General features: G+C 65.3%; 109 protein-coding genes and 8 tRNA genes (2 of these 117 only partly in view). 62 read left to right on the top strand and 55 right to left on the bottom strand.

Features of this window, described 5'->3' with window-relative positions; all coding sequences use genetic code 11:
- Positions 1-168, top strand: partial view of a serine--tRNA ligase gene (serS, locus tag AC5P7R_RS05900; RefSeq protein ID WP_478435913.1) — the 3' end only. Its footprint begins 1,113 nt before the window's first position; only the last 168 of its 1,281 coding nucleotides appear in the window; its start codon lies beyond the left edge, outside the window; the stop codon is at positions 166-168.
- Positions 169-315: 147 nt separating this feature from the next.
- Here the strand turns inward: serS and AC5P7R_RS05895 are convergent, their stop codons facing one another.
- Entirely contained in the window at positions 316-672 is a 357-nt protein-coding gene (locus tag AC5P7R_RS05895; protein ID WP_478435912.1) for an SH3 domain-containing protein, read from the bottom strand.
- A 136-nt stretch (positions 673-808) separates the two neighbouring features.
- On the bottom strand, positions 809-1,396 hold the full coding sequence (locus tag AC5P7R_RS05890) for an FMN-dependent NADH-azoreductase (protein WP_111098172.1): 588 nt from the start codon (positions 1,394-1,396) through the stop codon (positions 809-811).
- Between the two features lie 127 nt (positions 1,397-1,523).
- Here AC5P7R_RS05890 and AC5P7R_RS05885 point away from each other — a divergent pair, with 127 nt between their 5' ends.
- Positions 1,524-2,516 carry a LysR family transcriptional regulator gene (locus tag AC5P7R_RS05885; RefSeq protein ID WP_005410175.1) on the top strand — a complete coding sequence of 331 codons (993 nt, stop codon included), beginning with the start codon at positions 1,524-1,526 and terminating at the stop codon, positions 2,514-2,516.
- Between the two features lie 78 nt (positions 2,517-2,594).
- Here AC5P7R_RS05885 and AC5P7R_RS05880 read toward each other — a convergent pair whose 3' ends face one another.
- Positions 2,595-3,668 carry a DUF4241 domain-containing protein gene (locus AC5P7R_RS05880; protein ID WP_478435911.1) on the bottom strand — a complete coding sequence of 358 codons (1,074 nt, stop codon included), beginning with the start codon at positions 3,666-3,668 and terminating at the stop codon, positions 2,595-2,597.
- Positions 3,669-3,792: 124 nt separating this feature from the next.
- On the opposite strand from AC5P7R_RS05880, the gene AC5P7R_RS05875 reads away from it, so the two are divergent.
- Positions 3,793-3,882, top strand: a tRNA-Ser gene (locus tag AC5P7R_RS05875).
- A 647-nt stretch (positions 3,883-4,529) separates the two neighbouring features.
- Here the strand turns inward: AC5P7R_RS05875 and AC5P7R_RS05870 are convergent.
- From AC5P7R_RS05870 to acuI, 4 genes are all read right to left on the bottom strand, one after another.
- Positions 4,530-5,492 (bottom strand): hypothetical protein, encoded by a 963-nt coding sequence (locus AC5P7R_RS05870; protein WP_478435910.1) that lies wholly within the window; start codon positions 5,490-5,492, stop codon positions 4,530-4,532.
- Between the two features lie 253 nt (positions 5,493-5,745).
- On the bottom strand, positions 5,746-5,988 hold the full coding sequence (locus AC5P7R_RS05865; RefSeq protein ID WP_242015525.1) for an Arm DNA-binding domain-containing protein: 243 nt from the start codon (positions 5,986-5,988) through the stop codon (positions 5,746-5,748).
- A 210-nt stretch (positions 5,989-6,198) separates the two neighbouring features.
- Entirely contained in the window at positions 6,199-8,952 is a 2,754-nt protein-coding gene (locus AC5P7R_RS05860; RefSeq protein WP_495213787.1) for a UvrD-helicase domain-containing protein, read from the bottom strand.
- A gap of 150 nt (positions 8,953-9,102) precedes the next feature.
- Positions 9,103-10,092, bottom strand: a complete 990-nt coding sequence (gene acuI / locus AC5P7R_RS05855; RefSeq protein ID WP_478435907.1) for an acrylyl-CoA reductase (NADPH) — start codon at positions 10,090-10,092, stop codon at positions 9,103-9,105.
- A gap of 101 nt (positions 10,093-10,193) precedes the next feature.
- On the opposite strand from acuI, the gene AC5P7R_RS05850 reads away from it, so the two are divergent.
- A complete protein-coding gene (locus tag AC5P7R_RS05850) occupies positions 10,194-10,547 on the top strand; it encodes a winged helix-turn-helix transcriptional regulator (protein ID WP_019660307.1) in 354 nt (117 codons plus the stop codon).
- Between the two features lie 133 nt (positions 10,548-10,680).
- Here AC5P7R_RS05850 and AC5P7R_RS05845 read toward each other — a convergent pair whose 3' ends face one another.
- The 9 genes from AC5P7R_RS05845 to AC5P7R_RS05805 all read right to left on the bottom strand — a co-directional run bounded on the left by AC5P7R_RS05845 (position 10,681) and on the right by AC5P7R_RS05805 (position 19,127).
- Positions 10,681-11,151, bottom strand: a complete 471-nt coding sequence (locus AC5P7R_RS05845; RefSeq protein ID WP_251101753.1) for an outer membrane lipoprotein — start codon at positions 11,149-11,151, stop codon at positions 10,681-10,683.
- Positions 11,148-11,714 carry a putative periplasmic lipoprotein gene (locus AC5P7R_RS05840; RefSeq protein WP_019660305.1) on the bottom strand — a complete coding sequence of 189 codons (567 nt, stop codon included), beginning with the start codon at positions 11,712-11,714 and terminating at the stop codon, positions 11,148-11,150. The genes AC5P7R_RS05845 and AC5P7R_RS05840 overlap by 4 nt, the downstream gene beginning before the upstream one ends.
- Before the next feature lie 199 nt (positions 11,715-11,913).
- Entirely contained in the window at positions 11,914-14,055 is a 2,142-nt protein-coding gene (locus AC5P7R_RS05835; RefSeq protein WP_134730817.1) for a TonB-dependent receptor, read from the bottom strand.
- Positions 14,056-14,293: 238 nt separating this feature from the next.
- Entirely contained in the window at positions 14,294-15,997 is a 1,704-nt protein-coding gene (locus AC5P7R_RS05830) for an ATP-binding protein (RefSeq protein WP_478435905.1), read from the bottom strand.
- A gap of 214 nt (positions 15,998-16,211) precedes the next feature.
- Complete coding sequence (locus AC5P7R_RS05825; protein WP_134730813.1) at positions 16,212-16,394, bottom strand: hypothetical protein; 183 nt, start codon at positions 16,392-16,394, stop codon at positions 16,212-16,214.
- Between the two features lie 10 nt (positions 16,395-16,404).
- Positions 16,405-16,653, bottom strand: a complete 249-nt coding sequence (locus AC5P7R_RS05820; protein WP_019660301.1) for a hypothetical protein — start codon at positions 16,651-16,653, stop codon at positions 16,405-16,407.
- Positions 16,654-16,906: 253 nt separating this feature from the next.
- The gene (locus AC5P7R_RS05815) at positions 16,907-17,176 is read right to left on the bottom strand and encodes a hypothetical protein (RefSeq protein ID WP_019660300.1); all 270 of its coding nucleotides are present in this window, start codon (positions 17,174-17,176) and stop codon (positions 16,907-16,909) included.
- Positions 17,177-17,372: 196 nt separating this feature from the next.
- Entirely contained in the window at positions 17,373-18,584 is a 1,212-nt protein-coding gene (locus tag AC5P7R_RS05810; RefSeq protein WP_019660299.1) for an MFS transporter, read from the bottom strand.
- A gap of 246 nt (positions 18,585-18,830) precedes the next feature.
- A complete protein-coding gene (locus AC5P7R_RS05805) occupies positions 18,831-19,127 on the bottom strand; it encodes a hypothetical protein (protein ID WP_239502473.1) in 297 nt (98 codons plus the stop codon).
- Positions 19,128-19,256: 129 nt separating this feature from the next.
- Between AC5P7R_RS05805 and AC5P7R_RS05800 the strand changes: the two genes are divergently transcribed.
- From AC5P7R_RS05800 to AC5P7R_RS05690, 23 genes are all read left to right on the top strand, one after another.
- Positions 19,257-19,514 (top strand): hypothetical protein, encoded by a 258-nt coding sequence (locus AC5P7R_RS05800; RefSeq protein ID WP_019660298.1) that lies wholly within the window; start codon positions 19,257-19,259, stop codon positions 19,512-19,514.
- A gap of 36 nt (positions 19,515-19,550) precedes the next feature.
- Entirely contained in the window at positions 19,551-21,230 is a 1,680-nt protein-coding gene (locus tag AC5P7R_RS05795) for a type IV secretory system conjugative DNA transfer family protein (RefSeq protein WP_019660297.1), read from the top strand.
- A gap of 424 nt (positions 21,231-21,654) precedes the next feature.
- The gene (locus AC5P7R_RS05790; protein ID WP_021202791.1) at positions 21,655-22,101 is read left to right on the top strand and encodes a hypothetical protein; all 447 of its coding nucleotides are present in this window, start codon (positions 21,655-21,657) and stop codon (positions 22,099-22,101) included.
- 89 nt (positions 22,102-22,190) lie between these two features.
- Positions 22,191-23,246 (top strand): VirB8 family type IV secretion system protein, encoded by a 1,056-nt coding sequence (locus AC5P7R_RS05785; protein WP_019660295.1) that lies wholly within the window; start codon positions 22,191-22,193, stop codon positions 23,244-23,246.
- Positions 23,243-24,022 (top strand): TrbG/VirB9 family P-type conjugative transfer protein, encoded by a 780-nt coding sequence (locus tag AC5P7R_RS05780; RefSeq protein ID WP_021202792.1) that lies wholly within the window; start codon positions 23,243-23,245, stop codon positions 24,020-24,022. The genes AC5P7R_RS05785 and AC5P7R_RS05780 overlap by 4 nt, the downstream gene beginning before the upstream one ends.
- Complete coding sequence (locus AC5P7R_RS05775) at positions 24,019-25,290, top strand: TrbI/VirB10 family protein (RefSeq protein ID WP_019660293.1); 1,272 nt, start codon at positions 24,019-24,021, stop codon at positions 25,288-25,290. The genes AC5P7R_RS05780 and AC5P7R_RS05775 overlap by 4 nt, the downstream gene beginning before the upstream one ends.
- A 14-nt stretch (positions 25,291-25,304) precedes the next feature.
- Positions 25,305-26,348, top strand: coding sequence for a P-type DNA transfer ATPase VirB11 (virB11, locus tag AC5P7R_RS05770; protein ID WP_019660292.1), 1,044 nt, complete (start codon positions 25,305-25,307; stop codon positions 26,346-26,348).
- Positions 26,349-26,351: 3 nt separating this feature from the next.
- Entirely contained in the window at positions 26,352-27,335 is a 984-nt protein-coding gene (locus tag AC5P7R_RS05765; RefSeq protein WP_171952776.1) for a lytic transglycosylase domain-containing protein, read from the top strand.
- Between the two features lie 73 nt (positions 27,336-27,408).
- Positions 27,409-27,819, top strand: coding sequence for a TrbC/VirB2 family protein (locus AC5P7R_RS05760; protein WP_058981388.1), 411 nt, complete (start codon positions 27,409-27,411; stop codon positions 27,817-27,819).
- Positions 27,812-28,120: a VirB3 family type IV secretion system protein gene (locus tag AC5P7R_RS05755; RefSeq protein ID WP_019660289.1), complete on the top strand. Its 309-nt coding sequence runs from the start codon at positions 27,812-27,814 to the stop codon at positions 28,118-28,120. The genes AC5P7R_RS05760 and AC5P7R_RS05755 overlap by 8 nt, the downstream gene beginning before the upstream one ends.
- A gap of 81 nt (positions 28,121-28,201) precedes the next feature.
- On the top strand, positions 28,202-30,640 hold the full coding sequence (locus tag AC5P7R_RS05750; protein WP_155029776.1) for a VirB4 family type IV secretion/conjugal transfer ATPase: 2,439 nt from the start codon (positions 28,202-28,204) through the stop codon (positions 30,638-30,640).
- A gap of 59 nt (positions 30,641-30,699) precedes the next feature.
- Positions 30,700-31,497, top strand: a complete 798-nt coding sequence (locus AC5P7R_RS05745) for a hypothetical protein (RefSeq protein ID WP_019660287.1) — start codon at positions 30,700-30,702, stop codon at positions 31,495-31,497.
- A gap of 79 nt (positions 31,498-31,576) precedes the next feature.
- The gene (locus AC5P7R_RS05740; RefSeq protein ID WP_021202796.1) at positions 31,577-32,719 is read left to right on the top strand and encodes a TrbL/VirB6 family protein; all 1,143 of its coding nucleotides are present in this window, start codon (positions 31,577-31,579) and stop codon (positions 32,717-32,719) included.
- Positions 32,720-32,749: 30 nt separating this feature from the next.
- Positions 32,750-33,274, top strand: coding sequence for a DUF4189 domain-containing protein (locus AC5P7R_RS05735; RefSeq protein WP_194445300.1), 525 nt, complete (start codon positions 32,750-32,752; stop codon positions 33,272-33,274).
- 123 nt (positions 33,275-33,397) lie between these two features.
- Positions 33,398-33,925 carry a DUF4189 domain-containing protein gene (locus AC5P7R_RS05730; RefSeq protein WP_080241927.1) on the top strand — a complete coding sequence of 176 codons (528 nt, stop codon included), beginning with the start codon at positions 33,398-33,400 and terminating at the stop codon, positions 33,923-33,925.
- A 67-nt stretch (positions 33,926-33,992) separates the two neighbouring features.
- Positions 33,993-34,406, top strand: a complete 414-nt coding sequence (locus AC5P7R_RS05725) for a DUF4189 domain-containing protein (RefSeq protein WP_478435904.1) — start codon at positions 33,993-33,995, stop codon at positions 34,404-34,406.
- A gap of 269 nt (positions 34,407-34,675) precedes the next feature.
- On the top strand, positions 34,676-35,125 hold the full coding sequence (locus AC5P7R_RS05720) for a hypothetical protein (protein ID WP_478435903.1): 450 nt from the start codon (positions 34,676-34,678) through the stop codon (positions 35,123-35,125).
- Positions 35,046-35,702: a DUF4189 domain-containing protein gene (locus AC5P7R_RS05715; RefSeq protein ID WP_080241929.1), complete on the top strand. Its 657-nt coding sequence runs from the start codon at positions 35,046-35,048 to the stop codon at positions 35,700-35,702. The genes AC5P7R_RS05720 and AC5P7R_RS05715 overlap by 80 nt, the downstream gene beginning before the upstream one ends.
- A gap of 328 nt (positions 35,703-36,030) precedes the next feature.
- A complete protein-coding gene (locus AC5P7R_RS05710) occupies positions 36,031-36,492 on the top strand; it encodes a type IV secretion system protein (protein ID WP_478435902.1) in 462 nt (153 codons plus the stop codon).
- Positions 36,493-36,527: 35 nt separating this feature from the next.
- A complete protein-coding gene (locus tag AC5P7R_RS05705) occupies positions 36,528-37,061 on the top strand; it encodes a DUF4189 domain-containing protein (RefSeq protein ID WP_134735805.1) in 534 nt (177 codons plus the stop codon).
- Between the two features lie 597 nt (positions 37,062-37,658).
- A complete protein-coding gene (locus AC5P7R_RS05700; RefSeq protein ID WP_019660284.1) occupies positions 37,659-38,195 on the top strand; it encodes a hypothetical protein in 537 nt (178 codons plus the stop codon).
- A 57-nt stretch (positions 38,196-38,252) separates the two neighbouring features.
- The gene (locus AC5P7R_RS05695; protein WP_478435901.1) at positions 38,253-39,260 is read left to right on the top strand and encodes an XVIPCD domain-containing protein; all 1,008 of its coding nucleotides are present in this window, start codon (positions 38,253-38,255) and stop codon (positions 39,258-39,260) included.
- Between the two features lie 97 nt (positions 39,261-39,357).
- Complete coding sequence (locus AC5P7R_RS05690; protein WP_478435900.1) at positions 39,358-40,626, top strand: hypothetical protein; 1,269 nt, start codon at positions 39,358-39,360, stop codon at positions 40,624-40,626.
- Positions 40,627-40,678: 52 nt separating this feature from the next.
- Here AC5P7R_RS05690 and AC5P7R_RS05685 read toward each other — a convergent pair whose 3' ends face one another.
- Genes AC5P7R_RS05685 through AC5P7R_RS05675 form a run of 3 tightly spaced genes read right to left on the bottom strand, consistent with a single transcriptional unit; the run spans position 40,679 to position 43,372 of the window.
- Positions 40,679-42,007, bottom strand: coding sequence for an XVIPCD domain-containing protein (locus tag AC5P7R_RS05685; RefSeq protein ID WP_478435899.1), 1,329 nt, complete (start codon positions 42,005-42,007; stop codon positions 40,679-40,681).
- Complete coding sequence (locus tag AC5P7R_RS05680; RefSeq protein WP_021202801.1) at positions 42,004-42,657, bottom strand: hypothetical protein; 654 nt, start codon at positions 42,655-42,657, stop codon at positions 42,004-42,006. The genes AC5P7R_RS05685 and AC5P7R_RS05680 overlap by 4 nt, the downstream gene beginning before the upstream one ends.
- A gap of 43 nt (positions 42,658-42,700) precedes the next feature.
- Entirely contained in the window at positions 42,701-43,372 is a 672-nt protein-coding gene (locus tag AC5P7R_RS05675; RefSeq protein WP_021202802.1) for a hypothetical protein, read from the bottom strand.
- A 239-nt stretch (positions 43,373-43,611) separates the two neighbouring features.
- On the opposite strand from AC5P7R_RS05675, the gene AC5P7R_RS05670 reads away from it, so the two are divergent.
- The gene (locus AC5P7R_RS05670; RefSeq protein ID WP_478435898.1) at positions 43,612-44,130 is read left to right on the top strand and encodes a GNAT family N-acetyltransferase; all 519 of its coding nucleotides are present in this window, start codon (positions 43,612-43,614) and stop codon (positions 44,128-44,130) included.
- 20 nt (positions 44,131-44,150) lie between these two features.
- Here AC5P7R_RS05670 and AC5P7R_RS05665 read toward each other — a convergent pair whose 3' ends face one another.
- Together AC5P7R_RS05665 and AC5P7R_RS05660 are read right to left on the bottom strand one after the other, a co-directional pair.
- Positions 44,151-44,537: an acetyltransferase gene (locus AC5P7R_RS05665; protein ID WP_495213786.1), complete on the bottom strand. Its 387-nt coding sequence runs from the start codon at positions 44,535-44,537 to the stop codon at positions 44,151-44,153.
- A gap of 68 nt (positions 44,538-44,605) precedes the next feature.
- Entirely contained in the window at positions 44,606-45,334 is a 729-nt protein-coding gene (locus AC5P7R_RS05660; RefSeq protein ID WP_478405346.1) for an NAD(P)H-dependent oxidoreductase, read from the bottom strand.
- Positions 45,335-45,412: 78 nt separating this feature from the next.
- On the opposite strand from AC5P7R_RS05660, the gene AC5P7R_RS05655 reads away from it, so the two are divergent.
- The 3 genes from AC5P7R_RS05655 (at position 45,413) to orn (ending at position 47,020) form a co-directional block, all read left to right on the top strand.
- Positions 45,413-45,772 (top strand): winged helix-turn-helix transcriptional regulator, encoded by a 360-nt coding sequence (locus AC5P7R_RS05655; RefSeq protein WP_021202806.1) that lies wholly within the window; start codon positions 45,413-45,415, stop codon positions 45,770-45,772.
- Between the two features lie 75 nt (positions 45,773-45,847).
- Positions 45,848-46,372, top strand: coding sequence for a tRNA adenosine(34) deaminase TadA (gene tadA, locus AC5P7R_RS05650; protein ID WP_021202807.1), 525 nt, complete (start codon positions 45,848-45,850; stop codon positions 46,370-46,372).
- Positions 46,373-46,447: 75 nt separating this feature from the next.
- A complete protein-coding gene (gene orn / locus AC5P7R_RS05645) occupies positions 46,448-47,020 on the top strand; it encodes an oligoribonuclease (protein WP_228354623.1) in 573 nt (190 codons plus the stop codon).
- A gap of 113 nt (positions 47,021-47,133) precedes the next feature.
- Here orn and AC5P7R_RS05640 read toward each other — a convergent pair whose 3' ends face one another.
- Positions 47,134-47,688, bottom strand: a complete 555-nt coding sequence (locus AC5P7R_RS05640; RefSeq protein ID WP_152525789.1) for a DUF4189 domain-containing protein — start codon at positions 47,686-47,688, stop codon at positions 47,134-47,136.
- A gap of 121 nt (positions 47,689-47,809) precedes the next feature.
- On the opposite strand from AC5P7R_RS05640, the gene AC5P7R_RS05635 reads away from it, so the two are divergent.
- Positions 47,810-48,685 carry an EcsC family protein gene (locus AC5P7R_RS05635; RefSeq protein WP_478435897.1) on the top strand — a complete coding sequence of 292 codons (876 nt, stop codon included), beginning with the start codon at positions 47,810-47,812 and terminating at the stop codon, positions 48,683-48,685.
- A 139-nt stretch (positions 48,686-48,824) separates the two neighbouring features.
- Positions 48,825-49,940 (top strand): alkene reductase, encoded by a 1,116-nt coding sequence (locus AC5P7R_RS05630; protein ID WP_478427140.1) that lies wholly within the window; start codon positions 48,825-48,827, stop codon positions 49,938-49,940.
- A gap of 122 nt (positions 49,941-50,062) precedes the next feature.
- Here AC5P7R_RS05630 and AC5P7R_RS05625 read toward each other — a convergent pair whose 3' ends face one another.
- From AC5P7R_RS05625 to ppsA, 3 genes are all read right to left on the bottom strand, one after another.
- Complete coding sequence (locus tag AC5P7R_RS05625; protein WP_478427139.1) at positions 50,063-50,956, bottom strand: mechanosensitive ion channel family protein; 894 nt, start codon at positions 50,954-50,956, stop codon at positions 50,063-50,065.
- A gap of 111 nt (positions 50,957-51,067) precedes the next feature.
- Positions 51,068-51,841 carry a hypothetical protein gene (locus tag AC5P7R_RS05620; RefSeq protein ID WP_227853633.1) on the bottom strand — a complete coding sequence of 258 codons (774 nt, stop codon included), beginning with the start codon at positions 51,839-51,841 and terminating at the stop codon, positions 51,068-51,070.
- A 159-nt stretch (positions 51,842-52,000) separates the two neighbouring features.
- Entirely contained in the window at positions 52,001-54,379 is a 2,379-nt protein-coding gene (ppsA, locus tag AC5P7R_RS05615; RefSeq protein WP_227853634.1) for a phosphoenolpyruvate synthase, read from the bottom strand.
- 144 nt (positions 54,380-54,523) lie between these two features.
- Between ppsA and ppsR the strand changes: the two genes are divergently transcribed.
- The 5 genes from ppsR (at position 54,524) to AC5P7R_RS05590 (ending at position 58,796) form a co-directional block, all read left to right on the top strand.
- Positions 54,524-55,345, top strand: a complete 822-nt coding sequence (ppsR, locus tag AC5P7R_RS05610) for a posphoenolpyruvate synthetase regulatory kinase/phosphorylase PpsR (RefSeq protein WP_005417170.1) — start codon at positions 54,524-54,526, stop codon at positions 55,343-55,345.
- 168 nt (positions 55,346-55,513) lie between these two features.
- The gene (locus AC5P7R_RS05605) at positions 55,514-56,023 is read left to right on the top strand and encodes a DUF1249 domain-containing protein (RefSeq protein ID WP_134730765.1); all 510 of its coding nucleotides are present in this window, start codon (positions 55,514-55,516) and stop codon (positions 56,021-56,023) included.
- Positions 56,024-56,064: 41 nt separating this feature from the next.
- The gene (locus tag AC5P7R_RS05600) at positions 56,065-56,553 is read left to right on the top strand and encodes an NUDIX hydrolase (RefSeq protein ID WP_005410095.1); all 489 of its coding nucleotides are present in this window, start codon (positions 56,065-56,067) and stop codon (positions 56,551-56,553) included.
- A 143-nt stretch (positions 56,554-56,696) separates the two neighbouring features.
- Positions 56,697-57,311, top strand: a complete 615-nt coding sequence (locus AC5P7R_RS05595; protein ID WP_227853635.1) for a DUF2239 family protein — start codon at positions 56,697-56,699, stop codon at positions 57,309-57,311.
- A gap of 117 nt (positions 57,312-57,428) precedes the next feature.
- Positions 57,429-58,796, top strand: coding sequence for an MATE family efflux transporter (locus AC5P7R_RS05590; RefSeq protein ID WP_478435895.1), 1,368 nt, complete (start codon positions 57,429-57,431; stop codon positions 58,794-58,796).
- Between the two features lie 119 nt (positions 58,797-58,915).
- Here the strand turns inward: AC5P7R_RS05590 and AC5P7R_RS05585 are convergent, their stop codons facing one another.
- Complete coding sequence (locus AC5P7R_RS05585) at positions 58,916-59,560, bottom strand: class I SAM-dependent methyltransferase (RefSeq protein WP_227853637.1); 645 nt, start codon at positions 59,558-59,560, stop codon at positions 58,916-58,918.
- A gap of 350 nt (positions 59,561-59,910) precedes the next feature.
- Here AC5P7R_RS05585 and AC5P7R_RS05580 point away from each other — a divergent pair, with 350 nt between their 5' ends.
- The 10 genes from AC5P7R_RS05580 (at position 59,911) to AC5P7R_RS05535 (ending at position 70,051) form a co-directional block, all read left to right on the top strand.
- On the top strand, positions 59,911-60,525 hold the full coding sequence (locus AC5P7R_RS05580; protein ID WP_019660264.1) for a CDP-alcohol phosphatidyltransferase family protein: 615 nt from the start codon (positions 59,911-59,913) through the stop codon (positions 60,523-60,525).
- Between the two features lie 22 nt (positions 60,526-60,547).
- On the top strand, positions 60,548-61,612 hold the full coding sequence (phaE, locus tag AC5P7R_RS05575; protein ID WP_058981418.1) for a class III poly(R)-hydroxyalkanoic acid synthase subunit PhaE: 1,065 nt from the start codon (positions 60,548-60,550) through the stop codon (positions 61,610-61,612).
- A complete protein-coding gene (phaC, locus tag AC5P7R_RS05570; protein WP_021202818.1) occupies positions 61,609-62,676 on the top strand; it encodes a class III poly(R)-hydroxyalkanoic acid synthase subunit PhaC in 1,068 nt (355 codons plus the stop codon). Before phaE ends, phaC begins: the two co-directional genes overlap by 4 nt.
- A 33-nt stretch (positions 62,677-62,709) precedes the next feature.
- A complete protein-coding gene (locus AC5P7R_RS05565) occupies positions 62,710-63,078 on the top strand; it encodes a YfeK family protein (protein ID WP_031269840.1) in 369 nt (122 codons plus the stop codon).
- A 64-nt stretch (positions 63,079-63,142) separates the two neighbouring features.
- A complete protein-coding gene (locus AC5P7R_RS05560) occupies positions 63,143-63,346 on the top strand; it encodes a PspC domain-containing protein (protein WP_021202820.1) in 204 nt (67 codons plus the stop codon).
- The gene (locus AC5P7R_RS05555) at positions 63,343-63,795 is read left to right on the top strand and encodes a hypothetical protein (protein WP_197575817.1); all 453 of its coding nucleotides are present in this window, start codon (positions 63,343-63,345) and stop codon (positions 63,793-63,795) included. The genes AC5P7R_RS05560 and AC5P7R_RS05555 overlap by 4 nt, the downstream gene beginning before the upstream one ends.
- Before the next feature lie 754 nt (positions 63,796-64,549).
- A complete protein-coding gene (locus tag AC5P7R_RS05550) occupies positions 64,550-64,765 on the top strand; it encodes a hypothetical protein (protein WP_005410085.1) in 216 nt (71 codons plus the stop codon).
- Positions 64,766-64,972: 207 nt separating this feature from the next.
- Positions 64,973-67,360, top strand: coding sequence for a Tex family protein (locus AC5P7R_RS05545; RefSeq protein ID WP_021204530.1), 2,388 nt, complete (start codon positions 64,973-64,975; stop codon positions 67,358-67,360).
- Positions 67,361-67,568: 208 nt separating this feature from the next.
- Entirely contained in the window at positions 67,569-69,758 is a 2,190-nt protein-coding gene (locus tag AC5P7R_RS05540) for a PAS domain S-box protein (protein ID WP_111099252.1), read from the top strand.
- A gap of 62 nt (positions 69,759-69,820) precedes the next feature.
- On the top strand, positions 69,821-70,051 hold the full coding sequence (locus AC5P7R_RS05535) for a hypothetical protein (protein ID WP_019660256.1): 231 nt from the start codon (positions 69,821-69,823) through the stop codon (positions 70,049-70,051).
- 39 nt (positions 70,052-70,090) lie between these two features.
- Here AC5P7R_RS05535 and AC5P7R_RS05530 read toward each other — a convergent pair whose 3' ends face one another.
- Positions 70,091-71,179, bottom strand: coding sequence for a DUF5694 domain-containing protein (locus AC5P7R_RS05530; protein ID WP_346484221.1), 1,089 nt, complete (start codon positions 71,177-71,179; stop codon positions 70,091-70,093).
- 578 nt (positions 71,180-71,757) lie between these two features.
- Here AC5P7R_RS05530 and AC5P7R_RS05525 point away from each other — a divergent pair.
- The gene (locus AC5P7R_RS05525; RefSeq protein ID WP_227853789.1) at positions 71,758-73,584 is read left to right on the top strand and encodes a methyl-accepting chemotaxis protein; all 1,827 of its coding nucleotides are present in this window, start codon (positions 71,758-71,760) and stop codon (positions 73,582-73,584) included.
- Here the strand turns inward: AC5P7R_RS05525 and AC5P7R_RS05520 are convergent.
- Positions 73,581-75,017, bottom strand: coding sequence for a GGDEF domain-containing protein (locus AC5P7R_RS05520; protein ID WP_495213785.1), 1,437 nt, complete (start codon positions 75,015-75,017; stop codon positions 73,581-73,583). The genes AC5P7R_RS05525 and AC5P7R_RS05520 overlap by 4 nt on opposite strands.
- Before the next feature lie 384 nt (positions 75,018-75,401).
- Positions 75,402-75,487: transfer RNA gene (locus AC5P7R_RS05515), tRNA-Leu, on the bottom strand.
- A 132-nt stretch (positions 75,488-75,619) separates the two neighbouring features.
- Between AC5P7R_RS05515 and AC5P7R_RS05510 the strand changes: the two genes are divergently transcribed.
- A complete protein-coding gene (locus AC5P7R_RS05510) occupies positions 75,620-76,000 on the top strand; it encodes a response regulator (protein ID WP_021204524.1) in 381 nt (126 codons plus the stop codon).
- Between the two features lie 10 nt (positions 76,001-76,010).
- On the opposite strand, the gene AC5P7R_RS05505 is transcribed toward AC5P7R_RS05510, so the two are convergent.
- Positions 76,011-76,967 (bottom strand): SOS response-associated peptidase family protein, encoded by a 957-nt coding sequence (locus tag AC5P7R_RS05505; RefSeq protein WP_019660251.1) that lies wholly within the window; start codon positions 76,965-76,967, stop codon positions 76,011-76,013.
- A 77-nt stretch (positions 76,968-77,044) separates the two neighbouring features.
- Here AC5P7R_RS05505 and AC5P7R_RS05500 point away from each other — a divergent pair, with 77 nt between their 5' ends.
- Positions 77,045-77,461, top strand: coding sequence for a GNAT family N-acetyltransferase (locus AC5P7R_RS05500; RefSeq protein WP_019660250.1), 417 nt, complete (start codon positions 77,045-77,047; stop codon positions 77,459-77,461).
- Between the two features lie 140 nt (positions 77,462-77,601).
- On the opposite strand, the gene AC5P7R_RS05495 is transcribed toward AC5P7R_RS05500, so the two are convergent.
- The 7 genes from AC5P7R_RS05495 to AC5P7R_RS05465 all read right to left on the bottom strand — a co-directional run bounded on the left by AC5P7R_RS05495 (position 77,602) and on the right by AC5P7R_RS05465 (position 78,939).
- Positions 77,602-77,677 (bottom strand) — tRNA-Glu (locus tag AC5P7R_RS05495).
- Between the two features lie 47 nt (positions 77,678-77,724).
- Positions 77,725-77,800: transfer RNA gene (locus tag AC5P7R_RS05490), tRNA-Ala, on the bottom strand.
- Positions 77,801-77,846: 46 nt separating this feature from the next.
- Positions 77,847-77,922 (bottom strand) — tRNA-Glu (locus tag AC5P7R_RS05485).
- Positions 77,923-77,970: 48 nt separating this feature from the next.
- Positions 77,971-78,046: transfer RNA gene (locus AC5P7R_RS05480), tRNA-Ala, on the bottom strand.
- 184 nt (positions 78,047-78,230) lie between these two features.
- Positions 78,231-78,306 (bottom strand) — tRNA-Glu (locus AC5P7R_RS05475).
- A 54-nt stretch (positions 78,307-78,360) separates the two neighbouring features.
- Positions 78,361-78,436: transfer RNA gene (locus AC5P7R_RS05470), tRNA-Ala, on the bottom strand.
- Between the two features lie 89 nt (positions 78,437-78,525).
- Complete coding sequence (locus tag AC5P7R_RS05465; RefSeq protein ID WP_207050008.1) at positions 78,526-78,939, bottom strand: heavy metal-responsive transcriptional regulator; 414 nt, start codon at positions 78,937-78,939, stop codon at positions 78,526-78,528.
- A gap of 184 nt (positions 78,940-79,123) precedes the next feature.
- On the opposite strand from AC5P7R_RS05465, the gene AC5P7R_RS05460 reads away from it, so the two are divergent.
- The 8 genes from AC5P7R_RS05460 (at position 79,124) to AC5P7R_RS05425 (ending at position 89,137) form a co-directional block, all read left to right on the top strand.
- Positions 79,124-80,191, top strand: a complete 1,068-nt coding sequence (locus tag AC5P7R_RS05460) for a GlxA family transcriptional regulator (protein WP_019660248.1) — start codon at positions 79,124-79,126, stop codon at positions 80,189-80,191.
- 80 nt (positions 80,192-80,271) lie between these two features.
- Entirely contained in the window at positions 80,272-81,075 is an 804-nt protein-coding gene (locus tag AC5P7R_RS05455) for a TlpA disulfide reductase family protein (protein WP_021204509.1), read from the top strand.
- Between the two features lie 30 nt (positions 81,076-81,105).
- Complete coding sequence (gene dsbG, locus AC5P7R_RS05450; RefSeq protein WP_134730743.1) at positions 81,106-81,948, top strand: thiol:disulfide interchange protein DsbG; 843 nt, start codon at positions 81,106-81,108, stop codon at positions 81,946-81,948.
- Between the two features lie 513 nt (positions 81,949-82,461).
- Entirely contained in the window at positions 82,462-83,910 is a 1,449-nt protein-coding gene (locus AC5P7R_RS05445; RefSeq protein WP_227853792.1) for a DcaP family trimeric outer membrane transporter, read from the top strand.
- A 76-nt stretch (positions 83,911-83,986) separates the two neighbouring features.
- On the top strand, positions 83,987-85,339 hold the full coding sequence (gene adiC, locus AC5P7R_RS05440; protein WP_021204506.1) for an arginine/agmatine antiporter: 1,353 nt from the start codon (positions 83,987-83,989) through the stop codon (positions 85,337-85,339).
- 20 nt (positions 85,340-85,359) lie between these two features.
- Positions 85,360-87,648 (top strand): Orn/Lys/Arg family decarboxylase, encoded by a 2,289-nt coding sequence (locus AC5P7R_RS05435; RefSeq protein WP_227853793.1) that lies wholly within the window; start codon positions 85,360-85,362, stop codon positions 87,646-87,648.
- 28 nt (positions 87,649-87,676) lie between these two features.
- Positions 87,677-88,579: a cation diffusion facilitator family transporter gene (locus tag AC5P7R_RS05430; protein WP_019660242.1), complete on the top strand. Its 903-nt coding sequence runs from the start codon at positions 87,677-87,679 to the stop codon at positions 88,577-88,579.
- 123 nt (positions 88,580-88,702) lie between these two features.
- Positions 88,703-89,137, top strand: a complete 435-nt coding sequence (locus AC5P7R_RS05425) for a RidA family protein (RefSeq protein ID WP_019660241.1) — start codon at positions 88,703-88,705, stop codon at positions 89,135-89,137.
- Here AC5P7R_RS05425 and AC5P7R_RS05420 read toward each other — a convergent pair.
- The 9 genes from AC5P7R_RS05420 to AC5P7R_RS05380 all read right to left on the bottom strand — a co-directional run bounded on the left by AC5P7R_RS05420 (position 89,134) and on the right by AC5P7R_RS05380 (position 97,027).
- Complete coding sequence (locus AC5P7R_RS05420) at positions 89,134-89,847, bottom strand: energy transducer TonB family protein (protein WP_134730737.1); 714 nt, start codon at positions 89,845-89,847, stop codon at positions 89,134-89,136. The two genes, AC5P7R_RS05425 and AC5P7R_RS05420, sit on opposite strands and share 4 nt — an antisense overlap.
- On the bottom strand, positions 89,840-90,640 hold the full coding sequence (locus tag AC5P7R_RS05415; protein ID WP_111099241.1) for a ChaN family lipoprotein: 801 nt from the start codon (positions 90,638-90,640) through the stop codon (positions 89,840-89,842). The genes AC5P7R_RS05420 and AC5P7R_RS05415 overlap by 8 nt, the downstream gene beginning before the upstream one ends.
- Positions 90,627-93,098, bottom strand: coding sequence for a TonB-dependent receptor (locus tag AC5P7R_RS05410; RefSeq protein WP_134730733.1), 2,472 nt, complete (start codon positions 93,096-93,098; stop codon positions 90,627-90,629). The genes AC5P7R_RS05415 and AC5P7R_RS05410 overlap by 14 nt, the downstream gene beginning before the upstream one ends.
- 64 nt (positions 93,099-93,162) lie before the next feature.
- The gene (locus tag AC5P7R_RS05405; protein ID WP_010485002.1) at positions 93,163-94,089 is read right to left on the bottom strand and encodes a FecR family protein; all 927 of its coding nucleotides are present in this window, start codon (positions 94,087-94,089) and stop codon (positions 93,163-93,165) included.
- Complete coding sequence (locus AC5P7R_RS05400; protein WP_134730729.1) at positions 94,086-94,595, bottom strand: RNA polymerase sigma factor; 510 nt, start codon at positions 94,593-94,595, stop codon at positions 94,086-94,088. Before AC5P7R_RS05400 ends, AC5P7R_RS05405 begins: the two co-directional genes overlap by 4 nt.
- Before the next feature lie 124 nt (positions 94,596-94,719).
- Positions 94,720-95,226 (bottom strand): hypothetical protein, encoded by a 507-nt coding sequence (locus AC5P7R_RS05395; protein WP_134730727.1) that lies wholly within the window; start codon positions 95,224-95,226, stop codon positions 94,720-94,722.
- Between the two features lie 108 nt (positions 95,227-95,334).
- The gene (locus AC5P7R_RS05390; RefSeq protein WP_134730725.1) at positions 95,335-95,559 is read right to left on the bottom strand and encodes a hypothetical protein; all 225 of its coding nucleotides are present in this window, start codon (positions 95,557-95,559) and stop codon (positions 95,335-95,337) included.
- The gene (locus AC5P7R_RS05385) at positions 95,556-96,257 is read right to left on the bottom strand and encodes a glutamine amidotransferase (RefSeq protein ID WP_019660234.1); all 702 of its coding nucleotides are present in this window, start codon (positions 96,255-96,257) and stop codon (positions 95,556-95,558) included. Before AC5P7R_RS05385 ends, AC5P7R_RS05390 begins: the two co-directional genes overlap by 4 nt.
- The gene (locus AC5P7R_RS05380; protein WP_010485014.1) at positions 96,254-97,027 is read right to left on the bottom strand and encodes a YggS family pyridoxal phosphate-dependent enzyme; all 774 of its coding nucleotides are present in this window, start codon (positions 97,025-97,027) and stop codon (positions 96,254-96,256) included. The genes AC5P7R_RS05385 and AC5P7R_RS05380 overlap by 4 nt, the downstream gene beginning before the upstream one ends.
- Before the next feature lie 76 nt (positions 97,028-97,103).
- Here AC5P7R_RS05380 and ptsJ point away from each other — a divergent pair, with 76 nt between their 5' ends.
- On the top strand, positions 97,104-98,390 hold the full coding sequence (ptsJ, locus tag AC5P7R_RS05375; protein ID WP_134730721.1) for a MocR-like B6 salvage transcription factor PtsJ: 1,287 nt from the start codon (positions 97,104-97,106) through the stop codon (positions 98,388-98,390).
- Positions 98,391-98,492: 102 nt separating this feature from the next.
- On the opposite strand, the gene AC5P7R_RS05370 is transcribed toward ptsJ, so the two are convergent.
- The 7 genes from AC5P7R_RS05370 to AC5P7R_RS05340 form a co-directional block, all read right to left on the bottom strand.
- Positions 98,493-98,999 carry a hypothetical protein gene (locus AC5P7R_RS05370; protein WP_019336451.1) on the bottom strand — a complete coding sequence of 169 codons (507 nt, stop codon included), beginning with the start codon at positions 98,997-98,999 and terminating at the stop codon, positions 98,493-98,495.
- Between the two features lie 81 nt (positions 99,000-99,080).
- A complete protein-coding gene (locus AC5P7R_RS05365) occupies positions 99,081-102,191 on the bottom strand; it encodes an error-prone DNA polymerase (RefSeq protein WP_478435893.1) in 3,111 nt (1,036 codons plus the stop codon).
- A gap of 6 nt (positions 102,192-102,197) precedes the next feature.
- Positions 102,198-103,607, bottom strand: a complete 1,410-nt coding sequence (locus tag AC5P7R_RS05360) for a Y-family DNA polymerase (protein ID WP_019660230.1) — start codon at positions 103,605-103,607, stop codon at positions 102,198-102,200.
- Between the two features lie 9 nt (positions 103,608-103,616).
- Positions 103,617-104,231 carry a translesion DNA synthesis-associated protein ImuA gene (imuA, locus tag AC5P7R_RS05355; protein WP_019660229.1) on the bottom strand — a complete coding sequence of 205 codons (615 nt, stop codon included), beginning with the start codon at positions 104,229-104,231 and terminating at the stop codon, positions 103,617-103,619.
- 218 nt (positions 104,232-104,449) lie between these two features.
- Positions 104,450-105,457 carry a cyclase family protein gene (locus AC5P7R_RS05350; protein ID WP_019660228.1) on the bottom strand — a complete coding sequence of 336 codons (1,008 nt, stop codon included), beginning with the start codon at positions 105,455-105,457 and terminating at the stop codon, positions 104,450-104,452.
- A 33-nt stretch (positions 105,458-105,490) separates the two neighbouring features.
- Positions 105,491-106,141, bottom strand: a complete 651-nt coding sequence (locus AC5P7R_RS05345) for a DsbA family oxidoreductase (RefSeq protein ID WP_197576093.1) — start codon at positions 106,139-106,141, stop codon at positions 105,491-105,493.
- A 92-nt stretch (positions 106,142-106,233) separates the two neighbouring features.
- The gene (locus AC5P7R_RS05340) at positions 106,234-107,184 is read right to left on the bottom strand and encodes a LysR family transcriptional regulator (protein WP_021204494.1); all 951 of its coding nucleotides are present in this window, start codon (positions 107,182-107,184) and stop codon (positions 106,234-106,236) included.
- Between the two features lie 116 nt (positions 107,185-107,300).
- On the opposite strand from AC5P7R_RS05340, the gene AC5P7R_RS05335 reads away from it, so the two are divergent.
- Positions 107,301-108,179 carry a sterol desaturase family protein gene (locus AC5P7R_RS05335; RefSeq protein ID WP_227844431.1) on the top strand — a complete coding sequence of 293 codons (879 nt, stop codon included), beginning with the start codon at positions 107,301-107,303 and terminating at the stop codon, positions 108,177-108,179.
- 9 nt (positions 108,180-108,188) lie between these two features.
- Here AC5P7R_RS05335 and AC5P7R_RS05330 read toward each other — a convergent pair whose 3' ends face one another.
- Both AC5P7R_RS05330 and AC5P7R_RS05325 read right to left on the bottom strand, forming a co-directional pair.
- Positions 108,189-108,893, bottom strand: a complete 705-nt coding sequence (locus AC5P7R_RS05330) for a helix-turn-helix domain-containing protein (protein ID WP_478405336.1) — start codon at positions 108,891-108,893, stop codon at positions 108,189-108,191.
- Between the two features lie 370 nt (positions 108,894-109,263).
- Complete coding sequence (locus AC5P7R_RS05325; protein WP_134731497.1) at positions 109,264-109,698, bottom strand: VOC family protein; 435 nt, start codon at positions 109,696-109,698, stop codon at positions 109,264-109,266.
- A 337-nt stretch (positions 109,699-110,035) separates the two neighbouring features.
- On the opposite strand from AC5P7R_RS05325, the gene AC5P7R_RS05320 reads away from it, so the two are divergent.
- Positions 110,036-111,787: the 5' portion of a beta-glucosidase family protein gene (locus tag AC5P7R_RS05320; protein WP_180877648.1), read on the top strand. The gene runs 1,044 nt beyond the window's last position; 1,752 of the gene's 2,796 nt are visible here — the first part of the coding sequence; its start codon is at positions 110,036-110,038; its stop codon lies off the right edge, out of view.

The raw sequence follows: 111,787 nt of genomic DNA, 5'->3' as shown, positions 1-111,787 counted from the left end.
AACCCGGCCACCGGCAAGCCGGAGCTGGCGCACACGCTGAATGGCTCGGGCGTGGCCGTCGGCCGCGCGATGATCGCGGTGATGGAGAACTACCAGAACGCCGATGGCAGCATCACCGTGCCGGAAGCCCTGCGCCCGTACATGGGCGGACTGGAAACCATTGGCTGACAGCCAGCGCTCCGCGCTGCCGCCCGAGCATAGGCTCGGGCGCTACAGATGCAGGTGGAGCCGAGCCTATGCTCGGCTGCTCTTGCCCCTCGCGGGCCGCATTGATTATCGGCGCTTCGCGCCGCCGCCCGAGCATAGGCTCGGGCGCTACCGGGTTTCTGCTGCCCTCAGCTTCTCCAGCGGCACCCATCCCGGTTCGCCGGTCTCCGGCACGCACCATGCCCATCCATTGAGCGTGCGCATTCCTCGCAGCAGCTGCCCCGGATCCACATCCAACTCCCGCGCGCAGTAATCCTCCGTGGCATAGGCGTCACCCTGCGCATTGCGACCGATCACCGGCGCCGGCACGAAACCGGGCTGCTGCCCCTTGGCCTCGCACAGGAACCAGTCGTCCCAGCCCTCCGGGCCTTCATAACGTTCGCCCACCACCAGCGCCTGGCCACGGCGCAGGGTGATCGGGTGCGGAAATTCGCTGCGGTGCGCAGCCGTCACGGTGTAGTCCATGGCCCCAGCCTAACGCGCCCACAAAAAAACGGCCCCGCAAAGCGGGGCCGCCAGGGTGGGCCGGGATGGGGGAGGGGATCCCGGCCCGCGTTCAGCGCCCAGACGAGGAGAGAGGGGCGCCGAACGCTGGGACGCGTTATGCAGCTACGGCTTCGGCCGCTTCGTGCGACGGCAGCGCCGCCAGCGCACCGGCAATGGCGTCTTCACGGTGCTGCGGCGAGTAGGCGATGCCCTCGGCGCGCACGAACTCGACCTCGTTGATGCCCATGAAGGCGAACACCTGGCGCAGGAACGGCTCCTGGAAGTCGGCCGGCGAGTCGGTGTAGATGCCGCCGCGGCTGCTGGCGATGATCACCCGCTTGCCACCGGCCAGGCCCACCGGGCCGTTCTCGGTGTACTTGAAGGTGCGGCCGGCCACGGCCACGCGGTCGATCCAGGCCTTCAGCGTGGACGGAATGCTGAAGTTGTACATCGGCGCGCCGATCACCACGATGTCGGCCTCCAGGAACTGCTGCATCACCTGTTCAGCATCGGTCGCTTCAGCGGCGTCGGTCCTGGCCAGCGAGCTGCTGCGCAGATGCGGTACCGGATTGGCGTCAAGATCGCGATAATCGACCTGCAGGCCGTCGATCTGGCTGGCGAGGCGGGCGACCACGGCGGCCGACAGCTGGCGCGAGACGGAGTTGTCGCCAAGCACGCTGGCGTCGAGATGCAGAAGCTTCATGGCAGTCACCTATGTTCTGGGAGGAAGGGGCGGGGTGGCCCCGCCGACAGAGAGAACGATAGGTTGTTGCAAAGGCGGAATAAAGGTGGTTGAATGCCACGTATTGTTCTAGATATGGAACTCGGGTATGCATGACCTGAATGACCTGTACTACTTCGCGATGGTGGTCGACCACGGTGGATTCGCCGCCGCCGAGCGCGCACTGGGTATTCCCAAGTCGCGCCTGAGCCGCCGCATCAGCCAGCTGGAAACCGACCTGGGCGTACGCCTGCTGCAGCGCTCCACCCGCCGTTTCGCGGTCACCGATGTCGGCACCAGCGTCCATCGCCATGCGCAGACGATGCTGGCCGAGGCCCAGGCCGCCCGCGAAGTGGTGGACCGCCTCAGCGCGGAGCCGCGCGGCGTGGTGCGCGCCAGCGTGCCGGTGTCACTGGCGCAGATGCAGCTGCCCAAGCTGCTGCCCAAGTTCCTTGAGCAGTACCCGAAGGTGCGGCTGCAGCTGAACATCAGCAACCGCCGCGTGGACATCATCAACGAAGGCTACGACGTGGCCCTGCGCGTGCGTTCGCGCCTGGACGACGACGGCAGCCTGGTGATGCGCAGCTTCGGCCAGGTGCAGGAACTGCTGGTGGCCAGCCCGAAATACCTGGACCGCGCCGGCCGCCCCAAGGACCCGGAAGAGCTGACTCAGCACGTCACCCTCAGCATCAGTGAAGACGAAGCCCGCCAGCGCTGGGAACTGCATGGCCCGGAAGGCGAAGTGCGCCGGGTCGACCTGCAGCCGCGCGTGGCCGGTTTCGACTTCCCGTTGCTGCAGAGCATGGTGAAGGACGGTTTCGGCATCACCATGCTGCCGGAGACCGTGTGCGCCGACGCGGTGCGTAACGGCGAACTGGAAGTGGTGCTGCCGGACTGGTCGCTGCCGCAGGGCGTGTGCCATGCCGTGTTCGCCTCGCGTCGCGGCCTGCTGCCGGCAGTGCGCGTGTTCATCGACTTCCTGGCCGAGCACCTGCCGCCGCAGCTGGAGGCCTCGCGCCTGGATTGCGGTGGCGCCTGTGAAAAGGCCAAGGAGCGGATCAAGGCCAGTGCGCTGGGCGCGTTGGCAGTGGATGCGGGCTGAGGCACCTGCCCGCAACTGCACCGCCAATCTGTGAAACGGTAGCGCCGGGCCATGCCCGGCGTTGCTGTTTTCCGACGATCAGTTCCGGCCGAACAGCCGGTCCCAGAAGCTGCGGCGTCGCGCTGCGGCCGGTGGCGGTTCGGCCGCAACGACGGGCGCTTCCAGCACCGCCATCAGTTCCGCGCTGCGCGGCTTCTTCAGGAAGCGCGCATAGTCCAGATAGCCGGTCACCTTGCTCATGTGAAGGCGTTCGGGCATTGCCGGCAATGCGCCGCCCTGCAACAGCACCCGCAATGCCTGCGGGCGGTCCAGGCGGATCGCCTCGTACAGGGCGGTGCCGCCGCAGCCCGGTTCGATCTGGTTGGCGCGCTGCGGCGCATCCTTCAGCAGGTCCTGCAATGCCTCCGCGTCGTCTCCTTCTACCGCAGCCACCAGCCGCGCCAGCGCCTCGGCTTCCGCAGGGGGCAGGTTGTCGCGATAGGCCTGGTCGGCAATCTCGCGCTCGTCGCGCCCATCGCCGCCCTGGATGCACAGGAAATCGGTGATCAGGGCGACCGGAATGCCGGACGTATCCAGCCCCCAGTAGCTGGGATAGACACCGTCGCCCCAGCCGCTGGTGAAGACCACCAGGCCGTGCGGCGAGTCCTCGCCCCAGGGGCGGTACTCGGCGCCTTCGTCCAGGCCATCGTGGTCGATCAGTGCATCCGACCATTCATTCTCTTCGTCGCCATCGGCCTGTTCGATCAGGGCCAGCAGTGCCTGCTGGGTATCGGTATCCATGAAGCAGCCGATGCCGGCGTCGACCGGGTAGCCGATGAAGCTGTCCTCATCCAGGCCGGTCAGGTCCTGGGTGGTCCAGCGCGCCATCTGCCAGTGCAGGGCGGTCGCGGTAAGAGCTTCGCGGGGCTTGAACCAGACCACGGCCAAGGCCGGGCGGCCGCTGTGCACGATGATTTCGACCGGGTGCCGGCCCAGCGGGGCGGTGTAGTCGGCCAGCGCTGGTGCTTCGGCCTGGACAAGCGGATCGCAGACCACCAGATGCCCGCTGCTGACCGGCAGATGGCCGGCGAAGGTGCGGTGCAGGGCCACAGCGGCCAGCTGGGTGTCGTCCAGCAGGGTGGTGCGCAGGTTGGCCAGGTCGAGGTGGGCCATGGGGGCTCCGAGTGCGGTGAAGGCCCCCACCGTGCCGGATGCGGAGGGCAGGGGCAAGGTGGTCTTGGGCAAATGGCCTTCACGTGCGAGAATATGCCGCTGCCCGGGCGACCGGGACCCGATTGGAGAGATGGCCGAGCGGTTTAAGGCACCGGTCTTGAAAACCGGCGAAGGGTCAAACCTTCCGTGGGTTCGAATCCCACTCTCTCCGCCAGTCTTTGCAAAAAGCTCCTAGAAATAGGGGCTTTTTCGTTTCTACAGCCCTCGCTACCCGCCCGCTTACCCATCCACCTGCAAAGGTCGATTCTGTGCGATCTGCTGCCGAACCCAGCCTTGCACCTCGGCGGCCAGCACCTAGGCATCATGGGCGTAACTACTACCCCGTTCGGGGCGGCAGTGGGCGCCTATATGCAGGTGCCGGCTGGTCGGCGCTACGCCGTGATCTTGTCTCGTTCCTGTCAGAGGATCGAGCGCGGTGTGGGGTTCCGGTTGACCGGGCCCCAGGGGGATGGAGCGGGCGCACGCGGGGGCGGGACGCTTCTACTATGCCGGCGCGACTGCCCTGATTCCGCGATCCGACAACGCCACGCAGTTCAGTGCATCCGGCCACTTCGTGCTGATCGACGTGACCGGCCATTGAATTTCGTACAGGCAGCGTCCAGGAGGTTATGTCGTGCTTCGGTTGACCGCTATGCCACGGGTTGGAGCAGATCCTCACGGTTGTTCCGCGGCCTGTTCACCGCCCGGGTGACCCGATAGGCCTCCATCGCCGGCGACTCGCTGGCCAGTTGCATGCGCAATGCATCGCGCGGGCTTGAGGCGCGTGGGAGGCCCGGGCTGCTGAGCGCCGCTCCAGTGGATCTATAGCCCTTGAAGAATGTAGTTGTTGAAATCGCTAGGCGGAGCTACGTCGACGTCAGCGCACGTGGAAGTGCGGGTCATTGGCCACTGTAGAGCGAAATAAATTGCTCTGCTCATTCTACTAGCTGCAGAAGAAATGTCCGATGCAGAAGTTGCGTCATTGTAATAGGACTCACCTATGATGATTCCCTGCGGCCAACTGATGGCATTGAGGCTGGCATCAATTGCCTTTAGCTGATTCTTTTCATTGCCATAGAGGTGGAAATCAAGCACATATGGTGGAAGAGGGCCATATAGTTCAGGGAGGAATGCGATTCGATCGGCGCTGTTTGTTGGTATTGAGAAGCCGATCGTCTCTGCGCGGCCAAAAATATAAGTGAAGTTGGCCCACATTTTTTTTGTGTACTCTCGCCACAGGTAAGGGGCAGATGATGGCGGAGAACCCTCGTTCATTAAATCGACAAGAAATTTAATCTTTGATTCCCGCATGTAGGGCATCAAGTTGGCAATCAGATTCCAGTTCTCTTGAAAATATTCTTCGTGGGACGAATTCCACGTGGCGCCCGCCCACGATCCTGGTCCGTTGTCTAGCTGAGGGAAAAAAGCAACCACGACTTCTATGAATCCTGCGTTCTTGGCAGAAATCATCAGGTCTCGCAGGTTCTCCCGTTGTTGCAGAGGAAGGTTCCCGCCGTTAGAGGGGATGACAGTTCCCGTATTCGCATTCCGTGCGTGGAATACGCCAATACGCAATCGCTGCTGCCCACCCGACGCCATCTGCTTCAGTTGCGCATCGACCTCGTTCCGGAAGAGGTGATAATTGGAGAGCACGCCGTACGGCTCCCTTTGGCAACCTTCAATGTGGAGCCAATTGTAGTTTGATCCTCCGCGATAAGGTTGGGCATTCGTTGTGGGGTGGAAAGCCATTAGGAGAATGGCCAGCATAGCAATACGGATCATCATGTCGTCCTTCTTCCAAGGATCACCGAGCACTCAACATATTGCTTCCGCAAGTGCTAGAGACCCACAGTGCATGCATCGATGCGGATATTGAAATTGGGCTTAGCCTAGTTCTGCTAGAACTCTACCATGCGATTTGAGTGAGGGCGTCCGCCATCTTGAAAGCACAGGCTGATGGCGTAGTGAGTGACCGAAGCTTCGTGCCCGATACCAAATCTTTCTCTTGGTCATTGCGGGAATTGTGATTTCGCCGGATTCAGGGCAGGCAGCTCAACCCGCATGCGCGTCCTGCCGCCTCCCGCGCCCCGGCCAATCCGATCACGTGCAGCGGGCCCAAGCCCATTTCCGGGCGCTTCCCCTCAAATCGATACCTGAATACCCAGCTCTTTGCGCCAGACGCGGTCACCTGCAGGTACAGGCCGCCACCGTCCGGGTGGTAGCCTGGCCCGGCGATCGCCGCCACTCGTCTCGCCGTCAGGCGATTGATCTTCAATCCCATTTCCTACCCATCCATGTACCCGCCCAGTAAACGCTGCATCCCGCGAAGGCGTACGAACCAGACCGGATAGCGAAACGTAGCTGGCGCAGGGCCTGAGACTGGTTTCACGAAGGCGTACGAAAGCTAGGGAACCCTAGATTCAGACACTCTCTCCGCCAGGATTCCACAAGGCCCCTGGCGACAGGGGCCTTCTTGTTTTCTCAAGCTTCTCTACCCGCGACGCCCATCCTTCGGCTTGTTGTGGCACAACGGATAGCTGGAGCACGACCGGAACGCCCCATGCGGCCCATTGCGGTCCACGAACACGCCCACCCTGCACGCTGGGCAGCGCTCTTCCGAAATGGCCGCACCTGAAACCGCGGTCACTTCCACTGCTCCGTCCTTTACCAGCTCATCCAGGAATGGCGAGTGCTTGCCCTGCAGGGTGAACATCGCAACCGAGCGCCGCGCACGCGTCAGCGCGACATAGAACAACCGCCGTTCTTCGCTCAGTGGATAGGTATCCCCGTCCGGCATTGCCAGCGAAAGCACCGGGTCATCCGCGCGCAGGCTCGGGAAGCTGCGGTTGATCATGCCCAGCAGGATCACGTATTCCGCCTCGCGCCCCTTCGATCGATGGGCGGTCAGGAACTCGACCTCCATCGTGCTGCCAAAGGCCGTCTTCCAATCCAAAGGCATCGCGCTGCGGTCCGCGCGATACCGCCCTAGAATGAATACAGTCACGCGCCCGTTGCGGCCCTGCGGCACTGCACCTGACAACAGTTGCTGGTGCAGCTTCGAAAGGTACTGGCGAACGCCATCCTGCACCTCCTCACGCCGGTTCATCTGGAACGCCTGCAGCACCGGGCCGACTGCCGGCGCAGCAGAGCGGACCTTCTTGGCCATCTGCGCGGGGTTGCGGCTGATGAAGCGGCTGGAAACATCACACAGTGCCTGCGGGCAGCGGAACGTCTGCTCCAGTTTCAGCACCTGGCCATGCCCCATCCACTCGCGGAAACCGGTCATCACCGAAACGTCGGCGCCAGCGAAGCGATTGATCGACTGCCAGTCATCGCCCACCGCAAACAGATAGCGGCCCGGTTGGCTGACCAGCGCACGGCAGAGACGCGCACGGGCGCGCGAAGCGTCCTGGAATTCGTCGGCCATCACCAGTTCGTAGGGTGATTCATAGTGGCCCTGTTCCAGCAGACCGGCGGCCATGTTGAGCATGTCTTCGAAATCAATGCTGCGCTCGTCAGCCAGTGCATCGTCCCAGGCCTGGAAAACCGGCCCGGCGATCTCCAGGAAGCGCCGGTAGCGTTCCTTGAACTGATCCTCAGGCATCTGCCGCAGGCGCGCTGCCATATCCTCCAGCGTCAGGCAGTTGCTCTTGGCGTGCGCAATGAAGGTCCGCATCAAGCCGATCAGGTCGGCATCGGGCATCGGCCTGGCACCTTGGTCACGCAGCTCGCGATCCGGGTTCGGGTCGAGTTCGACACCAGACGCACCCAGCCGCTCGGCCAGATCCTGCAGGGCCTGTCCACTGCGCAGGCCGAACGACGTCGTTTCGACCACTGCGGTGCCGCGTGCCGCATGCTGCGGCCGCTTCCAGTGCATCCCTTCGTTGTAGTTGGGAAAGTGCTTCGGCGGCTGGCCATCGGCATCCAGCGCAAAGTGCTCGTGACAGAGCCGGGCGTCCGGATAGTAGAAGTCCGGGCGATACTGGCGATGGGTATCCGTCGCGGTATCGAACTCGTAGCGCCGCTCGTAGTCATACGCCACGCCGTTGTAGAACAGCCAGTTGGCGATCACGCACTCTTCCAGGCTCTTTACCCGCTCGCCCTGCAGTGTGCGGATGTAGGGCGTGCCATCGCGGTCGTAGCCATCGGCCTCCATTTCCGCGCCGAATGGCGGCAGGTCGCGCCCGAACACCAGGCGGAACATGTCCCACTGGGTGCGGAAGTGGGTCGAGCGATCCTTCAGGTCGTCCACCAGGTCGGCCAGCTTGTTGAAGCCCAGCGCCGCGTCAATGGCCCATTCCGGGATACCGGGCTTGCGCCCCGTGGCCTTGGCGATGATGGACAGGCCCAGGGCGTGAAAGGTCCGGGCCTCCACTACGGTGTCGCCCATGCCGAGCCGGCTGAAGCATCGCTGTGCGCGCTCCTGCAGCTCCTGGGCGGCATCCTTGTTGAAGGCGAGCATTACGATCCGTTCGGGTTCGACAAAGCCGCGATCAATGGCATACGCGGCCTTGGCGACCATCGTGGAGGTCTTCCCGGAGCCGGCCGCGGCCACGACCTGCACGCGGTTGTCGAAGCAGATGACGGCGCGAGCCTGCTCCTCGGTCAGCGGCCTGCTCTCGACCCGGTCCAGGAAGGGCTTGGCCAGACCCAGTTCGCGGGTCGCCATTGCCTCATTGGCGTCCGCCCACACGGCGGGCCAATCCAGCTGCCAGTCGTGCAGTGCGTCCAGCGCCATGCGGTGGCCGGGCGCGTGCAGATCGTCGTGCAGCTCCTCGTCGAGGAACAGCTGCTCCAGCTCGGCTGGCGGGAGGGGCAGGGTGGGGCGGTCGGCCAGCAGCGCCTGCTGCTGTTCGTGCGTGATCCAGCGGCGGCCGGTGGTGCCTCGGTCGGCAAGCGCATCTGCCTCGGCCAGCCACGCCTGGATCTGCGCCAGAACGTGCTCAAACAGTGCCTTGCGCCCCCGCCTGGAGCGCGCGAAAAGCACGTGCTGCACGGCAGCGGCAAGCCGGGAGCCCTGGCTGTTGGGCAGCCCATCCACGGACAGTGCCTCACCGCGCTCGGTCGTCAGTTCGACCCTGGACCAGAGCACGCCGCGAACGACCCGCACGCTGTGTTCGTTCGCTACATGCTGGCGGTACTGCCTGCCGTCGATCAAAAGCGCGACCTGTTCGCCATCCAGCCGCAACTGCCAGTCCGGCGAGCGGGTCACACGCTGGCCCCAGCGCGAGGGGCGCCATTCCATAGACATCCAGATACTGCCTTGCGTACGTCACCGGGCGTAAAGCGCCCTTGCCGACCCATGATAAGGCGGCTTGGCATGGCACGCTGCGTTTCCGGTCACTCGCACACGCGCGCCAGCGATGGCATTGCACCCTCGCCAGCGCGACAGGCGTCAGGCGTTCACATCCACGACGATGCGGCCGCGCACCTTGCCGGGGATGATCTGCTCATAGACATCCAGCACCTCTGCCAGGCCGATCTGCTGCACGGTGCTTTCCAGCTTCCGCGGATCCAGGTCGGTCGCGAGCCGATCCCAGGCGCGCTGGCGAACCTCTTGTGGCGCATTCACCGAATCGATGCCAGCAAGGGTCACATTGCGCAGGATGAAGGGCAGCACCGAGCCGTGCAGCGCATCGCTCTGGGCCAGGCCACAGGCGGCCACGGCACCGCGGTACTTCGTTTCGGCGATGGCATTGACCAGCGTCGTGCCGCCGGCCACATCCACCACGCCGGCCCAGCGCTCGGCACTCACCGGCCGCTCGCGCGGCTCCGAAAGCTGCGCACGATCGATGATCTCGGCCGCACCCAGGTTGTGCAGATAGTCGGCGTGCTCCGGTCGCCCGGTGGCGGCCACCACGCGGTAGCCCAGCTTCGAGAGGATCGCCACCGCGATCGAGCCGACGCCGCCGTTGGCGCCGGTGACCAGCACATCGCCCTGTGCAGGCGCCACCCCGGCATGTTCCAGGGCCAGCACGCACAGCATCGCGGTGTAGCCAGCGGTGCCGATGGCCATGGCGTCGCGGGTTGTCAGGTTGTCGGGAATCCGGTTGAGCCACTCGCCCCGCACGCGCGCGCGCTGGGCCAGGCCGCCGTGGTGGCCCATGCTCAGGTCCCAGCCATTGAGCACGACGCGATCGCCTGGCTTGAAGTTGGCCCTGCTGGATTCCAGCACTACGCCTGCCAGATCGATGCCGGGAATGAGCGAAAACGTCCGGATGATCGGACTCTTGCCGGTGAGGGCAAGCGCATCCTTGTAGTTGAGCGTGGAGTACTCGACCTGTACCAGGACGTCGCCGTCCATCAGGTCGGCCTCGTCGAAATCGACCAGCTCGGTCGAGAGCTGGTTGTTCGTCTTGCGGGTCAGCAGTGCTTTGAACGTCATGGATGGCCTCACATTCACGGGATGGGGCCATGCTAGGCTCGCGCCTCTATCGCAACAAGAACGACGATTTTCCGTAGGTACTATGGTTTTCCGGAGTATGCATGCGTAGCAAACGGTGGGACGGCAAGAGTGGTTGCGCGGTGGAAGTCACGCTGTCGGTCATCGGTGGCGTGTGGAAGCCGATCATTCTGTTTCACCTGATGACCGGCAAGCGGCGTTTCATGGAGCTGACCCGGCGGGTGCCCAATGCCACCCAGTCCATGCTCACCAGCCAGCTGCGTGAACTGGAAGCAGATGGCGTTGTGATCCGCCACGTGTACCCGGAAGTGCCGCCGAAGGTGGAATACGAGCTGTCCGAGTTCGGCCGCACGCTGGTGCCGGTGCTGCTGGCCATGCGCGAGTGGGGAGAAACCTATCGCGGCCATGGAAGTACGGAAGGCGATTGCCAGGGTTGAAGACACTTCCGGTTCCACTGCGGCGGCGCATTCCGGCCGGATGCGCTCGCGCTTACACGCAATACGGATGGGTTGAATGACACCACCCGTAGCGGCTGGAGCGATGCCCCTGGCAGGAGGGGCACCACGGGTACTACGGAGCAGCTTTCGGTTGACGCGGATCGGCAATGATCCGCGAGGGGGATCCATACAGCACCAAGACCCGCGTGCCGGTGCTGAACACCGGGTCCGGGCCCTGCACAACGGTCATCAGATTGCCGTTCTCCGTCTGCACCACGTACTCCAGGCCCTTGGCCTGGGAGAGTGCGCGTTCAGAGGCCGCACCGGCAATCGCGCCTGCCACCAGGCCGCCAATGGCGCCGATGGCCGCTGCCTGGTCGCTGCCGCCGATGGTGGAGCCGGCCACCCCGCCAGCCGCAGCGCCGGCAACGGCTCCGCCTCCCTGCGAACCGTCGATACTGACCGCGCGAACGCTGATGACCGTACCGCCCACCGTGCGGTTGACCTGTCCCACCGAGCCGATGGAGTAACTGTCGGTGCGCACGTTGGGTGCGCAGGCCGTCAGCATTGCCGCCACCGAAGCGGTCAGCAACGGGCGTCTCACGGCGCTTCCTGCTTGTTGGGGAACATCGGCTTGGTGATGTCCACGGTCTCCAGCGCCTGCAGGAACTGGGCGATGTTGTTCTGCGCCGAGCGGCTGATGGATTCGCGAGCGCGAATGACACCGGCAAATGCATAGTTGAACGGCACCTCGCCGGAAGCGCTGACGTCCTGGGTGTAGACGATGCTGCCGGTGGCACGATCGATCAGCTCATAACGGGCGATCGTCTTTGTGGTCATCGATGCCCCGAAACTGGGAATGTCAATGGCCAGGATCTTCACCGACAGGCTCAGCTTCACCGGTGCATCGTCGCGGAACACCGCCATCTTGTTCAGTGCTTCGGTCAGCGCGTTCTGCCACATCTGCGGCACTTCGTGCTGGGCCTGCGCCGGGATCTTGCCTTTGGCCTCGTCCGGGCGTGCCAGTGTGACCGTCAGCGACTTCAGCTCACCGTCGATCTTCTTGCTGCTGACCCCGACGTTCGGCACCGAGAAATTGAGCGGCGGATTGGTGGTGCAGCCCACCAGCGACACAGCGAGGATCGCTGCGAACAGAAACTTCTTCATCCATTTTCCCCTGTGGTTACGCTGAAACATCCATGGTGTGTCTCGTGCTCGTCCGCAACGTCCGTGCTGCACCGCGTGCTTTGCCGCCGGCGACCTGCTGGTGTGGCTGAACGCGCGAAAGCATACCTGAATCGGGGGCGCATGCGCGGCCCGCCCCGCGGCTCGCCTGAATTCCTAAAAGGGGGACCGGAGGAATGGCTCAGAAGCGGTAGGCCGCCTGCACATACACCCGTCGCGGCTCGCCCGGGAAATGCCCGTTGCGCTCGATGAAGCCGCTGGCCGCGTACACCTTGTCGAACAGGTTCTTGACGTTGGCCTGGAACTGCCACTGCTTCCACGTGGTCTTCCAGCTCATGTCGAACGCCGTATAAGCCTTGACCGTCTGCCCATCCAGGCTGACACGCTGGCCCACATGGTCGGCGCCGAAGCCAATGGCCGAATTGATCGACGGCAGGTCGTAGCGCGTCCACAGGCCGAGCTTGTTGCGTGGCGCATTCGCGAAGCGGTCTCCGGAGGCATTGGTGATGCCGTTCGGGCCGGCATCCTTCACCCGTGCGTCGTTGTAGGCGTAGGTCAGGTTCACCACCCAGCGCTCGGTCACGTCGGCCAGCAGGTCCAGTTCCATGCCCGTGCTGCGTACCAGGCCCAGCGCGGCCAGCTGGTTCACGCCGTCCCGCACTTCGCCGGTGGCCTGCACGATCTTGCTGCGGTCGATGCGGTAGGCCGCCATGTTCAGGGTCACACGGTCGGCCAGCAGGGATTTCAGGCCGATTTCCCATTGCCTGCTGCGCTCAGCGTCGAAGGGCCCACCGGCTGCCGGATTCTGGTTGGCGGCACTCTGCGGCACGAAGCCGCTGGCGATGTTGGCATACAGGTTCACGCCGTCCCGGACGGTAAAGGTACTGCCCAGCCGCCAGCTGAGGTCGTTGCCATCCACGCTGCCACCAGTGATGCGATCGTCGTCCTGGAAACCATCCCAACGCAGTCCGGCCAGCACATGCCAGCGCGTGCCCAGTGCCAGCTCATCCTGCAGATAGCCACCGTAACGCTTGCTGCGGGTGGCGGTGCTGCGCCAGGGCAGGGCGACCAGGTTGTAGTCGTGCCAGGTGCTGGCGCCATAGACCGGGTTGAACAGATCGATGCCGCGCACCGGACCGGCGCCGCGTGCCAGGTCGGCACTGTTGGCGGTCTGCGCGGTGAAGTCGGCGTCGAGCTGGTAGACGTCGGCGCCGAACAGCACCTTGTGTTCGATACGGCCGGTGTTGATCCGCCATACGGCATTGCCGCTGGCGGTGAACGCCTCGTTGTCGCGGATCTGGTTGCGCAGCTGGCGCGTCATCCACTCGGCCACGCCATCGCGGTCACGGTCGATCAGCCCCATCGGTTCGTGGTACATCTGGTGCTCGTTGTTGCTGAACCAGCGCGCAGCAATATCCACGTCCAGCGTATCGAGCGGTGCGAAGCGATACTGCGCCAGCGCCACCCTGGCGCGCATGTCGAGGAAATCACTGGCCTCGTTGTGGTTCCATCGCCGGTCGGTCAGGAAGGTGCCGGCATCGTTCACTGGGACGCCCCGGAGCCGGTTGCCGCCCAGGTTCTGGGTGATGTCGGTGAACTGCAGCACCAGCTCGCCGGTCTGGCCAACGTCGAAGGCCAGTGATGCATCGCCGATCACGCTTTCGCTGTCGGCGTTCCAGCGCACGCCCTGCTCGCTGTCGGCATACAGGCCGGCGCGATAGCGGATGCTCCCGCTGGCATTCAGCGGGCCGGTGCCTTCTATCGATCCGGCGCGGAAGTCCTTGTCGCCTGCCTGCAGTTCGATGCGGCGTTCGGCGGTGGCCTTGGGCTTGCGCGTCACGTAGTTGATGACACCGCCCGCATCACCACCGCCGTACAGCGCACCGGCCGGGCCCTTCAGCACTTCCACGCGTTCGATGTTGAACAGTTGCGGCACCGAGAAGCCTGCATAGGGATCGCCGCGCAGGCCGTCGTAGAGCACGTTTTCCTGGCGGAACCCGCGCAGGGTGACGCCGGCATAGCTGAAGAAGCTGATGCCGCTGATGCTGCGATACAGGTCGGTGACCTGACGCGCGGCCTGGTCGTCGATCAGCTCGCGCGGCACGACCTGGATCGACTGCGGTACCTGCTCCAGAGGCGTGTCAGTGCGGGTGCCGACAGCGGCATCGTTGGCGCGGTACAGGGTCTGCGCGCGGCCGCGGACTTCCACTTTGTCCAGATCCTTCGGGGCATCAGCGGAGGCCTCGGAGGCCAGTGCAGGCGTCGCCAGGGAAAGGGACAGCGCCGCGCAGAGCGCGTTCTTCAGAAGGGCGGGAAGGGGCATGAGGGAGTCAGGATGGGCTGCAAATGAGAAAGATTAGCATTTGCAAAGGTTCGTGGCCCATCCCCCCTGGTGCGCTGTGGAGACGCAGGCTCGGGTGGGTGTACGGTGTGCCCGGCAAAGCCACCCGCACACCGGTACGGCCCCCCACGTGCCATCAGCGGTGCGAGGTCGGCGACAAAGCGTCCGCGCTGGAGTCCTCACTGGAACGCGGATTCGGTTCGCTTCAGCAACGCGCCCGCTAGGGCGATGCCACCACGGCCTGCGCGCGGCGCGCGGCCTCGGTCATTACCGAGGCCAGCTGCTTCAACGAGTAAGGCTTGCGCAGCAGGGTAAAGCCGTGGCCCGGATCCCGGGCAAGCAACTCGCTGTAGCCGCTGGTGAGGATGATGGGGAGCTCTGGCAGGCGGTCGCGGATGGTGCGGGCCAGATCCAGGCCGTTCATGCCCGGCATCACGACGTCGCTGAACACCACGTGGAAGCGCGAGGCATCCCGTTCCAGCTCCGCCAAGGCCTCGTCTGCATTGCGCGCAAGCATCACGCTGTAATCGAGCTCGCGCAGGGCGCCAACCGCAAATTCGGCCACGTCGACGTTGTCTTCCACCACGAGCACGCAGACGCCGTGGCCATGCTGCAGCCCCGATTGCGCCGCCGGCCGTTCCGTCGTTTTTCGTGCCTGCGCCAGCGGCAGGTACAGCGTAAAGCGGCTACCGGCGCCCGCCTGGCTCTGCACGTCCACCTCGCCTTCGGACTGCTTGACGAAACCGAACACCTGGCTGAGACCGAGCCCGGTCCCGGCACCGACGCTCTTGGTGGTGAAGAAGGGCTCGAAGATGCGGTCGACCACTGCAGGGTCGATGCCTGCGCCGGTATCGGTGACACTGATGGCAGCAAAGTCGCCCTTCATCGGGGCGGCGAAGCGCACCGAAGGCACCGCAGTGACCTGCTCCACTTCGATGGTCACCCTGCCGTGCCCGTCGATCGCATCGCGGGCGTTGACCGCGATGTTGATCAATGCGGTGTCGAGTTGGGTCCGGTCCAGCAGCACCGGCAACGGCGTACTGGGCAACGACAACGATACCTGGATGCGCGCGCCCAGAACCGTGGTGATGATATCCGAGAGCGCGCGCACGCTTTCGCACAGATCGAAGACCTCCGGCGACAGGCTCTGGCGGCGCGAAAATGCAAGGAGTTGCGCGGTCAGCTTGGTGGCGCGGTCCGATGCTGCTGCAATGGCCTGGATGTAGCGGCGTCGGTTGTCATCTGCCGGCCACGTGTGCAGGAGCATGTCCACCGAACCGGTGATGACCTGCAACAGGTTGTTGAAGTCGTGCGCCACGCCGCCGGTAAGCTGGCCGATCGCCTCCAGCTTCTGCGACTGGCGCAGCTGCTCGCGGGCGCGTACCAGTTCCAGGTGGGCTTCCCGCGCCTGCTCGGTGATCGCCGCGACCTGCCGGCTGTGCAGGTCGCGCTCGATCACCCGTTCGGTCTGCTCGCTCACCACGCACAGGATGCCGGCCACACTGCCGCAGCCGACGCGCAGCGGTGAATAGGAGAACGTCCAGAATGTTTCGCGCATCGAGCCGTCGCGATCCATCATCAATGGCAGGTTCTTGAAGCTGCGGCTGGTGCCGGCAAAGGCATCGTTGACCGCCTGCGCAACGTCCGGCCACACATCGGCCCAGACATCCTCCAGGCGGTTGCCCATCGCGCCGTGCAGCTTTCCTCCCAGCAAGGGCAGGTAGGCATCATTGAAGAAGAAGGCCTTGTCTTCCTTGCCCCAGGCGAGCCAGAGGGGTTCGGGCGAATCCAGGATCATCGCCAGCAACGTGCGAAGCTCGGCGGGGGCGCTGGCAGCATTGGCCGAGCGGGCCCAGTCGCTGTCCTGCAGCAGTCGGTAGGCGAGCTGATCGGGTGCAGAGACAGGCAGGGGAAAAGGATGCATGGCCGCCGATGGCGCAGGAAGGTGGCGCAGCATAGCCGAGCGCGTGTCATGGCGCCCTGCACACACCGGCATGAAGGGCATCGCCACTTTGCGGTAGATGGGGCAGCGTTGCGCCTGTGTCCAGCAGGTTGCTGCTATCGCGGCGCCGCGCGCTGCTCACTACGCCCGCGGACTGCGCCGCACGGAGGGCGCGAAGGCGGCCTGATCGGCGCGTCTAGTCCTTGCGTCCCGCTAGCGCGGCCAGGGCGTCGCGGCCGGCGTCGGTGAGATCGATATCCCCGTCTTCCGCCTGTACCGCCAAACCCGCGTTGACTGCCCACGTCGCCGCGTCGCCGCGCACCGGCTGCGCAGCGGCGATTGCCTCCAGGATCTCCCGCTGTTGCGCCGTCATGCCCATGAGCCGGCCCTCAGATGCCCAGCAACGAGGTCGGTTGCCAATCCGACAGCCTGGCGTGGCTGACCGGTTGGTGGCAGCCGCACTCGTCGCAGCGGAACAGTGCTCCACCCGGAAGGTGAACCAGATTGTCTTCGCTGGCCGAACTGGTCGAGGAGCAATGCCGGCAGGTAACAGTGAGCGCAGTGATGCGCTGCACGCCGCCGGACAGATCGAACACGGCCTCGAATGCGCGAATGACAGGATGGGCAGTGTCCGGCATCTGGATCTCGACAGGGCAGGGAGGTTGGGAAATCGCATCGTCGCGCGTTGGCCGTGATGGCGCAGTCAGCCAGATGCATGGACACGATCAAGACAGGCGCGGCAATGGGGAGCGGTTCCTTTTCAGGGATCCTTTCCAATCAGGTCCCACGGCTTGTCACAGCCGTCGCGCTCGCTTGATCACACTCCACGCCCTTGTTGCAGCGGGTCCCGCAGGACAATGAAGGCGGCAGAAGAAGTCCCGCCCTGCCGGCTCAGGCGATGCAGATCATCAGTACCGTGCACAGCACCAGCATCAGCACGAACACACGCCGGCTCAGCGCCAGGCACGCCAGATAGGCGGCCAGCGCCCATGCAGCCAGCAGCGCGCAGGCCACCAGCCACAGCCCGATGGCCATCACCGATCCGGCCGCCAATGCAGATAACGCGATGGCCTTGAACAGCGCCACGCCCAGCACACTGCCCAGCATGCCGGCCTGCAAGGCAATGGCATCGTGGTGGGCAGGAACGCGGTGGTGGCGCATTGCGGGTCCGGTGCAGGCCGAGGGGCGTCGGCTGCACTTTGCCCAAAGGCACATCCACGAAATGTGTTCATTGCACCCGAAGCGCGTGGTCGAGCATCCTTGGTGGAACACCCCTCGGCAGATTGCAGGTGCTGCCGGTACGAAGCGCCGTGCTGGTCAAGGCGCTGGCATGCACTTGCCTGTGAATGCCGGTTCTTCAGTGGCTGCCGGCGACGGCGGCCTTACGCTTCCTGTCCAGTGACACCGCCACGCACCACAGCAGCAGGCCGCCAATGGCAGTGGCCGCACCGACATAGCCGGTGCTGGCCGGGCTGAAGCCGGCGCTGATCGCCATGCCGCCCAGCCAGGGGCCGAGCGCATTGGCGGTATTGAACGCGGCGTGGTTGGAGGCGGCCGCCAGCGTCTGTGCTTCACCGGCCACGTCCATCAGGCGGGTCTGCAGCACTGCCGCCAGCGCGCCCATGGTGCCGACGGTGATGATCATCGGGCCGATCGTCCACACGGACTGCGCGGCCAGCGGATACAGCAGCAGCATCAGGATCGACCACAGCAGGACCACGGCGGCGGCCTTGAAGTGGAACCTGTCCACCAGCCAGCCACCGGCGATGTTGCCGATGATCGCGCCGATGCCGAACACGCCCACCGCCAGCGGCATCCACGATTCGGCCACGCCGGTGACCTGCACCAGGGTCGGAGCCAGGTAAGTGAACACGCAGAACATGCCAGCGAAGCCGACTGCGCCGATTGCCAACGCCAGCCACACCTGGGACGTGTTGAAGGCGCGCAGTTCGCGCATCGGCGAGGTGCGCACCTCGTCCGGATCCGGCAGCAGGAAGCGGGCGATCATCGCCACGGTGGCGATGGCCAGCACGCTGACCAGGGCAAAGGCGGTGCGCCAGCTCAGCTGCTGGCCCAGCCAGGTGGTCAGCGGGTTGCCGACCAGGATTGCGATCGACAGGCCCAGCAGCACCCGCGACATCGCCTGGCCGCGCTGGCCGGCAGGGCTGATCGCCGCGGCCACCAGCATCGCAACGCCGAAGTAGGCGCCATGCGGGAGGCCGGCGACGAAGCGTGCCGCCAGCATGGTGCCGTAATTGGGTGCCAGCGCGCTGGCGAGGTTGCCCACCGCGTAGAAGCCCATCAGCGCCAACAAGAGCTTGCGGCGCGGGAAGCTGGCACCCACGAAGGCGAGGATCGGCGCACCGACGACAACGCCGATGGCATAGGCGCTGATCAGGTGACCGACCTGCGTTTCGGAGATCGACAAGCCGCGACTGATCTCCAGCATCAGGCCCATGCTGGCGAACTCGCTGGTCCCGATGGCGAAGCCACCCAGAGACAGGGCGAGGATGATCAGGGTGCGCTGACGGGGCGTCAGCCGCGCAGCCAGGGAAGAGGTGGGGCTCATGCGGGGGCGCGACGGGGCGGGGGAGCCCCCCATTGTACTGCTGCACCGCAACAAGGGCAGCAGCGCTCAGGTAAATCAGCGTTCGATCAGTGACACGCCGCCCCCCGCTGTCCGTGCGGCCTGGTCAGATGCCCAGCGCTGCCCGGGCGTGCGCGTACTTGCCGCGCAGGCGCCCGGCCGTCGCCGTGTCGAGCATCGCCAGGCGCTGCGGATCGGCGTTGTCATCCAGATCGGCCCGCTTCACCTTCAGTGCCAGCGGTGCGCGGCAATGCGCGCGTAGTAGCTGTCCGCGTCGGGGGCCGCGGCGCGCTTGAGCAGGTGCAACGCCTCGCGCAGCGGGGCGGGGAATGCCTCGATGCGTGCGGCAAACGCCGGGCAGTCCTCGGCCACATCATGCAGCCACGCCACCACTTCGGCGTCATCGTCGCCGCGCACCGCAGCCGCCACCCGTGCCACATGGCCGATGTAAGGCTGGCCGGCCTTGTCCATCTGGCCGGCGTGCGCCTCGGTGGCCAGGGTGCGGGCAAGTGCTACCCAGTCCATATCGGTCTCGTTGGATATCGGCGCACAGTTTCGCGCAAAAGCAGGAGCGGTTGTCGATGCGGCGATGACACTGCGATGGGCATGATGGCTGGGCAGGGGCGCGGCGTCGCCCCGAGGAGGAGGAGTTCGATGCAGGAATTCAGGCATGTGCTGGAAACCCGTGGCCGCTACCAGCTGGTAGCGGTGTCCCACGAGCCGGTGTACGCTCCGGGCGATGTGGTCGGCCATGCGGTCGTCGCCGACGATGGGGATCGTCTGACCGACCTGGTATCGCTGGCCGAAGCGCGCCAGTTGCTGTTGCAACGGGTGCGTGAAGAGGGCGAAGAGCCCGGGCTGGAGAACGAAAATCACCTGCGGAAAAAGGCGTCGCGCTGGCGCCGCCGCTAGGCCGTCGCGCCCTCGTGCGCATCATGGAGGATTCGGGTGTTGCCCAGTAAGAAGTATCTGCTCATCGCCATCATCACGCTGGCGACCCTGCTGCTTGGTTTCGTGTTTTCCGGCTACCTGACGCTGCTGTTCCTGGGCCTGGATACCAAGCTGTTCACCTGGAACACCTACTACCAGTACTTCAACGCGCTGGACCAGCCACAGGTCGCGCCCTTCGTTGGCAAGATCCGATGGGCCGGCTACGTGGGCTTCGGCCTGCCGCTGCTGGTATTGGTGGTGACCGGCCTGGTGCTGCTGCTGAAGAAGGACAAGCGCTCGCTGCACGGCGATGCACGCTTTGCCACCGGCGCCGACCTGGCCAGGCATGGCATGTTCAAGAAGACTGGCCAGAGCATCGTGGTCGGCAGCCATGGTGGCAAGCTGGTGCGCCTGGATGGCCAGCAGTTCGTCATCCTGGCCGCGCCCACCCGCTCGGGCAAAGGCGTGGGCGTGGTCATCCCGAACCTGCTGGAGTACGGCGAATCGCTGGTGGTGCTGGACATCAAGCAGGAAAACTTCGACCTGACCAGCGGCTGGCGCGCCAGCCAGGGTCAGGAAATCTACCTGTTCAATCCTTTCGCCGAGGACCGGCGAACGCATCGCTGGAATCCGCTCAGCTACGTCTCCGACGATCCGGCGTTCCGCGTCTCGGACCTGATGAGCATCGCTGCGATGCTGTATCCGGATGGGGCCGAGGACCAGAAGTTCTGGGTCAGCCAGGCGCGCAACGCGTTCATGGCCTTCACCCTGTACCTGTTCGAGAACTGGGACGACGAGCGCAGCAGCGGTTTCCCGGGGGGCGCCGGCACGCCCACGCTCGGCGCGGTGTATCGGTTGTCCTCCGGCGACGGGACCGACCTGAAGAAGTACCTCAAGACCCTGTCGGAGCGGCCGTTCCTCAGTGCCAACGCACGTTCGGCCTTCGCCAACATGCTGTCGCAGGCGGACGAGACCTTCGCCTCGATCCTGGGCACCTTCAAGGAGCCGCTGAACCCCTGGATCAACCCGGTGCTGGACAAGGCCACCAGCAGCAACGATTTCCTGCTGACCGACGTCCGCAAGAAGAAGATGACCATCTACATCGGCATCCAGCCGAACAAGCTGGCCGAGAGCCGGCTGATCATCAACCTGTTCTTCAGCCAGCTGATCAACCTCAATACCAAGGAACTGCCCAGGTCCAACCCGGACCTGAAGTACCAGTGCCTGCTGCTGATGGACGAATTCACCTCGATCGGCAAAGTCGAGATCATCGCCTCGGCGGTGTCCTACATGGCTGGCTACAACATCCGCCTGCTGCCGATCATCCAGAGCATGGCCCAGCTCGATGCCACATACGGCCGCGAAGTCTCGCGCACGATCATCACCAACCATGCCCTGCAGATCCTGTACGCGCCGCGTGAGCAGCAGGATGCCAACGACTATTCGGACATGCTGGGCTACACCACGGTGCGCAAGAAGAACGTCACGCATGCCAGAGAGAAGACCCACAACTTCACCGAAGAGCGGCGTGCACTGATGCTGCCGCAGGAGCTGAAGGCGATGGGGCCCGACAAGGAAGTGTTCCTCTACGAAGGCATACCGCATCCGGTGAAATGCGACAAGATCCGCTATTACAAGGATCGCTATTTCACGTCCAGACTGCTGCCGAAGGTCGATGTTCCGATGCTTAACGTCTAATTCACGACGCTAAATTTGTGACTTGGATTCATATTCACTGAAGTGAAAACGTGAGGTAAGTCAAGAATTCGGCATTTGTTCATAGATTTTCAGACTTGTCTGACATGGAATTGACGCGTGGTTGTGCGACCCTATGTCTGTCGTCCAGAAATGTGTGCTGGATGTCAAAGATGTGGCAGTAGGGTGGCCAGGAGTTTGTGCCATGGAAACAAGGATGGTTTCGACGTTGGTGAGGTATGCGGGTGGGTTGTCGGCTATGTCCGGCGGCCCCGCAACTTGGTTGGCAGCCGTTGGCTGCAGGGGAGCCGGAGTGGGTGTGCCGCACGCAGCGCATCCCTCTGATTCCGGCGTGCGCGATGCAGCGCCGGACGACCAGGGGACCAATGCTCGGGACTGCTTTTTCGTACGTCAAAGTGAAGCCCGTATGAATCAGGCGTTTATCGCGAAAATGTCCATCGCCGCAGTGGCGGCGTTGATGGTGGCCGGTTGCGCCACCAAGTCCGCTCCCGATTTCGGAGGCCGCTGGAAGCCGGTCAACCGCTTTGCTGCGACAACGACCGAAATTCCGCTGTACTCCAGCTACGTCTACCAGGCCTCGCCGATGGATGGCACGCTCAAAGCCATGCTCGAGCGCTGGGCCAAGGATTCCGGGCGCACGCTGGACTACCGCCTCAGCTCGGATTTCACCCTGTATGGCGCGGTCTCGAAGATCGATACGACCAACGCGCAGCAGGCCGTGATCGATCTGACATCGGCCTATTCGGCGCAGGGTATCTCGGTCTCCATCGTTGGCAACCAGATCGTTGTGCAGAGCGCTGGCTCGACGCCGACCGCGTCGGCGCAGGGCGCTGATTCCAACAGCGGCACCTGAGTCCACCTCGAAATCATCGAACGTGCCGCTCCCCGCGCCTGTCGCAGGGGTGCCACGCCCATTGATGTTTCAGCAGTACGGAAGAATCCATGTTCCGCAAGAAGGATCCCGGCAATAGCCCCAAGGTCGAGCAGTCGGTCGCCAAGGCGGTCAGCTACGAGATCACCGTGGCCGACATGGCACGCCGCAGCGAGCGGCGTGCATGGTGGGTCGCCACAGGCTCATTGCTGATGTCGCTCGCACTGGCGGGCGGCTACTACTACATGCTGCCGCTGAAGGAAAAGGTGCCGTTCCTGGTGATGGCCGATGCCTACACGGGTACGGCGACCGTCGCGCGGTTGAGTGGCACCTTCCAGGGCGAGACGATCACCACCAACGAAGCGATCAATCGCAGCAACGTCGCCCAGTACGTGCTCGCGCGCGAATCGTATGACTCGGCGGTGATGGGCCTGCGTGACTGGGAACTGGTGTTCGTGATGTCCACCGATCCGGTGGCGCAGTCCATGCGTGTCCGCTATGCCGGCAACAATCCGCAGAACCCGTTCGTGATGTACGGTCGCGAGCGCGCCATCCGGGTCAAGATCCTCAGCATCACGCCATTGGGTGCCGAGCCGAACGGCAGCTTCCGCGGCGCTTCGGTGCGCATCCAGCGCAGCCTGCTGGACAAGCGCACCGGCGTCTCTACCTACCTGGACAACCAGCTGGTGACGATGCGCTTCGAGTACAACCAGAACCTGGCGTTGTCCGAACAGGATCGCATCCTCAATCCGCTGGCCTTCCAGGTCACCGAGTACCGCGTCGACAACGACTATTCGCGTGGCGTGCCGGTGCCGGATGACGGTGCCATGCAGGCGCAGGCGCAGCAGGCCGCACAGGCGGCGCAGCAGGCACAGGGTGTCTACGATCCCAACAATCCGGCCGCAGCCACCATGATCGACCCGGCCACCGGCCAGCCGGTCGCGGTGCCAGCCAACGGCCAGGTACCGGGCCAGGCAATGCCGGGACAGCCTGTACAGGGCCAACCGATGCCGGGTCAGCCGGTGCAGGGGCAAGCAATGCCGGGGCAGGCCATGCCCGGACAGCCGGCCATGAGGCCGGCGCAGAACAATTCCACCGGAACTGCTGATGGAGCAAGCAACCGATGAGTAGTCGAAATATCAGGGGAAGCGCGCTGGCGCTGCTGTCGATGTTGTCGTTGCTGTTCTCAGCAGCGGCGATGGCGCAGGCGGTTGACCACTACGAGTACGAGAAGGACCGCATCTATCCGGTTCGCACCGGCCTGGGCCTGACCACCCAGATCGAGTTGAGCCCGAACGAGAAGATCCTCGACTACAGCACCGGCTTCAGCAGCGGCTGGGAACTGACCCGTCGCGAGAACGTGTTCTACCTCAAGCCGAAGAACGTCGACGTCGACACCAACATGATGGTGCGCACCGAGACCCATTCCTACATCTTCGAACTGAAGGTGGTGGCCACCGACTGGCGCCAGCTGGAGCAGGCCCGTCGTGCAGGCGTGCAGTACAAGATCGCCTTCGTCTATCCCAACGACACCGTGTTCGGTGTCGCCCAGGAAGCGGTGGAGGAAGAGGCCAAACCGCTGTTGAGCTCGGAACTGGCCAAGGACCGCCAGTACAACTTCAACTACTCCTATTCGACCAGCAAGGCGAAGAAGATGGGGTGGCTGATCCCGGTCAACGCCTACGACGATAGCCGTTTCACCTACCTGAAACTGCCGAATTCGCCGGAGTACAAGACCGGCATCTTCCCGGCCGTGTTTGGTCGTGAAACGGAATACGGTGAAGACTTTGTGGTCAACACCACGGTTGAAGGCAATACGCTGATCGTGCACGGGACCTACCCGTACCTGGTCATCCGCCACGGCGACTTCGTCGTCGGCCTGCGAAGGAACGTGAAGAAATGAGCCAGCAGAACACTCCCGGAAACGACCCGAACAATGGACGCGACGAGAGCCAGAGCCCGTACGGCGCACAGGGTGCCGCGGACGCGCCGTCGAATCCCTACTTCGGCACGGCCCAGGCCGAGCCGGCGCCGGATCTGGACGCGGCCGCGCCGCAGCTGCGCTCGGCCGAAGAGCAGCGGCTGAACCGGAAGGCGCTGCTGTTCCTCGGTGGCATCGTGTTGCTGTTGGTGGCCATGGGCTTCCTGCTGTTCCGCAAGGGCCAGGATGACAAGGACGCTGCACAGAAAGTGCCGGAAGTCGCGCGTGTGTCCACGCCGACGCTGCCGGACGCTGTGCAGACGGATCCGGTTCCGTCTCAGGCGATGCAGCCCGTTGACCCGATTCCGATGCTGCCGCCGCCGCCGTCCGGGCCTACTCGCGCAGAACCGGCCTTCAGCATGAGCGAGCGCGAAGCCCCGCGGGGTCCGACGCTCGCCGAGCGCCGGATGGGAGCGTCGGGGAACGGCTTCGTTGGTGCTGGCGACAGCGCGGGCGGTGATGGGCAGGGGGGCCAGGAAGACGAGCTGACCCGTACCCTTCGCCTCCAGGCCCAGATGATGGGTGGACAGCAGAATGCAGCGCCGGCCCGGGTTCGTCGCGGCCCCGATGTTGATGACGTGTCCAATGCCAGCTACATCCGCAGTCCCGATGCGCTGCTGGTGCGGGGTACCTACCTGCGTTGCGTGCTGGAAACCCGCATCATCACCGATATCGCGGGCTACACTTCGTGCCTGCTGACCGAACCGGTGTACTCGATCAACGGCCGCAATCTTCTGCTGCCGAAGGGCTCCAAGATCTATGGCGCCTATGGCGGCGGTCCCACCGGCAAGCGGGTGGAAGTGATCTGGGATCGCATCACTACGCCGAATGGTATCGACGTGGCCATGTCCAGTCCGGGCGTGGATCAGCTGGGCGGCGCCGGGCATCCGGGCCAGTACAGCGCGCACTGGGGCAGCCGTATCGCCTCGGCGCTGATGATCAGTCTGCTGGCGGATGCGTTCAAGTACGCCGCTGCAGAGCATGGCCCGGAAACCACTACCGTGGCGAATAACGGCATGACCATCCAGTCGCCCTATGAGAGCGCCACCGCACGCACCATGGAGCGCTTGGCCAATGAATCGCTGAGCCAGCGTCGTCCGCCGACCGTCACCATCAACCAGGGCACGATCGTGAACGTCTACGTTGCAAAGGACGTTGACTTCACCAACGTGCTGAACCCCCGCCGGTAACCCAACGAACGATCATGGACGCCGAAGTGTCCCCCCTCGCCCTCGTCTCCAGCGATTTCCTGCGCTATCAGTACGAAGTGCTGGGCATCGCCGAGTACATGACTTCTCCGGAAGTGACGGAAATCTGCATCAACCGTCCCGGCGAGCTGTACCTGGAAACCCGGGCGGGGTGGCAGCGGGTGGAGGTGCCGAGCCTGACGTTCGAGCGGGCCCGGCAGTTCTGCACGGCAGTGGTGAACGAGAGCAACACCGGCCAGCGCATCACCGATGCCGATCCGGTGGTGTCGCTCACGTTCCCCACCGGCCAGCGTGCGCAGTTCGTGATTCCGCCGGCCTGTGACGCGGGGAAGGTGTCGATCACCATCCGTTTGCCTTCCAAGCACACCAAGTCGCTCACGCAGTATCACGAAGACGGCTTCTTCAACCAGATTCTGGAAAGCGACGGCAGCATCAGCGAGCAGGATCGCGAACTGCTGGAGCTGCGTCATTCGCGAGAGTACGCCGAGTTCTTCCGGCGTGCGGTGATGTACCGCAAGAACATCGTGGTATCCGGCGCGACCGGCAGCGGCAAGACCACCTTCATGAAGGCGCTGGTCAACCATATCCCGGACAACGAGCGCCTGGTCACCATCGAGGACGCACGCGAGCTGTTTCTGACCCAGCCCAACGTGGTGCACCTGTTGTATTCCAAGGGCGGGCAGAGCACCAGCAATGTGACGGCCAAGAGCTGCATGGAAGCCTGCCTGCGCATGAAGCCCGAACGCATCATCCTGGCCGAGCTGCGCGGTGACGAAGCGTTCTACTTCATCCGCAACTGCGCGTCCGGCCACCCGGGCTCGATCACCAGCTGCCATGCCGGCAGCCCGGAGCAGACCTGGGACCAGCTGGCGCTGATGGTGAAGGCTTCAGCCGAAGGTTCGGGCCTGGAGTTCAACGTGATCAAGCGGTTGTTGATGATGACCATCGACATCGTCGTGCATATCAAGGCGCATGCCGGCTCGCGCTACATCACCGGCATCGACTTCAATCCTGGGCGTGCCCAGGGGCAGGAGGGCTGACCAATGCTGCCAGGACTGGAAATGATGGCGTGCCCGGAAATGGCCGTCTCGATGGACGTGATGCAACACGTCATCAACGTGGAGTCGTCGCGCAACCCGTATGCCATCGGCGTGGTCGGCGGTGCACTGGTGCGTCAGCCCAAGGCGTTGGATGAAGCGCTGGCGACGGTGCGCATGCTGGAAGAGAAGGGCTACAACTTCTCGATCGGGTTGGCCCAGGTCAATCGCTACAACCTGGGCAAATACGGGCTGGATTCCTACGAGAAGGCCTTCCAGCAGTGCCCGAACCTGCAGGCCGGTTCGCGCATTCTCGCCGAGTGCTACAAGCGCTCCGGTGGTGACTGGGGCAAGTCGTTCAGCTGTTACTACTCGGGCAATTTCGAGACCGGCTTCCGTCACGGCTACGTGCAGAAGATCTACGACTCGATCCGCCGCGGCCAGCAGGTCGCCAGCAATGGTGTCGCACCGATCGACGTGGTCAGTCGCGGTGAGCGCCGTGCAGTGAAGGTCGAGCATCATCCGCAGCTCGCTTCGCCGGCGCAGGCGCGCATCGTTGCACAGTCCAATGGCCCGGTGTACGTGCCGTCGGAAGATCCCGCACGCGCCTATGTCGTATACCCGTCCCCCGGTGCGATGGCGCGGGGCAGTCTGCTGAATCTCGCCGACCAGGCGCTGTCCAAGGTGGTGCTGGGTTCGGTGGACAGGATGATGCAGCCCCAGGCGCAGCCCAACCAAGAGGCCACCTATCCCCAGCAACAGGCCGGTGGCATGCCGCAGCAGCTGCCCAAACAGCGTGCTGCGCAGGCGATGGCCATGCCGCAGCAGTTGCCGGGCGCTGCCGGTGCCACCAATGAGGGGCCCGTGATGCTGCGGCCCTGGAGCGAGCGGAACCAGCCTGTAGCGGGTGCCGACAATTCGTACAACGCGCCGGTGCAGACCGCACCGGTGCAGCAGATTCCCGCAGGGGATGCGGCCTTCGTGTTCTGACGAAGTCGTGGTGCGGCCAGTCCCCCGGCTGGCCGATTCAGTTGTGTTAGTCCATCAACAAGGAAATCAATCCATGAAGCGATCCAATCTCGACCTCGTCCAGGCCCAGCGCACGCTGAAGACCCTGCTGATGGCCACGGTTTTCGTCGGCGCCATGTTCGCCCCGCAGGTCTTCGCCAACGGTGCCGTCGACTTCGGCGGCACCGACAAGAAGGTGTGCGGCTTCTTCAACAACATCAACGGCCTGCTGAACATCGCCTCGATCGCCGTGGTCACCATCGCGGTGATCTTCGCCGGTTATCAGATCGCGTTCGCGCACAAGCGCATCGCTGACGTTGCACCGATTCTGATCGGCGGCGTGCTGATCGGCGCTGCGGGCCAGATCGCGCGCATGCTGCTGGGTGATGGTAGCGACGGCAAGTGTGGTGGTGGCACCAGCACCTCCTACCTGATCAACCATGTGATCCAGTACTACAGTGCATAAGAACGTCGTGTTCCGCGGCTGCACGCGCCCAGCGATGTTCCTGGGCGTGCCCTATCTGCCATTTTTCATGGTGGCAGGTGGCTTGCTGCTGCTCAGCATGTACACGAACTTCTGGTTCCTGCTCACCATTCCGGTGGCGGTCTTCATCATGCGGCAGATGGCCAAGCGTGACGAAATGATCTTCCGCCTGTTGGGCCTGCGCCTGATGTTCAAGCTGAAAGTCCGCAACGTGCAGGAACACGATGGCATGTGGGTGTTCAACCCCAACCATTACCGCGACAAGCCGGCCCGAATGGATTGAGGTCCGGATCCGGCCTGGCGGGCGTCCGCGCCCGTCGGGTCTGTTGAAACTTTTTGGCAGTACCTCTTTGGAAGCAGTCGTATGTTCAGCCCAGACACCTCCATCAGCGAGTTCATTCCATTGTCGTCGCACGTCGCCCCGAACGTGGTCAAGACCACGGGCGGCGACTACCTGCTGACCTGGCATCTGGAAGGGCTGCCGTTCGTCGGCCGTGAGGAGTGGGAGCTTGAGCATCGCCACAACACGTTCAACCGCCTGCTGCAGACGCTGCGCGCGCCGGATTTCGTCAACGTCGCCTTCTGGGTGCACGACATCCGTCGTCGCCGGACCCTGAAGGGCAGGAGCAACTACAAGCAGCGCTTCAACCAGGATGTGTCCGATCAGTACATGGGCATGTTGTCCTCACAGCGCATCATGCAGAACGAGCTGTACCTGACCATGATCTACCGCCCCGTGGTGGCGGGTAAGCGTTTCGTCGAGAAGTCGGCGAACGTGGACAAGCTGCGCGCCGAGCAGGAGCAGGCAGTAGAAAAGTTGATGGAGCTGGCCGGCAACGTCGAGGCCGTCATCCGCGACTATGCGCCGTACCGCCTGGGAATGTACGAGGCAAAGAACGGCGTGGTGTTCTCTGAAACGCTAGAGCTGTTCGGCTACCTGATCAATCGCATCGACGAGCCGGTGCCGGTGCTGTCGGCACCGATCAAGGACTACCTGCCAGTGAGCCGGCACATGTTTTCGGCCAAGACCGGTGACTTCGTCATCAACACCCCCAACGGTGCCAACCACTTCGGCGCCATCCTGAACATCAAGGAATATGCTGAGGGAACGTACCCGGGCATCCTCAACGGCCTGAAGTACCTGGACTACGAGTACGTCATCACCCATTCGTTCAGCCCGATGGGGCGCCAGGACGCGCTCAAGGTGCTCGACCGCACCAAGGGCATGATGATCTCCTCCGGCGACAAGGCGGTCAGCCAGATCGTCGAGCTGGACCAGGCGATGGATCAGCTCTCGTCGGGCAATTTCGTGCTCGGCGAGTATCACTTCATCATGGCGGTCTACGGCGACAGCCAGGCCAAGCTGTCACAGAACGTGGCCACGACGCGCGCCGAGCTGTCCAATGCCGGTTTTGTGTCGACCAAGGAAGATCTGGCCGTCACCTCGTCCTTCTATTCGCAGCTGCCAGCCAACTGGCGCTACCGCACCCGCCTGGCCAATGTCAGCTCGCTGAACTTCCTGGGGCTGTCGCCGCTGCACAATTTTGCTACCGGCAAGCAGCACAACAACCCGTGGGGCGACTGCGTCACCACGCTGCAGACCACCAACGGCCAGCCGTACTACTTCAATTTCCACGCGACCCATCCGTCAGAGAACTCGTTGGGCGAGAAGGCGATCGCCAACACCATGGTGATTGGTAAGTCGGGTACCGGTAAGACTGCGCTGATCAACTTCCTGCTCAGCCAGGTGCAGAAGTACGAGCCGTCGCCGACCATCTTCTTCTTCGACAAGGACCGTGGTGCGGAGATCTTCGTCCGTGCCTGCGGTGGTAACTATCTGGCTCTGGAGAACGGCGCGCCGACCGGCTTCAACCCGTTCCAATGCGAGAACAATGAAGCCAACGTTCAGTTCCTGGCCGACTTGATCAAGGTGCTGGCCGGCAAGCGTGAGTACAGTGCGCGCGAGGAAGAGGACATCTACCGCGCAGTGGAAAGCATGCTCGATACGCCGATGCACCTGCGCAGCATGACCAACTTCCAGAAGAGCCTGCCCAACATGGGCGACGATGGGCTCTACGCGCGCATGCGCCGCTGGACCTCGGGCAATTCGCTGGGCTGGGTGTTCGACAATCCGGTCGACACCGTTGATCTGAGCAAGGCCAACATCATCGGCTTCGACTACACCGACATCATTGACAACCCCGAAGTACGCGTGCCGGTCATCAATTACCTGCTGCACCGCCTGGAGTCGCTGATCGATGGTCGTCCGCTGATCTACGTGATGGACGAATTCTGGAAGATCCTGGACGGCGAGGGTGGCCTGAAGGAATTCGCCAAGAACAAGCAGAAGACCATCCGTAAGCAGAACGGTCTGGGCATCTTCGCGACGCAGAGCCCGGAGGACGCGCTGAAGAGTGATATCTCTGCCGCCCTGATTGAACAGACCGCCACGCTGATCCTGCTGCCGAACCCGAATGCCAGCAAGAGCGACTACATGGATGGCCTGAAGCTGACCGAGGCCGAGTTCAGGGTGGTCACCGCCTTGGACGAGCGCTCGCGCTGCTTCCTGGTCAAGCAGGGCCATGCGTCCAGCGTCTGCCAGCTCAACCTGCGTGGGATGGACGACATCCTGTCGGTGATCTCGGCCTCGACCGACAACATCGACATCATGCATCGGGTGTTGCAGACGGCTGCAGTCCGCAATCGGATCACCGTGGACGAGCTCACGCCGGAACAGTGGTTGGAAGATTTCTACAAGAACCGGAAGGGTTCGGGGAAGGAACCCCGTTCCGACGCTGCCTGATGGCAGCGCAAGCAGGAGACAGGCAAGTGGATGTCAATCTGAACAACAGGAGTTTTGCCATGAACATCGTCAAGCGTCGGGCCAGCGCCCGCAAGGTACTCAAGCCGGTGGCCAAGGTGCTGGGTGTTGCCTTGGCGCTGTCTGCCACCAACGCTGGGGCATTTGGTCCGGTGCAGGAAACCGGTCCAGCGCTGATGCAGCACATCTGGAACCAGTTCAATACCCTGCAGTCCAAGGTGCAGGAGAAGACCCAGTTCGTCAGAGAAAATACACAGTGGCTTCAGGACTGGAACCAGACCATCAAGGAGTATGGCGAGATGCTGGTTCAGGTGCAGGGTATCGTCAACAACTTCGGTCTTCCTTCCGCTGCACAGCTGACGCCCGTTTCGCCCAAGTACCTGGTCGCTGAAACCTGTGGCACCGGCGCAGATTTGAAGGACATGCTGCCCAACATCATTTTCAATTCAAAGGGCGACTGGAAGAGCCAGCAGACGCAGATCTGCGTGAACATCCGCATGATGCAGAATCGCAAATACAACGATGCGGTTTACTTCATGCAGACGACCGGGCCTGCGTTCCTGAAGAGCATGGATGACATCGCGCAGTTGCGTTTTGGTAGCAATCGGCTCGGTGACATGAACGCAGTGGCGAACGACTCGATGCGTACTGCGAACGAAATGAACGCAACGATCAAGAACTTTGAAGCCCGGATCAAGGCATACGACGCCTACATCGATGTGATGGAGGCCAATCAGAAGGTCGTCGCCCAGTCTGCGCTCAAGGGCGATCCAACCAAGACCGTCATCAGTGACCTGGTCAAGACAGCAGCGCTGAAGACGGCGTTGTCCATCGACTGATGCGTGGAATGAAGCACCTGAGGTTCGAGTCCCTACGGGGCGCCTCAAGCGATAGCGGTATCACCAAGGGAATGTGGGTATGACGATCAGGTCGATTGCCAACTTTGATTTTTCGGGCGGATTCCAGGATTTGATGGGGCACGTGGCGCGCGTCCAGTCGGTCGGCGACTTCGTTTTCTTCAAGCTCATCCTGGACTATCTGCGGGAGCGAATCGGCAAGTTCGGCTTCGACGTCATGGACAACATGATGGCGTGGGTGGGCGGAATGGCGCTGACCCTCATGACCTTGTGGGTCCTCATTCAGGGCTATCGTATCGTCACCGGACGCAGCCGCGATTCGATGATGATCTTGGTGACCAACATGGCGCGCGCCGCACTTATCGTGGCTGTAGCGACAAGCATGGGCATGTTTGGCCGGGATCTTCATGAATTCCTGACCGAGGACGTGAAGGGTCTCATCACCCATGTCGTTACCGGGAAGGATCAGAAGCCCGAGGAGCAGATCGACAAGAGCTTGGCCTGGATGCAGGTTGCGCTGTCCAGTGTGGATGGAATCAAGATCCTGAATGACCCGGGGCTGCAGGAAGACAAGACACGAGCCATGTGGTTCATCGGCTTGGGTACGGGCGGCCCGGCGGTGACTGCTGGCTCGATGCTGTTGCTCTATGAGGTCGCGATGGCGTTGTTCATCGGTTTCGGCCCACTGTTCATCCTCTGTCTGTTGTTCGATCAGACCAAACAATTGTTCCAGCGATGGCTCTTCTACGGAATCGGGACCATGTTCTCGATGGCGGTGCTGTCGGCAATGGTGTCCATTGCATTGGATATGGTGATCCGCGTGTCTTCCTCGTTCTGGGCGACGGCGCTGGTGAACAGGTTCCTGCTTGACGGGGCTTCCAGCGACGGTATGACCAGTCAGGCGATGCAGCAGGGCGGCATGGGCCTGATTCTGACGACCTTGATTCTGACTGCGCCCCCAATGGCAGCCATGTTCTTCCAGGGTACCTTGGGTAGCTTCATGGCATATTCGCAGATAGGTGGTAGTGCGGCCTCAACTCCTAGTGCTGATGGTCGGCCTCCGGGTACCTACACACCTCCTTCGCCATCGAAGAGCGAAGGGCATTCGAGTCATCAGGATGGTGGTGTCACTATAAGGAACTCTGCTCCAAGCACTTACACGCCGTCCAATCAGAAGCAGGGGCAGTATGGCTTGGCGGATTGATGGATCTGACTTAGGTTTAAGGATGTGTGTATGAATAGTGACCGGGCAGCTCAAGTTCTGAGGTGCGCTCTTGCAGCAGTCCTAATTTTTGGGGGCGGCGGCGCTGCCTTCGCCGAAGGACGGTGTCCTCCAGGCCAGTATCCGATTGGCGGGCAGGGTGCCGGCGGATGCGCGCCAATACCTGCTGGTGGATCAGGAGCGGAAAGCCCGCGTCCAACGGGGCGGTGGATCAAGACTTGGGGAGCATTTGCCGCCTCGCCTTCCGGAATCGCAGGAGCGGCAAGTGGGTGGAGGAAGAAGGCAGATGCGGGAAGCGCGGCGGTGAGATCCTGCTCTGATGCAGGCGGTCGGGATTGCCGAGTGAAGTTCACCTATAAGAATCAATGCGCGACGGCGGCTGTCTCGAATGCGGGAACCGGGGGGACTTTCTACTCTGCTGCAGCCACAAAGGAGGAGGCGGAAGGCCTATCCTTGGCGCAATGTCGTGCTGCTTCCAAAGAGACATGTGAAGTTGTCATGTCCAATTGCACCGAGCCGGAGTTTGAGAAATTCTGAGTCATTGCCCGCTTTTTTCTGATGACGCTGCGATAGAATGGCCCGCCGTTGAGCGGGCTATTTCTTTTCTGCGCCCATCAAGCTAAGAAAAAACGCTACTCTTGATGTTGGGAGATTCCCGGTATGATCAGGCGTTCAGTCGCGGCGAGTTTGGTCGCAGCAATTGTGGTGGCGGGTGCTGCGCTCACATCTGAGTCGGTCTGGGCAGAGGGGCGGTGTCCACCCGGTCAGTATCCCATCGGAGGGCAGGGCATTGGTGGGTGTGCGCCTATGCCTGGCGGTGCTGCCACTGAGGACGTTGGACCCAAAGCAACCGGCCGTTGGATAAAGACTTGGGGTGCCATTGCGCTATCCCCAAGCGGCGCATCCGGTGCATCGACAGGCAAGAAGAGTAAGTCTTTGGCTGCGAAGGAGGCCGAAGCAGTCTGTGCGCAAGAGGGTGCTAGCGGCTGCAAAGTTGCTTTTGCCTATAATAATCAGTGCGCGGTTGCAGTGGTGCCCAAGTCGGGGACAGGGGGGACTCTTTTCAGTAGCTCGCCGACAATTGAAGAATCAAAAACCCGTGCATTGAAGCAATGTGAGAGTGGCGGGGGCAGCGATTGCCAGGTGATCTTCGAGAATTGCGCTGAACCTGAATTCCAGAAATTCTAGTGGATGAGCGTAGGGGAATGCACGCTGGGGCTCTTCAGGTGCATGACGTTTTCTGAGTGTCCGTCGCATGAAGGCCGAGTTGTCAGTCCCGCTGTCGCAGTTTTTTCTCAGTTCAAACTTGTCAATCTTGATCTTGGGACGGAGTAACGTAGCTTCTGCCGGAGGGCCATGTCCTCTTGGGCCGTACCCGATCGGCCAGCAGGGGGGCGGGTGGCTCGCCCCGATTGACGCGGCTTCTGAGTCGCTTGCCAATTGTGGGCAGCGTGGAGCAACGGATTGCAAGGTTGTGCTGGCGTTCAATAATCAATGCGCTGCGTTCGTATCTCTCAGTGACTCAAGGTTTGGTGGCTCTACGTTTGCGCGTGCGGCTTCTGTCGATGCTGCGAGCAAGATGGCTGTGGATGCTTGCGTGAGACGGGGAAGTGACGGTTGCAAGGTCATTTACTCCGGGTGGACCGAGCCAGAGTTTGAGAAATTCTGATTTAGGTTTCGGCTGCTGTTATGCTTGGAAACGACAAGTAACCGGGATTTGCAGATCGAAGAGCGCCTGTCGTCGATACACGGGGCTCCGTCAAACCTCGATTGCATAAATCATCTGAGTGATTCCGGACTTCAACAAGAAAAAGCTCGGGTCATTCGCTTAATCGCCCCCGGCACGGGTGGCCCAGCAGTGATCGTGAGTTCAATGTTGCTGCTGTCCAACAAACCAAGCAGTTGTTCCAACGATGGCTGTTCTGCGGTATTGGAACCATGTTCTCCATGGCGGTGCTGGCGGCGATGGTCTCGATCGCGCTGGACATGGTGATCCGCGTGTCCGCCTCGTTCTGGATGACGGCGCTTGTGAACAAGTTCCCGCTTATAGGCTCATCCTGTGACTGTATGACCAGTCAGGCGCTACAGCAGGGCGGCATGGGCCTCATTCTGACGACCTTGATGCTGAGTGCGCCCCCAATGGCAGCCATGTTTCTTCCAGGGCACCTTGGGCAGCTTCATGGCATATTCGCAGATAGGTGGCAGCCCGGCGGCGCAGGCACCGGGCCCGAGTGGGCAACCGCCGGTAGCTATACGCCGGCGCAGACGAAGGATGGCTCAAGTGCTCCATCGGTGAAATCTGCAGAAGATGCAACTTCCAGTTATGGAATCGGTTGGCCAGGTTATATTAAGCAAGATGCCGGGAAATATGGATGGGCAGGTGCCTGACGGTGGAGCAATAATATTGAATGGTAGAGGTGGGTACATGAAGTGCTTTGCGATGCTTTTTCTGCTTGCCATTTCTAGCGTGGCGTTGGCAGAAGGGCGTTGCCCGCCAGGGCAGTACCCAATTGGAGGGCAGGGTGTGGGCGGCTGTGCGCCCATACCTGGTGGACAAGCCAGTGCTGAGAGCGGCAGCCCAGTGCCAACGGGTAGATGGGAAACCCGGTGGGGTGCGCTAGCCCAGGATGTGGGTCGTCGAACAAGTGAGGTTTTGGCGATTGGTGTGGCGGAGGCCAGAAAATCAAAGCGAGAAGCGAAGTCTCTAGCGCTCTCTGAGTGTCGGCGGATGGGTGGGCAAGAGTGTGAAATTATTCTCGAATATCACAATCAGTGCGTCGCACTAGCCGGACCGGTGATTGGTTCTGTTCCCCTAATGAACGTGAAGACTGTGGCATATCGCTCGCCGAATGAGCGCGATGCGAAGGCAGAATCAGTGCGGCTCTGTGAGGCCGAAGGTAAAGGGCGCAGTTGTGCCGTTATCTACTCTGCGTGCAGTATGTCTGAGTTTAAGTCTTTCCGCTGATTTGAATCCTGGTAGTATGGGTATTGTGCATGCTGGAGTTTTGCTTGTCTATTCTAGGAGTGGCCTACTGAGAAGTGGGTCATTTCTATTTTCACTTAAGATGTCGACTTTGTGCTAAGGGTGGGCGTCACTGTTCATAAGCTCAGTCAACGTGAGTGCGTGGAGTTGCCTTTGAAGATCAAACTTCGGTCTGCAGTTCAACCATATTTTTCTACAGGTAGTACTGCGTTCATTGGCTCGGTGCGAAGTTAATAACTCATCCATTGTCGAACAGACCAAGCAGCTGTTCCAACGATGGCTGTTCTGCGGTATTGGAACCATGTTCTCCATGACGATGCTGGCTGCGATGACCGGCATTGACATGGAAATGGTGGTTCGCTTGCCGGCTTCGTTCTGGGGCGCGTCTGGGCTGGGTGCATTGCTGGGTTCGAACCTGACCGAGGGCATGAGCAGCACGGCGCTGCAGCAGGGCGGCATGGGCCTGATGCTGACGACGCTGATCCTGACTGCGCCCCCAATGGCTGCGATGTTCTTTCATGGCACCCTGGGTATCTTCATGGCAGATTCGCAGATAGGTGGTAGCGCCGTGCCGACCTCGCCGGGACCGACTGGGCAGCCGCCGGGTTCTAGTGGGTCGGGTGGTATGTTTACGCCTCCCGCGCCAGCTTTGAACCCAAGTACCGGTGTGTTGGCCAACCCGAGTGCGACACCTAGGCTCCAAGGTCAGGGCGAAGTGCAATCTACTTCAGGTCCAGGTTTGCGGGGCAATGCTCCCTCCGGCAACACTTGATTGACCAAAATTGTCGTCAATGGGATCCCGTCCGCATGAAATCGCTGTTGCCTGCATTGATGGTCCTGATGGTTGGAACTGCTTGGAGCATTGATTCCGCCTCGGCAGAGGGAAATTGTCCGCCTGGCTTCTACCCAATCGGAGGACAGGGTGTTCAAGGGTGCGCTCCGATTCCTGGCGCCAATACCGGGGCGACGGAGCGGCGGGGAGCTTCGAAACCACGGATGCGCTATATGGATCAATGGGGGGGCATAGCGTTTTCTGAGACTACGAGCGACGCGGGTGATGTGGTCGGTCGCGATAGCGAGGCTCTGGCTGAGTCCGAGGCCTTGCGACAATGTGGTAGGAATGGGGCGCGTGACTGCAAGATGATCCTGAAATACAGAAACCAATGCGCCGCTTGGGTGATGCCCTCGGAGAATAGAGCGGGTGCGGCAGGTGGTTTGGGGACTGGTTCCTCGGAGGCTCTCGCAGTGGTGGCGGCCAAAAAGAACTGTGTCGATCCATCCCAGAAGGGATGCCACGTCGTATACAGTGCGTGCAGTCTCCCCGTTTTAGTGAGAGGGTGAACTACAGCGCTGAAGAAGTTTGGCCGGCAAGAACGCTACGACCTGTCGAGTCCTGGTACGTCCACAGGTGTGTTTGCGGACACGGCAGGGGCTCCCTGCTTGTGATTGGTCTTCAGGAGTGACTGAGCAGAACGTGCATCGAGGCATCCCTTAGGGAGGGTCCTGCGGGCTCTGATGCAGTTCCAGATCAGACTGACATTGATTCTTGTGAAAGCCGCCGGCCAGTTCCGTGGGCTTTGCACTTTCAATTCTTTCCGGCTGCTATCAGCCTTCGATTCGGCAACAAGTCGCGCTAACCGCACTTTTTTGTGATCAAGTGCGCTTTTCATCCCAAGCCCCCTTCGACGAGCGCTGCCTCCTCGAAGTAAGCTGCGTGCGCGTCAAAATCCCGACGCGCCGGTGCCATCGAACGCAGGAGCTTTTCCGTCCATGAGGACTGTGTCCCCCCGCAGTGCGGGTGACGCTTGCCACCATCGCGGTTGCCGTGGGCTCGGGGCTATCATCCGCCATGGCGGCCGCCGGGCACGTGCGGGGCATCGCCCCGTTTCCGGCCTCCGCTCGGGAACTGGCAAGACGGGATTGAAGGAGTTGCAGGGGATGGAGAAGGGGAGTGGCACGCACATGGACAATGCCCTGGCGTTCGTTCCGTCCGGCGCGAACCTGCTGGAAGCTGTACGCGGCGATCTGACCGGCAATGGTTTCCAGGACCAGCTGCTGGTGATCGACCAACCACCTCCGGAGGGCTTGTTGCCCGGCGAGCACGGACCGAACCGGGTCCTGCTGTTGCTGCTGGGTGATGCCACGGGCCGCTGGCAGCTGGCGGCACGCAACGACAAGCTGGTGCCGTGCTCAACGCGCGGTGGCATGGCCGGTGATCCCTTCGCCTACGTGACGATTGAAGACGGCGCGTTCAGCGTGATCACCAACGGCGGCAGCCGCGAACGCTGGAGCAGCGTCTACACCTTCCGGTATGCACCTGCCGAGCAGGCGTGCTGGGTGCATGGCGTGCAGCGCAAGGTGGTGGACACCGAAACCGAAGCGACCCACACGCGCGATTTCTCCGCGGCCGAGCTTGGCCGGGTGCGATTCGAGGATTTCGACCCTTCCGTCGTCGCCGACGTGAGCTTGCCCTGAGTGCCATGCCGGTGAGGAGGCGGGAGTATCCAACGATGATCGAGCAGGAGTTTCACCGTGTCGCAGGATAGGGAGTCGTTGCTGTTGCGGCAGGCCACGGAGGCCGGCATGACTTCGTCCCGGGAACTGGCCAACTTCATGGCGCAGGCCGGGCATGAATCCCGTGGCTTGAGCCGTCTCAACGAGAGTTTCAACTTCACCCGGGGCATCTCGCAGATCCCGGTGGAAGCTGCGTGGCGCAATGGCAAGGCTGCGTTGGAGAGCGCCCGCCAGGAAGCGCTGCGTGGCCGCCCGGAAAACCTGGCTGAGCTGATGTACGGCGGACGCATGGGCAATGATGTGCCCGGCGACGCATTGAAGTACCACGGCCGCGGCTATCTGCCGTTGGTCGGCAAGGAGAATTACGAGCGTGCCGGCAAAGCGCTGGATCTGGACCTGGTGAATCACCCGGAACTGGCCGCGCAGCCCGAGCATGCAGGCCGCATTGCCGTGTGGCAGTGGCAGACGCGGGTGCCGGAAGCGGCGCGCGAGGACGTGCGCGAAGCGACGCGCGCGATCAATGGTGGCCTGAACGGCATCGAGGCCCGCCAGCAGCGATTCGAGGCGTGGCAGCAGAAGCTGACGCCTGATGTGATGGCGCGGCTGGAGCGGGGCGAAGTCGGGGCGCCGGCCCAGCAGGCCACCGTGCGCGACATGTCGCAGCCTGGCGCGCCGGGGCATGCCCTGTTCCAGGGCGCCCGCCACCATCTGCAGCAGATGGGACCACAAAGCGGTCTGCGCAGCGTGCAGGAACTGGACAATGCTGCCGGCGCACTGGCGCTGAGCGCGCAGAAGGCGGGGATGTCGCGCATCGATCATCTACTGGCTGGCAACGACGGTCGCACGTTGTTTGCCGTGCAGGGCGCGCTGGGTGACCCAGCCATGCTGCGCGCTTCGGTCGAGCGCGAACAGGCGGCGCAGCAGCCGCTGGCGCAGAGCAGCCAGCAGTTGGCCGCCAGTGTCGCCCAGCAGGACCCCGCGGCCGCGCTCGCCCGCGAGCAGGAGCAGCGCTCTCGATCCCTGTAGCACCTGATGCCGGCGGGCAGAGTGCCCGCAGGCGCTTTACGTACGACGCGTGGCGCCCTGTGGCGCCGACATGGAAACCCACTCGTAAGGACACCACATGCGAATCGTTCCCTCGAATACCCGGCACGCCGCTGCCCGCTGCACTGCATCCGTGCGCTGCCTGCCGCCGGTCTGGCTGTTGTCACTTGGACTTGTCGCGGGGGCGGCACAGGCTCAGGAGGTAGCGGCATCTGTGGTGGAGACGCCCCCCGCTGCCGAGGCTACCGTTGAGGCGCCTGCAGAGGCGGCGCCCGTTGCCCCGCGCGCGGCGGCCGACGCCGTTGTCGTGGCGCCGACGCCCGAGGTGTCGGCTGCCGTGACACCCCCTGCGCCCCCTGTGGTGGACGCGCAGCCGGCGCCGACTGCGGATCCGGCGCCGGCGCCCGTTGCGCCCGCAGCGGCGGCACCTGTGGCTGCACCGCCCGCCTCCGTCGAGCCAACCGTTCCCGCGGTAGCCCCCGCTCCGCCCGCATTGGCCATCGTGCCGTTGCCGCCAGAGCAGGCGACCGAGCGGGCGCTCGGTGCCCGCTGCCCGGTGGATCTGGCCGGGCGGCTGGCGACCCAGGGCGACCTGCTGATTGGCGCCTGCCAGGGCACCATGCCGGCGCATCTGGCCGCGTTGCTGGTCGCGCTGCCCGTGCAGGACATCCACCTGCCGCGCAGCTGGCGCGAGCGCGAGGTGCGGCAGAAGGCATGGTTCAAGGCGGTGCCGGGCTATGGCCAGCGCCCGGACTTCGTCGTGCGGATGGGCGACATCTGGGTGCGCTCGCTGGAAGGGCGCGATGCCGACAGCACGTTCTACCTGGTGTCGGCGCCGTTCACCTGCAGCGACCAGGTCGCCAACCGTGATGAGTACGGCGCGGAGCCGGTCCGCGTACCCGCAGGTGATTGCCGCGAGGCTTATGTGGCCCAGCGTGTGTACCAGGTCCGCGGGGACGCGCCGCCGAGGGATGTGACCGCCGATGCCATGCCGGCCATGCCGCCGGTGACGGACGCCGACCGTGCGCGACAGCTGTCGCGTGAGGGACGTGTCATCCTGGACCATAGCAAGTTGCAGTACGGCCCGGCCATGCGCTGGTTCGTGCAGTACCCGGAGTCTGCGCAGAAGGGCGGTCCGCGCGCCTACGGTGACTGGAACCGCGAGCACATCGCGTTCGTGGTCTGGACTGGGGATCGCTTCGAGCTGCGCGAGAAGGTCGCGCGCGCGCAGTGGCCCTGTGACCCGGTGGCACCCGGCGATCGCGCCTGTGGCGGATTCCCGGATTCCGGGCCCGATCTGTTCGTGACGGCCGCAGCATCCGTGCCAATGGCAGCGTCCAGCCCCTGAGCCGGAGTCTCGAAGTGATGCGGGAGCCGGGCTGACCGGCTCCCGCGCTGCATCAGGCCTGCAGGCTGCGGGTCTGGTTCCGCTGCTGTTCCAGCTGCTGGTCGCGCTCCAGCGCAACGCGCTGGTCGGCGGCCTGCTGGTCGATGCGCTGGCTGCTCTGTTCCAGCGGGGTGTTCATCGCCACTGCCGTATCCACCGACACACGAAGGTGGGCGGGGTCACCGCCCTGGCCCTGCACGGCGAAGCTGCGCGAGGCATCGGCATTCATGACCACTTCGTCGATGCGCTTGCCGCCTGCTGCGTGCATTTCGGCGGCCAGACTGCCTGCCAGTTGCGTGCTCATCACGTCTGGTACCCGGCCGACGCGGACATCCTGCGCGTGCACGCTACGGATCGCGTCGTTGAACAGTGGGTTGCCCACATGGTTGGCATCGTCCATTCGCAGCATGCTGGTGTGATGGCCGTTCTTCTCCGCTTCGCGGCGTGCCGGCTCACCGGGCTGCAGCGGGCCGCGGATGTGGTCGTACAGGTCGACGGCGCCGCCTGGAATGCCCCGCGCCGCGCGGGTGACACCACGGCGCAGTGATTCAACGTCGTCGCGGTACTCCTCGATCATCCTGGCGTTGTCTTTTGCCAGCTTCTGCGTTTCCGGGTGCTGCAGCACCGAGCCGTCACCGAGGAAGTTGCCCAGCTTGTGCGCGCCGAACGAGCTGCCTGCGGCGATGATCGGCCGGTCGGGGATAAGGGCGCGCAACGAGTGATTGCTGAAACCGTTCGCGGCGAGCGTGCTGATTTCATTCGGCCTGGCGTAGATGTGCACCTGGCCGAAGTGCGGCGACGCCGCGCTGACCGGATCGGAGGCCATGACATGGTTGATCATGGTGTTGCCGCCTTCCGGGATGCGGTAGCTGAGGCTGACCGCGCCATAGGCGTTGAAGGTTTCGCCCTTGACGTTGAAATGGTGCGAGGTGATCTGGGCCAGTGCGCCACCGAGAGAGTGGCCAGTGACGGTGACCTGGGGAGCAGGTACACCGTTCAAGCGAGACTGAAGCGCGACGCCTTCAAGCGTCCTTTGTGTCAGGGCAATCGCGTCAGGAGCCTGCACGTTCGTGCGTGCCACCACCATGCCGCCATCGGTCAGAATCGCATCGCGAGCTATCTGCTCGGTGCCGCGATGCGCAATGACGATCTCTTTGGTGTCTACTCGCTGATAGACGGTGCCTTGATAGCCGTTGAGGCGATTATTGACGTGCTCAAGTATCTTGTACTCATGGCCGTTTAACGTGACTTTCTCCTCTAGGCCGGGTTCACGTCGGCCGACGGCCCGATCCTTATAGGCGTCATCAGATAGCGCGGCGTAATCCTGGGAGGTGATGGTCACGGCGCCACCTCGCTTGCGGAGAGGGTGATCGTAAACAGCTTGTCCTGAAGGTCAGGGGCGTAATTGCTGCGATTGGGCTCGCCACTGGCGGGGAAATTGGGAACGCGATCTGCCTTCGGATAGACCAGATCCGGATAGTAGAGCGTATGTGCGCCACCTTCGGTCAGCGGCTTGGCGTCGACGAAGGTGAGGAAGCGGGTTTCTTCTTCAGCACCCGTTGCCTTGAGCATTGCCCCGGCGCCGGTGAACTCCCACCTGCACACGCCGCGGCCGTAGTAGTCTTCATCCAGCATGCGGTCCACATACAGCGTGCCCCGGTACTCGCCATCAGCGACCTTGCGCAGTTCCACCGGCTCCTGGCTGGTAATCCGTGCAGCCGTGCCGGTGGCCGGCTCGATATAGCCGCACTGGTCTTCATTGGTGACGTCGTACTGGGCCACGCCCTTGACCAGCGCGAAATCGCCGGGGGCGTCCTTCAGGCGCAGCACCAGTTCATAGGCCTTGCGCGGGCTGGGGTTGAGCTTGGCGAGGCCGCGCCCACCCTGGGCGACATCGGCTTCAGCAGCGGCACGTTCCTGGTTCATGGCGGTCTCCGGATGGCAGGCGGTCAACAGAAGCAGAGCAAGGCACGGAATCATCTTGTGGCGCAATGTCGGCCTCCTGGTGTGTAGGGGGAAATGTGGCACTGGCAGCTCATGGCGCGAGCGTCCGCACAGTGGTTGTGGTCGAGAACAGCGCGTCGCGCAGTTCCTCCTTGTAGGCCGACGGATCTTCTTTGCCGCTGGCAGGGAAGTTGGCAGCGAGCTCGGCGCGGGGATAAGCAGTCTTCGGATAGTAGAGAGTCAACGGCGATCCCGCGTCCATGCGCTTCTTGTCGATGAACGTCAGGAATCGCGTATCAGCTTCGCCGGTCGTGGCACGCAACATCGCGCCAACGCCGGTCAGCGTCCAGTGGCACGTACCGCGATCGTAATAGTCCTGGTCCTGCATGCGGTCGAGGTAGAACGTACCGCGGTATTCGTTCTCGCCCGTCCTGCGCAGTTCCACCGGTTCCTGGCTGGTGATGCGGCTGGCCGTGCCGGTGGACCAGATGATCCGCCCGCAGTCTTCGTAGTTGCTGACGTCATACTGGGCCACGCCCTCAACAACCGCGAACGGGCCCGGTGCATCCTTCACTGTCAGCACCAGTTCGTAGGCCTGCTTCGGCGCCGGGTTGAGCCTGGCCAGGCCGCGTCCACCCGCAGCAACGTCGCGCTCGGCATCGGCATAAGGTGAGCACGCGGCCAGCGGCAATAGCGCGATCAACGCCAACAACGGCCGTCCCCTGTGTTCGCGCTGTGCTACATCCATGGCCCGGTCCTGCATGGCGCGTCCATGTCCATATATCATTCCTGGATGACAGGTTTTCCGATTATGGAGCGTGTCGGCAAGCCATTGCCACCCGGCGCGCCATGTTTTTGACGCGCCGGCGGGTGCTACCTCGGGCGTATCGCCTGCGCCGTGGGCGATCCGGTGTTTCCGCTGGCGCTGCGCGCGACGCAGGCTCTTCTGCAGATGTGTGATTCAAATCAATAATTCACATTTCCATCACAGAGACGGGCGCCATGAATTACACAATTCGGCCTGAGTCCAGTAAAGACCGGGCAAGCATCCACGCACTCACTGAGGCGGCCTTCCGTGATGCGCCGCACAGCAGCCACACCGAGCAGTTCATTGTCGATGCGCTGCGTTCGCGTGGAGAGCTGAGTCTTTCGCTGGTCGCCGAGAAGGACGGGCAGGTCGTCGGGCACATCGCCCTGTCGCCGGTGACGATAAGCGATGGCAGCACCGGCTGGTTTGGCGTGGGACCCATCTCGGTGCTGCCCGGATGCCAGGGGCAGGGCATTGGCGCAGCGCTGATGCACGCGGCGCTCGACGCATTGCGTGGGCAGGGCGCGCAGGGCTGCGTCGTGCTGGGGGAGCCGTCCTACTACGGGCGATTCGGGTTCCATGCCGAACCGGGCCTGGTACTGCCGGGTGTTCCAGCAGCGTGCTTCCAGGCCCTCTCCCTGGTGCCGCCGATCGCGCAGGGCGAAGTGCGCTACTCAGCGGCATTCGAGGCAAGCGCCCCGCCCGTGGATTGACCCCGCCGCCGGGGCTGATCTCAGCCCTCGTACCGGAGATGGATCAGCGGATACGGGCGGCCCTGCGAATCCAGCGGTGAACGTCCGGTTGCGACGAAGCCCATGCGCTGGTAGAAGCCGACGGCCTGTGCGTTCTGTTCGTTGACGTCGGTACTGAGCTGCGGATGCAGGGCCAGCGCATGCTGCAGCAGTCGCCTGCCGATACCGGTACCGCGCACGTCAGGATCGATGAACAGCGCTTCCATGTGCGTGCCATCGATGAGCATGAAGCCAAGGGGGCGGTCCTGAGCGTCGATGGCCTGGCGGTCTTCTGCGCTGAGGAAGTCGTGGGTGGCGTCGACGGCGCGGCGCCAGAGGTCGACGAGGGCGGCGCCGTCGTCGGCGCGCGAGGCGCGAAGGGTGGTCATGGGTTCACCAAGGTGCTTTCAATGAGCACGTAGTATCGCGCGTCCCGACCCAGCGTGCAGACCTGGATTCATCCGGCGTTGCGATGGCGGATGAAGGGGCTGTAGGTGGTGGCCTCCGCGCGCAGCACCACGCCGTCCTCGAAATCCGCGCTGTCGTTGAAGGGCACGGTGGGCCACTGCGTCCAGTGCGCCAGGCGTTCGCGGTAGTAGTGCGTTGCTGCAGCCAGTGCCTCGTCGTGTGCCTGCGCGCGCTCCGGTGCCAGCCCGGAACGCACGCCGTGCACCACATGCGGTTCCATCACATCGAAGCCGACGTAGCGCAGGCTGTACATCAACGGCCACAGCAACAGGCGGGTATCACCCTCACGGCCATCCACCGCGCAGGCCCGCGCCGAAGCGCCGGTGGTGACGCTGAGCAGGGCACGCTTGCCGCGCATCGCGCCGTGTTCGTGGCGCAGGCGGCTGTTGTACATCGGCCCGTAGACCAGTACGCGGTCCAGCCAGCCCTTGAGGATCACCCGATCCGCAGCCCGCAGCAACTGCAGATGACGCTGCACATCGGCGGGCAGCCGGGCCTGTTCGGCGCCATGACGCTGTTCGCGCTGGGCATCGAAGCGGTCGGGCTGCAGGCGCCTTGAATGATGATGGGCCGCTTCCAGTGGATCGAAGCCTTCCGCATACAGGTCGACCACGTCCACCTGCAGGGCGTCATGGCGCAGCTGTTCGGCGGCCTGCGCGGCCAGGTAGGCGTTGAACGAGCGGGGTTCGGGATGGGCAAGCAGGATCAGGGCGCGCATGGGGCGAGGTGTTGGTGGAGTGTGCGACCATCCTCGCGATGCCGGAGTGCCCCGGCAATTACGCACCTTGAGGTAACCATGGCCTGTCCGGGCGATGTCTATGCCGCCGATTGTTCGGCACGTGATGCGCTGGCGCTGATCTCCGGCAAGTGGGTGATGCTGCTGTTGCCGGCACTGGCGCAGGGGCCGCTGCGCAATGGCGCGCTGCTGCGGAAGATCGAAGGCATCTCGCAGAAGGTGTTGACCCAGACCCTGCGGCAGCTGGAGCGCAATGGCCTGGTCGAGCGGTGTGAGCTGGGCAAAAAGCCACTGCATGTGGAGTACCGGCTGACCGAAGTCGCGCGTGGCCTGGTTGACACGCTGTCCGCTCTGGACCGTTGGGCCGAGCACAACTTCCAGGCACTGGACGCCGCCCGCGAGCGCTTCGACGCACGCTAGCGGCGCCTGCACGGCCGCGGGCGTACAATGCGGCCCCGGCGGCCATCCTGGCCCTGCACACACGCGAGAACCGCCATGACCGATGCTCTGGGTGTACCGGTGCACGACGCCGATGAACGCTGGATGCGCCACGCGCTGGCCCTGGCCGAGCGCGCGCAACGCGAGTTCGATGAGATTCCGGTCGGTGCGGTACTGGTGGGCGCCGATGGCCAGCTGCTGGGCGAGGGCTGGAACCTCAACATCGCCTCGCACGATCCCAGCGCGCATGCCGAGATCGTGGCCATGCGGGCCGGTGGCACGCGGCTGGCCAACCATCGGCTGCTCGGCAGCACTCTGTACGTGACCCTGGAACCGTGCGCAATGTGTGCGATGGCGATCGTGCATGCACGCGTTGCCCGCCTGGTCTACGGCGCCAGCGACCCCAAGACCGGCGCCTGCGGCAGCGTGTTCGACCTGCTCGGCGATGCCCGCCACAACCACCGGGTGGAGATCCATGGTGGGGTGCTGGCCAAGGAGGCCAGCATGCGCCTGACCAATTATTTCCGCGCCAAGCGTGGCAAGCCGCCGTTGCTGCTGGAAGACCACGCCGGCGAGGGCTGAGAGGCGAAAGGGTATGATGGGCGCCTCTTTCCCTTACCGGTAGGCCGCGCGCCTGCCCAGCAACGAGGCGACACAATGGCGGACACCGGCGCGGCCAACGAGCGACTGATCTGGATCGACCTGGAAATGACCGGGTTGGATACCGATAACGATTCGATCATCGAGATCGCCACGGTGGTGACCGATGCCCAGCTCAATGTGCTGGCCGAGGGCCCGGAGTTCGCCATCCATCACCCGCTGGAAACGCTGGAAGCGATGGACGAGTGGAACCGCAACCAGCACCGTCGCTCGGGCCTGTGGCAGCGCGTGGTGGACAGCACCACCACGCTGGCCCAGGCCGAGGCGCAGACCGTGAACTTCCTGGCGCAGTGGATCCCGGCTGGCCTGTCGCCGATGTGCGGGAACTCGATCTGCCAGGACCGTCGCTTCCTGCACCGCCAGATGCCGCGCCTGGAGAAGTACTTTCACTACCGCAACCTGGACGTGTCCACGGTGAAGGAACTGGCCAAGCGCTGGGCGCCGACCGTGGCCGCCGGCGTCGGCAAGAACAGCAACCACACCGCGCTGAGCGACGTGCACGACTCGATCGCCGAGCTGCGCCATTACCGCCAGTTCATGGGCGCGCTGTCGGGCTTGCCCACGGCCTGAACAACAACGCCGGGCATGGCCCGGCGCTACCGGATGACACGCGAACTGGTAGTGCCGGCCGCTGGCCGGCAATTCAGAAACGGGGGACAGAACCGCTCCCCCTGTTTCCACCGTCAAGGAGACCAGTTGGGTCCGGGGTCGGGACCACGGCCATACAGGTTGACTGGCCGGCCGCAAGTGAAATGAACCGGTCGGCAGCCGTTGGGGCAGGCCTGGCGTGCGACCTCGGTGCCGAGTGCCAATTCGTTGTCGCTGCGGAAGACCACTTCAAACTGGCCAGTGTCGTAGTGCTGCAATGCGTAGGCACATCTTTCAGTGAACGAGGCAATGATCTCGCACTGTGTTCCGCTGCGCTTGTTACAGGTCTTCAATGCCTCTTTCTCGGCAGCCTTCTGTTTGTGTTGGCGAACGCTCCATGCGAGGAGTGTGCCGTTCGGCGAGCGGGCAAATGCAACCCATTCGGAGCCCATCTTTACTCGGGTGGTTGGGATGGACGGAGCAAGTCCGGCATCGCCACCACCGCCTCCGGGAATCGGCGCACAACCCAACACGCCTTGCCCGCCAATAGGGTAGGAACCCGGTGGGCATCGACCTTCGGCCTTGACGATGTGAGGCAGGCCGAGAGCAGCGAGGGAAAGGGTGCAGAGCAGCAGTAGTCGGGCGAGCATGGGGCGTCCTTGCCTGGGTTGTTCCATGGCCCCATGAAAGCGGGGCTGCTGGCGGGATCATAGACCGGTGGCGAGGTTGCTACCACCCTCCGTTCAACTCCCTGGCGCTAAGATCGGCGCCATGAACGAGCCCATCCTGCTTCCCCGCGACATCGCCCACGACGCCCGCGACTGGTCCGACCTGCAGCGCGCGGTGGCCCTGCTGGAAGCTCCGACCCTGACCGCGCGCATGGCCAATCTGGTCGGCACGCCGCTGGAGTTCGCGGTGAAGGCGCTGCCCAGCTCGGTCTCCAACCGCATCCACGGTGCGGTGCAGGCAGCGCTGAGCAAATCGGCACAGGCCGCGCTGTGGAGCATGGACAATACCCCCGGCAAGGTGGCGTCCACCCGCTGGCACAAGCTGGCGGCGGCCACCTCGGGCGCGGTCGGCGGTGCCTTTGGTTTCGCGGCCTTGTTCATCGAACTGCCGGTGTCGACCACCATCATGATGCGCGCCGTGGCCGACGTGGCCCGCAGCGAGGGCTTCGACCTGTCCGAGTTCAGCACCCGGCAGGCGTGCCTGGAGGTGTTCGCGCTCGGTGGCAACTCGCCGCGCGACGACGCCAGCGAGACCGGCTACTACCTGGCCCGCGGCTTCACCACGGATGTGATGCGCCACCTGTCGGCCGAGCTGGCCGGGCGGGTGGTGACCGGCCGCGACCTGACCCTGGGCGTGGCGCCGAAGGAAGCCGGCAAGCTGCTGGCGAAGCTGGTGGAGAAGGTGGCGGCGCGCTTCGGCGTGGTGGTCACCGAGAAGTTCGCCGCACAGGCGGTGCCGATCGTCGGTGCTGCCGCCGGTGCAACGCTGAATACCATGTTCACCGACTACTACCAGGACATGGCGCGCGGCCACTTCATCGTGCGCCGGCTGGAGTTGAAGTACGGGGAAGATGTGGTGCGCGCCTGCTATGACCGCGTGGCACACGGTGCGGTAAAGATCGAGCCAAGGGTGGAGTAGATCCACGCCATGCGTGGATGAGCCCTCGTACCGGGTGATCCTTGCCGTGGGGGAACAACTGTTTTGCCAGTGCGTGCCTGTTGCGGGGCGGGCGCCATCCCCATTCTTTGCGGCACTCCCCCCGCAAGAGATGTCCGCCATGTTGTTCACCTCCCACCGTCTGGGCCCGCTGACCCTGCCCAACCGCATCGTGATGCCGCCGATGACCCGCTCGCGTGCGGCTGCCGGCAATGTTGCTACCGCCGAGATGGCGACCTACTACGCGCAGCGTGCCGGTGCCGGCCTGATTGTCAGCGAAGGCACCCAGATCAGCCCGCAGGGCCAGGGCTATGCCTGGACGCCGGGCATCCACAGCCCCGAACAGGTAAAGGGCTGGCGGCAGGTTACCGATGCGGTGCACGCCGCCGGTGGCCGCATCTACGCGCAGTTGTGGCACGTCGGCCGCGTCTCGCATGTGGCCCTGCAGCCCGATGGCGCAGCGCCGGTGTCTTCCTCGGCATTGCTGGCCGATGGCGTGAAAGTGTTCGTCGACCCGACAGGGGCAGGTCCCGAAGCCGGCGTCGGCGAGATGATCCAGCATTCGATGCCGCGTGCGCTGCGCGAAGACGAGATTCCGGGCATCGTCGCCGATTACGCGCAGGCCGCCCGCAATGCGCTGGAGGCGGGCTTCGACGGCGTCGAACTGCATGGCGCCAATGGCTACCTGATCAACCAGTTCATCGACTCGCAGGCCAACCAGCGTACCGATGGCTATGGCGGTTCGCTGCAGAACCGGCTGCGCTTCCTGCGCGAGGTCGTGCAGGCGGTGGTCGAGGTTGCCGGTGGCGAGCGTGTGGGCGTGCGCCTGGCGCCGCTGACTACGCTGCAGGGGGCGGTGGACGATACGCCGCAGGCGACCTATCTGGCTGCCGCACACCTGCTCGGTGAGATGGGGGTGGGCTACCTGCACATTGCCGAGGCCGACTGGGACGATGCACCGCCGATGCCGGTGGCGTTCAAGCAGGCGCTGCGCATGGTCTACCCGGGTACGCTGATCTACGCCGGCAAGTACACCGCCGAGCGCGCCGGGCAGGCACTGGCCGAAGGCTGGGCTGACCTGATCGGCTTTGGCCGGCCGTTCATCGCCAACCCGGATCTGCCTGAGCGCCTGCGACTGGGGGCGGAACTGAATCCGCCGGATCGTGCAACATTCTTTGGCGGTGGCGCGGTTGGCTTCACCGATTACCCGACGCTGGAAGAGAGCGTCGCGGCCTGATCCTGAAGGCTGCCGGCCAGCGGCCGGCACTACCGGGGGCGCGGGTAGCGCCGGCCGCTGGCCGGCATTTCAGTCAGGCGGCGGGGGTAGTGCCGGCCGCTGGCCGGCAGCCCGGGGATGGATCAGGGCTTGTCGCGCACCAGCGCGTCGGCCTCCACCACGCTGCCATCCTTTCCATGCAGGTACAGGTGCATGTCCTGCTGCGGATACGGAATGTTGATGCCGGCCTTGTCATAGCCCAGCTTCAGCTGCTCCAGCAGCGTGACCTTGGTGCCGAACCAGTCGGCCGACTTCACGTAGCAGCGGATGCCGAGGTTGATCGCATGCGCCCCCAACTCGTACACCACCACGTCCGGTGCCGGCGTCTGCAGCACGCGCGGGTCCGCCTTCATCAGCGCCAGCGCGGTGTCGCGTGCCAGCTGGATGTTGTCCTCGTAGCCGATGCCGATTACCAGTTCGACGCGGCGGGTCGGCTCGGCGGTCAGGTTGATGATCGGCGCGGCGGTGATCAGCGTGTTCGGAATGGTGGTGTGCTGGTTGTCGGCACCGGTGATGACGGTCTGGAAAATGCGCACTTCGCGCACCGTGCCGGTCTGTCCGGCAACGGTGACCACGTCGCCGACGCGGAACGGCCGCAGTGTCACCAGCATCACGCCCGAGGCGATGTTGGACAGCGAATCCTTCAGGGCAAGGCCAACGGCCAGGCCGGCGGTGCCGAGCACGGCCAGCAGCGGCGTGATCTGCACGCCCAGCGTGCCGATGGCCAGCACCACCACGATCACCAGCGATGCGGCGTACACCACGTTGCGCAGGAAGCTGCCCAGCATCGGGTCCACGCCCATGCGCGCTGTGGCGCGCGGCATCGCGTTGGACAGGCGACGCGCCACCCACAGGCCCACCAGCAGCACCACGATGGCGGCCAGTAACGGCACACCGTAGGTTTCCAGCAGGCGCTCCCAGTTGAGCGAGTGGAACCAGGGCGTTGCGGCGGGGGCGGGTGGGGCTGTAGCAATCATGCGGGCTCCTTGTCGAACGGGCGCGGCGCTCAAGAACGCCAAAAACTGAAGACCCCGCAGAGGCGGGGTTGCATGCGGGCAAATTATCGGCACGGCGGGATGAACGTGATGTCACCCATCTTCGATCAATGCGCCCGTACCCTTGAGCAGCGAGCGTAGTCCCTGCACCAGATGCGGTTCTACCGTGCTGAGCCAGAGGCGGCCGGGCACCAGCTCTTCCAATGTGCAGCCGGGGGTACTTTGCAGTATCCCAGCCAATGTCTTGTCGGGCGCGACGGGTGCACCCAGCTGTGCCGGATTGAGCAGACTAAGCGGGAAAATGTTGCGGGCCTTGTGCAGGCGCACCTCTGGCGGGGCGTCATACCAGATCTGGTTGCGGTCTTCTTCGTCCTGCGGCTGTGTGCCATCGCAGTAGCTCATGATGTAGGCCTGCGGGCTCCGCTCGAAGGGCGGGTGGGTGACGTAGCCAAAGTCCCAGTCATACAGAGCGATCAGCCCCACCAGGAGCTCGCGGAAGGACTGCGGTTCCAGAGAAAAGCGAGCGTCCTTGGAGAACAGAACGAATTCCGTTCCAAGCTCACAACTGGAGGAGAAGTCCACTGATGCGGTCAGATCATAGGCGGGCGCGTCACTTCCTTTGGGTACAGCGACAACACTGAGGAGAGTCAGCTCGTTGAAGCCACTGGCCAGAAGTCTTCGATGTGCTGCATTGCCCAGTTTTGCCAAGTTGCTGCTGTGGCCCTTTCCGTCAGACGCAAAGTAGGTGGCCTGTACTCCACGCTCTTCGAGCATGGATATAGCAAACTCGTGAAACTCCTGGAATTCCCGCGCTCCTGCCAACGGACCGGAGTAGTTGAACAGTCCAAGTGCGAATGGGGTGGTCATGGGGCGAACCTTGCAGGGAAGTGATTCCAGTCCTCCCAGTGTGCGTCGGCCATTTCAGGGCGCCTACTGGAATAGTTGCAAATGACATATCGGCCCAGTTGGTCCCAAAAGCAGAAACCCCGCCGAGGCGGGGTTTCTTTAATCAGCCTTACAGCCGGATCAGCCGTTGGCCTTCAGCTTGGCCAGGCGCAGCCAGGTATCAACCACGGTGTCCGGGTTCAGCGACACCGACTCGATGCCTTCCTGCATCAGCCATTCGGCCAGATCGGGGTGATCGGACGGGCCCTGGCCGCAGATGCCGACGTACTTGCCCTTGGCACGTGCTGCCTTGATCGCCATCGACAGCAGCTTCTTCACTGCCGGGTTCCGTTCGTCGAACAGGTGCGCGACGATCGACGAGTCGCGGTCCAGGCCCAGGCTCAGCTGGGTCAGGTCGTTGGAGCCGATCGAGAAGCCGTCGAAGATCTCCAGGAACTCATCGGCGAGCAGTGCGTTGGACGGCACTTCGCACATCATGATGATCTTCAGGCCGTTCTCGCCCTGCTTCAGGCCGTTCTGTTCCAGCACCTCGACGACCTTGCGGCCTTCTTCCAGGGTGCGCACGAACGGAATCATGACCCACAGGTTGTCCAGGCCCATTTCGTTGCGCACGCGCAGCACGGCCCTGCACTCCAGCGCGAAGGCGGCCGAGAAGCTCGGGTCGACGTAACGGCTGGCGCCGCGGAAGCCGATCATCGGGTTCTCTTCGTGCGGCTCGTAGTTGCTGCCGCCGATCAGGTTGGCGTACTCGTTGGACTTGAAGTCCGACAGGCGCACGATCACCGGGTTCGGTGCAACCGAGGCGGTGAGCGTGGCGATGCCTTCGGCCAGGCGGTCCACGTAGAAGCTGACCGGATCACCGTAGCCGGCGATCTTCTCGTCGATCTTCTTCTTCGTTGCCGCGTCCTGGCGGTCGTATTCCAGCAGCGCGTTCGGATGGATGCCGATGTGGCTGGCGATGATCATTTCCAGGCGGGCCAGGCCGATGCCGGCGTTCGGCAGCTGGCCGAAGTCGAAGGCACGTTCCGGGTTGGCCACGTTCATCATGATCTTCAGCGGGGCCGGCGGCATGTTGCCCAGATCGGTCGTGGTGCGTTCGAAGCCGAGCTTGCCTTCGTAGATGAAGCCGGTATCGCCTTCAGCGCAGCTGACGGTGACCAGCTGGCCATCCTCGATGACCTGGGTGGCGTTGCCCGAACCGACCACGGCTGGCACGCCCAGCTCGCGCGCGATGATCGCGGCGTGGCAGGTGCGGCCACCGCGGTTGGTGACGATGGCCGAGGCGCGCTTCATCACCGGTTCCCAATCGGGATCGGTCATGTCGGCGATCAGCACGTCGCCCGGCTGCACGCGGCTCATGTCGTCCAGCGTCTTCACCACGCGGGCCACGCCCGAACCGATCTTGGCGCCGACGGCACGGCCCTCGGCCAGCACCTTGCCGCCCTTCTCAGTCAGCGCGAAGCGCTCGATCTGGGTGGCGTGGCTGCGCGACTTCACCGTTTCCGGGCGCGCCTGCACGATGAACAGCTTGCCGCTGACACCGTCCTTGGCCCACTCGATGTCCATTGGGCGGCCGTAGTGCTTTTCGATGACCAGCGCCTGCTTGGCCAGTTCCTGCACGTCCTCGTCGCTGATCGAGAAGGTGGTGCGCAGTTCGGCCGGGGTGTCTTCAATACGGACGCGCTCACCGGGGACATCCGAATACACCATGCGGATCGCCTTGCTGCCGAGCGAGCGGCGCAGGATCGCCGGCTTGCCGGCCTGCAGGGTGGGCTTGTAGACGTAGTATTCGTCCGGATTGACCGCGCCCTGCACGACCATCTCGCCCAGGCCGAACGAGGAGGTGACGAACACCACGTCGCGGAAGCCGGACTCGGTGTCCAGGGTGAACAGCACGCCGGAGGAGCCGACGCCCGAACGCACCATCAGCTGCACGCCGGCGGACAGGAACACGTCCTCATGCTTGAAACCGTGGTGCACGCGGTAGGCGATGGCGCGGTCGTTGTACAGCGAGGCGAACACTTCCTTGACCTTGTGCACGACGTCGTCGGCACCGGTCACGTTGAGGAAGGTTTCCTGCTGTCCGGCGAAGGACGCATCCGGCAGATCCTCGGCGGTGGCAGACGAACGCACGGCCACGGCAACGTCGCCGCCGCCATTCTCGGCGCTCAGCTTGGCGTAGGCGGTGCGGATGTCCTGGTCCAGCTGCGGCTGCAGCGGGGCATCGATTACCCAGCCGCGGATTTCCTTGCCGGCGGCGGTCAGCGCATTGACGTCCTCGACGTCCAGCGTGGCCAGCCTGTCGAAGATGCGCTTGGACAGGTCGTTGTGCGCGATGAAGTCCTTGAAGGCTTCAGCGGTGGTGGCATAACCGCCCGGCACCGAAACGCCCAGACCGGCCAGGTTGCCGATCATCTCGCCCAGGGACGAATTCTTGCCGCCTACGCGGGCCAGATCGGCCAGACGCAGTTCGTGCAACCACAGGATGTTCTCGTTCAAGCGCGATGCTCCGTTTGGCCATCGCCCGAGGCGGGCTGAGTGGCCGCGTCCGTAGGAAGAAGCCGATATGATGCCGGGCAGAGCACCGTCGGCACAAGCTTGTGCTGGCGGCCTTTTTAAGCTTCGTAGGGGGTAAAAGCGCGCATGTCGACCATCCGTCCGGTGTTCTACGTTTCCGATGGAACCGGTATCACCGCTGAAACCATTGGGCATAGCCTGCTGACCCAGTTCTCCGGATTCAGCTTCATTACCGACCGAATGTCGTTTGTCGACGACCCCGAAAAAGCGCGTGAAGCCTGCGCCCGGATCCAAGCGGCAGGTGAGCGCTACCAGGTCCGGCCGATCGTGGTGAACTCCTGCGTGGACCAGAGCCTGAGCCTGATCCTGGCCGACAGCGGGGCGCTGATGCTGGATGTGTTCGCGCCGTTCATCGAGCCCCTGGAGCGTGAACTGGCCAGCCCGCGCCTGGCCCGGGTCGGCCAGGCCCACGGCATGGTCGATTTCGATACCTACCACCGCCGCATCAACGCGATGAACTTCGCCCTGACCCATGACGATGGCATTGCGGTGAACTACGACGATGCCGACGTGATCCTGGTGGCGGTGTCGCGCGCCGGCAAGACGCCCACCTGCATCTACCTGGCCCTGCATTACGGGGTGCGCGCGGCCAACTACCCGTTGACCGACGAGGACCTGGAAAGCGACCGCCTGCCGCCGCGCCTGCGCAACTACCGGCGCAAGCTGTTCGGGTTGACCATCGACCCGGACCGCCTGCAGCAGATCCGCCAGGAGCGCCGCCCGAACTCCCGCTACGCCAACCTGGACACCTGCAAGCGCGAGGTGGCCGCGGCCGAGACCATGTTCCGCATGGAGCGGATTCCGACCCTGAGCACCACGCATACCTCGATCGAGGAGATTTCCAGCAAGGTGCTGGCCACATTGGGGCTGCAGCGCGAGCTGTATTGATCCGTGCGCCACGACCAACGGTCGTGGCCTACCTCCGGGGTGATGACCCTCCTGCGCTGGGGCATCGACCCTCCTGCACGGTGGGTATCGACCGTTGGTCGATACCGAGCCCCTTTGGTCGGGGTGATCCCGCCCCCACGTTGAAGCACCAACGTGTAGGATCGACCCATGGCCCGAGCCTTGCCCCGTACCGAACGCATTCCCCGCCTGAGCCGGCTGAGCTGGCTCATGGGCCTGTACGCGGAGAACTACCGCCATCTGGTGCGCCTGTTCGAACCGGCTGGACTGATGACGGGCAGCTACGTCTCCTCGGTCGGCGATGGCCTGGACGTTCGCCTGGACGTGATCGAGTGCCACCGCTACACGGTGGAACTGCGGCTGACCTACGACCTGGCCGACCCGGTCACTGGCGAGCCTGATCCATCGGCCTATGTTCGCCTGTACCGTGACGCGCGCCAGGCCGAGACCACCCACTGCTACGTCGGCCGCCGCTGGCAGGACACCATGGGGCTGTACCCGCCGCCGGCGGAGCTGATCAGCCACCGCATGCGGATGAACACCTTCCTCGGCAAGTGGCTGGAGTACCTGGCCGAGCGCGGCCACGGCGTGGCCACGCTGCGCCGCGATGCCGATGGCGTCGCGGCGCCCGCCGAACGCCGCCTGTCGCTGGTGCGCTGATCGGCCATAATCCACGGCTCACCTGCCGCTGGATGCTGCCCATGCCGTACACCCCGATCGTCGCCACCCTGGGCTACGTGCTGTCGCCCGATCGTCGCCAGGTGCTGATGATCCATCGCAATACCCGTCCCGGTGACCATCATCTGGGCAAGTACAACGGGCTGGGTGGCAAGATCGAACCGACTGAAGACGTCGCGGCAGGCATGCGTCGCGAGATCGCCGAGGAAGCCGGCATCGACTGCACCGGCATGCGCCTGCGCGGCACCATCAGCTGGCCGGGATTCGGCAAGCACGGTGAGGATTGGCTGGGCTTCGTGTTCGTCATCGACAGTTTCGAAGGCACCCCGCACGGCGGCAACCATGAGGGCACGCTGGAGTGGGTGGACCTGGACAAGCTGGACACGCTGCCGATGTGGGAGGGCGACCGCAACTTCCTGCCGCTGGTGTTCGACGCCGACCCGCGCCCGTTCCACGGCGTGATGCCGTACAAGGACGGGCGCATGGTCAGTTGGTCCTACAGCCGGCTGTGACCCGGTGAATCGGGGAGGTGCCAACCATTCCGGGGAGTGCCAATCTGGGTTGGCACGCTCTTTTGGTCGATTAATACCCGGGCAATATTGACAGTCATAAATTACCCGGGCAATATTCGCGCATCACCTCTGATGCCATTGCCGTGCCTGCGTCCCGACTCCCTCCTTTCAGTTGTTTCGACGGCCATCGCCTTGTTGCCTGCGGCAGCCCGGAAGTGGCAGCACTGGCGCTCAAGCGGCTGCGCGCCGACAACGCTGCCAGACCATTGCTGGTGTTCGACAACGCCACCGGTCGCACCCGCGATTTCGATACGCGCGGCAGTGACGAGGAACTGCTGGCGCGGGTAACCGAAGCGTTTCCCCCCTCTGACGAGGCGGATGCCGAAATCACTGCCGAAGACGCTGCGACCCCGCGTGGCCGTGGCCGCCCCAAGCTGGGCGTGGTCGCCCGTGAAGTGACCTTGCTGCCGCGCCATTGGGCCTGGCTGGCCGAGCAGCCGGGCGGCGCCTCGGTGGCATTGCGAAAACTGGTGGAGACGGCCAGCCGCGCCGGTGCGGACAAGGACCGCCGGCGTCGCGATGCCGAACGCGCCTATCACTTCCTGCAGACCATCGCCGGCGACCTGCCGGGCTTCGAGGAGGCCATCCGCGTGCTGTTCGCGCACGACCGTGCGGGCCTGGAAGCGGTGCTGCATTCCTGGCCCAGGGATGTGCGCGACCACGCCCTGCGTCTGGCGTTCGACAGCGCTGACGGCTGATCCATCGCGCCGTCGTTGAGCGGCGGCGCCACCTGATCGCGGGCCACGGCCCGGTCCCTTGTGCTTGCTTTGCTGGTGGAAACGCCGGGCAGGGCAGCGCCTTGCCCAGAGAACCCCATGAACTCCCCTGTACATCCCACGCCCCTGGTCGCGCCGCCTCTGTGGCGCACCTACCTGGCCCTGCTGCTGCCGATGCTGCTGACCAATGCGCTGCAGCTGGCCGCAGGCACGCTGGACAACATCTACCTCGGCCATCTGCTCGGTACCCAGGCGGTGGCCGTGGCCGCTGCGTTCTTCCCGGTGTTCTTCCTGCTGCTGGCCCTGGTGATGGGCTTGGCGACCGGCGCGATGGTGCTGATCGGGCACGCCTGGGGCGCGGGTCGGCCGCAGCAGGTGCGCGTGGTGGCTGGCAGTGCGGTGGCGCTGATCCTTGTGCTGTCGGTGCTGGTGATGGCCCTGGGGAGCGGTTTCGCACCACAGCTTCTGATGTCACTGGGTACACCGGCACCGATCCTCGGTGAGTCCATCACCTATGCGCGGGTGCTGCTGCTGAGTGCGCCGGTGTTCTTCCTGCTGTGGCTGGCGACGGCCGTGAGCCGCGCGGTGGGTGATGCAAAGACGCCGCTGCACGCGCTGCTGCTGGCGACCGTGCTCGGCCTGCTGTGCACGCCACTGCTGATCCTCGGCTGGGGCGGCCTGCCGCAGCTGGGCGCGGCCAGTGCCGCGGTGTCGGCAGCATTTGCCTCGCTGCTGGCGTTGGTCTGGTTGCTGTGGAGCTGGCATCGCCTGGGGCACCCGCTGGCACCCGGCCATGAGCTGCTGCGGGCCATCCGTTTCGATGGCGCGATCATTCGTTCGATGCTGCGCATCGGCGTGCCGTCCTCGCTGCAGATGCTCAGCCTGGCCATTGCCGAGATCGTGTTGCTCGGCTGGATCAACCGCTATGGCTACACCGCCACGGCGGCCTACGGTGCGGTCAACCAGTTGATGAGCTGGGTGCAGCTGCCGGCCATGTCGCTGGGCATCACCGCCACCATCCTCGCCGCGCATGCGATGGGGGCAGGACGTGCGGCACGATTGCCCGCCATTGCCCGCACCGGGGTGCTGCTGGCCCTGGCGATGCTGACGGTCGTGGTGCTGCTGGTGATGGCGCTGGCGCCGTGGCTGACCGGCCTGATCCTGGCGGCGCCGGAGGTGCGCGAACTGGCCGCACTTCAGCTGCGCACGGTGGTGTGGGGCGTGCTGGCGATGGGCGGCACCACGGTGCTGGTCGGCGTGATGCGCGGCAGCGGGACTGTGCTGCTGCCGGCGTTGCTGGGCATGACAGCGGTGTTGCTGCTGGAGCTGCCACTGGCGATGTGGCTGCAGGCGCGGCACGGGCTGACCGGCCTGTGGTGGGCGTGGCCGCTGGGACTGGTGGCGATGCTGGTGTTGCAGATGATGTGTTTCGCGAGGTGGCGCAACCGGTTGCCGGCGGCGGCCTGACCGCAGCGCCATTGCCGGGGCGGCCGGCCAGCGGCCGGCTCCACCGCTCGGTCGGATCGCATCCGGCGAAAATCCACGCCGATGCGGGTCGGGTAGCGCCGGGCCATGCCCGGCGGCAATCAGCGCCGATGCGCCAGCAGCAGGTGGAAATGCTTCTCCCGCGTCTGCCCGTCATTGCCGGCAGCAGTTTCGCGATGGCTGCGCCAGGCCGAGATGTTGAATCCCGACACGCGCATCGCCAGCTCAACTGCGTCCAGTTCGTGCAGCTGGAAATCGGCGGCAAACGGCAGGCTGCGCATGAAGGCCGCATCGCCGAACGCCAGGCACAGCCGCCCTCCCCGGCGCAGTACGCGCGCAAGCTCGTCCAGCACCGGGGCCAGGTTGGGCCAGAAGTACAGGGTGTTGACCGCCAGTGCGGCATCCACGGATGCCTCGTCCGCCGGCAGCGCATGGGCATCGCCAAGCCGCATCGCGGCCCGGTCGCCCAGGCCGGCACTGGCCAGCCGCCGGTTGCCGGCCTCGACCATGGCGGCGGACAGTTCAACGCCCAGGTACTGGCTGCCCGGCGCTTGCAACAGCTGGGGCGCGAAGGCCGCATTGCCGGGGCCGATCTCCAGGATGCGTTCGCCGGCCGCCACCGCCAGCAGCCCGATCGCGGCCAGGTTCAGGGCGCTGTTGCTGCGGTTCATCGAGTCGGCCACCGCCAGTGCGGCGTCGCCATGGGGCTGCCGCAGCTGCGCGGCCAGGGTGGAAGCATCCAGCATCGTCGTCGTCCATCGAAGAGATTCGGACGTGGCGGCGGCGGGTCCGCCGATGACCATAGCGCTGACCTTGCGGCTTGGGAAGTAGGGAAACCCCGCGTCAGGGTGATGAGGAAATGTCCACCGTCGCAGTCGGTGAGATCTGGTTGTCCACAGGGGGTGTGGATTACGCCTGGGCAACTTTGTGGATAAGCCGCGACAGGCTCCACCCCCCTAGGCTGTCAAGATGGGTGGCGAAAAATTCACCGCCGGTGAGGGTGCGTGAGGGAGCAGTGAAGGCCGCGGCCTGCCGGCGCTGTCGCCGGCAGCGGCGCTCGCGGTAACCTGTGGGCCTCGATGCTCCGTGAGACCCCATGAAACGTCACTTCTCGATGCTGCGCGAATTCCAGCTGGCCGACTGGTTCACCTTGGCTAATGCTTTCTGCGGCACCGGTGCGGTGTTTGCCGCAATGCGCTTCCTGCAGGACGGCGAGCGCGGCTACCTGCTGTTCGGCATGGCGCTGATACCGCTGGCCTTCATCTTCGACGCCCTCGACGGCCGCATCGCGCGCTGGCGCAAGTCCAGCTCCACCCTGGGGCGCGAGCTGGATTCGCTGTCCGACGTGATCTCGTTCGGCGTCGCGCCGGCGGCGCTGGCCTATGCATGTGGCATGCAGGGCGGCTGGGACTGGCTGGTGCTGAGCTATTTCGTCTGCTGTGGCGTCAGCCGCCTGGCGCGCTACAACGTCACCGCCGAGGCAATGACCGGCGACGAGGGCAAGGTCACGTATTTTGAAGGCACCCCTATCCCGACCAGCCTGGTGCTGGTGATCGTGCTGGCGATCGCCGCCGGTACCGATGCCATCGGCCAGAACATCTGGTTCGGCCAGTGGCAGATCGGCCCGTGGCAGCTGCACCCGATGGTGCTGCTGTTCGCCCTGTCCGGGTCGCTGATGATCAGCAAGACCCTGCGCATTCCCAAGCCATGAGCCAGCCCTGCGGAGGCCTGCGATGACCAGCTCGGCCCACGACGCCGGCAGCAGTGATTTCGAGACCCTGGCCCGGCAGTACTTCGGCGCCTGGGGCGATGCCCTGCGCCACGCGGGCACGCCCAGCGCACCGGCGGGCGACGACCCGGGCAGCTGGCAGCGCCTGTTCGACTGGTGGGGCCAGCTGTTGCCGGAACAGGGCCCAGGCGCGCCGGAAGATGCCGTGCGCCGGTTCCGCGAACAGGCCGGGAGCTGGTACGGCACCATGCAGGAGGTCGCCGCTCGGTTTGCCGGCCGCGACGCCAGCAGTGCCGATGTGGCCCAGGCCTGGCGTGAGGCGGTGCAGGGGCAGGGCGATGGCATGCTGCAATGGATGCTGCAAGGGGCCCGTGGCAGCACCCACGCCGGCGCCGCCGTGCCCGAATTCGCCGCATGGCTGCAGCAGTTCCAGCTGCAGGCGGGCCCATGGCTGCAGAGCCCGGCATTCGGCCCCGGCCGCGAGCACCAGGCGCGCTGGCAGGCCCTGCTGCGTGCGCAGGAAGAATACCAGCAGCATTCGCGCGCCTATGTCGACCTGATCAAGCGGGCACTGGACGAGGCCTTTGCGTTGTTCGAGCAGCGCCTGGCCGAGCACGAACAGCCGGGCAGCCAGCTGACCAGCGCCCGCGCGATGTTCGACCTGTGGATCGAAGTGGCCGAGGAGGCCTACGCCAAGGTCGCCATGTCCGAACCGTTCCAGCAGGTGTACGCCTCGCTGGGCAACGCGCAGATGCGCCTGCGTGCCGGCCTGCAGCGCGAGGTGGAACAGATGAGTGAACGTATCGGCCTGCCGACCCGCAGCGAGATGGATGCCGCACACCGCCGTATCGCCGAGCTGGAGCGCAGCCTGCGCCGCCTGCAGGCACAGGTGGCGGCGCTGGCTGGAACTGCCGAGGTGGACCCAGTGGCGCAGCCGGCGCCGGCGAAGGTGAAGCCGGCCGTACGTAAGGCCGCGAAGAAGGCCGCGCCGGCAAAGAAGGCGGCTGCGAAAAAGGCGTCAGCGAAAAAGGCCGCACCTCGCACTTCCACTCGGACGCGTGACCGATGAAGGGGCCGCTGGGCTTCAACGCCGATGACCTGATGCAGGAAACCCTGGCCATGCAGCGCAAGCTGATGGAAGGGCTGAAGCTGCTGCCGCAGGTGGAAGACGTGGACTATGGCGTGACCGCGCGTGAGGAAGTCTGGCGCGACGGCAAGGTGGTGCTGTACCGCTTCGTCGGCGAACAGTCACCGACCCGGCGTACGCCGCTGCTGATCGTCTACGCGCTGGTCAACCGTCCGTACATGGTCGACCTGCAGGCCGACCGTTCGCTGGTGCAGAAGCTGCTGGCGCTGGGCCAGGACGTGTACGTGCTGGACTGGGGCTACCCGGATCGCTCGGAGCGCTTCCAGACCCTGGAGGACTACCTGCTGCGCTACATCGATGGTGCCGTCGATGCGCTGCGTGCGCGCAGTGGTGGCCCGGTCGACCTGCTGGGTATCTGCCAAGGCGGCGTGTTCGCACTCTGCTACGCCGCGTTGCGCCGGCAGAAGCTGGGCAAGCTGATCACCATGGTCACCCCGGTCGATTTCCAGACGGCCGACAACATGCTCTCGCACTGGGCGCGGCAGGTGGATGTGGACCTGCTGGTGGATACGCTGGGCAACATCCCGGCCGACCTGATGAATGCCAGTTACCTGATGCTCAAGCCGTTCCGCCTCAATGTGCAGAAGTACGTGGGCCTGCTCGACATCCTCGATGACAAGGCCGCGCTGGAGGACTTCCTGCGCATGGAGAAGTGGATCTTCGATTCACCGGATCTGGCGGGCGAGGCGTTCCGCGACTTCATCAAGCAGTTCTACCAGGGCAACGGATTGATGAACGGCACGGTGCGGATCGGCGAGGAAGCGGTGGATCTGTCGCAGGTGACGCTGCCGGTGCTGAACATCTATGCAGAACAGGACCATCTGGTGCCACCGGATGCTTCGCGCGCGATGCGTGGGCGCCTGGGTACGGATGACTACACCGAGTCCAGTTTCCGTGGTGGGCATATCGGCATCTACGTTTCCGGCCGTGCGCAGCGCGAAGTGCCGGCCACGATCGATGGCTGGTTGAAGGCGCGTGACCTGTAGAGTCGAGCCATGCTCGACTGACCTGGGGGGATGATGACGTACCGGATTCTGTTGATTCTTGCGGCACTGCTGGCAGCGCCGCTTGCCCACGCCGCACCCAGTGCGGATGCACGGCGGGAGATCGCCCAGCTGATCGCCAGCCTGGACGGCTCCCAATGCCGCTTCCAGCGCAATGGCAGCTGGCACGATGGCAGTGATGCGCGCGCGCACCTGCAGCGCAAGTACGACTACCTGCTGAAGAAGGACATGGTGGACAGCGCCGAGCAGTTCATCGAGCGCGCTGCCAGCCAGAGCAGCATGAGTGGCAAGCCCTACCGCATCCAGTGTCCAGGACAGCCTGAACAGACCGCAGCCGCTTGGTTCGGCGCACGCCTGCAGGCCCTGCGCCACCGCACGCCGTAGACATCGGGGCGGTGTAGAGTCCAGCCATGCTCGACTGCCTTGTCCGTTTCCCGGAGCCGCTGCCATGAACACCACGCCCAAGACGCTGTCGCGCTCATTGAACGATCGCATGATCGCCGGCGTGATGGGCGGCATCGCCCACCGCTTCGGCTGGAACCCCACGCTGGTGCGGATCGTGTTCGTGCTGATATCGATTGGCTCGGCCGCCTTCCCCGGCATCCTGGTCTACCTGATCCTGTGGCTGCTGATGCCGAACGAGGCCGATTGAAGACTGCCCCTGAGCCCTGGCCGATCTGGCTGCGCGCGCTGCAGGTACTGGGCGCGGTGTGGACGTCACCCAATTCCCTGATCGGCCTGATCGGCGGCCTGGCCGGCATGCTCGGCGGCGCGTCATTGCGTTGGAGCGCGCGCGACTGTGCGCTGGTGTTCGACCGCTGGCCGTGGGGGCCAGGCGGGGCGATCACGCTGGGGAACGTGATCCTGCATACCGGCCATGACCTGGGCATTTCCTGCCGCACCTATGCGCATCAGGCGGGGTGGGGCGTGGAACCGCTGATCCGGCTGGATGATCACGAACGTGCGCACGTGTACCAGTACATGGTGCTGGGGCCGCTGTACCTGCCGGTGTACCTGCTGTGCGGCGGGGTGAGTGCGCGCAACCCGTTTGAACGGGCGGCCGATCATTTCGCCCGGTTCGGGCGTGGCTGGTGGCCGTAGTTTCCAGCCAACGGCGCAGCCCCTCGTGGCTTGGTCGCGGAATGCCTGCTTCCTGGGGGCTGGCCGGGTGGGTGGGGGCCGGCGGGGACGCCGTGAACCCATCCATGGGGGCTTAGCCGCGGCATCCATGCCGCGGATACCCCGCCAGCCCCACCCACCCGGCCGCTGACAGTTCCCGTGTGCGCCAAGCCACGGAAAAGAAAAAGAACAGCAGAAGCGGGTCGCGCGCTGCGCTTGCTCGTGTAGAGCCGAGCCTGCGCTCGGCTTCGCGGACTGGCCTGAAAGCAGCCGAGCATGGGCTCGGCTGTACAAAAAGCGAGCCGGCCAGGCCGCTTTTGCTTTTGGTGTTCTTTTTTTTCTTTTCCGTGGTTGGACGCGCACGGAACCTGTCAGGGGCAGGGCGGGATGGGGTCGCGGGACCGTTGGCGCCATGGATGGCGCCATCGAGCCCCCATGGATGGGTTTACGGCGTGTCCCGCGACCCCATCCCGCCCTGACCAATCACATGAAACGCACTTCGCGACCAACCCACGAGGGGCTGCGCCGTTGGCGGGAATCCCGTACTGATTCGTTAGCCGGAAGTTAAAGATCCGTAAGCATTCTGCTGCGATCCCGCCGTCATCTGCATGCAACCGATCGTCATTAGCCTTCGTGACGTTCCAGTCAGGTTCGACGCGGTAAGCTCTCCCTCGATGAGCTCGCAGCATCGCTCATCGAGTGCAGTACGCAGTAGCAATTTGGAGGAATACATCACATGGCAATCGTTCTTTATGTCGGTGGTAGCAAGGATGGCGAGAAGGGCGTGGTGCCCTACGGCTTCAGCAAATCCCGCGCCGACACCGCGCTGGGGCCGGAGTTCTACACGGAGCGGTTCATGGAACTGCAGGGTGTCGGCAAGGTCCGCCTGATGGCCCTGGAAGGCATGCGTGACGAGATCGTCATGCAGCGCGCCGCCCGCCACTACCGCTGACCTTCGTAACACGCGGCAGGGCGCGCCCACCATCGCGCGCCCGCGCCGGCATCCCAGCCCAGGGCCAGTCCGGGCCCGCGCTTTGCCAGGATGCCGGCGTCCAATCCGGCTACGCCGCTGAACCTTGCGCCCTGTCAATGCCTTGTCCGGCTCCGTCGCGGGTTGCCAGAATGGGGTCTTCCCGTAATGCGGCACAGACCTGAAGCAATGCACGACGCCAAGAACGCCCAGAGCGCGCTCGCCCAGCAGATCGCCCAGACCATCGCCGACGAGATCGGTGCCCAGTCCGCCCAGGTGCGCGCCGCCGTCGGCCTGCTCGACGAGGGCGCCAGCGTTCCGTTCATCGCGCGCTACCGCAAGGAAGTGACCGGCGGCCTGGACGACACCCAGCTGCGCAACCTGGAAGTGCGCCTGACCTACCTGCGCGAGCTGGAGGACCGTCGCGCAGCGGTGCTGGCCAGCATCGGCGAACAGGGCAAGCTCAGCGACGAACTGCGCAACGACATCCTGGCCGCCGATACCAAGAGCCGTCTGGAAGACCTGTACCTGCCGTACAAGCCCAAGCGCCGTACCCGCGCCCAGATCGCCCGCGAGGCGGGGCTGGAGCCGCTGGCCGATGGCCTGCTGGCCGACCCGACGCAGGACCCGCAGAGCTTTGCGGCCAGCTTCGTCAATGCTGACAAAGGCGTGGCCGACACCAAGGTTGCGCTGGAAGGTGCGCGCGCGATCCTGATGGAGCGCTGGGGTGAAGACGCCGCGCTGGTCGGCGAACTGCGCACCTGGCTGGGCGAAACCGGCGTGATCCGCGCGCGCGTGGCCGAGGGCAAGGAAACCGAAGGCGCCAAGTACCGCGATTACTTCGATCACGCCGAGTCGTTGGCGAAGATTCCCTCGCACCGGTTGCTGGCGCTGTTCCGTGCGCGCCGCGAGGAGATCCTGTTCCTGGAGCTGGACCCCGGCAGTGATGCCGAGGCCGGCCACCAGTACGCCGAAGGGCGCGTGGCGCGCAGGGCCGGCATCGCCGACCAGGGCCGCGCCGCCGACCGCTGGCTGCTGGACGCCTGCCGGCTCACCTGGCGCGCCAAGCTGCACACGCACCTGCTGCTGGACCTGTTCAACCAGGCCCGCGAGAAGGCCGAAGCCGAGGCCATCGCGGTGTTCGGCGACAACCTGAAGGACCTGTTGCTGGCGGCACCCGCCGGCCCGAAGACCGTGCTCGGACTGGACCCGGGCATCCGCACCGGCTGCAAGATCGCCGTGGTCGATGCCACCGGCAAGCTGGTGGCCACCGACACCATCTACCCGCACGAGCCGCGCCGCCAGTGGGAGCAGTCGCTGCAGACGATCAAGCAGCTGTGCGCCAAGCACAACGTGGAACTGATCGCGATCGGCAACGGCACCGCCAGCCGTGAAACCGACAAGCTGGCCGGCGAAGCGATCAAGGCCGCTGGCAACCCGAAGCTGCAGAAGGTGGTGGTCAGCGAGGCCGGCGCGTCGGTGTACTCGGCGTCCGAGTTCGCGGCCAGGGAGTTCCCGGAGCTGGACGTGTCGCTACGTGGGGCGGTGTCGATCGCCCGCCGCCTGCAGGACCCGCTGGCCGAACTGGTGAAGATCGAACCCAAGGCCATCGGTGTCGGCCAGTACCAGCACGATGTGGACCAGTACCGTCTGGCGCGCGCGCTGGATGCCCGCGTGGAGGACTGCGTGAACGCGGTGGGCGTGTACGTGAACACCGCTTCGGCTGCACTGTTGTCGCGGGTGTCCGGCCTGTCGGCCACGGTGGCCGAGAACATCGTGCGCCACCGTGACGCGAACGGCCCGTTCAAGCGCCGCAAGGACCTGCTGAAGGTGGCGCGCCTGGGCGAGAAGACCTTTGAACAGTGCGCGGGCTTCCTGCGCATTGCCGACGGTGATGAGCCGCTGGATGCTTCGGCGGTACACCCCGAGGCCTACCCGGTGGTCGAGCGCATCGTGGCCAGCACCGCGCGCCCGATCAAGGCGCTGATCGGTGATGGCAGCTTCCTGCGCGGCCTGAAGGCCGAGCAGTTCACCGATGCCACCTTTGGCGTGCCGACCGTGCGTGACATCCTCAAGGAACTGGAGAAGCCGGGCCGAGACCCACGCCCCGAGTTCAAGGCGGCACGCTTCGCCGAGGGCGTCGAGGACATCAAGGATCTGCGCGAGGGCATGGTGCTCGAGGGTGTGGTAAGCAACGTGGCGGCCTTTGGTGCCTTCGTCGATATCGGTGTGCACCAGGATGGCCTGATCCACATTTCGGCCCTGTCCGATACGTTCGTGAAGGACCCGCGCGACGTGGTCAAGGCCGGCGATATCGTCAAGGTGAAGGTGCTGGAGGTGGACGTGGCGCGCAAGCGCATCGCCCTGACCCGGCGCCTGGACGATACCCCCGGCCAAGCCACCAGCCGCCCGGGCCAGCGTGATGAGCGCGGCCATGGGCAGGGTCCCCGCCGCGATGCAGGCGGCCAGAACCGCGGGCCGAACCGGGGCCAGGGCAATGGCGGCCGTCCCGCCGCGTCCGCGCCCCCGGCCAACAACGCCCTGGCCGAGGCCTTCGCCCGCGCCAAGCGCAGTTGAGGACCGTGTTCCCCGTCACGCTTGATTCGTGGCGGGGGACTTGTCGATTTTCCCCGTGATTGCGCACACTTGCGCTTGAGGGGAGGCGTCCGGCCACCCCGCTGTTGCTGGGGAGGGCCATGACGCCAGCAGGACCCGTCGTCTTCGTTGAGGTCTGCAGCGTCGCGCTGCGGCCGCTGCCTCCCTGTGCGGGCCGGGGTACGGGTTGATGGCCGGTCAGGGAACCAACGGCAACGGGTTGCTGGAGCGGCGCCTGCAGGCGCTGGCCGAAGAGCGTCGTCGCCTGGCGATGATCATTGACGGCACCGCCGCCGGCACCTGGGAGTGGAACGTGCAGACCGGCGAGATGCGGGTCAATGCGCGCTGGGCGGAGATCGTCGGTTATCGCCTGGAAGAGCTGGAGCCGGTGTGCCAGAAGACGTTCCTGAAGCTGGTCCATCCCGATGACATCGTCCTGTCCGACGCGGCACTTGAGGATCATTTTGAAGGCCGCAGCGACAACTATGTCTGCCTGCTCCGCATGCGCCACAAGAACGGCCAGTGGATATGGATCCACGACCGTGGCCGCGTGTTCGAATGGGATGGGCAGGGACGACCGCTGTGGATGGCCGGTGCGCACGCCGACGTGACCGAGCTGCAGCAGGCGCGGCAGGACGCCGCCGAAAGCCGGCAGCGGCTGCAGGCCGTGGTCGATGCGTCCGACGAGGTGGCGGTGATCGCGACCGATACCGAAGGCACCATTACCCTGTTCAATACCGGTGCGCAACGTCTGCTGGGATACAGCGCGGAGGAAGTGGTCGGACAGCGGCGACTGGGTGATTTCCACGATCCGGACGAGTTGGCGGCATGGCTGCGCCCGCTGGCGGCTGCGGACGGACGCCTGCCGGGCGCGTTTGAAGCCCTCAGCGCCCGTGCCGATGCGCAGACCTATTCAAGGCAATGGACATTGCGGCGCAAGGACGGCCAGCCACGCCAGGTGCGCCTGTCGATCAGCCGCATGGATGGTGCCGGCGGCGCGCGCATCGGCTACGTCGGCATGTCCATCGACATCACCGAGATCCTGCAGGCACGTGCCGAAGCACGCCTGGCGGCGGAGAAATTCGCCGGTGCGTTCACGTCGGCGGCGCTGGGCATGGCGCTGGTGTCGCTGGAGGGGCGCTGGCTGGACGTCAATGACGCCCTGTGCCGGATCCTGGGCTACCCCCGCGAGGAACTGCTGCAGGTTGATTTCCAACGCCTGACCCACCCCGATGACCTGCAGGCCGACCTGGCCCTGGTGCAGGATCTGCTGGCCGGGCGGCGCAGTCACTATCACCTGGAAAAACGCTATCTCGATCGCGACGGCAAGGTGATCTGGGCGCGGCTATCGGTCTCGCTGGTGCGCAACGAGCATGGCGAGCCGTTGCATTTCGTGTCGCAGATCCAGGACATCAGCGCCCAGCGCAGCAGCGAACAGCGCCTGTTCGAGAGCGAGCAGCGCAGCCGCATCACCCTCGATGCCGTGGCCGATCTGGTGCTCAGCGTCAGTCTGGACGGTCGTATCGATTACGCCAACGCCGCTGCTGTCCGCACCCTCGCCGGTGATGGCGCGCTGTCGCTGGCAGGGCACAACGTGCAGGACGTACTGGCGCTGACCACCGAATACGCGCCCGGCTCGGTGCTTGATGTATCCGTGCTGCTGGACCCGGAAAGCAATGCGGTGGACCTGCATGCTGACCTTCTGCTGCGCCTGGGCACGGCCACGATCCCGGTCGATCTGACCCGCGCCTGGCTGCGCGATGACGAGGGCCATGTGCGCGGCGCGGTGTGGGTGCTGCGCGACGACACCCAGCAGCGGGCGCGGCAGCGCGAAGCCCGCCACCTGGCCGAGATCGATCCGCTGACCGAGCTGAGCAACCGTCGTGGCTTCGAGGTGCATCTGCAGCAGGCGATCACCCGCGTGGAGCGTACCGGCCAGGCCGCCTCGCTGATGTACATCGACCTGGACCGCTTCAAGCCGGTCAACGACACTTGGGGCCATCTGGCCGGTGACGCCGTGCTGTGGGCGGTGGCCAGCGTGCTGCGCCACGGCGTGCGGGATTCGGATGTGGTGGCGCGGCTGGGTGGCGATGAGTTCGCGGTGATCCTGTCCGGTTGCACGCCGCGTCGTGCAGCGCGCATTGGCGGCGAGCTGCTGCACACCCTGGCGTCGCTGTCGATTCCGTGGGACCAGGACCGCCTGCATGTGGGCGCCAGCATCGGCATCGCGCCCTTGACGGGCGGGATGAGCGTCGACCAGGCCGTGGCGGCGGCCGATGCCCAGTGCTACCGGGCCAAGGCAATGGGCCGCAACAACGTGCAGGTACAGGGCGAGGCGAGTGAGCTGCCGGGCGGCGACATCGATCCGACCGAGGGCTGATCTCAACCTGTGAGAGGGCGTGCGCGAATACTCCGCGTACTTCCCCTCCTACAGGTGGTCCCATGAATGTCTGCAACCCGGTGACGCTGCGTGCCTACGCCCCGGCAATGGTCGGCTGGTGCCTGGCCCTGGCCGCCTGCCTGCGTGCGGAACAGCTGCGCGGCGACCTGCACGCGCAGGCCCTGCTGCCGGTGCTGCAGGGCGGCGCGGTCGCCTTGCTGGTGTTCACGCTGTCCTGCATCGGTGCCGCCAGCATCATGCTGTGGCGGGCGGGCAGGAACGCGGTGGAGTGATGCGGTGGATGGTTATCGCATCCCCCATGCGCAGTTGCGTCAGCGCAGTACTTCATCCGAACTGACCAGCTGCACGTCATGCATCAGGTTGAGGTAAGCCTCGTAATAGCCCTTGTGTGACGCGCCGACGATGGTCAGCATGCGGGTGCCTGGATGCTGGCCGAGCACGTCGCGCATGTTGGCGACCATGCGCAGGTTACGGGTTTCCCAGTAGCCCAGGTAGTTGCGGCCGAAGCCTTCCGGTGAGGGTTCGACAAGCGTCGCGCCGAAGTCGCTGTTGAACGCCACCATCGCGGTCTCGGGTGCGTTGTAGGCGCGATACATCGCGAGCAATCCTTCCGGTTGAACAAGATTGGCTTCGAGCCGTTCATCAGCCGCCCTGCGTGCTTTGACGAAGGCGTTGTCCCAGGCGCCGCGTATGGCGGCAGCGTAGGCCTTCTGCCGCGATTCCGGTGTGGGCGAATCCGCAGTGTGGTCGTCCACCGACCACAGGCGCTCCAGTCCGAGGCGTGCGGCAAGCACGCCGGCCACCAGGACGGCCTCGTTGCGGCGGGTCATGCGCGTGTCGAGGAATTGCACCAGCTCCGGAGTCAGGCTGTCGGCCGCACGGCGCTCTTCCCGGGGCAGCCGCAGCCATTGGACGACTGCCGAGCTGCTCTCGCCCGCAGCCAGGAAGACTGCGGCCAAGCGACGTCGCTGGGCAGCGCTTGGCGCCTTGGGCCAATCTGCAAGCAGGCGTTCCATTTCCACGTTGGCGCTGGGCACGTCCAGACCGGTGGCGGCCTGCGCCGGTGCCGGATCGACGCAGTAGTCCGCGACGCTCTCCGCGTATCGGGCCGGATTGCGGCGCATGAAGTCACACTGCAGGCCGGACAGATTCTCCACTGCGATCGCGGTGGGCCGCCAGGCTTCCAGGCGCTGCAGCAGAGGTTCCAGCATCGCCGGCGTGAAGGTCTCCGGCAGGCTGGACAGGTGTGGGCTGCCCAGCACCAGCACTTCGTTCGGGCGTCCTGCGGGCGGTCCCTTCAGCTGGTCCGGGTGGAAGGCCGGTCGATAGGCGATGCCGGTGGCCAGCGCATTGCTGCTGCATAGGGCCAGGAGAAGAAGGCTGGCAAAGCGAGGGGACATGCGATCTCCATGTAGATGAGCATCCTGCGGGACCTTCATGCTGGTCGTTTTCCCCTGCGGGCGAACCCCGCATCGGTCATGTAAACCTTTTTTCCTTGAGCTGCATCCTTCTGTGGGCGATGTGGTCGGCTGCCTCCCGGCGCCTGCGCTGTACAGCGTTCCGCCAACCGGTGGCGGAACGGATCCGGTCCAGCCGTTCATTGGCCCAATGCCTCGGTGTGAAGGCGGAGGCACGTGAGAAAGGTGTGAAGTACACGGCAATCGTCCACCGCATTCCGCCTGTAATGGACGGAGTTGCGACGGACGTCGCGGAATGCCGCTAAAGCGGCCGACGGCATCGCCGATACTCCCTCTGGATCCCGCTCCAGTTACCCGCCGCAGGACCCCAGACTGCCCCCGATGGGCGGTCCGCGCAGTGTGTTCCGCCGCTTCCAGATCCCGATCGCAGCCGCAGCAGACGTTCTTGGCAGTCGCTCGAGAGGTGCCGGTTGGCACCTGTAGTCCCTGGCAACTGATGTTGCCGCCGGGCATCCCGCCCGTCGGGTCACAACCGCTTACCGGACACCGAGGATCAGACAATGCTCATTCCAGGCTTCACGGCGGGCGCGCAGGCGCCGGCCGAGCTGCATACCCGTTGGTCGCCGTGGCGTGCGCTGCTTGGCGTACTGGCGCCACAGCAACGCACCCGCACAGAGAAGGCGGTGACCGACCGCACCGAGCTGGAAGCGCAGGTGGCCGCGCTGCATCGCGTGCAGGCCGTCATCGAGTTCGCGCTCGACGGAACCATCCTGCAGGCCAATGACAATTTCCTGCAGGCGATGGGGTACCGGCTGGAGGAGATCCAGGGCAGGCATCATTCCCTGTTCGTCGACCCCGAGCAGGCGCGCAGCGCCGAGTACCGCGACTTCTGGGCGCGCTTGGGGCGCGGCGAATACGACGCCGGGCAGTACCGCCGGTTCGGCAAGGGCCAGCGCGAGATCTGGATCCAGGCCTCGTACAACCCGGTGCTGGATCGGCAGGGGCGGCCCTACAAGGTGGTCAAGTTCGCGACCGACATCACCCAGCAGAAGCTGCAGGCGGCCGACTCGGCGGGGCAACTTGCGGCGATCGCCAAGTCTCAGGCGGTGATCGAGTTCAGCATGGATGGCCGCATCCTGTCGGCCAATGACAAATTCCTGGCGGTGACCGGCTACAGCCTGGACGAAGTGCGCGGGCAGCACCATTCGTTGTTTGTCGAGCCCGGGCATCGCAGCAGCGTGGAATATCGCCAGTTCTGGGAGAAACTTGGGCGCGGCGAATATGATGCGGGCCAGTATCGGCGCCTGGGCAAGGACGGGCGCGAGGTCTGGATCCAGGCTTCCTACAACCCCATCCTCGACCTCAACGGAAAGCCGTTCAAGGTCGTGAAGTATGCCGCCGACATCACCGCGCAGGTGCACGAGAACCAGGCCATGCAGCGCGCCGTGGCGCAGACCCGAGAGGTGGTGGCTGCCGCCAAGCTGGGTGACCTGACCCAGCGCGTAGCCACCGCCGACAAGAGCGGGCCGATTGCCGAGTTGTGCGAAGGCGTGAATTCGCTGGTCGAGGCGATGGCCGCGATCATCGGCCAGATCAAGTTCGCGGCCGACACCATCGCCGTGGGTGCGACTGAAATCGCGCAGGGCAACAGCGACCTGTCGCAGCGCACCGAGCAGCAGGCGGCCTCGCTGGAGGAGACTGCGGTGTCGATGAAGGGTCTTGCCGAGACGGTGCAGCGCACCGCAACCAATGCCCGCCAGGCCAGCCAGCTGGCCGGTGGGGCAGCCGATGTCGCCGCGCGGGGCGGCAATGTGGTGCATGAGGTGGTCGAGACGATGGCGGCGATCAATGCCTCATCGCGGCGCATCGTCGACATCATCGGGGTGATCGACGGCATCGCCTTCCAGACCAACATTCTTGCGCTGAACGCAGCGGTGGAGGCCGCGCGCGCCGGTGAACATGGTCGTGGCTTCGCCGTGGTTGCCACCGAGATCCGTGAGCTGTCGCAGCGTTCGGCCAGCGCAGCCAAGGAGATCAAGCACCTGATCGATGCGTCGGTGGCCAATGTCGGCGCCGGTACCGCGCAGGTCGAGAGCGCGGGCCGCACCATGGATGAGATTGTGACAAACGTGCGCCGGGTCAGTGACCTGATGAGCGAAATCAGCACGGCCGCGCAGCAACAGAGCGACGATATCCAGCAGATGAACCAGGCCGTCGATCTGATTGACCAGGGCACCCAGCAGAATGCCGCGTTGGTCGAGGAGGCATCGGCGGCGGCACGCAGCATGGAAGAACAGTCGGCGCAGCTGCTGCAGACCGTGGCCAGCTTCCGCGTGCAGGGCGCGGCAGGGCAGCGGCAGGGAGCGGCGGCGCTGCACGCCGTCTAGGCCCGGCGGTTGCATCTGTCTTCCGTAGTATCTGCGTCGCCATATACGCGGTTGCGCCCGGCGCGTTTGGCCCGATACAGGGCCTGGTCGGCGCGTTCGACCAGGTCGCGCGGATCGTGCTCTTCGCCCGGTGCCTGCCACGCCACGCCGACGCTGATGGTGACGGTGGCCTCGGGGGCGGGCAGGGCAGCCGCTTCGACCGAAGCGCGGACCCGCTCGCCCAGGGCCATGGCGTGGGCGGCATCGGGCGAGGGCAGGGCAGCGATGAACTCCTCGCCGCCATAGCGGGCCAGCAGATCGTCACCCCGTTGCAGGCAGCCATCAAGAATGGCGGCGACCGACTGCAGGCGCTGATCTCCTTCCGGGTGGCCATAGGTGTCATTGAGGCGCTTGAAGTGGTCGATATCGATCATGAGAACGGCCAGGCCCAGACCTTGGCGCCGCGCGCGGCGGTGGGCCGCGCCAAGCGATTCATCGAAGCTGCGTCGGTTGCCCAGGCCGGTCAGTGGATCACGCCGTGCCAGTTTTTCCAGCTCGTCGCGCTGGCGCTGGATCTCCACCTGGCTCAGCACGCTGCGCAGGGCATAGCCGAGCAGGGAGCCGATGAAGCCGGCCGTGGCCAGGGTCGGCTGCAGGCGCGCGACCAGAAGCGCCACCAGCATCAGCAGCAATGGCAGCATCAATGGTACGCCGGCATCGATGATGCGCCGCAGGTTGCGGGATACCCCCACTGTCGGGTAGCGACGATGGCTGCCCGCCAGGGTGGCCAGCAGCACGAACAGTCCACTGATCAGCAGGTCGCCCCAACTGCCGTCGGGCAGCTGCGGCTGATAGGTATTGATGTAGAAGGCCAGCAGGAAGTAGCCCAGCGCGTAGATCGTCAGCGTCCGGAAAAAATCGCGGCGGTCCGGATCGTCCTCGGCCAGGAAACGGATCAGTGCGAAGCAGAACACCAGGCTGTTCTGCACGCCGCTCATGGTGTTCAGGCACTGCGTCCACAAGGCGGTGTTCAGCGGCGCCATGGCCCGCGCATGCAGGTAGTACAGCAGCCAAAGCAGGGCAATGATCCCGAGGTCCACCGCACGGACGTAGCGGTTCCCGCCACCCGGGCTTGCAGCGACGTAGGTCAAGGGGATCCGGTAGAACACGTACAGGATCAGTGTTGAGGCGGTCATCTGCGCTGGGGCGAGGCCGGCCACATTGCGGTGCAGCAGGGCCAGCAGCGCGAGAGAGAACAGGCCCACGGCCGCGCCCAGCGTCCGCCATTTGCAGGCGGCCTGGTGGCTGTCACGTGCACGCCGCACGCAGGCCAGTGCAGCCAGCAGCGGTGCGGTGATCAGCATCAGGTAGGAGCCGACCAGGTCCTGCGGGCCGATAAAGGCAATGACGAGCGCGTGCGTAACCAGAAAAAACAGCGCCGTACGCAACGTCATGCATTCCCCCACCCCCAGCTCCGGCTGGGATCACGATAGGCAGAAGCACGTGAGGCTTGCAAGAAAAGTGTGCGCTGTGTCTATTTAAATACTTGCCGGAAGTCGCAGTTTCGTTCCTTTGTGTTGGCGCGGAGCCTGTGCCGCGGGCGTTCATCCAGAAGGCACGGGTGTCCCCACGCGGTCGAGGGTGCAGCCCCGCTTGGCCACGCCCGGCAGTGAGAAGCAGCGCGACCAGGGCGTCGTGTCATCCGCGTGAGGTGGACGCAGCCGTGCGGTCGGGATCTCGGGGAGCGAGGGCAGGGCGGGCGTTGGCATCGATCCCAGTTCCGGCGCCCGGCACTGGAAATGCAGAAGGCCAGGTCAGGGACCTGGCCTTTGATGCAGTGGTGCCGGTGAAAGGACTCGAACCTTCATGGGGTTACCCCCGGCTGATTTTGAGTCAGCTGCGTATACCATTCCGCCACACCGGCAGGCAGCATGCGAGTGTAACCGAGGTCGGCAGGGCTTTCATAGAGGCAAGGCCAATCGGGGCGCTTCCTGTCGGCATCGGCTCTGTGGTGGCTATACTGCGCCGGCTTGAATGCCTCCAGGAGCGGTGCCGGATGACAGTGTTGCAGGACCTGAGGGTGCTGGTGGTCGAGAACGACGAGATGAGCGCAGCCTTGCTGCAGATGCAGCTGGTGCATGCCGGCGCGACCGTGGTCGGGTTGGCGGCGAGCGTGGCTGAAGCATTGCGCATGCTGGAAGACTCGGCCCCGGATGTGGCCCTGCTGGACTATCGCCTGGCCCGCAACGAGACCAGCGAGCCAGTGGCGGCAGCATTGTCGGCACGCGGCGTACCATTCGTGCTCGCCACCGGAATGCTGGCTGAGCAGCTGCCCGAGTCGATGCTGGCCGGAGTACTGCTGGTCAAGCCGTATCTGTCGGCGGATCTGACCAGGGCGCTGGCCCGTGCGGTGGGTCGTTCCAGCGCAACGGCGTGAGAACGGCGCTTCAGCCAGCCTCCTCGTACACGTAGCGGATGTCCTCGCGGTCGTCGAGGACGCGGTACTGCCCGGCCAGGTTGTCCGGATCGGGATTGAGCCACGCATCCAGATGCTCCCTGCGGATCGGTATCACGCCGCGATCGTGACCTGCGGCGGCGACATCGCGTGGCGGGGTGTCGGTGATCGTGGCGAACGAGAGCAGGCGGCCTTCCGGTCCCTCCCATTCCGCCCAAAGGCAGGCCAGCAGCAGGTCACGTGGCGGATCGGGGCGGAACTCGAGCACCACGTCCTGTTCCTTCTCGTCGGCACCCAGCATCCGGCCGGCGATGGCATGGCGTGGGACGTGCTCATAGAACGCCTGCACCACCACGACGCCGTGGCGCAGGCCAAACGCACCGCGCCAATAGCCTTCCAGGCTGTCGCGCCTGGCGTTGTAGGTGCCGGGGTACAGGACATCGTTGCGCGCCGTCTTGTCCGGCAGCCGGCATTGGTAGCGCATCGGCTTGATCACGCGTTTGCCGCCATCGCTGACCATGACCGGTGCATAGGTGCCGGGAAAGATGCGGTTGTCGCGTGGCAGCAGCTGCACCCGGTGCAGGTCTTCCAGTCGGGCTTGCGCGCGGCCGATGCGGTTGCCGGCCACGCGCAGGTCGTTGCGGGCTTTCTGGGTGGGGCGGGTCGCCAGCGTGGCATTGGCGATATCGCGTCGCTCGCGCTGGCGGGCCAGTTCCGCTTCCAGTTGCTGCCGTTCCTGCGCATGCCACTGCTGGATTTTCGCGACGATATCGCGGCCCTGCTCGGTGCGCGCGCCGGCAAAGCCGTCGTCCATGGCCTTCGGGGTCTTCGGTCGCTTCTTGCCGGGATCGTGCGCGTACAGCTCGGCGAACTCTTCCAGCGACAGGATGGCACCGAATTCGCGCACCAGCTTGGCGTAGTCGGCGCGGATCAGGGCGGAGTAGCACATGGGAACTCTGCGGGCGTGGGTCGCAGCGGCTGCGACATGGATAAGGCAGGATAGCCCGACCTACAGGGAGATAGCGCATGAATGATTCCGTCGCCTGCCAGTTCCGCGACGCCGTGCCCACGGTTGAAGACTATTGCCAGCTGCGTGTACTGGCGGGCCTCAGTGCCAAGAGCCAGGAGGCGGCGGCACGCGCGCTGCCCAATACCCTGTATGGCGTGTGTGCCTACCAGGGCAACGAGCTGGTGGCGATGGGACGCATCGTCGGCGATGGCGGCTGCCACCTGCAGGTCTGCGATATCGCCGTGTTGCCGCGCCTGCAGGGGCAGGGCCTGGGCAAGGAGGTGATGCGTCGCCTGGATGGTTGGATGCAGGCCAACCTGCCGCCATCGGCATATGTCAGCCTTCTGGCAGATGGCGAAGCGCACCGTTTGTACGCGCGGTTTGGTTTCGCTCCCACCGCGCCTGCATCGATCGGGATGTACCGGCGGTTCTGAAGGCGGGTGGCGGTGAGGGCATCCACGCATGGCGTGGACCTGCCCGGGCCCTGCAGTAGATCCACGCCATACGTGGACAGGGCCTTCCCAGGAATCACAGGCAAAGAAAAACCCCGACCAGGGTCGGGGTTTTCAAGAATTGGCGTCCCCACGGGGATTCGAACCCCGGTCGCCACCGTGAAAGGGTGATGTCCTAGGCCTCTAGACGATGGGGACGCACGAAAACTTCAAGTTGTAGATGCTTCGACGGCCTAATGTCGAAGTGGTGGAGCCAAGCGGGATCGAACCGCTGACCTCCTGCATGCCATGCAGGCGCTCTCCCAGCTGAGCTATGGCCCCAGTGAAACTCCGGATGATCTGCCGGGAGCAGAGTCCGTTTTGAAACTGGCGTCCCCACGGGGATTCGAACCCCGGTCGCCACCGTGAAAGGGTGATGTCCTAGGCCTCTAGACGATGGGGACGCACGAAAACTTCAAGTTGTAGAACCTTCGACGGCCTAATGTCGAAAGTGGTGGAGCCAAGCGGGATCGAACCGCTGACCTCCTGCATGCCATGCAGGCGCTCTCCCAGCTGAGCTATGGCCCCGTGTTACCGAGCCGCCTATCATACCTGCGTGTTCACCTTTGTGGAAGCTTTTTTCGAGCTTTTTTCGTTTCGGTTCAACCGCGGCCACGGGGGCAGGGGAACCGCTACGCCACAACCTGAATGCCGGTAGGCGGTGAACAAAAAAGACCCGGTTATCGGCCGGGTCCTCATTGTTCGTGATGAGTGGCGTCCCCACGGGGATTCGAACCCCGGTCGCCACCGTGAAAGGGTGATGTCCTAGGCCTCTAGACGATGGGGACGCAATTCTCATCAATGTTCTTTAGCGACCTTTCGACGGCCTAATGCCGAAAGATTGGTGGAGCCAAGCGGGATCGAACCGCTGACCTCCTGCATGCCATGCAGGCGCTCTCCCAGCTGAGCTATGGCCCCACGTCGCTGAGGAGCGAAATAATAGCCTCGCCACAGGGGGTTGGCAAGCATTTGTTGCACTTTTCTTCACGCGCGTTGCGACGCCGATATCAGTCCGCTGTCGCCTGCGCAGCGTCGTCGGTCAGCGCCGCCAGGATTGGGCACTGGTCCAGTGTGCCGTGGCCGGGGCAGGCGTCGACCAGCTGCGAAAGTGCGGTGTGCATGCGTTGCAGCTCCGTCATTCGCTGTGAGATGTCCTCCAGGCGTGCCTGCGCGGTATCGCGCACGCTGGCCATGTCCTGTGAGTGGTGATCGCTCAGTGCGAGCAGATCGCCGATCTCTTCCAGGCTGAAGCCCAGTGCCTTGGCGCGGCGGATGAATCGCAGCCGGCGCAGGTCCTGCTCGCCGAAGATGCGGTAACCGCCCGCCGAGCGGGCAGCGGTCGGCAGCAGCTGCTGCCGTTCGTAGTAGCGCACCGTATCGATCGGCACGCCCGCCTGGCGGGCCAGTTGTCCAATGTTCATGGCGGATTCCTGCGGATGCTGCCGGTCATTTTGAAGGATGGAGTCTGGTCGAGAGTCAAGGCTGGGTCCGGGTGCGCGCATTCAGGGCACTTTGCAACTTTCTTCATAGCCCCGCCGCTGGCCCAGTTCCTACCCTTCGCCTGAACCGGCCGTTCGATGGCCTGCAACGAAGCGAGGAGGGGCTGTGGAAGGATTCAGGAACGAAGGATTCGTCGAGATCGCGGTGGTCGAGTACCCCGGAGGTGATCCGTCCGCCGCCTCCGTTCTGGCCGAAATGGCGCACGTTGCCAATCGCCTGGCCCAGCAGCAGCGTCGGCCGTTCAAGCGGGTGCTGGTCACCCGCTGGATCGTGCCGGCCAGCCAGACCGGTGTGCATCGTATTGCCGGTGCGGAAATGCTTGATGCGGCCATTCCGGCCGTGATTGCGGTTCCCGGCCAGATCAGTGCCGGCGCGTGCCTGCGCGCGGACGAGGTCCTGCTGGACTGGCTGCGCGCACACTACGACGGCGGCAGCCTGCTGGCCGCTGCCAGTGATGGCGTCAGCGTGCTCGCACGGGCAGGGTTGCTGGCGGGACGCACGGTCAGTGGCCCCGATCTGGGGCGCCATCCAGGCCTGCTGGCGCAGGCAGCGAGCTGGGTGCCGAGCGAGCGGGCACTGGTGGATGACGGCGACCTGCTGACGGTCGGTGGGGTCCAGGCCTGGCGCTTCCTGGGGCTGCGCCTGCTGTACCGGCTGCATGGGCAGGGCGTGGCCAGCGCGGTCGCGCAGCAACTGGGCATCACCGTGCCCGCCACGATCCAGCAGGATCTTGAACGCTTCAGTGCCAACTTCGCACATGGCGATCGTGATGTGTTGAAGGCGCAGCGCTGGCTGCACACCACGGCCGCACGCGGCGCCACGCTTGCCGCGATCTGCGAGGTTTCCGGGCTGGAGCCGCGCACGCTGCAGCGGCGGTTCCTCAAGGCCACCGGCCTGCGGCCGATCGAATACTGCCAACGGCTGCGCATCGCCAAGGCCCAGACCCTGTTGCAGCAGGGAGCAGGCATCGACGAGGTGGCCTGGGGCGTCGGCTACGCTGACCAGAGTGCTTTCCGCAGGTTGTTTCTACGCATCGTGGGCATGACGCCAGCCAACTATCGGCGTCACGTCAACAGCAAGCGCCGCGAGCGGCCGTTGATGCCATCGGTGGCGGGCAGCCTGCGTGGGCTGCAATCGCCGTCGGTGATGCAACACGGGCGAAGCGCGGCCTGACGGCGCCAACATCGTCGCGCTTGCAACCGGGGCGCGACACTTCGACCATGCAGTCAGTGGACGATTGAACAGGTGGTTTGATGTCGAGCGTTGGGCCGGTGCCGATGCCGGTGGTGTTGATTCTCGCGTGCGTTTTGCTGGCGATGGCTGTGGCTCGCCTGTGGTCACGCAGGAAGGACGGCATGCCGCTGCCTTCTGCACCCAGCATGGTTCTGGACATGTTGCTGGTCGGCCTGCTGTGCGGCCGCATCAGTTTCGTAGCCTTGAACTTCACGCTGTACCGCGAGGCGCCGTGGGGCATTCTGCAGATTGCCGATGGCGGTTATCACCTGGTGATCGTCCTGGTTGCGGGATTGGCATGGGGGCTGTGGCGACTACGCCCGTGGCGGGCGTTACGCATGCCCGTGCTGGGCGCGTCGTTGGCAGGGGTGCTGCTGTGGGCGGGTGGCAGCCAACTGCTGTCCGCATGGCAGGCGCGGCAGATGCCCCTGCCAGCAGTGCAGGTTGCTGACCTGGAGGGGGGCAGGGTTGATCTGCAGCAGTTCCGTGGCAAGCCACTGGTGTTGAACCTCTGGGCCAGCTGGTGTGGTCCCTGCCGACGCGAGATGCCGGTATTGGCAGCCGCGCAGGAGGCGCATGCGGAGGTGCAGTTCGTGTTCCTCAATCAGGGTGAAACCCTCGACGAGGTCCAGGGTTTTGTTGCGCGCGAACGCCTTATGCTGGACAACGTATTGCTGGACGGCGACGCTGCGGCTTCTACGGCGCTGGGCGTGCAGGCCTATCCCTCGACCCTGTTCTTCGACGCGGAAGGGCGCCTGCGAGAGCTGCACCTCGGCGAACTGACGGCAGCCGGTCTTGAACACAAACTGCGTCGGCTGCGGTAGCCTGCGCGGGCATCTCACTACGGAGTTCCCATGTTGTCGACTTCCCTGCGCGCCGCCCCCGCGGTGCTGTTGCTGCCGGTCCTGCTGGCATTGGCCGCCTGCAGCCAGGCACAGACGCCGCCGGGCAAGAGCGCTGCGCCACCGGCCGCGAGCGCCGCAGCTGCTGCCAACAAGGGCGACCGCCCTGCGGTGCTGAAGGGCATCGAGAAGCACGGTTTCGAGGTCGTTGCCGAGTTCGATGCCCCCGAAGGCCTGCGGGGCTTCGCTGGCGTGGTCGGTGGCCAGCAGCCGGCGGCGGCCTATGTCACTGCCGATGGCAAGCACGTACTGGTCGGCAGTCTGTTCGACGCGGAAGGCAATGATGTAGCCGCAGAGGCGGTTGAGAAGCTGGTCGCCTCGCCGATGTCCGCCAGGATGTGGAGCAAGCTGGAAGCCAGCGCGTGGGTGCCTGACGGCAAGGCCGATGCGCCACGCGTGGTCTACACCTTCAGCGATGCCAATTGCCCTTACTGCCACAAATTCTGGGAGGCGGCGCGTCCGTGGGTGGATGCAGGCAAGGTACAACTGCGCCACATCATGGTCGGCGTCATCCGTGAGGACAGTCCGGCCAAGGCGGCAGCGATCCTCTCCGCGCGTGACCCGAGCGCGGCCCTGCTTCAGAACGAGCACCAGTTCGACCGTGGCGGCATCAAGGCCCTGCCGAGCATCAGCCGCGACATCGCGGGCAAGCTCGACGCCAACCAGGTGCTGATGGTCGAGATGGGGTTCCAGGGCACGCCGGGTATCCTGTTCCAGGATGCGCAGGGCCAGGTGCAGCGCCGCGCCGGTCTGCCGCAGGGGGATGACCTGCAGACGGTGCTCGGCCCGCGCTGATCTGAGCCTGCATCATGATGTCGACCACAGGCCCGCATGGTGACGTGCGGGCCTGTTGCGTTCCAGGCCCCAGGCGAACACAACTGCTTGCGCATGGGCTGTTCGTCGTCACGGCTGAATCGTGACTGAGATCAAACATCACGCCTTGATTCCAATCAAGGCCAAAAACGACATGCGGACTAGCCTGCGACGCATGGAATACAGCGTCAACGCGCCATGGATGCCGCGCCGCGGCTGCCCGGATGCGGGCAGGTCGGCACAGCCATTCACGACACTCTCACTCCCTGATTGTTACCCAGACTGCTGCGGTCGCCATCTCTCTGGCTGCGCGGCCTTGATGGAAGCGACATGGATAGAGGCAGGGCAGTGTCATTGTCCTGTTGTCTGCCGCGTGCAGGCTGACTGGTGTCGTCGACGCAGTACCCGCATTTCCAGCAACGGCAACGCGAGGCCAGGGCGGCGCATGCGTGCGCTCCGGAACCGTGATGCGAGTGTTCGTCCGGGGAGGATGCAATGCGTATGGCGGTACTGAATCTGGCATGTCTTGGGGCACTGGCGGTCATGCCGGCGTACGCGCAACAGGGTGATGAGCAGGATGCGCAGGCACTGCGGCGTGAGATTGCCGCCATGCGCCAGGCGCTGGAAGGCATGCAGCAGCGGTTGGATCGGCTGGAGCAGCGGGATCATGCGCCTGTCCAGGCGCAGCCGCAGGCACAGGCGAAGCCCGGAGCGTTATCTTTCGCCCCCACAGCGGCCACGACGGGGGTGATCCATCCCACCCAGGTGCCGGGTGTCGCCCAGCCCGTATTGCCACAACGCGATTCGGTCGCCGATCCATCCACGGCGGCATCGCGACCGGACAGTGCCGCGGGCCCAACCGATCCCGATCTGAAGGGGTTCTTTGCCATTCCCGGCACTGATACGGTGATCCGCATCGGCGGCTATGCCAAGTTGGATGCCATCGCGGATTCCCGCGCAGCCGGTGACGAGGACCAGTTCATTCCTTCGTCGATGCCGGTCGGTGGCAGCCACCGTGACGTGTCCAACTTCAACATCCACGCCAAGCAGACCCGCTTCAGTTTCGAGGCGCGGCGCCCGACCACGCACGGCAACCTCCGCTTCTACCTGGAAAACGACTTCTTCGGCAGCAGCGATGGCTACGAATTCCGCCTGCGTCACGCCTATGGCCAGCTCGGCAACACCTATGCCGGCTATGGCTATTCCAGTTTCATGGATCCGGACAGCCTGCCCGACACGCTGGATTTCGCTGGTCCAGGCGGCGCGGGCTATCTGCTGGTGGCCGGCATCCACCACAGCTTTGCGCTGGGCAAGGGCAACACCCTGACCGTCGCCGCCGAAGATCCGAAGACCGAACTTGCCGGTGCCAGCGAAGAGCGCGCTGCAGTGAACCGTCTGCCGGACGTGACCGTCACTGCGCGCATGGAACGCGACTGGGGCCACCTGCAACTGGGCGCAGTGGCACGCAGCCTGGCATACGACGGTGACAACGAGCGCGACCGGCGCATGGCTGGCGGCGTGCAGTTGAGCGGCTCGGCGTCGGTGGGCGAGCGCGACCTGCTGTTGTTCGGTGCGCTGGGAGGGCGCGGTCTCAGCCGCTATACCGCCGACCTGACCGGCTCCGGGCTGGACGCGGTGGTCGGTGCCGATGGCCGCCTCGACGCGTTGGACCTGCACGGCGGCTTCGTCGGCTATACCCACTACTGGTCCGAGCTGTGGCGATCGAACCTGATCTTCGGCCAGCTGACCCTGGAGCGGAATGCCGCACTGGCGGCCGATGCCTTCCGGCAGAGCCGGTACGGCGTATTCAACCTGATCTGGAGCCCCGCGCCGTCGTGGACGATGGGCATGGAGCTGCTGTACGGCCGCCTGGAACAGCAGGCCGGCGCACGCGGCGACACGGTCCGGGTGCAGGGTAGCCTGCAATACAACTTCATCAAATAGGCGCCAGCGGTCGTAAGCCAGCGCAACCGTCCCCACGCCCGGTGCTGCCGGGCTCATGCCAGTACCGGAGATCGTCATGGCAGAAGCAAAGAAAATCGGGGTGGTCGGAGCCACCTTCCTCGTCGCCGGCAACATGATGGGCTCAGGCGTGTTCCTGCTGCCGTCCAGCCTGGCCAAGATCGGTACCGCCTCGATCTGGGGCTGGCTGATCACCACCGCCGGTGCGCTGCTGCTGGCCTTCGTGTTCGCCAAGCTGGGCAAGCTCGCCCCAAAGGCGGGCGGTCCCTATGCCTACGCGCGCGACTGGTTCGGGCCGTACATGGGCTTCCAGACCAACACCATCTACTGGTTCGCCAACTGGATCGGCAACGTCGCCATCCCGATCGCGGCGGTGGGCTATTTCAGCTATTTCTTCCCGATCCTGTCCGAGCCACTGGTGCGTTGCATCGCGGTACTGGTGCTGGTGTGGGCACTGAGCTTTGCCAACGTGATCGGCCCGGCCTTCGTCAGCCGCGTGCAGACGGTCACCACCAGCTTTGCGTTGGTGCCGATCCTGGGCATCGCCATTTTCGGCTGGTTCTTCTTCGATGCCGACATCTTCAAGGGCGCCTACAACGTGTCTGGCGAGTCGAACTTCGGTGCGATCTCGAGCGCCGCGGCACTGACCCTGTGGGCCTTCATCGGCGTCGAGTCTGCATCGGTGACTGCCGGTGTGGTCGAAAATCCGGAGAAGAACGTCGCCCGCGCGACGCTGGCCGGCGTGTTCCTGGCTGCCATCGCCTACATCGCCAGTTCGTCGGTGATCATGGGCATGGTGCCGAACGCGGAACTGCAGGTGTCCGACGCACCGTTCGCGTTGGCCGCGGCCAAGGCCGTCGGTGGCTGGGGCGGTGCACTGGTCAGCCTGTGCGCGTTCATCGGCGCGGCCGGTTCGCTGGGTGGCTGGATCCTGCTGACCGCGCAGAGTGCCAAGGCGGCCTCCGATGATGGCCTGTTCCCGAGCATCTTCAGCAAGACCAACAAGGACGACGTGCCGGTCAAGGGCGTGCTGATCGTGGCCGTGCTGATGACCCTGGCAGTGCTGGTCACCTCCACCTCGGAAACCGCATCGGCCCAGTTCGACGTGATCACGTCGGCGGCGGTGGTGCTGACCCTGCTGCCCTACATCTACTCGTGCGTGGCCTGCTACTTCGTGGTCGAGCGCTCGCACACCCTGGTCCACACCGGTGCGTTCTGGACGCTCACCAGCCTGACCGTCGTGTACTGCCTGTGGGCGATCTACGGCTCGTCGGGAACCATCGTGCAGTACGCCTTCCTGTTCGTGCTGTTCATCACCGTGTTCTATCCCTTCTTCAGCGAGGAGCGCCGCCAGCAGCGGCAGCGCGCCCGCGAGGCATCGGCCATCAGCGCCGGCGCCCGGCATTCCTGAGTTCGACAAGGAGAATCGACGTGTACTTCAAGTCCCTGGACTATCCGGTCATTGTCATCGACAACGACTACGAGTCGCCGCGCATCGGCGGCATCCTGATCCGTGCGCTGGTGGAAGAGCTGCGCAGCAATGACCAGCGCGTGCTGTGCGGGCTGAACCTGGATGATGCCCGGGCCGGCGCCCGCACCTACGTGGCGGCCTCGGCGGTGCTGATCTCGATCGACGGCAGTGAAGAGGTGGATGGCGAGTTCCAGCGCCTGACCGCTTTCCTGCGCGAGCAGAGCGCGCGCCGCGCCAACCTGCCGGTGTTCCTGTACGGCGAGCGCCGCACCATCGAGAAGGTGCCGAGCAAGCTGCTCAAATACATCCACGGCTTCATCTTCCTGTTCGAAGACACCAAGAGCTTCATCTCGCGGCAGGTGATGCGCGCGGCCGAAGACTACATGAAGAACCTGCTGCCCCCGTTCTTCAAGGCGTTGATCCACCATGCGGCCGAGTCGAACTACTCCTGGCACACGCCGGGCCATGCCGGCGGTGTGGCGTTCACCAAGTCACCGGTGGGCCGTGCATTCCACCAGTTCTACGGTGAGAACACCCTGCGCAGCGATCTGTCGATCTCGGTGCCGGAGCTGGGCTCACTGCTTGATCACACCGGCCCGATCAAGGATGCCGAGGAAGAGGCGGCGCGCAACTTCGGTGCCGACCATACCTTCTTCGTCACCAATGGCACCTCCACCGCCAACAAGATCGTCTGGCATGGCACGGTGGCGCGCGGCGACGTGGTGTTCGTCGACCGCAACTGCCACAAGTCGCTGCTGCATGCGTTGATCATGACCGGCGCGGTACCGGTGTACTTCACCCCCAGCCGCAATGCACACGGCATCATTGGCCCGATCAGCCTGGATCAGTTCACGCCGGAATCGCTGCAGGAGCGCATCGCCGCCAATCCGCTGGCCAGCAAGGCCTATCAGGCTGGCTCCAAGCCGCGCATCGCGGTGGTGACCAACTCGACCTACGACGGCCTGTGCTACAACGCCGAGAAGATTGCCGACGAAATCGGCAGCGCGGTCGACTTCCTGCATTTCGACGAAGCCTGGTACGCCTACGCCGCGTTCCATCCTTTCTACGAGAACCACTACGGCATGGCCAAGGGCAAGCCGCGTGAGCAGGATGCGATCATCTTCACCACGCATTCCACCCACAAGCTGCTGGCGGCGTTCTCGCAGGCGTCGATGATCCACGTGCGCAACTCGGCGCAACGGAACCTGGATGCCGAGCGGTTCAACGAGTCGTTCATGATGCATACCTCGACCAGCCCGCATTACGGGGTGATCGCGGCCTGTGACGTGGCCTCGAAGATGATGGAAGGCGATGCCGGCCGCTCGCTGGTGCAGGAAATGCATGACGAGGCGATTGCCTTCCGCCGCGCGATGCTGCATGTCCGCGATGACCTGGGGCGCGACGACTGGTGGTTCAGCGTATGGCAGCCGACCAGGCTCGAGCGCAGTCTGGACAAGGGCGATACGCCGGCGCCGATGGTGGCCAAGCGCGAAGAGTGGTACCTGCAACCGGACGCACACTGGCACGGCTTCGAGAACCTGGTCGACGACTATGTGCTGATCGACCCGATCAAGGTGACCCTGCTGACCCCAGGCCTGGCGATGGACGGCAGCATGGGCAAGCTGGGCATCCCTGCGGCGGTGCTGAGCAAGTTCCTGTGGGGCCGCGGCATTACCGTGGAGAAGACCAACCTGTACTCGGTGCTGTTCCTGTTCTCGATGGGCATCACCAAGGGCAAGTGGAGCACGCTGGTCACCGAACTGATGGCATTCAAGGAACTGTATGACCGCAACGCGCCGCTGAGCCAGGCACTGCCCACGCTGGCGGCTGATTATCCGAACGCGTACGCCGGTTGGGGCCTGCGCGACCTGTGCGACGCGCTTCATTCGTTCAACCAGGAATTCGCCGTGGCCAAGGTGATGCGCGAGATGTACGTGGATCTGCCGACACCGGTGATGACCCCGGCCGACGCCTACAACCACCTGGTGAAGGGCGAGATCGAGCGGGTCGATATCGAGCAGATCAGTGGCCGTATTGCGGCGACCATGCTGGTTCCGTACCCGCCGGGCATCCCGACCATCATGCCGGGTGAGCGCTTCGGCGACAGCGACGAGCCGATCATCCAGTCGCTGCGCATCGCCCGTGAGCAGAATGCGCGCTTCCCCGGCTTCGAGTCGGATGTGCACGGGCTCATCATCGAGCACGACGGCGACGTGACCTCGTACAAGGTGGAGGTGCTGAAGGCCTGACCGGCGACGGTCGGCCCTTCGGCGAACGATGGATACCGCGCGCGAGCAACGCATCCTGAAGTTCTCGATCGGGGTCACCATCGCGGTCAGCGTGGTCGGCTTCAGCGGTGGCCTGCTGGTGGGATCGCAGGCCATCCTGTTCGACGGCGTGTACAGCCTCGTCGACGTTGCGTTGACCCTGGTGTCGCTGTCGGTACTGCGGCTGGTGGCGCGGGAACAGAGCCCGCGCTTCCAGTACGGCTACTGGCACCTGGAACCGATGGTCGAGGCACTGGGCGGGGTGATCCTGTCGCTGGCCTGCGTGTATGCGCTGGCCAACGCCGTGATCGGCTTGACCACGGGCGGGCACGAGGTGAAGTTAGGGCCCGCGCTGTGGTGGGCGGCATTGCTGAGTGCCAGCAACCTGGCGATGGCGGCGTTCGTCGCCCAGCGGGCGCGGCGCCTGCGCTCGGCGCTGTTGTGGCTGGATGTACGGGGCTGGCTGCTGGGTGGGTTGATGAGCCTGGCGGTAGTGCTGGCCTTCATACTGGCCCTGGTCCTGCATGGCGGTGAGTGGCACCACTGGGTGCCGTATCTGGATTCGATCGTGCTGGCGTTGATCAGCCTGGCGGTATTGCCGGTCCCGGCGCGCAGCGCGTGGAAGGCCATGCGTGAAGTGCTGCAGGTTGCGCCGGACGATCTGGACCGGCGCGTGCAGCAGGTGATGCAGGCGTTCGTGGCCGAGCGTGGCTACCTCGGTTTCACCAGCCACGTGGCGAAGATGGGGCGGATGCGCTTCATCGAGATCCATGTGCTGGCTGATCCGGCCACGCCGCTCGGCTCAGTGGGGGAGGTCGATGCGATGCGCGACGAGATCGCCGTGCGGCTGGATGCGCGGGGCAGCACGTTCTGGCTGACCATCGATTTCACTGCCGATCCGGCGTGGACGTGAGCCGGGATCTACACGTGGGCGCGATCGTTGCGCGTGGCGGACCGGTCTGTTGCACCGGATCTGTTTGACCTGAACCAATGTTGAGGTCGCAGACTGCCTCGCATCCCCCACGAGGCGCGCGGCATGAACCTGTTGACCACCCCGGGCCTCGGCCATGGCCTGCTGGAACTGTTCAATCCTGCGGGGCTTTACGATCCTTCGGCCAACGGCTACTCGCACGTGGCGGTGGTGCGCCTGCCCGCGCGGGTGATCCATATTGCCGGGCAGGGCGGTGAGGATGCCAATGGCCATCTCTCCCCCGGTTTCGAGGAACAGGTCGGGCAAGCGCTGGACAACCTGGAGATCGCGCTGCGGTCGGCGCAGGCAAGCCTGGCCGATGTCGCACGGTTGCGCATCCTGGTGGTGGACCACGACGAAGACCGGCTGGGCATCATCGCCCATCAGGTGCGGCGGCGCTGGCCGAACCGCTCGGCGCCCACCTGCACGCTGATCCCGGTGCCGCGGCTGGCGCTGGACGGCATGCTGTTCGAGATCGAGGCGGAGGCTTATGCCGCCTAGCGCAGGTAGTACTCCACCGGCACCACCAGCTCCTGCGGTGCCTTCAGTTCATCGGGAATGGGCGGCAGCGGCTGCGCGCGACGGAAGGTCTGCAGCGCGGCGTCATCGAGCATCGGCTGGCCACTGGACTGCTCCAGCCGCAGCGCCAGCAGGCGACCTTCGCGGTCGATGCTGGCCCTGACCCACGCAGTGCCCTGCTGCCGGCGCGAGCGCGCGGCGGCAGGGTAGTAGCGGTAACGCTCCAGCCGCGCCATCAGGCGGGCTTCCCACTGGTCGCTGGCGGCGCCGGCCTGGAAGTCTGCCGGTGGCGCGTCTGGAGCGGGCGGCGCGGCCGTGATCGATGCCGGTGCGGGACTTGCATCGGTCGCGGCCGCAGGCGGGGCGACTGGCAGTGGCTGGCGGCCCGTCCCACCCGTTTCGCTGGCGGCCAGCTCTCCCTCGCGTGCCGCCGTAGGCTTGGGTGGCGGCGGCGACTTCGTGGGCTGCGAGGCGCGGGCCTGCTGCGCCTGGCTGGGGGTCTCGGCCTGGCGTTCCTCCACCGGTTGCGGCGGCGTGGCCGGTTCCAGCAGGCGCAGGCTGATGCGCACGTCCTGCTCGGGCGGCGGCAGCAATGGCGGCATCGCGACCCAGTGCACCAACAGCAGCAGTGGCAGCAGATGCAGGACGACGGTGATCGCGATCGCCTGCCAGTGTTGGCCACGCTCACTCATCGTCCAGCACCCACAGCAGATCGGCATCAGCTGCATCGACGGTTTCACCCGGTGAAGCCAATGCGATCACCAGCGCAGGCGTATCCTGTGACAGGTAGCCCGGTACCCCGGTACCGCGCAGTACATGCCAGCGACCTGCTACCAGCAGCGCTGGCGCGGGCGCATCGAGCAGCACCCGCGCCATGCGCGTATCGCGGGCCTGTTGCACGGCCAGCATCCCTTCCAGCATCGGTGCCGCGTCTGCGTGCTGGGCCAGCACCACCGCCGACAGGCGCTGGCGGGCAGCGGCCACCGGGAATCGCACGCCCTCGGTCGAGGTCAGCAGCGCGTTGACCTCGGCACGCGACAGGTTTCCGCCGAACAACGGCGTGCCTGCATCGGCAGCCTCCCGTACCAGCCCGCCATACGCGGCCCACGGCCAGCGCGTATCCCAGTCCAGCAGTTCCCGCAGGCGTGCACCTTCGGCCTGGTTGCCCTTGGCCAGCCAGCGCTGCACCCGCTGCAGGCGTGGCTGGCGCTGGCTGGCGATCATTTCCAGCACCAGTGAACCTTGCGGGCGCTGCCGCTGCAGGGCCTGCAGCAGCCAGCGCTGGGCGGCGTGGTCTCCGGCGAGATCATGGCGTTCACCCAGCAACAGCCGCTGGGCGTCCGCCGCGCGTGTCACGAATGCGGCTTCGTCCAGGTGCTGGCCAGTGGCCAGGTCGATCACTGTGCCGGGCACCGGCTGCGCGCCAGCCACCGCGGCCAGCGCGAGCAGGCATACGGGCAGCCAGCGACGGCTAGAACGCCACATTGACGCCCATCGAAACGGTGCGGCCACGGCCGTTGCCGCGGTCCAGGATCGGGCTGAAGATGCTGTCGATCGAGGCATTGTTGTCATAGGCCTTGTTCTGCAGGTTTTCGATGTTCAGCCACAGCGTGGTGTTGGCCTGGGGCTTGAAGCTCGCGTAGAAGTCCAGCAGCACGCCGGTGCCGCCGGTCTTGCGGGTCTGGAAGAAGTCGTAGCCTTCCTCGGTCGGCCCGGAGTACTCGGCGCGCAGGCCGGCCTGCACGCGCTGCTGCCACCAGCGGCCGCCCACGTCCAGCGTCCAGTAGCGGTCGGGCAGGGAGGTGATGTCTTCCAGGTTGACGAACTCGATGGCCGGCGCACTGGTGTGCGAGCGGGTCCAGCTGAGCGTGGTGTGGTAGTGCTCGCTGGCGTAATGCGCTTCCAGTTCGATACCGCGCATGCGCACCACGCCGGGGTGGTTCATCCAGCGCGTGGTGGTGCTGAAGTCGTCCACGTCCAGTGCATCGGTCCAGGCAGTGAGTTGCGGATCGCCGTCGATCGGCACCACGAACGGTTCCACTTCCGGCGGATGCACGATCAGCAGGTACTGCGGCTTGATGTAGTCGCGGATGCGGTTGTCGAAGCGGGTGACCCGCAGCTGCGCCAGGTCGCCGTCGACCAGCAGCGAGGAGGCGCTGAGGTTGGCGCCGAACTGCAGGTTGCGCGATCGCTCACGGCGCAGGAACGGGTTGGCGCCAACGCCATCGGCATCACTCATGCCTTCCAGCGGGATCTTCTCGAAGAACATCTCCTGCACGCGCGGCGGACGCGACGTCCGCGAGACCTCGGCGAACAGCTGCAGCCAGTCAGTGGCCTGCAGTGAAACCGCCAGGCTCGGGCTGAGTGCGCGCTCGCTGCGCCGCACGTCGATGTCGCCGCCATTGATCTCCGCGCACTGGCCGGGTACATCCGAGCACACCGGGATGTGGCCACGGATGCCGAAGCGGTCCTGGCGCAGGCCGGCAGTCAGCGCGTAGATGTCGTACTGCAGTTCCAGCGTGCTGAACACGCTGTCCAGCTGGCTGCGACCCTGCGGGTTGGCACCGCGCAGGATGGGCGTATCGGCCACATAGATGTCCGACTGGTGCTTGATGCCGGTGTTCCAGCGCGCCTGCAGTGCGCCGATGTCGAAGCGACTGGTGTTGTCGACGGTCCAGCTGCTCAGGCTGCTGTGGGTGCGGCGGCCGATGTAGCTTGAATCTTCCACCGGCGGATAGAACAGCCGGGTCTTGTTGCTCGCGAAGGTCGCACGCAGGTCGATCCATGGCGAATAGGGCGTGTACTGGTAGCTGGCGCGCTGGTTGCGCGCGGAAATCTGCCACGGGTAGTTGTGGTAGAAGTCGTTTTCGTAACGCATGTGGCTCAGGTCGAGCCGATGCTGGTCGCTGGGCTGCAGGCGTGCTTTCAGCAGCCAGCTGCTGGGCTGCTGGCTGCCGGGGTCGGCGCTGTTCTTCTGCCCACGCGCGGTCGCGTATTCGCTGCTGCGGCTGCTGCTGGCGGCGGCCAGCAGGCCGAACTGACGGTCGCCACCTTCTTCGCTGTGGCGCCATGCACCGGCGAAGGTGCGGCCGCTGCCATAGCCGTTGTTGCCATGGCGATAGCCGGCGCGCAGGCCCCAGTCACGGCCCTCACTCAGCAGATCGTCGATATCCAGGGTGCGGAAGTTGGCACTGCCAGCCAGCGTACCAGCGCCGTCACCGCCAGCGACCGCACCGCGCTGCACGTCCACACCGGCCAGCAGGAAGGGATCGACATAGGCGAACGGACCGCCCGAACCATGCCCGGCATTGTTGCGGAAGGTCTGGGTGACACCGTCGATCATGGTGTTGACCCGGCCGGCACCGGTCATGCCGCGGATGTTGACCTGCAGGCCCGGCTGGCTGCGCGAATGGAAGCTGTGGGTGCCGGGCATCGAGCGCAGCAGGCTGTTGCCTTCCTGGCGTTCGGCCATCGCCACGCGCTCGCTGCCGACCGAGGGCGCAAAGCCATCGCGGGTGGCCGGTACATACTGGCTGGCGCCGCCCCCCGGTGCCTGGCCGTGCGCGGTAGTGCCCTGCACCCGCAGCGGGCCGGTGCGACGGCTGCCATCGGCGCGTTCAGCCGGCGCCGGTTCCAGGGCGGCGCGGCGCGCATCGACGAAGCGCGGTCGCAGGCCGCTGCCTGCCAGCAGGCGCGACAGGGCCTGCGCATCGTCGAAGTCACCGCGCAGAGCAGGGGCCGAATGCCCGGCAGGCAGCGCCGCGCCTATCACCAGGTCGACACCGGTCAGCCGGCTGTAGGCGTCCAGCGCGGCCGCCAGCGGCTGGGCGGGCAGATCGTAGGTGCGTGTGGCGGTCTGTGCGTGGGCACTGCCGGGCAGCAGCGGAAGGGCGCTGGTGCAGGCCAGCGACAGGGCAAGGACAAGGGGGCGGGGGCACAGCATCGGGGGCTCCAGGGGCTGACGCAGAACGTCGTCATCCTGGATAGACGCCGTCGCAGGCCGGATGTCAGGGTCCATCACGCTGCTCCCTGCGTGGCGGCAGCCACACCTGTATGCCCGCGCCGAGGCGCAGCACGCGCACCTGCAGTTGCGTGGCCAGCTGGTCGCGATTGCTGGCTGCACCGTCGGCACTGCCGAGCAGGGTGACCGGCTGCTGGCGCAGCTGCTCGCCGACGACCCACGTATGCCCGCCATGCCAGCGGTCCAGGCCCTGCGTGACGTCGGCCAGCGGGGCCGAGACCCAGTGCAGGCGCCGCTCGCGCCAGGCCAATGTTCCGGGGGCAGCCGTTGTTGCATGGGCTGTTGCCTGCCCATCGAAGCGCAGCTGCTCGCCGTCGTCGGCCAGCATGCTGACGTTGCCGCTGTCCACGCGCACGCGATGCTCGGTAACGGTGACCACGCTGCTGTTGCCCTGCACGGCAAGGTCGAATGCGGTCCCCAGTGCAGTGACGGTGCCCTGTGGGGTGTGTACCTGGAAGGGCCGGTCGGCATCGGCGGCGACCTGGAACCAGGCCTGGCCGCGCTGCAGCTGGAGCTGGCGGCGCTGCCCATCGATGCGCACCTTCACTTCGCTGCCAGGTGACAGCAGGACATGCGAACCATCCGGAAGAGTTTCCTCGCGGATCTCGCCAGCGGCCGTACGCAGTACCTGTGCCACGGGTGGCGAGGCATGGCGGCTGTAGAGACCCAGCGCGCACAGCAACAGAACCGCAATGCCGGCTTCGCGCAGGCGACGGCGTTGCCTGCGCTGCTGCTGCCGCTGCAGGCTGGGCGTCGCCGCACCGGCCTGCCACAACTCCTGCAGGTGCAGGTACTGCGCCGCATGGCGTGGATCGGCCCGGCACCATTGCTCGAACGCGTTCTCATCGCGGTCGCCGTCGTGCGCATCCAGCCACCAGCGTGCAGCTTCGCGTGCAATGGTCTCCTGGCTCATGCGCCCGGCACCTGCTGCAACGCGACCAGGGCGCGCAGCAGATGGCCGTGCGCGGTCTGCCGGCTGATCCCCAGCTGGCGCCCGATCTCGGCCAGCGCCAACTGTTCCACACGGGCCAGCAGGAACACCTGGCGCGAGCGTGGTGGCAGCGCGGCGATGATCGCGTCGAGGTGGCGCAGTTGTTCGGCGTCGAGCAGTCGCTGCTCGGGCAGCGGCGCAGGATCGGCGATGGCATTCAACTGCGTGTCATCCAGCACCTCTTCGCGACGGCGCTGGCGTTGCCGGTAGTGATCGGCGATCAGGTTGTGGGCGACGCGGTACAGGTAGGCGCGGCCATTGCTCAGCAGGCCACTGGCGGCGATTCTGACGACGCGCAGCCAGGTCTCCTGGACGACATCATCGGCGTCGCTGCGTTGCGGGAGTTTACGGCGGACATGGGCGTGCAGCGGCTGGTAGTGGGCCGCGCACAGCTGCGCGACATCCGTCGGTTCGACAGGCGTGGACACGGGGCGGGCGACAACTGGGAAAGGGAACAGCCCGCGGCGGCAAGGGCAGCGGCTGCACCTTACAGCAAAAGAGAATCATTTGCATCTATGGCATGAGGCGCAGCATGCATGGGCCGCCGCAGCGTCAGCGCGGGCGGTAGTCGCAGTGGATCTGCAGGGCTTCGGTGGGGTTGCGATGCAGTTCGAAGCCGCAATGCTGCAGGCTGCGCTTCACCCGCGCGACCGCTTCGGCATGATGGGCGATGCGACGATCCTGCCAGCGCGGTGGGGTGAACACGCCCAGGGGCAGCAGCCGCAGCCGCTTGCCGTGCAGTACCAGTGAGACATCGATATGACGGCCATCAATGTCGTGGCCGTTGGTACCGAAGATGGCATCGATCTCATCGCGGCGCTGCGGGTAGCAGGTGCGGAACACTGCAATGCCGAGCCGTCGCACTACGCGGCGGAAGCCGCCGAGACGGCTGTGGCCGGGTTCGAAGCCACGAGTGAGCAGCAGGCGCAGCCCGGCAGGCAGCATTGCCTGCGCGTCGAGCAGGCGTTGCAGTACCTCTTCTTCCAGTTGGATGCGGGTGGAGGGCCAGCGCGGGGCGATGAGCAGTCCGTGGTGGCTGCCGCGTTGCAGGGTCAGCATCCGTGAAGCTTCGCACGCGGGCGAACAGCCAGGGTAGTGCCGGCCGCTGGCCGGCAAACCTGTTCTCCCGTCGGATGCCGACCAGCGGGCGGCACTACCATCGTCGGGTCAGATGTCGCGGTACTGGATCTGCGAAGCCAGTACGCGCAGGCCATCGGCATTGCTGGACAGGATGCGCTCTTCGCTGACCCCTTTCTGCCGTTTCAGCTGGAAGCCCTGATCGGCAGGCAGCTGTGCGGCGATGGCGTCCATGCGTTGCAGGGCATCGGGGCCGCTGCAGTCGAAGTGACCCCAGTAGGCACCATCGCGGTGGATCTGCAATCGGTAGTTCATTGTGGTGTCTCCGGCAGGTCCTGCAGCCAATGGTCGAACATCGCGGTGGCGGCCGCAGCCAGTGGTGCGCCATAGCGACGCGCCTGCGCGCGAAGGTCGTTGGGATCGATGCCGGCCTGGGCCAGCTCCAGCGTGTGGCCGATCAGCCAACGCTCGAACTGGCGGGCGTCCAGTTCCGGATGGCATTGCAGGGCCAGTGCGTGGCTGCCGATGGCGAATGCCTGGTGACGGCAGGCCGGCGTGCTGGCCAGGCGGCGTGCACCGGCCGGAAGTTCGAACGCTTCACCATGCCAATGCAGTACCGGAATGCCCTGCAGGGACTGCAGCGGAGAACGCTGGCCTTCATCGGTCAGCAGCAGTGGCGCAAAGCCGATTTCCTTGCCACCACTGGGAGCGACACTGGCACCGAGTGCCCGCGCCATCAGCTGTGCACCCAGGCAGATGCCGAGGGTGGGCCGCTGCCGCTGCAGCCGGCGCTGCAGCAGGGCAATGCTGTCGTTGACGAAGGGATAGGTCCCTGTGTCATTGGCACTGATGGGACCGCCCAGCACGACCAGCAGATCGGCGGTTTCGGCGCCATCGAGCACATCGACGCCGGCCTGCAGCACGTGCAGCTGCCAGCCCTGCGCCAGCAGCAACGGTTTCAGGGTGCCAAGGTCTTCAAAGGCAACGTGTTGCAGGACAACCGCGTGCTTCATGCCGGTGCTCCGCTGTTCGGCCAGTAGAAACTGTCCGGGGTGGCACGGGCACCGAAGATGGCCTGGCCGACGCGGACCACGGTGGCACCTTCCTCGATGGCCACTTCGAAATCACCGGACATGCCCATCGACAGCTGCGACAGGTCGAGGCCGGGCGGGGCGGTGCGCTGCAGCTGGTCGCGCAGTTCGCGCAGGCGCACGAAGCAGGCGCGCACGCGCTCGACATCGGGGGTGAAGATGGCCAGGGTCATCAGGCCGCGCACGTGCAGGCGATCGAAGGCCGGCAGCTGCTGCACGAAGGCCTCGACCGCGTCGGGCTCCAGGCCGTACTTGCTCGGTTCGGCCGAGGTGTTGACCTGCACGAATACATCCAGCGTGCGGTCTTCCAGTTGCAGGCGCTGCTGCAGGGCCTCGGCTACGCGCAGGCTGTCCAGCGCCTGGAACTCGCTGGCAAAGCGCGCCACGTAGCGCGCCTTGTTGGTCTGCAGATGGCCGATCACCGACCAGTGCACGCCCAGGTCGGCCATCGTTTCAGCCTTGCGTTGTGCCTCCTGCACCTTGTTCTCGCCCAGTTCGTGGCAGCCTGCGGCTACCGCCATGCGGATGCGGGCGTCATCGACGGTCTTGCTGACCGGCAGCAGGCGCACACTGGCCGGGTCCCGGCCGACGCGGGCGCAGGCATCGGCGATGCGTTGGCGCACCGTGACCAGGTTGGCGGCGATCTGTTCAACGGACTGGGCGACGGGCCAGTCGGCAGCGGCAAGGGGCATGCGGGCACCTCCAATGCAGGGTGGCCAGGGTGGGATACACTGGCACAGGACAAGAGATATTTTGGCATAGGACAAAATGAAAATCACCGGGCATAGCGCCGAGTCGATCTTCGACAGCATCCGCGACGGCATCGGCAAGGGCCGCCTGCAGGCCGGCAGCGTGTTGCCGCCGGTGCGTGAACTGGCCGAGCAGCTGGGAGTGAACCGCAACACCGTGGCTGCTGCCTACAAGCGCCTGGATGCGGCGGGCCTGGCCAGCACGGCGGGCCGCCGCGGCACGGTGGTGCGTGGCCTGCCGCCGCCGCTGGCGCGTGAAGGCAGTACGCCCGGGCTGGCCCTGCAGGACCTGGCCGGTGGCAACCCGGATCCACGCCTGCTGCCGAACCTGCGCCTGGCCCCGGCCGCACCACGGCTGTATGGCGTGGGCACGGTCGAACCGAGGTTGGAGGCGCTGGCACGCGCCTCGCTGGATGCGGACTGCCCCGCGGGTTATGCGCTGGAGCTGACCCATGGCGCGGTCGATGGCATTGAACGTCTGCTGGCGGCGTGGCTGCTGCCGGGGGATCGCATCGCGGTGGAGGATCCGTGCTTCCTCGGCAGCCTCAATGTGCTCAATGCCGTGGGCCACACGCCATTGCCGGTAGCGGTGGATGCGCATGGCATGCAGGTCGAATCACTGCGGCAGGCGCTGGAGGCCGGTGCACGCGCGGTGTTGCTGACCCCGCGGGCGCACAACCCGACCGGGGCCAGCCTGGATGCGAAGCGGGCGCGGGCGTTGCGGCAGCTGCTGGCGGCGTACCCGCAGGTAGCAGTGCTGATCGACGATCACTATGCGCTGCTCTCGCAGCAGGCCTATCACTCGGTGCTGCCGCTGGATGGCCGGCGCTGGGCGCTGCTGCGTTCGTTGTCCAAACCGCTCGGCCCGGACCTGCGGCTGGCCTGGCTGGCCTGCGATGAAGAGACCGCGATGCGGCTGCGGCTGCGATTGGCGTCCGGCACCGGCTGGGTCAGTCACCTGCTGCAGGATGCGGCGACCTCGGTGCTGTCGTCGGCAACGCAGCGGGCGAAGATCGCTTCGGCAGGTGAGCGTTACCAGCAGCGCCTGCGCTCGCTGCAGGAGTTGCTGCATGCGCGTGGCCTGCCGACACCGTTGCCGATGGAAGGATTGAACCTGTGGCTGCCGTTGCAGGCCGACAGCCATCCGCAGGTGCTGGCCCTGGCTTCGCGCGGATGGCATGTGCGCGCGGGCGAAGTGTTCGCGGTGGCAGCGCCGGGGCATGGCCTGCGCATCACCTGCGCTGCGCTGGGGGCAACGCAGCTGCGGCAGCTGGCGGATGACCTGGCGGCGGTGTTCGCTCTGTAGCGTCGAGCCATGCTCGACGTTGCTTCGCCTTTGTAGAGCCGAGCCATGCTCGGCTGCTGTTGATAGAAGCAGTCGAGCATGGCTCGACTCTACACAAGCAGATCAGGGCGCGGCGTTGGCGCCGGGACGCACGTAGTAGGACTGGCCGCTGTCATCAACGAACATCAGCTCCGGCTTGCCCTGCCAGGAGGTGAGCATGGCGCCGGTGTTGTTCTGGTGCTTGACCATCAGGCTGGCGCCGCGGTCCGGGTTGGCGACGACTTTGAATACTTCAGTGGTGCCGGTGGCATCGTCCAGGGTCAGCAGGGCTTCGCCGCCGCGGTCGCTGGTGCCGTAGCCGCCGCGTTCGGAACCATCGGGACCGAGCAGGATAAGGCCTGACAGGGCGGTGGCACGCGGCCCCTGGGTGCGGCCCTGGCTGAGCGGATCGGGAACCGGTGCGCCGAGGATCACCCGCGGCTGGCCGCTTGCATCGTGGATGACCAGCCCGCGCGCCTCGATGATGCGCTGTGGTGATTGGCTGCGATGCAGGCTCCAGGCGGTCCAGCCGGAAACCAGCAGGGCGAGGGTCGAGACCACCAGGGTGGTCAGCAGCAGCGCACGGGGCATCGGGTCGTCCTTCCTTGGATGTGCCGACGATAGCGGATGCGGACCGGCAATGGCCAGTTCGTTGTGTGACGTTGTGTATCGTCAGTGGAAATCGCGGCTGTGGCTGCGCAGTCCCTGCAGCAGTTCATCCAGGCAGTGCATGCGCTGCACGATGACGTGCTGCACGCCATCGACGCGTTCCAGGCGGCCATCGATCTGCATCAGCTGGGTATCGACCAGCACCCGGTGCTGGCGATCGGCCAGGTGTCGCCAGACCACGGCGTTGACCATGCCGGTCTCATCTTCGAGCGTGAGGAAGGTGACGCCGCTGGCGGTCTGCGGGCGCTGGCGCATGCGTACCAGGCCGGCGATGCGCACGCGACGGCCATGGCCATGCCCGGCCAGCTGTGCAGCGTCCAGACAGCCACGGCTGCGCAGTTGCGCGCGCAGGAACGAGATCGGGTGGCGGCCGAGGGTGGTACCGGTGCTGCGGTAGTCGGCCTGCATGTCCGCCCAGGCGCTGGGCAGGGGCAACGGCACGCGGGCTTCGGCAGTGGCACGGGCCTGATCGAACAGCGGCAGCCGGTTCTCTACGCCCGAGATATCCCAGCGTGCACGATGGCGATGGCCGCTGAGCCCGCGCAGTGCCCCAGCATCGGCCAGCAGGCCCTGCTGGCGGCGGTCCAGTGCGGTGCGCTGGCACAGGTCGCCGACGTCGTCGAACGGGCGCCGCGCGCGCTCGCGCATGATGGCCTGCACGGCACCTTCGTTGCAGCCGTCGATCAGGCGCAGGCCCAGGCGGATCGCCGCCGGCCCCCTGCTGAAGTCCAGCGTGCAGTCCCAGTCGCTGTGGCGTACGTCCACGGGAAGAACGGTAATGCCATGCCGCCGCGCGTCCTGCAGCAGCTGGTCGGGGCTGTAGAAACCCAGCGGCTGGCTGTTGATCAGGCTGGCAGTGAATGCGGCCGGGTGGTGGCACTTCAGCCAGCAGCTGTTATAGGTCAGCAGGGCGAAGCTGGCGGCGTGGCTTTCCGGGAAGCCGTAATCGCCGAAGCCCTTGATCTGCTCGAACAGGTGCTCGCCGTATTCGCGGCTGAAGCCGTTCTCCAGCATGCCGGCCAGCAGCTTCTCGCGATGCGGTTCCAGACCGCCACGGCGCTTCCACGCCGCCATCGAGCGGCGCAGGGCATCGGCCTGGCCAGGCGTGTAGCCGGCTGCTTCCACCGCCAGCTGCATCACCTGTTCCTGGAACAGCGGCACGCCCAGCGTGCGTGCGAACACGCGTTCCAGCTGCGGTGGGTAGAGCGGGTTGTCCGGGTCGTTCAACGCGTCCGGGCCTTGTTCGCGCAGGATCCGGCGCCGCTCCAGATAGGGGTGCACCATGTCGCCCTGGATCGGGCCAGGGCGCACGATCGCCACCTCGATCACCAGGTCATAGAACGTGCGTGGCTGCATGCGCGGCAGCATCGCCATCTGCGCGCGCGATTCGATCTGGAACACGCCGATGGTGTCAGCGGCGCAGATCATGTCGAAGGTCTTTGCATCCTTGGGCGGGATGGCGTCCATGCGCCCTTCGTGCAGGCCATGCTGTTTCAGCATCGCCAGGCACTTGCGGATGGCCGTAAGCATGCCCAATGCCAGGCAGTCGACCTTCATCAGGCCGGTGGCATCCAGATCGTCCTTGTCCCACTGGATGACGGTGCGATCGGCCATCGCCGCGTTCTCCACCGGCACCAGGGTCGACAGCGGATGCTCGGAGATGACGAAACCGCCCGGATGCTGCGACAGGTGGCGCGGGAAGTCGATCAGCTCGGCGGTCAGCGCCAGCAGGCGCCGCATCAACGGCGTGTCCGGATCGAAACCGCGCTCGCGCAGGGTTTCCGGCAATGGGATGTTGCCGCCCCAGTGGTCCATCGCCGCGCCCAGTTCGTTGACCTGGTCCATCGGCAGGCCCAGTGCGCGGGCCACGTCGCGGATCGCGCTGCGGCCACGGTAGCTGATCGCCACCGCGGTCAGTGCGGCGCGCTCGCGGCCGTAGCGCTTGAACACGTACTGCAGCACCTCCTCGCGACGCTCGTGCTCGAAGTCGATGTCGATATCCGGCGGCTCGTCGCGCTCGGCGGAAATGAAGCGCTCGAACAGCAGGTTGCTGCGTGCCGGGTCGATCTCGGTCACGCCCAGCACGAAGCACACCGCTGAGTTGGCCGCTGAGCCACGGCCCTGGCAGAGGATGTCCTGGCTGCGCGCAAAGCGCACGATGTCCTGCACGGTGAGGAAGTAGGAGGCGTAGTTCTTCTGCTTGATCAGCGCCAGTTCGTGCTCGATCTGCGTGCGTTGCTTCGCTTCGATGCCGCCTTTCCAGCGCCACTGGATGCCGCGCTCGACCAGCACGCGCAGCCAGCTGTCCGGATCGTGTCCTTCGGGCACCAGCTCACGCGGATAGGTGTACTGCAGCTGTTCCAGGGTGAAGTGGCAGCGTTCGGCGATGCGCAGGGTTTCAGCCAGCAGTTCGGGCGGATACAGCTGGGCCAGCGCGGTACGCGGGCGCAGGTGGCGCTCGCCATTGGGAAACAGGCGCCAGCCGGCCTCGGCCACGCTGCAGCGGTGGCGGATCGCGGTCAGTGTGTCCTGCAGGGCACGGCGGCGGCGCACGTGCATATGCACATCGCCACTGGCGACCAGGGGCAGGCGGTGGCGTTCGCCGAAGGCCCGCAGCTGCTGCAGGCGGCGTGCGTCATCGTGTTCACGGTGCAGTTCCACCGCCAGCCACAGCCGATCATCGAAGCCGGTGCGCAGCAACTCGAGATCGGTGGCGGATGGCTGCCGGTCCAGCCACAGGCACAACAAACCGTCGGGCAGGCCGAGCAGATCGTCGCGCAGGCAGCGGTACTCGCCCTTGGCAGCCCGCCGCCGACAGGTCGTGATCAACTGGCACAGCCCGGCATAGGCGGTCTGGTCGGTGCACAGCAGGGCCAGCTTCGGCCCGTCCTCGACCTGGAATTCGGCGCCGACGATCAGTGCCACGCCATGTGTCTTCGCTGCCTGCCAGGCGCGCACGATGCCGGCCAGCGAGCATTCGTCGGTGATCGCCAACGCGCGGTAGCCTTGGCCCGCGGCGCGCGCGAACAACTCTTCGGCGATCGAAGCACCGCGCTGGAAACTGAAGGCCGACAGGCAGTGCAGTTCGGCGTAGCCGGGCAGTTCGCTGTGCATGGCGGCTCAGCCGAACCAGCCGTGCAGCATCCACGGCGCATGTGGATTGTTGCGGTCACGGAAAGCCCAGCCGCGCTGGCCATGCGCGGTTTCCACCACGTAGTAGTCGCGGCGCGCGTCGGCCTGGTCCCACCAGCCCGATTCGATCCGCTCCGGTCCGGTGACGATGCGCAGCCTCGGATCACGCAGCGGTTGCGGCGCATCCAGCAACCAGCCGGGGCGCAGTGGCCAGTACGACGGGGGCTTGGCCGGTGGCTGGGTGCCACTGGCGCGTTCGGGACGATGGTCGGCCTGCACTGCCAGCGGCTGCACGGCGTCATCGCCGAGCCGCGCGCGCAGGCGCTCACGCAGCTGGTTCCACGGCATCGCCTGCGCCGGCCGGGTATCGAACAGGTCACGCGCGGCGGGCACGAACGGCGGCAGCTGCTCGGCCTGCAGGCGCAGTGCGCGGCTGCCGGCCGGCAGGGCGAACGCTTCCATGCGGTTGCGTGCGATCTCGAACAGCAGCGTGGGATCGCGCTCGGGCGCCAACAGGCCGATGGTCAGCACGCTGGCCGGCAACAGGTCATGCTCGAAATGCAGGTCGAAGCGCTGCACGCCGCCATCGCGCGAGCACAGGAAGGCGGCCAGGTCGAGCAGCAGGCGGCGCAGCGGGAACAGCAGGGCCTGGCTGGATTCGATCTCGTATTCGAATTCGATGCGCGCATCGAAACGGTCCGGTGGCTGGTAGTAGCGCAATGGCGCGGTGGGCAGCCCGCGCAATGCATCCAGCTGCTGCAGGACCTCGGGGGCGAAGCGCCGGGCCAGGCTGTCGCGCGGCAGCTTGAGCACCGCCCCCAGCGTGCGCAGGCCGGAACGGCCAAGCACGGTCACCGCCTCGCTGGGCAGGCCGCAACGTGCCAGGGGCAGCTGCGCCAGCGCCGCCGGCAGCTGCTGCGCATCAAGGCCGAGGCCATCGTGGACGTTGGCCAGCACGCGCGCGGCATGTGGGGTAGGCGCGGCCACCAGGCGGTGGCGGAAGCCGAGTTCGTGCAGTTCGTTGCGCAGGCGCTGCTGGATCGTCAGCCAGTCACCGAACAGGGCGCGGCTGGCACCGATTTCCAGCACCAGCGCATGCGGAAAATCGAGGCTGACCTGCGAGCTGTAGGCATAGGCCCAGCTGGCCAGCAGCTGCCGGGTGTGCTGTTCGGCACTCGGGTCGTAGTCGTGCAGCTGCATGTCCTGCACCAGTACCTGCGCAGCCGAAAGCAGCATGCCTGGGCGCAGCCCTGCTGCACGTGCCGACGGGCTGACCGCGCGCAGCACGCGACGCTGCGCCGGCCCCTGCAGCAGGACCAGCGGCCGCTGCGGATCCGGCTGCAGGCGCAGCACGCTGTCCAGCGCCAGCTGCGGCAACAACAGGCAGGCCCAGTGCATGGCGCGTCCTCAGTGGGCGATGGCCAGCGGCAACGGCTGCGCCGGCGGCAACCCGCCACGGCACTTCAGCACCCGCACCTGGCCGTGGTCGAGCTGCAGGCGCAGGCTGGCCGGGGAGGGATTGCGCGCGGCCTGCGCCTCGCGGAACACGAAGCCCAAGCACTGGCCGCTGTCGGCAGCCACCTGCAGCCGGCGCAGTGAACGGTCGTCGGCCTGGTGCGGCCAGCACAGTACCGCCGCGCAGGCCGCAGAGCGCAGGCACTGTTCGGCGGCCCACAGTGCCTGCTTCGGCGCGGCGTGGATGATCTGCAACTGGCCTAGGTCCAGCCCGGCGGCGGCCCAGGCCGGGGCATGCGGACGGTAGGGCGGAGCGACCAGGACGATCGGGCGGTCGCGCTGGCTCAGCCTGGCCAGTGCCGGCCATACCAGCGCCAGTTCGCCAACGCCGGGCGCCGCCTGCAGCACCTCGCACAGTCCGCTGGCCGGCCAGCCGCCGCCGGGCAGGCGTGCATCCAGTGCCGGATGGCCGCTGGCCAGATGGTCGCTGGCTGGGCCCTGGCGGGCCGGGCCGCGCCACAGCTGGCGCCCGTCCAGCAGCCGGTCGAGGGCAACGACCGCACCCATCAGCCGATCCTCCCGGGGAGGCGCCGGGTGGGCTGGAAACGGCAGGAACGGGCGGAAACGGCGGGCATGGCGCGAGTATCGACGGGCCGGTATCAGGGGCTGAGACCAGACATGCTACTCGCGTTGTAAGTAGAATTACTAATGAAATCCGAGGGCCGGGTTTCAGGTTGCTGAAGGGGGGAGGAGTGCCGGCCAAGGTCGGCACCCACAGGATGCGGTTACGGGTGGACCGGCAACGCCACCGGGCGCAGGGGCGCGGCATCGCCACCGCGGATCTTCAGCGGGCCGCCGATGAAGGCGAATTCGTAGACCTTGTCGCGGGCCAGTTCGTCCAGCGCCACCAGCTCGATGATCGGCGCACCCTGCTGTGCCAGCAGGTAGGTGTGCAGCGGCACGTAGTCGTCGGACACCTCGGAGGGGAAGGTCTCGAAGCTGAGGTTGTCGGCACCGACGATCATCGCGCCGCCGTCCTCGACCAGGAAGCGTGCCGCATCCAGGCCCATGCCCGGCGGGTTGGCCATGTAGGCCCTGGGCTGTTCGAACAGGCGCATGCGGCCGGTGCGGATCAGCACCACGTCGCCCTGCTGCAGTTTCACCTTCTGGCGTGCCAGCGCATCCTTCAGGTCCTGGCGGGTGACGCGATAGCTGTCCGGCAGCATGTCCACGCCCTTGGCGGCGGCCACGTCGATCAGCACGCCACGCGCGATCAGCGGCGGGAACTTCTCGATGCCGGTGACATTCCAGCCACGATCGCCGAGATGCTTGTCGGCCTCGAAGCCGTTCCAGATCTTCCCGTGGATGCCGAAGTGGTTCAGCGCATCGATGTGGGTGCCGGTGTGGCTGTACATCGAGAACGCGGTGCCGGTGTAGCTGCGGGTGAGGTTCATGGTCTCGCCCACGCCCATCGGGTCGTCCATCACCGTGCCGCGCGGGGTGTGGGTCATCCAGAACTGGTAGTGCGGGTCGCCGGCATCCTGCCAGCTGGGCATGCCGACGTAGTACTCGGTGGCCAGGTCATAGGCCTTGCCGCCGCTGACCCGCGACAGGATCGCCGCACGCGAGGCCTCGGTGATCAGGTTGAGGCGGCCGATCTCGTCCTTCGGCCCCCAGGGGCTGGTGCCGACCTGCTGGCCGGAGGGGACGCGTTCGTGCGCGGATACGGTGATGGAAGCTGCGGTGCCGGCCAGCAGCAGGGCCAGCGCGGTGGCCAGGGTACGTGGGGTCATGGGGAGTCTCCTTGCAGGGTGGGGGGGCGCGGCTCAGGCCGCGACCAGGTGCGCCAGGGCTTGGCGCAGGTGTGGCAGCGGCAGGGTCTGCAGGCGCAGGCCGTTGCCGCCGATCACGGTGGGAATGGAGCGGATGCCGAGGGTCGCGGCTTCGGCACGGTCGGCCTGCACGCGCCGGGCTACTGCGTCGCTGCGCATGTGGTCAGCGAAGGCGCCACGCGGGTGGCCCAGCGCTTCGGCGATATCCAGCAGGACTTCGGCGTCGCCGATGTTGCGGTGCTGGTGCAGGTGCGCCCATTGCACGGCATCAAACATCGCGCCATGGGCGTCGTTGCCACCGAGCATGCCGGCAGCCTGGCAGGCCAGTGCGCCGAGCCAGCCGGACGGATACTCGAAGTCCTGCGCGCGCATGCCTTCGATATCGATGCGCGCGGTGTCTTCATGCGCGGCGCAGTCGGTCCAGTGGCGCAGGATGATCGCCTTGGCGCGCTCCATCGAGCCGAACACTTCGACCATCTGCGCGCGCGAGTCCTGCAGCACGAAGCTGCGGTGGCGTACCTGGATGCCGAGTTCGGCGCAGGCCTGCTGCAGGCGCGGGGCCAGCACGAAGCACCAGCCGCAGACCACGTCGTGGAAGAAATCGACCACCGGCGCGGCGGTGGTGGGGGAAGGAACGGAAGACATCTGCCTGCCATCGGTGAGAGGGGAGGCGGCAGAGTAGGCAGCGCGGCGTGGCCGAAACAGCACGCCGCGGGCAGCTCAGTTTTCGCTGGCGGTTACGAATCCAGGCCAGCGCAGCCGGGCAGCTCGGCGTGCAGGAAATCGATGAAGGCACGCACCTTGGGTTGCAGATGGCGCGACGTGGGGTAGACCGCATGCACGAAGCGCGGCGGATAGCGGTGGTCGGGCAGCACCTGCTGCAGTTCGCCACGGGCCAGTGCGGGTGCCGCCAGGAACGAGGGCAGGGCGCCGATGCCCATGCCGGCCACCAGCAGGTCGCGCAGCAGCAGGCTGTTGTTGACGGTGACGCGCGCTGGCAGGGTGATCGTCACCTGGCCATCAGGGCCGAGCAACGGCCAGCTGCCGGGGGAGTCGGACAGGCTGTAGGCCAGCACGCTGTGCGCCTGCAGATCGTTCACCGCCTGCGGTGCCGGATGCTGCCGCAGGTAGGACGGGGCCGCGCACAGCACCTGCTGCAGCGACGCCAGCCGGCGCGCCACCAGGCGTGAATCATCCAGCTCGGCACGCAGCCGCAGCGACACATCGAAACCTTCGCCGACCGCGTCGAGCAGGCGGTCTTCCATCACCAGGTCCAGCGACAGCTGCGGATGCTGCTGCAGGAAGCGGGGCAGCAGCGGCGACAGCGTGCTCAGCGCGAACGACTGCGGTGCATTGACACGCAGGCGCCCGGCCACCTCGCCACGCTGTTCGGCGATGCCACGTTCCAATGCGTCCAGTTCGTCGAGCAGGCGGCAGCATTCGCGATAATAGGCGTGGCCGGTCTCGGTCAGGCTCATGCGCCGCGTGGTCCGCTGCAGCAGTACCACGCCCAGATGCGCTTCCAGCGTGCGCAGCTGTTTGCTGAGCCCGGCCGGCGACATGCCCAGGTCTTCGGCGGCACGAGCGAGCCCGCCGCGTTCGACGATGCGACGGAAGGCACGCATCAGGTTGAAGGAATCCATGCCGGCCCCGGGCGCGATGAGGGCGCCATTGTAGATCCACGCCATGCGTGGATGTGGGAAGCGTGGTGCCCGCAGAGTTGCGCCGTTTGTTCAAGCCAGCAATCCACACGCCACGCCAGCATGCAGGCCCCTCACTTTCCGGGTTGCCCATGAAGCACTGGATGCTCCGCCTGTATGCCCCGCTGTTCCTGCTTGGATTCGTCGCCACTGCCGTCGTCTGGATCGGCCACTGCCACGGTGACCCGCTGTGGCTGCTGGCCTTGCTGGCGGCCGCCATTGCGGTTTCGTTCGCCGCCGAGCGCGCGTGGCCGTATGACCCCGCGTTCAATCACGACCACGGCGACAGCCTGCGTGACGCCCTGCATGCACTGGTCAATGAAAGCCTGAACCTGCTGTCGATCGCGGCGGTGCCGCTGCTGGCGGCAATCATTCCATGGCAGGCCTGGCCTCTGCAGTGGCCATTCGCGCTACAGGCGCTGCTGGCCATCGTCTGCGCTGATCTCGGTATCACCCTGGTGCACTACGCCAGCCATCGCATCGGCTGGTTGTGGCGGCTGCATGCGGTGCACCACAGCGTCACCCGCATGTACGGCTTCAACGGGCTGATGAAACACCCGCTGCACCAGGCGGCCGAAGCGGTGGGTGGCGTACTGCCGCTGCTGCTGTTGGGCCTGCCGATGCCGGTGGCTGCGGTGCTGGCCTTCGCCATTGCCATCCAGCTGCTGCTGCAGCACTCCAACGTGGACATGCGTCCCGGCGTGCTGGGCCGGGTGATGGCATGGGCGCCGCTGCACCGCTTCCACCACATGCGTTACGGCACCGCCGGCGACGTCAACTTCGGCCTGTTCCTGACCGCATGGGATCACCTGTTGGGGACCGCCTTCGATGCACCGGGCTATCGGCTGCAGCAACGCGACCTCGGCATCGGCAGCCAACCGGACTATCCGCGCGATTATCCGGGGCAGCTGCTGGCGCCGTTCCGCGAACTGCCGCATGGCGAGGTGCCGGAGTTGCCGGAAGGCCTGCGCAGGCGCGAATGATTGAACATGTCAGGCCGCGCGCAGCTGCAGGCCCTGCAGCTGCGCGGCACCGATGCCGAACATGCGGCGCAGGCTGCGCGAGAGATGGGCCAGATCGGCGAATCCAGCGGCATGCGCACTGTCGGTCAGGTTGTGACCGCTCAGATGATGCGTGAGCGCAGTGCGTAGCCGTTGCCACAGCACCCAGCCGCGCAAGGTCACTGCCAGCTCGGACTGGAAGCGCCGGTGCAGCTGGCTGGTCGATAGGTGCGCCGCTTTGGCGATGTCGGCAGCCGGCACCGGGCCAGGCAGGTGCTGGGCGATACGGGCCAGTGCCGCCTGCACGCGGCGGTCCAGCGGTTGCGGGCGGCTCAGCCGTGGCAGCCAGTCGTGCAGCGCCAGCGCGTTACCCGGCAGCGCATGCAGGTGCCGCTGGATCTGTTCGGGATCGGCATGCGCCGGCTCAAGGAATACCGTACAGCCCGCTTCCGGCGCTGACAGGATCGCGTGCGGCTGGAACGAAGGCAGCCATAGCCGTTGGCCCTGCTGCTGCACGCCATCGATCTCGATGTGCCAGGACGTACCGTCGCTCAACAGCAGTTGATGGGCGTAGTGCGCATGCGAAGCGCTGTCACCGGCATGACCGTGCAGTACGGCGGCGTGCGCATCCAGCAGCAACGTGCCGTTCCAGGGCAGGGCGGGGGAAGACATGACGGGATTGTAGATCCACGCCATGCGTGGATGAATCTCCATCGGAATCGAGTAATTCGACAATGAAACGAAGAGCATCCACGCATGGCGTGGATCTACTGCAGGTCGCGAGAGACTGTAGAAGGCGGGGTGGGTCCGGTTGCGGGGGCGTGAGCGCCATGGGCCCGAGGCATGCCTCGGGCGGGTTGGGCAGGACGCCCAACCCAGGTCTTGCCGTGTGCGCAGGACAGCGCACACGAGCAAGGGGCGACCGAGCTTACATGGACGTACTTGCAGCGCCCCCCGCAGCCGGACCCACCCCGCCACCCCACGGATAGCCGCCTTTGCTTTTGAGGTTGCCGGCCAGCGGTCGGCACTACCGCGGGTGCCGGGCGCAGCCCGGCCGTGCGCACCCTCACCGGCCGTGCGGGTCGGGCCGGTGATGCACGTACTCGACCACCGTGCCATCGGGATGCACCGCGTTGAACGCCGCCCCGGTCGGTACCACCTGCAACGGGAAGATGATCTCGGCGCCAGCCGCGACCAGTTTGTCGTGATAGGGCCGAACGTCATCGACCAGCAGTGTCCCCGTGGTCGAAGTGAACGGGGCCAGCGCCGCCTGGCTGCCTTCGATCAGCAGGAAGGCGCCGACCATGGCCAGGCGCAGCCCGGCTTCCGGAAACGGGAAGCCCGCATCGGCCACCACGCCCTGCAACTGCTCGTAGAAGGCCACGCTGCGCTCCAGCTCGCCCGGAGCCACGAACACCCGGATCAGCACGCGCGGTGCGCGCTGGCTGGAGGTGTCACAGCGGTCGCGCCAGAGATGGTCGAAGTCACGATGTACGTTCATGGGCTCGATTCGTGGCCAGGGACCTGCATTATCGGCAGCCCTGCGCGGCGCGCTGATGACCGCCAGTGATGGCCTGATAACTGCGGGCCAGGTTGCCCCTGTGACTTAGGTCCTGTTGACAGGCGTGAACGCCCTCGCACAATCTTCACAGGATTGGGTCGCCCTGCGCGGCCCGGGCAGGCAGGTTGTCACGCCGGGAGGAGGGTCCCGCGCGCAGACCGGCCCGCCCTTCGGCCTGCGGGACGTTGCCCGGCAACCCCTGCGCGGCATGAACGCTGCACCCTTCGGCGGCACTTTCCCTGGACCGATTGCCTTGGCAACGGAATTACGCCTGCCGATGAAAACGTTTACAAAACCGCTTGCACTGTCTCTGGCCCTGTCTGCCGCACTGGCCGCTCCGGCCTGGGCCGACCCCGCCGCGTTCACTGTGCTGACCCTGGAACAGGCGCCCAACGCCGAGGCGATGCCGGCCCTGGCGGCGCAACTGAAGAGCCTGAAGGTGGACGCGGTGAGCGTGCGCCAGGTGCAGCGCGGCATCGGCCAGGTCGATCCGCTGCAGGTGCTGGCCGACGGCCTGGGCTATGAATACCGCTTCGTTGCCGCCGGCAAGGACGACGGCCAGACCCAGCGCGGCCAGGCCGTGCTGACCCGGCTGCCGATCGCCGCCGAATCCGGCCCCGACCAGCCAGGCCTGAACTACCTGCGCTTGGACGATGGCCGCCATACCGTGGCGGTCTATACCGATGCCGGTGCAGGTGCGGCGCAGCTGCCGGCGCTGGTCACCCGTTCGCGGTTGGGCGCCCCGGCGGTGCTGCTCGGCGCAGTGGCCGGTGAATCGGCCAAGGCCGCAGGCTTCGATCCGGCGCGTGTGGCGCTGGAAGCCGATGCCAGCTATTTCAGCGACGGCTTCCAGGCCGCCAGCAGCGCACCGTTCAAGATGGAGGGCAGCACCCTGCGCGCCACCCTGCTGACACTGGCCTATGCCGCCGACAAGCACGGCGAAAAGCCATGGATGGACACCGCCCTCAACGCCGATGCGCGCGCTGCGCTGCTGCTGAAGGCGATGACCGAGGATGAGAAGTTCCAGATGCTGCACAGCTACTTCGGGCTGGGCAAAGACGGTGGCCCGCTGCCGGAAGGTGCGGTCGGTTCGGCCGGCTTCGTGCCGGGCGTACCGCGGCTGGGCATCCCGTCGCAGCAGTCGGCCGATGCCGGTGTCGGCGTGACCAATCCGGGCGGCATCCGCCCGGGCGATTTCGCCACCGCAATGCCGTCCGGCCCATCCACCGCCTCCAGCTGGAACCGCGAAGTCGCCTTCGCCGGCGGCGCGACCATGGGCCGCGAGGCATGGCAGCAGCGCTTCAACATCCTGCTGTCGGGCAGCGTCAACCTGCAGCGCGACCCACGCAACGGCCGCAACTTCGAATATGCCGGTGAGGATCCGCTGCTGGCCGGCTCGATGGTTGGCGCGCTGATCCAGGGCGTGCAGAGCCAGCACGTGATCTCCTCGATGAAGCACTTCGCGCTGAACGACATGGAGACCCGGCGCAACTTCCACGACGTGCGCATCGGCGAACAGGCCATGCACGAGTCGGACCTGCTGGCCTTCGAGATCGCGCTCGAAGCCGGCCGCCCGGGCGTGGCGATGTGCTCGTACAACAAGATCAATGGTACCTACGGCTGCGAGAACGGCTACCTGATGAACCAGGTGCTGAAGCAGGAATGGAAGTTCCCCGGCTTCGTGATGTCCGACTGGGGCGGCGTGCACAGCGGCTCGAAGGCGGCGCTGGCCGGCCTGGACCAGCAGTCGGCCGGTGAAGTGTTCGACGCGGCGGTGTTCTTCGATGAGCCGCTGCGCCTGGCCGTGCATGGCGGCGTGGTGCCGCAGGCGCGCCTGAATGACATGGTCGCGCGCATCCTGCGCACCATGTTCCTGCATGGCAACTTCGACAACCCGCCGCAGCACCAGAAGGTGGATGCCGAGGCCGGCTTCGCCGTCGCCCAGCGCACGGTGGAAGAGGGCAGCGTGCTGCTGCGCAATGAAGGCAACCTGCTGCCGCTGGCCGACACGGTGAAGCGCATCGTCATC

The organism is Stenotrophomonas sp. YJH_SMC_27 (genome assembly GCF_059369815.1).
The sequence above is the reverse complement of the archived record's forward strand: the minus strand, read 5'-3'. Positions and strand labels throughout refer to the sequence as shown.

Coding starts and splice junctions, on each gene's coding strand:
- AC5P7R_RS05425 (WP_019660241.1), top strand. CDS start 88,703: ATGAACCTGTTGACCACCCCGGGCCTCGGCCATGGCCTGCTGGAACTG.
- AC5P7R_RS05345 (WP_197576093.1), bottom strand. CDS start 106,141: ATGTCTTCCGTTCCTTCCCCCACCACCGCCGCGCCGGTGGTCGATTTC.
- AC5P7R_RS05455 (WP_021204509.1), top strand. CDS start 80,272: ATGTCGAGCGTTGGGCCGGTGCCGATGCCGGTGGTGTTGATTCTCGCG.
- AC5P7R_RS05605 (WP_134730765.1), top strand. CDS start 55,514: ATGGCCCGAGCCTTGCCCCGTACCGAACGCATTCCCCGCCTGAGCCGG.
- AC5P7R_RS05370 (WP_019336451.1), bottom strand. CDS start 98,999: ATGCCCCGTGCGCTGCTGCTGACCACCCTGGTGGTCTCGACCCTCGCC.
- AC5P7R_RS05530 (WP_346484221.1), bottom strand. CDS start 71,179: ATGTCCCCTCGCTTTGCCAGCCTTCTTCTCCTGGCCCTATGCAGCAGC.
- AC5P7R_RS05525 (WP_227853789.1), top strand. CDS start 71,758: ATGCTCATTCCAGGCTTCACGGCGGGCGCGCAGGCGCCGGCCGAGCTG.
- AC5P7R_RS05620 (WP_227853633.1), bottom strand. CDS start 51,841: ATGACCACCCCATTCGCACTTGGACTGTTCAACTACTCCGGTCCGTTG.
- AC5P7R_RS05805 (WP_239502473.1), bottom strand. CDS start 19,127: ATGGACTGGGTAGCACTTGCCCGCACCCTGGCCACCGAGGCGCACGCC.
- AC5P7R_RS05635 (WP_478435897.1), top strand. CDS start 47,810: ATGAACGAGCCCATCCTGCTTCCCCGCGACATCGCCCACGACGCCCGC.
- AC5P7R_RS05895 (WP_478435912.1), bottom strand. CDS start 672: ATGGACTACACCGTGACGGCTGCGCACCGCAGCGAATTTCCGCACCCG.
- AC5P7R_RS05725 (WP_478435904.1), top strand. CDS start 33,993: ATGAAGGCCGAGTTGTCAGTCCCGCTGTCGCAGTTTTTTCTCAGTTCA.
- AC5P7R_RS05865 (WP_242015525.1), bottom strand. CDS start 5,988: ATGGGATTGAAGATCAATCGCCTGACGGCGAGACGAGTGGCGGCGATC.
- AC5P7R_RS05340 (WP_021204494.1), bottom strand. CDS start 107,184: ATGGCGTGGATCTACAATGGCGCCCTCATCGCGCCCGGGGCCGGCATG.
- AC5P7R_RS05600 (WP_005410095.1), top strand. CDS start 56,065: ATGCCGTACACCCCGATCGTCGCCACCCTGGGCTACGTGCTGTCGCCC.
- AC5P7R_RS05535 (WP_019660256.1), top strand. CDS start 69,821: ATGAATGTCTGCAACCCGGTGACGCTGCGTGCCTACGCCCCGGCAATG.
- AC5P7R_RS05760 (WP_058981388.1), top strand. CDS start 27,409: ATGAAGCGATCCAATCTCGACCTCGTCCAGGCCCAGCGCACGCTGAAG.
- AC5P7R_RS05580 (WP_019660264.1), top strand. CDS start 59,911: ATGAAACGTCACTTCTCGATGCTGCGCGAATTCCAGCTGGCCGACTGG.
- AC5P7R_RS05800 (WP_019660298.1), top strand. CDS start 19,257: ATGCAGGAATTCAGGCATGTGCTGGAAACCCGTGGCCGCTACCAGCTG.
- AC5P7R_RS05675 (WP_021202802.1), bottom strand. CDS start 43,372: ATGCAGGACCGGGCCATGGATGTAGCACAGCGCGAACACAGGGGACGG.
- AC5P7R_RS05350 (WP_019660228.1), bottom strand. CDS start 105,457: ATGACCCCACGTACCCTGGCCACCGCGCTGGCCCTGCTGCTGGCCGGC.
- AC5P7R_RS05825 (WP_134730813.1), bottom strand. CDS start 16,394: ATGGGCATGACGGCGCAACAGCGGGAGATCCTGGAGGCAATCGCCGCT.
- ptsJ (WP_134730721.1), top strand. CDS start 97,104: ATGAAAATCACCGGGCATAGCGCCGAGTCGATCTTCGACAGCATCCGC.
- AC5P7R_RS05335 (WP_227844431.1), top strand. CDS start 107,301: ATGCTCCGCCTGTATGCCCCGCTGTTCCTGCTTGGATTCGTCGCCACT.
- AC5P7R_RS05405 (WP_010485002.1), bottom strand. CDS start 94,089: ATGAGCCAGGAGACCATTGCACGCGAAGCTGCACGCTGGTGGCTGGAT.
- AC5P7R_RS05705 (WP_134735805.1), top strand. CDS start 36,528: ATGAAATCGCTGTTGCCTGCATTGATGGTCCTGATGGTTGGAACTGCT.
- AC5P7R_RS05690 (WP_478435900.1), top strand. CDS start 39,358: ATGCGAATCGTTCCCTCGAATACCCGGCACGCCGCTGCCCGCTGCACT.
- orn (WP_228354623.1), top strand. CDS start 46,448: ATGGCGGACACCGGCGCGGCCAACGAGCGACTGATCTGGATCGACCTG.
- AC5P7R_RS05790 (WP_021202791.1), top strand. CDS start 21,655: ATGAATCAGGCGTTTATCGCGAAAATGTCCATCGCCGCAGTGGCGGCG.
- AC5P7R_RS05510 (WP_021204524.1), top strand. CDS start 75,620: ATGACAGTGTTGCAGGACCTGAGGGTGCTGGTGGTCGAGAACGACGAG.
- AC5P7R_RS05720 (WP_478435903.1), top strand. CDS start 34,676: ATGTTCTCCATGGCGGTGCTGGCGGCGATGGTCTCGATCGCGCTGGAC.
- AC5P7R_RS05735 (WP_194445300.1), top strand. CDS start 32,750: ATGAATAGTGACCGGGCAGCTCAAGTTCTGAGGTGCGCTCTTGCAGCA.
- AC5P7R_RS05710 (WP_478435902.1), top strand. CDS start 36,031: ATGACGATGCTGGCTGCGATGACCGGCATTGACATGGAAATGGTGGTT.
- AC5P7R_RS05390 (WP_134730725.1), bottom strand. CDS start 95,559: ATGAACTACCGATTGCAGATCCACCGCGATGGTGCCTACTGGGGTCAC.
- tadA (WP_021202807.1), top strand. CDS start 45,848: ATGACCGATGCTCTGGGTGTACCGGTGCACGACGCCGATGAACGCTGG.
- AC5P7R_RS05550 (WP_005410085.1), top strand. CDS start 64,550: ATGGCAATCGTTCTTTATGTCGGTGGTAGCAAGGATGGCGAGAAGGGC.
- AC5P7R_RS05585 (WP_227853637.1), bottom strand. CDS start 59,560: ATGCTGGATGCTTCCACCCTGGCCGCGCAGCTGCGGCAGCCCCATGGC.
- AC5P7R_RS05660 (WP_478405346.1), bottom strand. CDS start 45,334: ATGCGCGCCCTGATCCTGCTTGCCCATCCCGAACCCCGCTCGTTCAAC.
- AC5P7R_RS05545 (WP_021204530.1), top strand. CDS start 64,973: ATGCACGACGCCAAGAACGCCCAGAGCGCGCTCGCCCAGCAGATCGCC.
- AC5P7R_RS05360 (WP_019660230.1), bottom strand. CDS start 103,607: ATGCACTGGGCCTGCCTGTTGTTGCCGCAGCTGGCGCTGGACAGCGTG.
- dsbG (WP_134730743.1), top strand. CDS start 81,106: ATGTTGTCGACTTCCCTGCGCGCCGCCCCCGCGGTGCTGTTGCTGCCG.
- adiC (WP_021204506.1), top strand. CDS start 83,987: ATGGCAGAAGCAAAGAAAATCGGGGTGGTCGGAGCCACCTTCCTCGTC.
- AC5P7R_RS05380 (WP_010485014.1), bottom strand. CDS start 97,027: ATGCCCCTTGCCGCTGCCGACTGGCCCGTCGCCCAGTCCGTTGAACAG.
- AC5P7R_RS05835 (WP_134730817.1), bottom strand. CDS start 14,055: ATGCCCCTTCCCGCCCTTCTGAAGAACGCGCTCTGCGCGGCGCTGTCC.
- AC5P7R_RS05740 (WP_021202796.1), top strand. CDS start 31,577: ATGACGATCAGGTCGATTGCCAACTTTGATTTTTCGGGCGGATTCCAG.
- AC5P7R_RS05625 (WP_478427139.1), bottom strand. CDS start 50,956: ATGATTGCTACAGCCCCACCCGCCCCCGCCGCAACGCCCTGGTTCCAC.
- AC5P7R_RS05870 (WP_478435910.1), bottom strand. CDS start 5,492: ATGATGATCCGTATTGCTATGCTGGCCATTCTCCTAATGGCTTTCCAC.
- AC5P7R_RS05540 (WP_111099252.1), top strand. CDS start 67,569: ATGGCCGGTCAGGGAACCAACGGCAACGGGTTGCTGGAGCGGCGCCTG.
- AC5P7R_RS05420 (WP_134730737.1), bottom strand. CDS start 89,847: ATGAGTGAGCGTGGCCAACACTGGCAGGCGATCGCGATCACCGTCGTC.
- AC5P7R_RS05410 (WP_134730733.1), bottom strand. CDS start 93,098: ATGCTGTGCCCCCGCCCCCTTGTCCTTGCCCTGTCGCTGGCCTGCACC.
- AC5P7R_RS05415 (WP_111099241.1), bottom strand. CDS start 90,640: ATGTGGCGTTCTAGCCGTCGCTGGCTGCCCGTATGCCTGCTCGCGCTG.
- AC5P7R_RS05765 (WP_171952776.1), top strand. CDS start 26,352: ATGCTGCCAGGACTGGAAATGATGGCGTGCCCGGAAATGGCCGTCTCG.
- AC5P7R_RS05385 (WP_019660234.1), bottom strand. CDS start 96,257: ATGAAGCACGCGGTTGTCCTGCAACACGTTGCCTTTGAAGACCTTGGC.
- AC5P7R_RS05325 (WP_134731497.1), bottom strand. CDS start 109,698: ATGAACGTACATCGTGACTTCGACCATCTCTGGCGCGACCGCTGTGAC.
- AC5P7R_RS05560 (WP_021202820.1), top strand. CDS start 63,143: ATGAACACCACGCCCAAGACGCTGTCGCGCTCATTGAACGATCGCATG.
- AC5P7R_RS05430 (WP_019660242.1), top strand. CDS start 87,677: ATGGATACCGCGCGCGAGCAACGCATCCTGAAGTTCTCGATCGGGGTC.
- AC5P7R_RS05500 (WP_019660250.1), top strand. CDS start 77,045: ATGAATGATTCCGTCGCCTGCCAGTTCCGCGACGCCGTGCCCACGGTT.
- AC5P7R_RS05775 (WP_019660293.1), top strand. CDS start 24,019: ATGAGCCAGCAGAACACTCCCGGAAACGACCCGAACAATGGACGCGAC.
- AC5P7R_RS05395 (WP_134730727.1), bottom strand. CDS start 95,226: ATGCTGACCCTGCAACGCGGCAGCCACCACGGACTGCTCATCGCCCCG.
- AC5P7R_RS05365 (WP_478435893.1), bottom strand. CDS start 102,191: ATGCACAGCGAACTGCCCGGCTACGCCGAACTGCACTGCCTGTCGGCC.
- AC5P7R_RS05810 (WP_019660299.1), bottom strand. CDS start 18,584: ATGAGCCCCACCTCTTCCCTGGCTGCGCGGCTGACGCCCCGTCAGCGC.
- phaE (WP_058981418.1), top strand. CDS start 60,548: ATGACCAGCTCGGCCCACGACGCCGGCAGCAGTGATTTCGAGACCCTG.
- AC5P7R_RS05745 (WP_019660287.1), top strand. CDS start 30,700: ATGAACATCGTCAAGCGTCGGGCCAGCGCCCGCAAGGTACTCAAGCCG.
- AC5P7R_RS05565 (WP_031269840.1), top strand. CDS start 62,710: ATGACGTACCGGATTCTGTTGATTCTTGCGGCACTGCTGGCAGCGCCG.
- AC5P7R_RS05630 (WP_478427140.1), top strand. CDS start 48,825: ATGTTGTTCACCTCCCACCGTCTGGGCCCGCTGACCCTGCCCAACCGC.
- virB11 (WP_019660292.1), top strand. CDS start 25,305: ATGGACGCCGAAGTGTCCCCCCTCGCCCTCGTCTCCAGCGATTTCCTG.
- AC5P7R_RS05665 (WP_495213786.1), bottom strand. CDS start 44,537: ATGACCACCCTTCGCGCCTCGCGCGCCGACGACGGCGCCGCCCTCGTC.
- AC5P7R_RS05885 (WP_005410175.1), top strand. CDS start 1,524: ATGCATGACCTGAATGACCTGTACTACTTCGCGATGGTGGTCGACCAC.
- AC5P7R_RS05670 (WP_478435898.1), top strand. CDS start 43,612: ATGAATTACACAATTCGGCCTGAGTCCAGTAAAGACCGGGCAAGCATC.
- AC5P7R_RS05465 (WP_207050008.1), bottom strand. CDS start 78,939: ATGAACATTGGACAACTGGCCCGCCAGGCGGGCGTGCCGATCGATACG.
- phaC (WP_021202818.1), top strand. CDS start 61,609: ATGAAGGGGCCGCTGGGCTTCAACGCCGATGACCTGATGCAGGAAACC.
- AC5P7R_RS05815 (WP_019660300.1), bottom strand. CDS start 17,176: ATGCGCCACCACCGCGTTCCTGCCCACCACGATGCCATTGCCTTGCAG.
- AC5P7R_RS05590 (WP_478435895.1), top strand. CDS start 57,429: ATGAACTCCCCTGTACATCCCACGCCCCTGGTCGCGCCGCCTCTGTGG.
- AC5P7R_RS05830 (WP_478435905.1), bottom strand. CDS start 15,997: ATGCATCCTTTTCCCCTGCCTGTCTCTGCACCCGATCAGCTCGCCTAC.
- AC5P7R_RS05750 (WP_155029776.1), top strand. CDS start 28,202: ATGTTCAGCCCAGACACCTCCATCAGCGAGTTCATTCCATTGTCGTCG.
- ppsR (WP_005417170.1), top strand. CDS start 54,524: ATGTCGACCATCCGTCCGGTGTTCTACGTTTCCGATGGAACCGGTATC.
- AC5P7R_RS05780 (WP_021202792.1), top strand. CDS start 23,243: ATGAGTAGTCGAAATATCAGGGGAAGCGCGCTGGCGCTGCTGTCGATG.
- AC5P7R_RS05330 (WP_478405336.1), bottom strand. CDS start 108,893: ATGGCGTGGATCTACAATCCCGTCATGTCTTCCCCCGCCCTGCCCTGG.
- AC5P7R_RS05850 (WP_019660307.1), top strand. CDS start 10,194: ATGCGTAGCAAACGGTGGGACGGCAAGAGTGGTTGCGCGGTGGAAGTC.
- AC5P7R_RS05730 (WP_080241927.1), top strand. CDS start 33,398: ATGATCAGGCGTTCAGTCGCGGCGAGTTTGGTCGCAGCAATTGTGGTG.
- AC5P7R_RS05655 (WP_021202806.1), top strand. CDS start 45,413: ATGGCCTGTCCGGGCGATGTCTATGCCGCCGATTGTTCGGCACGTGAT.
- AC5P7R_RS05840 (WP_019660305.1), bottom strand. CDS start 11,714: ATGAAGAAGTTTCTGTTCGCAGCGATCCTCGCTGTGTCGCTGGTGGGC.
- AC5P7R_RS05505 (WP_019660251.1), bottom strand. CDS start 76,967: ATGTGCTACTCCGCCCTGATCCGCGCCGACTACGCCAAGCTGGTGCGC.
- AC5P7R_RS05880 (WP_478435911.1), bottom strand. CDS start 3,668: ATGGCCCACCTCGACCTGGCCAACCTGCGCACCACCCTGCTGGACGAC.
- AC5P7R_RS05860 (WP_495213787.1), bottom strand. CDS start 8,952: ATGGAATGGCGCCCCTCGCGCTGGGGCCAGCGTGTGACCCGCTCGCCG.
- AC5P7R_RS05890 (WP_111098172.1), bottom strand. CDS start 1,396: ATGAAGCTTCTGCATCTCGACGCCAGCGTGCTTGGCGACAACTCCGTC.
- AC5P7R_RS05715 (WP_080241929.1), top strand. CDS start 35,046: ATGCAACTTCCAGTTATGGAATCGGTTGGCCAGGTTATATTAAGCAAG.
- acuI (WP_478435907.1), bottom strand. CDS start 10,092: ATGACGTTCAAAGCACTGCTGACCCGCAAGACGAACAACCAGCTCTCG.
- AC5P7R_RS05445 (WP_227853792.1), top strand. CDS start 82,462: ATGCGTATGGCGGTACTGAATCTGGCATGTCTTGGGGCACTGGCGGTC.
- AC5P7R_RS05520 (WP_495213785.1), bottom strand. CDS start 75,017: ATGACGTTGCGTACGGCGCTGTTTTTTCTGGTTACGCACGCGCTCGTC.
- AC5P7R_RS05785 (WP_019660295.1), top strand. CDS start 22,191: ATGTTCCGCAAGAAGGATCCCGGCAATAGCCCCAAGGTCGAGCAGTCG.
- imuA (WP_019660229.1), bottom strand. CDS start 104,231: ATGGGTGCGGTCGTTGCCCTCGACCGGCTGCTGGACGGGCGCCAGCTG.
- AC5P7R_RS05700 (WP_019660284.1), top strand. CDS start 37,659: ATGGAGAAGGGGAGTGGCACGCACATGGACAATGCCCTGGCGTTCGTT.
- AC5P7R_RS05640 (WP_152525789.1), bottom strand. CDS start 47,688: ATGCTCGCCCGACTACTGCTGCTCTGCACCCTTTCCCTCGCTGCTCTC.
- AC5P7R_RS05820 (WP_019660301.1), bottom strand. CDS start 16,653: ATGCCGGACACTGCCCATCCTGTCATTCGCGCATTCGAGGCCGTGTTC.